107 protein-coding genes (2 of these 107 cut by a window edge) are annotated in these 111,546 nt (G+C 70.8%); 50 read left to right on the forward strand and 57 right to left on the reverse strand.

All coding sequences use genetic code 11. The features are described 5' to 3' along the window. The 4 genes from ACGFY5_RS10290 to ACGFY5_RS10305 form a co-directional block, all read left to right on the forward strand. A protein-coding gene (locus ACGFY5_RS10290) for a cytochrome P450 (protein WP_392720465.1) crosses the window boundary here: on the forward strand, positions 1–711 show its 3' portion. Its footprint begins 495 nt before the window's first position; the window shows 711 of its 1,206 coding nt (coding positions 496–1,206); the start codon falls outside the window, past its left edge; the stop codon is at positions 709–711. A gap of 158 nt (positions 712–869) precedes the next feature. Further along, on the forward strand, positions 870–1,358 hold the full coding sequence (locus tag ACGFY5_RS10295; RefSeq protein WP_392719278.1) for a hypothetical protein: 489 nt from the start codon (positions 870–872) through the stop codon (positions 1,356–1,358). A 134-nt stretch (positions 1,359–1,492) separates the two neighbouring features. Continuing rightward, positions 1,493–1,870: a hypothetical protein gene (locus ACGFY5_RS10300; RefSeq protein ID WP_392719279.1), complete on the forward strand. Its 378-nt coding sequence runs from the start codon at positions 1,493–1,495 to the stop codon at positions 1,868–1,870. A 104-nt stretch (positions 1,871–1,974) separates the two neighbouring features. Then, the gene (locus ACGFY5_RS10305; protein ID WP_392719280.1) at positions 1,975–2,319 is read left to right on the forward strand and encodes a hypothetical protein; all 345 of its coding nucleotides are present in this window, start codon (positions 1,975–1,977) and stop codon (positions 2,317–2,319) included. 104 nt (positions 2,320–2,423) lie between these two features. Here the strand turns inward: ACGFY5_RS10305 and ACGFY5_RS10310 are convergent, their stop codons facing one another. The 3 genes from ACGFY5_RS10310 to ACGFY5_RS10320 form a co-directional block, all read right to left on the reverse strand. After that, the gene (locus tag ACGFY5_RS10310; RefSeq protein ID WP_392719281.1) at positions 2,424–2,696 is read right to left on the reverse strand and encodes a hypothetical protein; all 273 of its coding nucleotides are present in this window, start codon (positions 2,694–2,696) and stop codon (positions 2,424–2,426) included. Positions 2,697–2,792: 96 nt separating this feature from the next. Beyond that, positions 2,793–3,560, reverse strand: a complete 768-nt coding sequence (locus tag ACGFY5_RS10315) for a maleylpyruvate isomerase family mycothiol-dependent enzyme (protein ID WP_392719282.1) — start codon at positions 3,558–3,560, stop codon at positions 2,793–2,795. Positions 3,561–3,564: 4 nt separating this feature from the next. Then, positions 3,565–4,935 (reverse strand): MFS transporter, encoded by a 1,371-nt coding sequence (locus ACGFY5_RS10320; RefSeq protein WP_392719283.1) that lies wholly within the window; start codon positions 4,933–4,935, stop codon positions 3,565–3,567. A gap of 64 nt (positions 4,936–4,999) precedes the next feature. Here ACGFY5_RS10320 and ACGFY5_RS10325 point away from each other — a divergent pair, with 64 nt between their 5' ends. After that, positions 5,000–5,902, forward strand: a complete 903-nt coding sequence (locus ACGFY5_RS10325) for a LysR family transcriptional regulator (protein WP_392719284.1) — start codon at positions 5,000–5,002, stop codon at positions 5,900–5,902. A gap of 91 nt (positions 5,903–5,993) precedes the next feature. Here ACGFY5_RS10325 and ACGFY5_RS10330 read toward each other — a convergent pair whose 3' ends face one another. Next, positions 5,994–6,776: a DeoR/GlpR family DNA-binding transcription regulator gene (locus tag ACGFY5_RS10330; protein ID WP_392719285.1), complete on the reverse strand. Its 783-nt coding sequence runs from the start codon at positions 6,774–6,776 to the stop codon at positions 5,994–5,996. Between the two features lie 95 nt (positions 6,777–6,871). On the opposite strand from ACGFY5_RS10330, the gene ACGFY5_RS10335 reads away from it, so the two are divergent. From ACGFY5_RS10335 to ACGFY5_RS10350, 4 genes are all read left to right on the forward strand, one after another. Continuing rightward, the gene (locus tag ACGFY5_RS10335) at positions 6,872–8,164 is read left to right on the forward strand and encodes an alpha-glucosidase/alpha-galactosidase (protein ID WP_392719286.1); all 1,293 of its coding nucleotides are present in this window, start codon (positions 6,872–6,874) and stop codon (positions 8,162–8,164) included. 231 nt (positions 8,165–8,395) lie between these two features. Next, a complete protein-coding gene (locus ACGFY5_RS10340) occupies positions 8,396–9,727 on the forward strand; it encodes an ABC transporter substrate-binding protein (protein ID WP_392719287.1) in 1,332 nt (443 codons plus the stop codon). Then, positions 9,727–10,674, forward strand: coding sequence for a carbohydrate ABC transporter permease (locus ACGFY5_RS10345; protein WP_392719288.1), 948 nt, complete (start codon positions 9,727–9,729; stop codon positions 10,672–10,674). The genes ACGFY5_RS10340 and ACGFY5_RS10345 overlap by 1 nt, the downstream gene beginning before the upstream one ends. After that, positions 10,674–11,546, forward strand: coding sequence for a carbohydrate ABC transporter permease (locus ACGFY5_RS10350; protein ID WP_392719289.1), 873 nt, complete (start codon positions 10,674–10,676; stop codon positions 11,544–11,546). Before ACGFY5_RS10345 ends, ACGFY5_RS10350 begins: the two co-directional genes overlap by 1 nt. Positions 11,547–11,679: 133 nt before the next feature. Here ACGFY5_RS10350 and ACGFY5_RS10355 read toward each other — a convergent pair whose 3' ends face one another. Then, positions 11,680–13,020, reverse strand: coding sequence for a PfkB family carbohydrate kinase (locus ACGFY5_RS10355; protein WP_392719290.1), 1,341 nt, complete (start codon positions 13,018–13,020; stop codon positions 11,680–11,682). A gap of 76 nt (positions 13,021–13,096) precedes the next feature. Between ACGFY5_RS10355 and ACGFY5_RS10360 the strand changes: the two genes are divergently transcribed. After that, positions 13,097–14,152, forward strand: coding sequence for a 1-phosphofructokinase family hexose kinase (locus ACGFY5_RS10360; RefSeq protein ID WP_392719291.1), 1,056 nt, complete (start codon positions 13,097–13,099; stop codon positions 14,150–14,152). Beyond that, positions 14,146–14,982: a ketose-bisphosphate aldolase gene (locus ACGFY5_RS10365; protein ID WP_392719292.1), complete on the forward strand. Its 837-nt coding sequence runs from the start codon at positions 14,146–14,148 to the stop codon at positions 14,980–14,982. The genes ACGFY5_RS10360 and ACGFY5_RS10365 overlap by 7 nt, the downstream gene beginning before the upstream one ends. A 29-nt stretch (positions 14,983–15,011) precedes the next feature. Here ACGFY5_RS10365 and ACGFY5_RS10370 read toward each other — a convergent pair whose 3' ends face one another. Both ACGFY5_RS10370 and ACGFY5_RS10375 read right to left on the reverse strand, forming a co-directional pair. Beyond that, a complete protein-coding gene (locus ACGFY5_RS10370; RefSeq protein ID WP_392719293.1) occupies positions 15,012–16,061 on the reverse strand; it encodes a sensor histidine kinase in 1,050 nt (349 codons plus the stop codon). Then, a complete protein-coding gene (locus ACGFY5_RS10375) occupies positions 16,058–16,720 on the reverse strand; it encodes a response regulator transcription factor (RefSeq protein WP_392719294.1) in 663 nt (220 codons plus the stop codon). The genes ACGFY5_RS10370 and ACGFY5_RS10375 overlap by 4 nt, the downstream gene beginning before the upstream one ends. Positions 16,721–16,808: 88 nt before the next feature. Here ACGFY5_RS10375 and ACGFY5_RS10380 point away from each other — a divergent pair, with 88 nt between their 5' ends. The 3 genes from ACGFY5_RS10380 to ACGFY5_RS10390 are packed head-to-tail and all read left to right on the forward strand — an operon-like array spanning position 16,809 to position 19,767. Continuing rightward, on the forward strand, positions 16,809–17,522 hold the full coding sequence (locus tag ACGFY5_RS10380; RefSeq protein WP_392719295.1) for an ABC transporter ATP-binding protein: 714 nt from the start codon (positions 16,809–16,811) through the stop codon (positions 17,520–17,522). Continuing rightward, positions 17,519–19,036: an ABC transporter permease subunit gene (locus ACGFY5_RS10385; protein ID WP_392719296.1), complete on the forward strand. Its 1,518-nt coding sequence runs from the start codon at positions 17,519–17,521 to the stop codon at positions 19,034–19,036. The genes ACGFY5_RS10380 and ACGFY5_RS10385 overlap by 4 nt, the downstream gene beginning before the upstream one ends. Continuing rightward, a complete protein-coding gene (locus ACGFY5_RS10390; protein WP_392719297.1) occupies positions 19,033–19,767 on the forward strand; it encodes an ABC transporter permease in 735 nt (244 codons plus the stop codon). The genes ACGFY5_RS10385 and ACGFY5_RS10390 overlap by 4 nt, the downstream gene beginning before the upstream one ends. Before the next feature lie 59 nt (positions 19,768–19,826). On the opposite strand, the gene ACGFY5_RS10395 is transcribed toward ACGFY5_RS10390, so the two are convergent. Next, positions 19,827–21,308, reverse strand: coding sequence for an MFS transporter (locus ACGFY5_RS10395; protein ID WP_392719298.1), 1,482 nt, complete (start codon positions 21,306–21,308; stop codon positions 19,827–19,829). A 114-nt stretch (positions 21,309–21,422) separates the two neighbouring features. Here ACGFY5_RS10395 and ACGFY5_RS10400 point away from each other — a divergent pair, with 114 nt between their 5' ends. Then, positions 21,423–22,010, forward strand: coding sequence for a TetR/AcrR family transcriptional regulator (locus tag ACGFY5_RS10400; RefSeq protein WP_392719299.1), 588 nt, complete (start codon positions 21,423–21,425; stop codon positions 22,008–22,010). An 18-nt stretch (positions 22,011–22,028) separates the two neighbouring features. Continuing rightward, a complete protein-coding gene (locus ACGFY5_RS10405) occupies positions 22,029–23,606 on the forward strand; it encodes an alkaline phosphatase D family protein (RefSeq protein ID WP_392719300.1) in 1,578 nt (525 codons plus the stop codon). Between the two features lie 10 nt (positions 23,607–23,616). Here the strand turns inward: ACGFY5_RS10405 and ACGFY5_RS10410 are convergent, their stop codons facing one another. Next, positions 23,617–25,365: a sensor histidine kinase gene (locus ACGFY5_RS10410; RefSeq protein ID WP_392719301.1), complete on the reverse strand. Its 1,749-nt coding sequence runs from the start codon at positions 25,363–25,365 to the stop codon at positions 23,617–23,619. Positions 25,366–25,466: 101 nt separating this feature from the next. Here ACGFY5_RS10410 and ACGFY5_RS10415 point away from each other — a divergent pair, with 101 nt between their 5' ends. The 3 genes from ACGFY5_RS10415 (at position 25,467) to ACGFY5_RS10425 (ending at position 28,452) form a co-directional block, all read left to right on the forward strand. Next, positions 25,467–27,020 (forward strand): alkaline phosphatase D family protein, encoded by a 1,554-nt coding sequence (locus tag ACGFY5_RS10415; RefSeq protein ID WP_392719302.1) that lies wholly within the window; start codon positions 25,467–25,469, stop codon positions 27,018–27,020. Between the two features lie 83 nt (positions 27,021–27,103). Then, the gene (locus ACGFY5_RS10420; protein WP_392719303.1) at positions 27,104–27,454 is read left to right on the forward strand and encodes an STAS domain-containing protein; all 351 of its coding nucleotides are present in this window, start codon (positions 27,104–27,106) and stop codon (positions 27,452–27,454) included. Further along, positions 27,451–28,452 (forward strand): MEDS domain-containing protein, encoded by a 1,002-nt coding sequence (locus tag ACGFY5_RS10425; protein WP_392719304.1) that lies wholly within the window; start codon positions 27,451–27,453, stop codon positions 28,450–28,452. The genes ACGFY5_RS10420 and ACGFY5_RS10425 overlap by 4 nt, the downstream gene beginning before the upstream one ends. Here ACGFY5_RS10425 and ACGFY5_RS10430 read toward each other — a convergent pair. The 5 genes from ACGFY5_RS10430 to ACGFY5_RS10450 all read right to left on the reverse strand — a co-directional run bounded on the left by ACGFY5_RS10430 (position 28,449) and on the right by ACGFY5_RS10450 (position 33,746). Next, positions 28,449–29,555, reverse strand: coding sequence for a hypothetical protein (locus tag ACGFY5_RS10430; protein WP_392719305.1), 1,107 nt, complete (start codon positions 29,553–29,555; stop codon positions 28,449–28,451). The genes ACGFY5_RS10425 and ACGFY5_RS10430 overlap by 4 nt on opposite strands. Continuing rightward, a complete protein-coding gene (locus ACGFY5_RS10435) occupies positions 29,552–30,688 on the reverse strand; it encodes a phosphotransferase family protein (RefSeq protein WP_392719306.1) in 1,137 nt (378 codons plus the stop codon). The genes ACGFY5_RS10430 and ACGFY5_RS10435 overlap by 4 nt, the downstream gene beginning before the upstream one ends. A 66-nt stretch (positions 30,689–30,754) precedes the next feature. Next, on the reverse strand, positions 30,755–31,201 hold the full coding sequence (locus ACGFY5_RS10440; protein WP_392719307.1) for a nuclear transport factor 2 family protein: 447 nt from the start codon (positions 31,199–31,201) through the stop codon (positions 30,755–30,757). A 127-nt stretch (positions 31,202–31,328) separates the two neighbouring features. Beyond that, complete coding sequence (locus ACGFY5_RS10445) at positions 31,329–32,675, reverse strand: MFS transporter (RefSeq protein ID WP_392720467.1); 1,347 nt, start codon at positions 32,673–32,675, stop codon at positions 31,329–31,331. Positions 32,676–32,735: 60 nt separating this feature from the next. After that, positions 32,736–33,746, reverse strand: a complete 1,011-nt coding sequence (locus ACGFY5_RS10450; protein WP_392719308.1) for an NADPH:quinone reductase — start codon at positions 33,744–33,746, stop codon at positions 32,736–32,738. A 72-nt stretch (positions 33,747–33,818) separates the two neighbouring features. Between ACGFY5_RS10450 and ACGFY5_RS10455 the strand changes: the two genes are divergently transcribed. The 7 genes from ACGFY5_RS10455 to ACGFY5_RS10485 all read left to right on the forward strand — a co-directional run bounded on the left by ACGFY5_RS10455 (position 33,819) and on the right by ACGFY5_RS10485 (position 41,461). Then, on the forward strand, positions 33,819–34,367 hold the full coding sequence (locus ACGFY5_RS10455) for a quercetin 2,3-dioxygenase (protein WP_392719309.1): 549 nt from the start codon (positions 33,819–33,821) through the stop codon (positions 34,365–34,367). A 2-nt stretch (positions 34,368–34,369) separates the two neighbouring features. Beyond that, positions 34,370–35,230, forward strand: a complete 861-nt coding sequence (locus ACGFY5_RS10460; protein WP_392719310.1) for a fumarylacetoacetate hydrolase family protein — start codon at positions 34,370–34,372, stop codon at positions 35,228–35,230. Beyond that, positions 35,220–36,434, forward strand: coding sequence for a DUF3500 domain-containing protein (locus ACGFY5_RS10465; protein WP_392719311.1), 1,215 nt, complete (start codon positions 35,220–35,222; stop codon positions 36,432–36,434). Before ACGFY5_RS10460 ends, ACGFY5_RS10465 begins: the two co-directional genes overlap by 11 nt. After that, positions 36,431–38,029 carry an FAD-dependent monooxygenase gene (locus ACGFY5_RS10470; protein ID WP_392719312.1) on the forward strand — a complete coding sequence of 533 codons (1,599 nt, stop codon included), beginning with the start codon at positions 36,431–36,433 and terminating at the stop codon, positions 38,027–38,029. Before ACGFY5_RS10465 ends, ACGFY5_RS10470 begins: the two co-directional genes overlap by 4 nt. Beyond that, positions 38,026–38,907, forward strand: a complete 882-nt coding sequence (locus ACGFY5_RS10475; protein WP_392719313.1) for an alpha/beta hydrolase fold domain-containing protein — start codon at positions 38,026–38,028, stop codon at positions 38,905–38,907. Before ACGFY5_RS10470 ends, ACGFY5_RS10475 begins: the two co-directional genes overlap by 4 nt. A gap of 36 nt (positions 38,908–38,943) precedes the next feature. Then, positions 38,944–39,804: an LLM class F420-dependent oxidoreductase gene (locus ACGFY5_RS10480; RefSeq protein WP_392719314.1), complete on the forward strand. Its 861-nt coding sequence runs from the start codon at positions 38,944–38,946 to the stop codon at positions 39,802–39,804. Positions 39,805–39,898: 94 nt separating this feature from the next. Beyond that, complete coding sequence (locus ACGFY5_RS10485) at positions 39,899–41,461, forward strand: methyl-accepting chemotaxis protein (protein ID WP_392719315.1); 1,563 nt, start codon at positions 39,899–39,901, stop codon at positions 41,459–41,461. A 23-nt stretch (positions 41,462–41,484) separates the two neighbouring features. On the opposite strand, the gene ACGFY5_RS10490 is transcribed toward ACGFY5_RS10485, so the two are convergent. From ACGFY5_RS10490 to ACGFY5_RS10500, 3 genes are read right to left on the reverse strand one after another with little or no spacing between them, the layout of a single operon-like run. Then, a complete protein-coding gene (locus tag ACGFY5_RS10490) occupies positions 41,485–42,411 on the reverse strand; it encodes a PDR/VanB family oxidoreductase (RefSeq protein WP_392719316.1) in 927 nt (308 codons plus the stop codon). Beyond that, a complete protein-coding gene (locus ACGFY5_RS10495) occupies positions 42,408–42,905 on the reverse strand; it encodes a dimethylamine monooxygenase subunit DmmA family protein (protein WP_392719317.1) in 498 nt (165 codons plus the stop codon). The genes ACGFY5_RS10490 and ACGFY5_RS10495 overlap by 4 nt, the downstream gene beginning before the upstream one ends. A gap of 23 nt (positions 42,906–42,928) precedes the next feature. Beyond that, the gene (locus ACGFY5_RS10500) at positions 42,929–43,531 is read right to left on the reverse strand and encodes a response regulator transcription factor (RefSeq protein ID WP_392719318.1); all 603 of its coding nucleotides are present in this window, start codon (positions 43,529–43,531) and stop codon (positions 42,929–42,931) included. A 194-nt stretch (positions 43,532–43,725) separates the two neighbouring features. On the opposite strand from ACGFY5_RS10500, the gene ACGFY5_RS10505 reads away from it, so the two are divergent. Beyond that, entirely contained in the window at positions 43,726–46,527 is a 2,802-nt protein-coding gene (locus ACGFY5_RS10505) for a response regulator (protein WP_392719319.1), read from the forward strand. A gap of 6 nt (positions 46,528–46,533) precedes the next feature. On the opposite strand, the gene ACGFY5_RS10510 is transcribed toward ACGFY5_RS10505, so the two are convergent. Then, positions 46,534–47,313, reverse strand: a complete 780-nt coding sequence (locus tag ACGFY5_RS10510; RefSeq protein ID WP_392719320.1) for a sulfite exporter TauE/SafE family protein — start codon at positions 47,311–47,313, stop codon at positions 46,534–46,536. Positions 47,314–47,377: 64 nt separating this feature from the next. On the opposite strand from ACGFY5_RS10510, the gene ACGFY5_RS10515 reads away from it, so the two are divergent. The 3 genes from ACGFY5_RS10515 to ACGFY5_RS10525 are packed head-to-tail and all read left to right on the forward strand — an operon-like array spanning position 47,378 to position 50,635. Continuing rightward, positions 47,378–48,952 carry an SLC13 family permease gene (locus tag ACGFY5_RS10515; RefSeq protein ID WP_392719321.1) on the forward strand — a complete coding sequence of 525 codons (1,575 nt, stop codon included), beginning with the start codon at positions 47,378–47,380 and terminating at the stop codon, positions 48,950–48,952. Positions 48,953–49,004: 52 nt separating this feature from the next. Beyond that, a complete protein-coding gene (locus ACGFY5_RS10520) occupies positions 49,005–49,469 on the forward strand; it encodes a hypothetical protein (RefSeq protein WP_392719322.1) in 465 nt (154 codons plus the stop codon). After that, positions 49,466–50,635, forward strand: a complete 1,170-nt coding sequence (locus tag ACGFY5_RS10525; RefSeq protein ID WP_392719323.1) for a zinc-dependent alcohol dehydrogenase — start codon at positions 49,466–49,468, stop codon at positions 50,633–50,635. The genes ACGFY5_RS10520 and ACGFY5_RS10525 overlap by 4 nt, the downstream gene beginning before the upstream one ends. Before the next feature lie 164 nt (positions 50,636–50,799). Here ACGFY5_RS10525 and ACGFY5_RS10530 read toward each other — a convergent pair whose 3' ends face one another. The 3 genes from ACGFY5_RS10530 to ACGFY5_RS10540 form a co-directional block, all read right to left on the reverse strand. Further along, entirely contained in the window at positions 50,800–52,035 is a 1,236-nt protein-coding gene (locus ACGFY5_RS10530; RefSeq protein WP_392719324.1) for an Nramp family divalent metal transporter, read from the reverse strand. Then, positions 52,032–52,325 (reverse strand): hypothetical protein, encoded by a 294-nt coding sequence (locus tag ACGFY5_RS10535; protein ID WP_392719325.1) that lies wholly within the window; start codon positions 52,323–52,325, stop codon positions 52,032–52,034. Before ACGFY5_RS10535 ends, ACGFY5_RS10530 begins: the two co-directional genes overlap by 4 nt. A 61-nt stretch (positions 52,326–52,386) precedes the next feature. Continuing rightward, positions 52,387–53,295, reverse strand: coding sequence for a manganese catalase family protein (locus ACGFY5_RS10540; protein ID WP_392719326.1), 909 nt, complete (start codon positions 53,293–53,295; stop codon positions 52,387–52,389). 310 nt (positions 53,296–53,605) lie between these two features. Here ACGFY5_RS10540 and ACGFY5_RS10545 point away from each other — a divergent pair, with 310 nt between their 5' ends. Next, the gene (locus ACGFY5_RS10545; RefSeq protein ID WP_392719327.1) at positions 53,606–54,319 is read left to right on the forward strand and encodes a BTAD domain-containing putative transcriptional regulator; all 714 of its coding nucleotides are present in this window, start codon (positions 53,606–53,608) and stop codon (positions 54,317–54,319) included. Between the two features lie 35 nt (positions 54,320–54,354). Here ACGFY5_RS10545 and ACGFY5_RS10550 read toward each other — a convergent pair whose 3' ends face one another. Together ACGFY5_RS10550 and ACGFY5_RS10555 are read right to left on the reverse strand one after the other, a co-directional pair. After that, on the reverse strand, positions 54,355–55,380 hold the full coding sequence (locus ACGFY5_RS10550; protein ID WP_392719328.1) for a cytochrome d ubiquinol oxidase subunit II: 1,026 nt from the start codon (positions 55,378–55,380) through the stop codon (positions 54,355–54,357). Then, on the reverse strand, positions 55,377–56,822 hold the full coding sequence (locus ACGFY5_RS10555; protein WP_392719329.1) for a cytochrome ubiquinol oxidase subunit I: 1,446 nt from the start codon (positions 56,820–56,822) through the stop codon (positions 55,377–55,379). The genes ACGFY5_RS10550 and ACGFY5_RS10555 overlap by 4 nt, the downstream gene beginning before the upstream one ends. Positions 56,823–56,889: 67 nt before the next feature. On the opposite strand from ACGFY5_RS10555, the gene lhgO reads away from it, so the two are divergent. Next, positions 56,890–58,053, forward strand: a complete 1,164-nt coding sequence (gene lhgO, locus ACGFY5_RS10560; protein ID WP_392719330.1) for an L-2-hydroxyglutarate oxidase — start codon at positions 56,890–56,892, stop codon at positions 58,051–58,053. Between the two features lie 19 nt (positions 58,054–58,072). Here lhgO and ACGFY5_RS10565 read toward each other — a convergent pair whose 3' ends face one another. Next, on the reverse strand, positions 58,073–58,891 hold the full coding sequence (locus ACGFY5_RS10565) for a mycofactocin-coupled SDR family oxidoreductase (RefSeq protein WP_392719331.1): 819 nt from the start codon (positions 58,889–58,891) through the stop codon (positions 58,073–58,075). Positions 58,892–58,945: 54 nt separating this feature from the next. On the opposite strand from ACGFY5_RS10565, the gene ACGFY5_RS10570 reads away from it, so the two are divergent. The 3 genes from ACGFY5_RS10570 to ACGFY5_RS10580 all read left to right on the forward strand — a co-directional run bounded on the left by ACGFY5_RS10570 (position 58,946) and on the right by ACGFY5_RS10580 (position 60,206). After that, entirely contained in the window at positions 58,946–59,218 is a 273-nt protein-coding gene (locus tag ACGFY5_RS10570; RefSeq protein ID WP_392719332.1) for an ArsR/SmtB family transcription factor, read from the forward strand. 33 nt (positions 59,219–59,251) lie between these two features. Continuing rightward, positions 59,252–59,638, forward strand: a complete 387-nt coding sequence (locus ACGFY5_RS10575) for a VOC family protein (protein WP_392719333.1) — start codon at positions 59,252–59,254, stop codon at positions 59,636–59,638. A gap of 70 nt (positions 59,639–59,708) precedes the next feature. After that, positions 59,709–60,206 carry a GNAT family N-acetyltransferase gene (locus ACGFY5_RS10580; RefSeq protein WP_392719334.1) on the forward strand — a complete coding sequence of 166 codons (498 nt, stop codon included), beginning with the start codon at positions 59,709–59,711 and terminating at the stop codon, positions 60,204–60,206. Between the two features lie 209 nt (positions 60,207–60,415). Here ACGFY5_RS10580 and ACGFY5_RS10585 read toward each other — a convergent pair whose 3' ends face one another. The 4 genes from ACGFY5_RS10585 to ACGFY5_RS10600 are packed head-to-tail and all read right to left on the reverse strand — an operon-like array spanning position 60,416 to position 66,427. Next, positions 60,416–61,339, reverse strand: coding sequence for an ABC transporter permease (locus ACGFY5_RS10585; protein WP_392719335.1), 924 nt, complete (start codon positions 61,337–61,339; stop codon positions 60,416–60,418). After that, positions 61,332–62,408 carry a glycine betaine/L-proline ABC transporter ATP-binding protein gene (locus ACGFY5_RS10590; RefSeq protein WP_392719336.1) on the reverse strand — a complete coding sequence of 359 codons (1,077 nt, stop codon included), beginning with the start codon at positions 62,406–62,408 and terminating at the stop codon, positions 61,332–61,334. Before ACGFY5_RS10590 ends, ACGFY5_RS10585 begins: the two co-directional genes overlap by 8 nt. Further along, positions 62,405–63,358, reverse strand: a complete 954-nt coding sequence (locus tag ACGFY5_RS10595) for a glycine betaine ABC transporter substrate-binding protein (protein ID WP_392719337.1) — start codon at positions 63,356–63,358, stop codon at positions 62,405–62,407. Before ACGFY5_RS10595 ends, ACGFY5_RS10590 begins: the two co-directional genes overlap by 4 nt. 9 nt (positions 63,359–63,367) lie before the next feature. Then, positions 63,368–66,427: a DUF3604 domain-containing protein gene (locus ACGFY5_RS10600; protein WP_392719338.1), complete on the reverse strand. Its 3,060-nt coding sequence runs from the start codon at positions 66,425–66,427 to the stop codon at positions 63,368–63,370. Positions 66,428–66,496: 69 nt separating this feature from the next. Here ACGFY5_RS10600 and ACGFY5_RS10605 point away from each other — a divergent pair, with 69 nt between their 5' ends. Both ACGFY5_RS10605 and ACGFY5_RS10610 read left to right on the forward strand, forming a co-directional pair. Then, positions 66,497–67,393, forward strand: a complete 897-nt coding sequence (locus ACGFY5_RS10605) for a LysR family transcriptional regulator (protein ID WP_392719339.1) — start codon at positions 66,497–66,499, stop codon at positions 67,391–67,393. 10 nt (positions 67,394–67,403) lie between these two features. Continuing rightward, on the forward strand, positions 67,404–68,336 hold the full coding sequence (locus tag ACGFY5_RS10610; RefSeq protein WP_392719340.1) for a PaaX family transcriptional regulator C-terminal domain-containing protein: 933 nt from the start codon (positions 67,404–67,406) through the stop codon (positions 68,334–68,336). A 9-nt stretch (positions 68,337–68,345) separates the two neighbouring features. On the opposite strand, the gene ACGFY5_RS10615 is transcribed toward ACGFY5_RS10610, so the two are convergent. Then, entirely contained in the window at positions 68,346–72,197 is a 3,852-nt protein-coding gene (locus tag ACGFY5_RS10615) for a hypothetical protein (RefSeq protein ID WP_392719341.1), read from the reverse strand. A 205-nt stretch (positions 72,198–72,402) separates the two neighbouring features. On the opposite strand from ACGFY5_RS10615, the gene ACGFY5_RS10620 reads away from it, so the two are divergent. After that, positions 72,403–72,978, forward strand: a complete 576-nt coding sequence (locus tag ACGFY5_RS10620) for a hypothetical protein (protein ID WP_392719342.1) — start codon at positions 72,403–72,405, stop codon at positions 72,976–72,978. Between the two features lie 240 nt (positions 72,979–73,218). Continuing rightward, complete coding sequence (locus ACGFY5_RS10625; RefSeq protein ID WP_392719343.1) at positions 73,219–73,653, forward strand: hypothetical protein; 435 nt, start codon at positions 73,219–73,221, stop codon at positions 73,651–73,653. Here ACGFY5_RS10625 and ACGFY5_RS10630 read toward each other — a convergent pair. From ACGFY5_RS10630 to ACGFY5_RS10650, 5 genes are read right to left on the reverse strand one after another with little or no spacing between them, the layout of a single operon-like run. Continuing rightward, entirely contained in the window at positions 73,650–74,867 is a 1,218-nt protein-coding gene (locus tag ACGFY5_RS10630) for a CaiB/BaiF CoA transferase family protein (RefSeq protein WP_392719344.1), read from the reverse strand. The genes ACGFY5_RS10625 and ACGFY5_RS10630 overlap by 4 nt on opposite strands. After that, positions 74,864–75,970 (reverse strand): CapA family protein, encoded by a 1,107-nt coding sequence (locus tag ACGFY5_RS10635; protein ID WP_392719345.1) that lies wholly within the window; start codon positions 75,968–75,970, stop codon positions 74,864–74,866. Before ACGFY5_RS10635 ends, ACGFY5_RS10630 begins: the two co-directional genes overlap by 4 nt. Further along, on the reverse strand, positions 75,967–76,725 hold the full coding sequence (locus ACGFY5_RS10640; RefSeq protein ID WP_392719346.1) for an amino acid ABC transporter ATP-binding protein: 759 nt from the start codon (positions 76,723–76,725) through the stop codon (positions 75,967–75,969). Before ACGFY5_RS10640 ends, ACGFY5_RS10635 begins: the two co-directional genes overlap by 4 nt. Next, positions 76,722–77,585 carry an amino acid ABC transporter permease gene (locus tag ACGFY5_RS10645; RefSeq protein ID WP_392719347.1) on the reverse strand — a complete coding sequence of 288 codons (864 nt, stop codon included), beginning with the start codon at positions 77,583–77,585 and terminating at the stop codon, positions 76,722–76,724. The genes ACGFY5_RS10640 and ACGFY5_RS10645 overlap by 4 nt, the downstream gene beginning before the upstream one ends. Beyond that, the gene (locus ACGFY5_RS10650) at positions 77,582–78,499 is read right to left on the reverse strand and encodes a transporter substrate-binding domain-containing protein (protein ID WP_392719348.1); all 918 of its coding nucleotides are present in this window, start codon (positions 78,497–78,499) and stop codon (positions 77,582–77,584) included. The genes ACGFY5_RS10645 and ACGFY5_RS10650 overlap by 4 nt, the downstream gene beginning before the upstream one ends. A 208-nt stretch (positions 78,500–78,707) precedes the next feature. On the opposite strand from ACGFY5_RS10650, the gene ACGFY5_RS10655 reads away from it, so the two are divergent. Then, positions 78,708–79,571: a PaaX family transcriptional regulator C-terminal domain-containing protein gene (locus ACGFY5_RS10655; protein WP_392719349.1), complete on the forward strand. Its 864-nt coding sequence runs from the start codon at positions 78,708–78,710 to the stop codon at positions 79,569–79,571. A 1-nt stretch (position 79,572) separates the two neighbouring features. Here the strand turns inward: ACGFY5_RS10655 and ACGFY5_RS10660 are convergent, their stop codons facing one another. The 3 genes from ACGFY5_RS10660 to ACGFY5_RS10670 are packed head-to-tail and all read right to left on the reverse strand — an operon-like array spanning position 79,573 to position 81,668. Further along, positions 79,573–80,592, reverse strand: coding sequence for a uroporphyrinogen decarboxylase family protein (locus tag ACGFY5_RS10660; protein ID WP_392719350.1), 1,020 nt, complete (start codon positions 80,590–80,592; stop codon positions 79,573–79,575). A gap of 9 nt (positions 80,593–80,601) precedes the next feature. After that, complete coding sequence (locus ACGFY5_RS10665) at positions 80,602–80,928, reverse strand: DUF6295 family protein (RefSeq protein WP_392719351.1); 327 nt, start codon at positions 80,926–80,928, stop codon at positions 80,602–80,604. Further along, positions 80,925–81,668, reverse strand: a complete 744-nt coding sequence (locus ACGFY5_RS10670) for a dienelactone hydrolase family protein (RefSeq protein ID WP_392719352.1) — start codon at positions 81,666–81,668, stop codon at positions 80,925–80,927. The genes ACGFY5_RS10665 and ACGFY5_RS10670 overlap by 4 nt, the downstream gene beginning before the upstream one ends. Before the next feature lie 73 nt (positions 81,669–81,741). Here ACGFY5_RS10670 and ACGFY5_RS10675 point away from each other — a divergent pair, with 73 nt between their 5' ends. Then, entirely contained in the window at positions 81,742–82,230 is a 489-nt protein-coding gene (locus ACGFY5_RS10675; RefSeq protein WP_392719353.1) for a helix-turn-helix domain-containing protein, read from the forward strand. Further along, complete coding sequence (locus ACGFY5_RS10680; protein WP_392719354.1) at positions 82,227–83,720, forward strand: serine hydrolase domain-containing protein; 1,494 nt, start codon at positions 82,227–82,229, stop codon at positions 83,718–83,720. Before ACGFY5_RS10675 ends, ACGFY5_RS10680 begins: the two co-directional genes overlap by 4 nt. A gap of 68 nt (positions 83,721–83,788) precedes the next feature. On the opposite strand, the gene ACGFY5_RS10685 is transcribed toward ACGFY5_RS10680, so the two are convergent. Both ACGFY5_RS10685 and ACGFY5_RS10690 read right to left on the reverse strand, forming a co-directional pair. Continuing rightward, the gene (locus ACGFY5_RS10685; RefSeq protein ID WP_392719355.1) at positions 83,789–83,992 is read right to left on the reverse strand and encodes a cold-shock protein; all 204 of its coding nucleotides are present in this window, start codon (positions 83,990–83,992) and stop codon (positions 83,789–83,791) included. A 98-nt stretch (positions 83,993–84,090) separates the two neighbouring features. After that, complete coding sequence (locus ACGFY5_RS10690) at positions 84,091–84,738, reverse strand: TetR/AcrR family transcriptional regulator (RefSeq protein ID WP_392719356.1); 648 nt, start codon at positions 84,736–84,738, stop codon at positions 84,091–84,093. A gap of 63 nt (positions 84,739–84,801) precedes the next feature. On the opposite strand from ACGFY5_RS10690, the gene argG reads away from it, so the two are divergent. Continuing rightward, positions 84,802–86,277: an argininosuccinate synthase gene (gene argG, locus ACGFY5_RS10695; protein WP_392719357.1), complete on the forward strand. Its 1,476-nt coding sequence runs from the start codon at positions 84,802–84,804 to the stop codon at positions 86,275–86,277. Between the two features lie 195 nt (positions 86,278–86,472). Further along, positions 86,473–88,785, forward strand: a complete 2,313-nt coding sequence (gene secA2, locus ACGFY5_RS10700) for an accessory Sec system translocase SecA2 (protein ID WP_392719358.1) — start codon at positions 86,473–86,475, stop codon at positions 88,783–88,785. Here secA2 and ACGFY5_RS10705 read toward each other — a convergent pair. Both ACGFY5_RS10705 and ACGFY5_RS10710 read right to left on the reverse strand, forming a co-directional pair. Then, on the reverse strand, positions 88,782–89,183 hold the full coding sequence (locus tag ACGFY5_RS10705) for a TIGR03668 family PPOX class F420-dependent oxidoreductase (RefSeq protein ID WP_392719359.1): 402 nt from the start codon (positions 89,181–89,183) through the stop codon (positions 88,782–88,784). The two genes, secA2 and ACGFY5_RS10705, sit on opposite strands and share 4 nt — an antisense overlap. Next, positions 89,147–89,791 carry an alpha/beta fold hydrolase gene (locus ACGFY5_RS10710; RefSeq protein WP_392719360.1) on the reverse strand — a complete coding sequence of 215 codons (645 nt, stop codon included), beginning with the start codon at positions 89,789–89,791 and terminating at the stop codon, positions 89,147–89,149. Before ACGFY5_RS10710 ends, ACGFY5_RS10705 begins: the two co-directional genes overlap by 37 nt. Positions 89,792–89,967: 176 nt before the next feature. Here ACGFY5_RS10710 and ACGFY5_RS10715 point away from each other — a divergent pair, with 176 nt between their 5' ends. Next, positions 89,968–90,852 (forward strand): hypothetical protein, encoded by an 885-nt coding sequence (locus tag ACGFY5_RS10715; protein WP_392719361.1) that lies wholly within the window; start codon positions 89,968–89,970, stop codon positions 90,850–90,852. Here the strand turns inward: ACGFY5_RS10715 and ACGFY5_RS10720 are convergent. Then, entirely contained in the window at positions 90,815–91,843 is a 1,029-nt protein-coding gene (locus ACGFY5_RS10720) for an ADP-ribosylglycohydrolase family protein (RefSeq protein ID WP_392720469.1), read from the reverse strand. The genes ACGFY5_RS10715 and ACGFY5_RS10720 overlap by 38 nt on opposite strands. Then, on the reverse strand, positions 91,843–92,322 hold the full coding sequence (locus tag ACGFY5_RS10725) for a carboxymuconolactone decarboxylase family protein (RefSeq protein WP_392719362.1): 480 nt from the start codon (positions 92,320–92,322) through the stop codon (positions 91,843–91,845). Before ACGFY5_RS10725 ends, ACGFY5_RS10720 begins: the two co-directional genes overlap by 1 nt. A 30-nt stretch (positions 92,323–92,352) precedes the next feature. Between ACGFY5_RS10725 and ACGFY5_RS10730 the strand changes: the two genes are divergently transcribed. After that, positions 92,353–92,628: a DUF2087 domain-containing protein gene (locus ACGFY5_RS10730; RefSeq protein ID WP_392719363.1), complete on the forward strand. Its 276-nt coding sequence runs from the start codon at positions 92,353–92,355 to the stop codon at positions 92,626–92,628. Here the strand turns inward: ACGFY5_RS10730 and ACGFY5_RS10735 are convergent. From ACGFY5_RS10735 to ACGFY5_RS10775, 9 genes are all read right to left on the reverse strand, one after another. Then, a complete protein-coding gene (locus tag ACGFY5_RS10735) occupies positions 92,579–93,784 on the reverse strand; it encodes an ABC transporter permease (protein ID WP_392719364.1) in 1,206 nt (401 codons plus the stop codon). The genes ACGFY5_RS10730 and ACGFY5_RS10735 overlap by 50 nt on opposite strands. Continuing rightward, on the reverse strand, positions 93,781–94,680 hold the full coding sequence (locus tag ACGFY5_RS10740) for an ABC transporter ATP-binding protein (protein ID WP_392719365.1): 900 nt from the start codon (positions 94,678–94,680) through the stop codon (positions 93,781–93,783). Before ACGFY5_RS10740 ends, ACGFY5_RS10735 begins: the two co-directional genes overlap by 4 nt. Next, the gene (locus tag ACGFY5_RS10745) at positions 94,655–95,230 is read right to left on the reverse strand and encodes a hypothetical protein (RefSeq protein ID WP_392719366.1); all 576 of its coding nucleotides are present in this window, start codon (positions 95,228–95,230) and stop codon (positions 94,655–94,657) included. Before ACGFY5_RS10745 ends, ACGFY5_RS10740 begins: the two co-directional genes overlap by 26 nt. Positions 95,231–95,408: 178 nt before the next feature. After that, on the reverse strand, positions 95,409–96,062 hold the full coding sequence (locus ACGFY5_RS10750) for a response regulator (protein WP_392719367.1): 654 nt from the start codon (positions 96,060–96,062) through the stop codon (positions 95,409–95,411). A 4-nt stretch (positions 96,063–96,066) separates the two neighbouring features. After that, the gene (locus tag ACGFY5_RS10755) at positions 96,067–97,197 is read right to left on the reverse strand and encodes a sensor histidine kinase (protein ID WP_392719368.1); all 1,131 of its coding nucleotides are present in this window, start codon (positions 97,195–97,197) and stop codon (positions 96,067–96,069) included. A 145-nt stretch (positions 97,198–97,342) separates the two neighbouring features. Continuing rightward, positions 97,343–98,971 (reverse strand): GntP family permease, encoded by a 1,629-nt coding sequence (locus ACGFY5_RS10760; RefSeq protein WP_392719369.1) that lies wholly within the window; start codon positions 98,969–98,971, stop codon positions 97,343–97,345. After that, a complete protein-coding gene (locus ACGFY5_RS10765) occupies positions 98,968–99,636 on the reverse strand; it encodes a bifunctional 4-hydroxy-2-oxoglutarate aldolase/2-dehydro-3-deoxy-phosphogluconate aldolase (RefSeq protein WP_392719370.1) in 669 nt (222 codons plus the stop codon). Before ACGFY5_RS10765 ends, ACGFY5_RS10760 begins: the two co-directional genes overlap by 4 nt. Then, entirely contained in the window at positions 99,633–101,213 is a 1,581-nt protein-coding gene (locus tag ACGFY5_RS10770) for an amidohydrolase family protein (protein ID WP_392719371.1), read from the reverse strand. The genes ACGFY5_RS10765 and ACGFY5_RS10770 overlap by 4 nt, the downstream gene beginning before the upstream one ends. Then, positions 101,210–102,463, reverse strand: coding sequence for an amino acid deaminase (locus tag ACGFY5_RS10775; protein WP_392719372.1), 1,254 nt, complete (start codon positions 102,461–102,463; stop codon positions 101,210–101,212). The genes ACGFY5_RS10770 and ACGFY5_RS10775 overlap by 4 nt, the downstream gene beginning before the upstream one ends. Before the next feature lie 81 nt (positions 102,464–102,544). Here ACGFY5_RS10775 and ACGFY5_RS10780 point away from each other — a divergent pair, with 81 nt between their 5' ends. Genes ACGFY5_RS10780 through ACGFY5_RS10790 form a run of 3 tightly spaced genes read left to right on the forward strand, consistent with a single transcriptional unit; the run spans position 102,545 to position 104,660 of the window. Beyond that, positions 102,545–103,486 carry a sugar kinase gene (locus tag ACGFY5_RS10780; RefSeq protein WP_392719373.1) on the forward strand — a complete coding sequence of 314 codons (942 nt, stop codon included), beginning with the start codon at positions 102,545–102,547 and terminating at the stop codon, positions 103,484–103,486. After that, positions 103,483–104,247 (forward strand): IclR family transcriptional regulator, encoded by a 765-nt coding sequence (locus tag ACGFY5_RS10785; RefSeq protein WP_392719374.1) that lies wholly within the window; start codon positions 103,483–103,485, stop codon positions 104,245–104,247. The genes ACGFY5_RS10780 and ACGFY5_RS10785 overlap by 4 nt, the downstream gene beginning before the upstream one ends. A gap of 11 nt (positions 104,248–104,258) precedes the next feature. Next, entirely contained in the window at positions 104,259–104,660 is a 402-nt protein-coding gene (locus tag ACGFY5_RS10790) for a RidA family protein (protein WP_392719375.1), read from the forward strand. On the opposite strand, the gene ACGFY5_RS10795 is transcribed toward ACGFY5_RS10790, so the two are convergent. The 4 genes from ACGFY5_RS10795 to ACGFY5_RS10810 all read right to left on the reverse strand — a co-directional run bounded on the left by ACGFY5_RS10795 (position 104,650) and on the right by ACGFY5_RS10810 (position 109,366). After that, positions 104,650–105,618: a phytase gene (locus ACGFY5_RS10795; protein WP_392719376.1), complete on the reverse strand. Its 969-nt coding sequence runs from the start codon at positions 105,616–105,618 to the stop codon at positions 104,650–104,652. The two genes, ACGFY5_RS10790 and ACGFY5_RS10795, sit on opposite strands and share 11 nt — an antisense overlap. A 110-nt stretch (positions 105,619–105,728) precedes the next feature. After that, entirely contained in the window at positions 105,729–106,793 is a 1,065-nt protein-coding gene (locus ACGFY5_RS10800; RefSeq protein WP_392719377.1) for an aldo/keto reductase, read from the reverse strand. An 87-nt stretch (positions 106,794–106,880) separates the two neighbouring features. Continuing rightward, on the reverse strand, positions 106,881–108,371 hold the full coding sequence (locus ACGFY5_RS10805) for a diguanylate cyclase domain-containing protein (RefSeq protein ID WP_392719378.1): 1,491 nt from the start codon (positions 108,369–108,371) through the stop codon (positions 106,881–106,883). 59 nt (positions 108,372–108,430) lie between these two features. Then, positions 108,431–109,366: an AraC family transcriptional regulator gene (locus tag ACGFY5_RS10810; protein WP_392719379.1), complete on the reverse strand. Its 936-nt coding sequence runs from the start codon at positions 109,364–109,366 to the stop codon at positions 108,431–108,433. Positions 109,367–109,498: 132 nt separating this feature from the next. Between ACGFY5_RS10810 and ACGFY5_RS10815 the strand changes: the two genes are divergently transcribed. Then, positions 109,499–111,175: an FAD-dependent monooxygenase gene (locus tag ACGFY5_RS10815; RefSeq protein ID WP_392719380.1), complete on the forward strand. Its 1,677-nt coding sequence runs from the start codon at positions 109,499–109,501 to the stop codon at positions 111,173–111,175. Here the strand turns inward: ACGFY5_RS10815 and ACGFY5_RS10820 are convergent. After that, on the reverse strand, positions 111,165–111,546 hold the 3' end of the coding sequence (locus tag ACGFY5_RS10820) for a zinc-binding dehydrogenase (RefSeq protein ID WP_392719381.1). It continues 578 nt past the right edge of the window; the window shows 382 of its 960 coding nt (coding positions 579–960); its start codon lies off the right edge, out of view; it ends in the stop codon at positions 111,165–111,167. The two genes, ACGFY5_RS10815 and ACGFY5_RS10820, sit on opposite strands and share 11 nt — an antisense overlap.

Raw genomic sequence — 111,546 nt, forward strand, 5'->3', positions numbered from 1 at the left:
GCGAACGCGTTGGTGTCGGCCGCGGACCCGGAGTTCTGCGCGGGCCGCGACCCGATCCAGGTGCTGCTCGACTCGCTGTTCGTGCTGCACCAGACCGCGTCGGAACTGGCGACGCAGCGCCGGGCGCACCCCGCGGACGACCTGATGACGAACCTGACGCAGGCGGAGGTGGACGGTCAGCGGCTCACCGACCCCGAGATCGCCGCGTTCTTCGTGCTGCTGTCGGTGGCCGGCAACGACACGACCCGGCAGACGACGTCGCACGTCATGCGCGCGTTGACCGTGAACCCCGCGCAGCGCGAGTGGCTGCTCGAGGACTTCGAGGGGCGCATCGGCGGCGCGGTCGAGGAATTCGTGCGCTGGGCGACGCCGGTGATGACGTTCCGCCGCACCGCGGCCGTTCCGTTCGATCTGCACGGGCAACGGATCGACGAAGGCGACAAGGTCGTCATGTTCTACGCGTCGGGCAACATGGACGACTCCGTGTTCGAGCACCCGGAGCGGTTCGACCTCACCCGCAAGCGGAATCCGCACGTGGCGTTCGGCGGTGGTGGTGTGCACTACTGCCTCGGCAGCAACGTGGCGAAGGTCCAGCTGAAGGCGATCTTCCGCGAACTCTGCCGCCAGGTCCCCCACCTCCAGGCCGGCGAGCCGACCTACGTCCCGGGCGCCTTCATCCACGCCATCCGCTCCATGCCCTGCACCTTCTGAGCATTGATGGCACTCCTGTGACGCCGTTATTCGTTCGCGCGCGCAATTGACGGACAACCGAACCTGACGCCGAACTGCCCCGTGTTTTGCTGCACAACCAGCCCGGTTGGCAGCGCTACACCGGCGCTCTCCGCATCCGCGTCAGGAGTTTCTTTGTCATGTCCAAGAAGCGGTGCTCTATCGCAGCCTGCGCTTCGCTGATTATTTCCCTCGCCATTTCCTCGCCGGCGGCGGCTGATCCGAAACCGCCCGATCCCCGCTACGAGGTCATTGCGTCCTGGAAGGACAACACGGGGGCGGTAGTCTACCTACGCCGCGGTTCATGGAACGGAAAGAACGGATGGGGCTTCGAGAAGGTGACGCGCTATCACAACCTCAATATTGCTGCCGTCCGCCTCACCACGCAGTTTCCGGAGAGCCGAAACCACATCTCTGGACATAAATACCACTTCACCACGCCCGTGCACCATGTACGGTGCACCGGATGGTGGATCTTTCGCGACTGCCAAATAGTGGAGACGGTCGATGTGACGATTGGCGTGGACTTTCGCGACGTCGGCAACGGCTCGTTCGGCGTTGTGACCGCATTCTGTACCGGTGATCCACGATGCCCCGATTGGGTCAAGGGCGCGGCGAACAGCCGGTGAACGGTGACGATGCTCGTCAAACACCGCACGCGGTTGTGCAGGGGCGGTTGCTTGTGGAGCTTTCCGCGATACAGCGGGATCTTGCGCGGAGGCTAATCACGCGGGTCACATTTCCTCGCGAAGTGGGCGGGGCGGTGACCGTGGTATCCGACACGGGTTCCGTGGCGGTGCCGATCACCGCGGATCGGGCCGAGATCGCGGCGGCGTTGTTTCCCGGTGACCCGCCGCCCGGGCGGGGGGACGCGGAAGGGTTTCCAGTCACCTCGCCGCCGCGGGCCGTGCACGCGGAGATCCTGCACGATCTCGGTGTGCACTCGGATGCGCTCAGCGGATACCTCGGTGGGGGTGTCGTCTACGACGAGGTGCGTAGTGACGGGCTGACGGTCACGGTGGTGACCGTCCGCGACTCGCGGGGCGGGGTCGTCGAGATGGAGTTGTCGCTCGTGTCCGACGAGCCGGTGGTCGGGATGCCTTACACGCTCATGGAGAGCTTGCGCGCTGGCGAGCGCTGACGTTGCGGGGATGACGCCTGGGGTGTCGGCGGCGTTACTGACGGTGCCGCCGTGGCTCGGGATCCTGGCTCGAGGCACCCTCACTCGAGACGACGGGGACGAGCATGACGGGGTTGGCGTTCGGTGCGGCGGCGGTGATGCTGGTTTTCGCCGGGATCAGCGCGTTCACGGCGGTCGCGATGCGATGGACGCCCGAGACGCCGACGTGGCGGGGCGCGGTCGCGCGGCGGCTGATCGGCTCACAGGGGTCCAGCACCCGGTCGCTGTGGTGGGTCGCAACTGAGTTGGTGCTGCTGGGCGTCGGCAGCATCTTCGCCGGGCTGTCGACGATGCCGCGGTACGCGGAGACGATCTGGCCCGGGGCTCTCGCGACGCCGTTCTTCGTGGCCGGTATAGCCGCGGGCGTGGTGGCCTGGCGCCACCGACGCGCCGACGCCGCCCACCGCTGACGCACGGCAACTCGCACACGGTGGTGACGGGAGCTCGGCAGTGACGGGCCTTCGGGCGCGGCGGGCGTGGGCGGGCCTCCGCACCCGCGGAGGCCCGCCTGGCGCTACGAGGTCGCGACCAGCGCCCGGTTCGGGTGGCGGAACAGCCAGAAGCCGAGCGCGCGGGGCATGCGGCGCGGCTTCGACTGCGCGACGTACGGCTCCCAGACCGCCTTGAGCGGCTCGGGTACCACACTCGCCGCCACGTGACGGTTACAGGAATCGCAGGGAACGCGTTCCAGCGCTGCGTACAGGGCCTTGGACGTGCGAGCGGCCTCGACCTGGTCGTACCAACCGCAGCAGCGCTCGGAGCGCGCTAATTCGTCGTTCTGGGGCATGGGGGGAGCTGTCCCTTCGACACCGTCGTCGATCAAATCCTGGGACGATTCTGCACCCTCGTGTGATTTCTGTCTCGGAGTTACAGATGCCCGAGATCAGAAGCCCGGAAAGACCGCGCGCAGAGCGTCGAGATCGACGTTGGTGGCGGTGACGGACGGGCTGTGGGCCGGGTCCAGACGGCCGTACAGCAACCGCAGGAAAGCCTCCGCCGGAAGGCTGAGTTCACCAGTGCTGGCGCCGCCGTCCCACGGCCCGAGGGAGACCTTCTCGCCGAGGACGAGTGCGTACTCGGCGTCGGGGTCGGTGACCGTGACGTGGATCCGGCCTTCCGGGCCCGGCTTGCCGGCGAAGCCGACGAGGCCCTTGGCGACGTCGAGGACGACGAGGACCGCTTCGGGCAGGACGGTCGCGGACGGGTCGAGCATGACCTCGACGTCCCAGGTGTGCACCGCGTGCTCGGACAGCCGCATGGCGACGAAGGTCGAGAGGTCGGCCGGGCCGAAGAACATGGTGAAGGTCGCGGATCCGCGCTGCTCCGGGGTGAGCGCTTCGATCTTCTCGACGAGACGCGCGTCGGCGACGAGGGCGTCGGCGGCCTGCTCGTCGGGGGACTTGGCGTCCCAGACCGCCCAGATCGCCTGGAAGTCTTCCTGCTTGGGGGCTTCGGTGCCGTTGATGCCGGAGTCGAAGATCAGCCCGTTGATCTCGGCGCCGGAGCCGAGGTGCGACAGGACCTGCGCGATCGACCACTCGGACGGGTAGCCGGGGCTGCGGACCTGGTCCGCGGTGAGCGGCGCCGCGACCGCGCGGAGCCGGTCGTGGGAGGCGCGGAGGGCGGCGATGCGAGTGAGAGCGTCCGTCATGCGCTCACCTTAGGACGGCTCGAGTCCCCGCCCGCTGGCGGCCGCGCCGACGCGGCGCCGACGCCGACGCCGGCGCCGGCGCCCCGCCGTCCGCCCCCTTGAGCGCCGCTGCACGCGCGGAGGCCGCCGCACGCTCGGAGGCCGCCGCACGCTCGGAGGCCACCGCACGCGCGGGGGCCGACGAGGAGCGGGTGGCGAAGGTGGCGTAGAGGGCGGCTGCCGCGGCGAGAGTTACCAGGGCCTCGATGAGGAGGACGGTGAGGGGCCAGCCGCCGGCGTGCCAGCCGATGCCGACGGCGGCGCCGAAGACGCTGGAGCCTGCGTAGTAGGCGAAGACGTAGAGGGCGCTCGCGGTGGCGGGCCGGGCCGCGCCGATGACCGGGGCCCAGCCGCTCGCGGTGGAGTGGGCGCCGAAGAAGCCGGCGGTGAAGAGCAGGAGGCCGAGCGCCGTGGTCGGCAGCCACGGCGGCAGGGTGAGCAGGAGCCCTGCGCCCATCACGACGATCGAGGTGAGCAGCACCGGCGGCCGGCCGAAGCGGTCGGCCGCCCGCCCGGCCATCGCGGACGCGACGGTACCCGCGAGGTACGTCAGGAAGATCGCGCCGATCACGGCCTCGGAGACACCGAACGGTGCCGCCGCGAGGCGGTACGTCAGAAAGTTGTAGGTCGCGACGAATCCGCCCATGAGCAGGAACGGCAACGCAAGCAGCGCGATCAGCGCCGGATCGCCCAGTATCTGCCTCCACGCGTGGCCGGCACGGGGCGCCGGAGACCCCGCCGCCGCAGAGCCCGGCGCGACGACCGACGGGGGTAGGAGGCGCCAGAACAGGGCCGAGGCGATCAGGCCCAGCACGCCGATCGCGGCGAGCGCCCACCTCCACCCCGCCACATCGACAACCAGCGACGACACGAGCCGCCCCGTCACTCCCCCGACGGAGTTGCCCGCGACGTACAACCCCATCGCCGCCCCGAGCCCGCTCGGGTGCACCTCGGCCCCCACGTGCCCCATCGCCACACCCACAACCGCGGCGAGCGCCGCCCCACTCGCCGCGCGCAGCACGAGCAACGTCCCGAACGTGGGGGCAACCGCGCACGCGAACATCAACACGACCGACGCCACGAGCCCGAACCGCATCGCCCGGCGCCGCCCGAACCGATGCCCCAACCACGTCGCCGGCACGACCAGCAACGCCAGCGCGCCGGTCGTCACCGACAGCGAAAGGCTCGCGCTCGTGGCGTCGATCGAGAACTGTTCTGACAGACGGGGCAGCAACGGTTGCGTGGCGTACAGCATGCCGAAGGCCGCGAGGCCGATCGAGGCCATCGCCAGGTTGAACGAGCGGAACCCCGCGGTTCCAGGAACGTGATGAGGCACGCCCACCACGGTCCGCGAAACGATCGCATACGTCCAATACATCATTACTGGTTGAATGATGTCCATGGTGCATGAGTTCACGAAACCGCTGCAGGAACTGCTCGCGGTCGCCCGCACCGGCCACCTCACCGAGGCCGCCCGCGACCTCGGCGTGCCCCAACCGACGCTGAGCCGCTCGCTCGCCCGGCTGTCACGCCAGGTCGGGGCTCCCCTGCTGCTCAAGCAGGGCCGCGGCATCGCGCTCAGCCGCCACGGCCGCCTCCTCGCCGACGCCGCGGCGAAGGCGGTCGCGGAAATCGACGAAGCCGTGCGCCGGATCCGCGCCGATGTCGATCCCGAGGCGGGGCTGGTCCGGCTCGGTTTCCAGCACGTCCTCGGCGCCGACCTCGTCACCCGCACCCTCCGGGACTTCCACGCCGCGCGCCCCGGTGTCCGCCTCCAGCTCGCGGAAGGAGGTGCCGACCACCTGGTCGCGGACGTCGGAAAAGGGCGGTTGGACCTGGCGCTGGTGGCGATGCTCGACCGCGTCGAGGGGGCCCAGGTGCTCGGCACCGAGCCGCTGCGGGTGCTCCTGCCGTCCGACCATCCCAAAGCGCACGAAGCCGAGATCAACCTCGCCGCCCTCGCCGGCGAACCGTTCGTCGCGATGGCCGAGGGCTACGGGATGCGGACGATCACCGACCGCCTGCTCCGCGACGCGGGGCTCGTGCCCGACCCGGCCTGTACCTGCGAAGACCTCGCAACGGCAGCCGGGCTGGTCGCGGCCGGCCTCGGCATCACGGTCGTGCCGGCCGGCATCGCGCCCCCCGGCACGGTGGAGGTACCGCTGGAGCACGCAGCGGAACGCGTGGTGCAGCTGCTGTGGAACGCCGAGAGCGTCACGTCTCCTCCGGTGCGGGCACTCCGGGACGCACTGGCGGCGACGGTTCCAGCCCAGTTGCGGAGCACGACCCGCACGTACACCTGATCTCGTCGTCGTCGGTGTCGTGCCGGGTCGTGCCGCGCACCGCGCACGTCCTCGAACGCGGCCAGGTTCTGGTCGAGCGATGTCGCTCCTGTCAGCCCTCCGCGATCACGACCTCGGCACCCGCGCGGCGGATCGCGTCGATGCCCGCGGGGTCGGCGGACGAGTCGGTGACCAGCACGGACACGTCTGTGATCGGGCAGATTCCCGCCAGGTACGCGCGCCCGATCTTCGAGCCGTCCGCGACCACGATCACCCGGTCCGCGCGCCGGATCATGCACGCGTTGGTGTGCGCTTCGATCTCGTCGTGCGTGGTCAGGCCACCGCGTGCACTGATGCCGTCGACGCCGACCACCGCCACCTGCATGTTCAGCCCCTCGAGCGCCCGGTCGGCGATCGGCCCGACCAGCTCGTAGGACTGCGTCCGGGACACGCCCCCGGTCATGATCAGCTTCAGCCGGGGCCGCAGCGCGAGCTCCGAGGCGATGTTCAGCGCGTTCGTCACCACGGTCAGGTCCACCCGCTCGGCGAGCATCCGGGCCAGGATGTGCGTCGTCGTGCCGCCGGTGAGGCCCAGCGTCAGCGGGCCCTTCGGAAGCAGATCCGCGGCCCTCCGGGCCACGATGCCCTTTGCGTCCCGGTTCTGTCCTGCCCGGTACCGCACCGGCAACTCATAGGCGACGTCGACCGCGACGGCTCCGCCGTGCGTGCGCGAGAGCAGCTTCTGATCCTCGAGAACCTGGAGGTCACGGCGGATCGTCGCAGCGGACACGACGAACTCGTCGGCGAGCCGACCGGCGTCGACCGAGCCGTCGGCGGCCAGCCGTTCCAGGATCGCCGAGACGCGCTCGGCCCGGCGGAGTGACGAACGGGGCACCGGCAGCCTCCTCGAGAACACCAAACGAGCACTGAGAATAGTCCGTTTGGCGCGTAACACTGTTCGTTCGTGAGCGATCCGCGCAAAATCGCGCCATGACCGTGATCACGTTCCTTGGGGCCGGCAGCGTGGTGTTCACCCGCGAGCTGCTGGCCGACCTGCTCAATTTCGACGAGCTGCGCGGCGTCACGCTGAGCCTGCACGACATCGACACCGAACGTCTGGAGACCGCGGAGGCGATCGCGCGCCGCACGGCGGAGCAACTCGGCGCGACGCCCGAGATCCGCACCAGCCTCGACCGGCGCCGGGCCCTGGAGGGCTCGACCTACGTCATCAACGCGATCCAGGTCGGCATGCACGCGGCCACCGTGCGGGACTTCGAGATCCCCGCCAAGTACGGCCTGCGCCAGACGATCGGCGACACGCTGGGCGTCGGCGGTATCTTCCGCGCACTACGGACCTTCCCGGTGCTGGAGGGCATCGCGCGGGACATGCAGGAGATCTGCCCGGACGCGTGGCTGCTCAACTACACCAACCCGATGGCGATGAACATCGGCTACCTCGCGGCCGTCGCACCGGAGCTGAAGGCCGTCGGCCTGTGCCACTCGGTCTTCTGGACCGTCCACGACCTGTGCGAGCTCATCGGGGTACCGCTCGACGAGGTCGACTACTCCGCTGCGGGCGTGAACCACCAGGCCTGGCTGTACCGCTGGGAGCACCGCGGCGAGAACCTGTACCCCAAGCTGGACGCACTGCTGGAAAGCGACGACGACCTCAAGCGCCGGGTCCGGATGGACATGTACAAGCGCCTGGGCTACTTCCCCACCGAGACCAGCGAGCACTCGTCGGAGTACGTGCCCTGGTACCTGCACAACGATGCCGAGGTCGAGCGGCTGCGCATCCCGGTCGGCGACTACCTGCGGATCAGCCAGGGCAATCTGGACGAGTACGCGCAGGTGCGCGGTGACGTCCTCGCCGGCAAGCCCCTGGACCTGCACCGTGAGGCCACCGAGTACGCGCCGCAGGTCATCCACAGCATGGAGACCGGCGAGATCCGCCGCATCCACGCCAATGTGGCCAACCGCGGGCTGATCAGCAACCTGCCCGAGAACTACGCGGTCGAGGTGCCGTGCGTGGTCGACCGGCTCGGCGTCCGCCCGGAGCGCGTCGGGGCGCTGCCGGCGCAGTGCGCGGCGGTCAACCGGCCGTTCGTCAGCGTCGGTGAACTCACGGTTCGCGCCGCGATCGAGGGGGACCCGGCCAAGGTGCGGCAGGCGGCGATGGTCGACCCGAACACCGCCGCTACGCTGACCCTCGACCAGATCTGGGAGCTGTGCGACGAGCTGACCGTCGCGCACGGCGACCTGATCCCGACTGCGCTCCGATAACGGCGGGGTGCCGGTAACGCGCAACGGAGATTGCACGTTTGCGCGCGAACGCTTGTCGCGGATGCGCGAATGAGCATAATCCCCGTCATGGACGTCAGCGTCCGTCAATCACCTCGTCGCATGCTCCCCGGTGCTACCCGGCACCGGGGAGCACGCGATTCTGTCGTACTCAGCGCCTAAAACTTCATACCGGCAGGCGCCCACCCCGAACCCCCTCGAGAGGTGCAAGCGATGAGGTCCTCCACCCACGGTCGCCGGTTGGTCGCCGGTCTGGCCACTTTGGTCGCAGCGGCGCTCGCCGTGTCAGCCTGCAACGGCTCGTCGCCGTCGAGCAGCGGAAAGGACGCCGCCGAGGGCTACGACCCGAAGGCCACTGTGGAGATCACGTGGTGGACCGGGCAGACCGAAGAACTGGAGAAGAAGGCCGAGGAACTCGCCGCCGAGTATCACAAAGCGCACCCCAACGTCACGGTCAAGACGTCGGCCGGGGCAACGGTCACCGACGACCTGCTGACGAAGTTGTCCGCCGGGTTCACCAGCGGCAACTACCCCGACATCTCCTACGCGTTCGGCAGCTGGGCCGGTGAGCTCGCCGAGAGCAGCCGCACCCAGGACCTGCGTGACTTCGTGAAGGACCCGGCGTTCGGCTGGGACGAGTTCCCGGCTGCCGCCCGCTCCACCGCGACCGCGTCCGACGGCACCGTCATCGGCGTCCCGGCGCTGGTCGACAACCTCGCGCTGATCTACAACAAGACCTTGTTCGACGCCGCCAAGCTCCCGTACCCCACCGACGACTGGACGTGGGAGCAGTACCGGGAGGCCGCGAAGAAGCTGAACAACCCGGCGAAGGGCGTCTACGGCACCGCGTACTCCGTGTCGGGCAGTGAGGACACCACCTGGCACCTGTGGCCGCTGCTGTGGCAGAACGGCGGCAAGATCATCGACGGCAAGAAGCCCGCGTTCAACAGCGACGCCGGCGTCAAGGCCCTCGAGACGCTGCGCGCGATCGCTGTCGACGACAAGTCGATGTACCTCGACCAGACCGACGAGAAGTACTCGCCGCTGTTCTGGAGCAACCGGGTCGGCATGATCATGTCCGGCCCGTGGGAGCTGTTCGAGCTCGCCAAACACAAGACGAACTACGGCGTCGTGCAGCTGCCGGGCGTCAACGGCGACCACCAGACGGTGTCCGGCCCCGACCTGTGGGTGCTCTACAACCACGACGACGCCAACCGCGCCGGTGCGTCCCGCGCCTTTCTCCAGTGGTTGACCAGCAAAGAAGTCGACGCGAAGTGGAACCTCGCGATCGGTAATCTGCCGCTGCGCACCACCGAGAAGGACACCCCGGAGTTCACGTCGTACGTGAAGCAGTACTCGGGCGGGCAGAAGTTCTTCGACAACCTGCAGAACGCCGAGCAGGCCCGCCCGACGGTGTCGGGCTACGAGGAGATGTCCCGCAACGTCGGTGACGCGATCGCGAAGGTGCTCCAGGGCAAGGCGAAGCCCAAGGAGGCCCTCGACGAGGCCGCCGAGAAGTCCGCCGGCATCCTGGAAGACAACTAGTGAGCGTGGCGAGCCCGCCGCGGTTCGCCGTCGGGGCGCGGAAACCACCGTCCGCGCCCCGGCGCCCGCGCGGCCGTGAGGTCCGCCGCGCGCTGACCGGCTGGGCGTTCGCCGGCCCCGCGACCGTCGTCGTCATCGGTCTGTCGATCTTCCCCGCCATCTGGGCGTTCTTCATCAGCCGGACGAAGTGGAACGGGGTGGCGCCGCCGCGCGACCTGGGGTGGCAGAACTACCAGCGCCTTCTCGACGATCCGAACGCCGCCGACGCCGCCCGTCAGTCGTTGCTGCTCACGGTGACGTTCGTGCCGGCGTCGATCGTCATCGGGTTGTTCGTGGCAGTTGCTCTGAACCGGAAGATCCGGTTCATCGGCTTCTACCGCACGTGCATCTTCGTGCCGTACGTGGCTTCGGCGGCGGCCACGGGCATCCTCGCCGGGTACGTGTTCAGCCCGCAGTTCGGCATGGTGAACGAGGCGCTGCGGTCGCTGGGGCTGCCCACGCAGGGGTTCCTGGAGAGCCCGAGCCAGGCGCTGCTGACCATCGTCGTCATTGCGCTGTGGGGGGAGATCGGGTTCGTCGCGGTGATCTATCTGGCCGCGTTGCAGGATGTGCCGAAGGAGCTTGTGGAGGCCGCGATCGTCGACGGCGCCGGGCCGTGGAAGGTGTTCCGGCACGTGACGCTGCCGCAGCTGCGTCCGGTCACAGTGTTCGCCACGGTGTGGCAGACGATCACCGCGCTGCAGCTGTTCGACCTGATCTACACCTCGACGCGCGGCGGGCCGCTGAACAGCACGCAGACCGTCGTCTATTACATCTACGAGCTGGCGTTCCAGACACGGCGGCTCGGGTACGGCGCGGCGCTGGCCTACCTGCTGTTCGCGGTGACGCTCGTGCTCACGGTGCTCGTTGTCTGGTACGGGCGGCGGCGTGGATCGGAGGTGTTCTGATGGCTGGCACTCCTCCGGCGGTCGCACCGACTCCCGTGGCGGCACCGCGGAAGCGGCGGTGGTTGCCGTTCAGCGCGTGGCACCTGGTGCTGATGCCGTTGTCGCTGATCTTCGTGCTGCCGCTGGTGCAGATGGTGCTGACGTCGCTGATGCCCGAAGCGCAGATCACGAAGTTCCCGCCGGAGTTCATTCCGCGCGGCATCCACTTCGACGGGTACCAGACGCTGTTCGCCCAGTCGAAAATCGTGCGGTGGGTGGTCAACACCGTGGTGGTGTCGGCGGTGTCGGTGCTCGCGCACCTGGTGCTGTGTTCGCTGGCCGGGTACGGGTTCGCGCGGTTGAAGTTCCCCGGGCGGGGGCTGGCGTTCCTCGGGATCATCGCGACGGTCATGATCCCGATCCAGGTGCTGATGATCCCGACGTACCTCCTGTTCGCGCGGATCGGCATCGTCGACACGCTGGCGGCGGCGTTCGTGCCGTGGCTGGCGTCGGCGTTCGGCATCTTCCTGATGCGTCAGTTCTTCCTGTCGCTGCCGGTGGAGTTGGAGGAAGCGGCCCTGTTGGACGGGGCCGGGGCGTTCCGTACGTTCACGTCGATCGTGTTGCCGCTGGCGCGGCCCGCGTTGGCGACTCTGGCGGTGTTCACGCTGTTGTCCAGCTGGAACGACCTGCTGTGGCCGCTGATCGCGATCACCGACGACTCGAAGTACACCCTGCAGGTGGGGTTGGCGTCGTTCCAGGGGATGCGGCGGACGGAGTGGTCGCAGCTGATGGCCGGGAACGTGATCGCGACGCTCCCCCTCGTGCTGGCGTTCCTGTTCGCCCAGAAGCGCTTCATAGCGACGATGTCCTTCAGCGGCCTCAAGGGCTGACGCCGCGCCGCACCCGGTCGGGCCGCGCGGCCCACTCCCAACCGAGCCGCGCAGCCCGGCCGCCGCGGCGGGCGTCCGCGGATTGTGGCCGTCGCCGGGACGGCGGCCGTGTGTCGCCGCTGGGGGTCGGTGGTCAGGCCGGGGTGAGCGCGGCGCGGATTTCGGGGAGGGTGGCTTGGGCGGCGGTGCCGCCGGCGGCGCGGGTGCTGAGGGAGCCGGCTGCGGCGGCCCAGGCGACCGCGTCGGGCAGGTCCGAGCCGCCGAGGCGGGCGGCGAGGAATCCCGCGTTGAAGCTGTCGCCCGCGCCGGTCGTGTCGACGACGTCGACACGGAGACTCGGCGCCGAGTACTCCACGACCCCGAGCGCCGCCGCTACGGCCGCGGGGCCGGCCTCGGGCGCGGAAGCGGAGCCGCGGGCCGCGGAGGCCGGCGCGTCTGCCGCGCCGGGTGCGGGCGCGGAGGCCGGCGCGTCCGCGGCACCGGACGCGGACGCGGAAACAGGCACGGGCGCGGAGCCAGGCACGGGCGCGGACCCGGGCGCGGGCGCGGGCGCGGGCGCGGGCGCGGACCCGGGCGCGGAGGCCGGCGCGTCCGCGGCGCCGGACGCGGGCGCGGACCCGGGCGCGGAGGCCGGCGCGTCCGCGGCGCCGGACGCGGGCGCGGACCCGGGCGCGGACCCGGGCGCGGGCGCGGGCGCGGAGGCCGGCGCGTCCGCGGCGCCGGACGCGGGCGCGGAGCTGGACGCGGTGCTGCGGGCGGGGGGTGAGGTGGCGGGGGACCAGGAGCGGGCGCCTCGGGCGCCGTCTTTGAGGACGACGGTGGTGCCTGCGGCTACCAGGGTGGCCGCTGCGGCGGGGACGTCGTCGAGGCCGGTCACGGCGAGGAGTTCGGCGGTGTTGGGCAGGAACACGTCGACCCCGGACAGCAGCTCGCGGATGCCGGTCCAGCGCTCACTGGGATCCCAGTTCGTGTCGAGCGACGTCGTCACCCCCAGGGCCCGGGCACGGGCGAACACCCCCGCGAGCCCCTCCGCCAAGGCCGGCTGTAGGAACACGGAGGCGACGTGCAGATGCCGGGTCCGGGCGAGCAGTTCGTCGGTGACGTCGGACGGCTCGAGCGTCGGGATCGTGCCCGGCAACGTGAGGATCGACCGATCGTCCGGCGCGGACAGGATCACCGACAGACCGGTCGGCTCCCCTACCGCGGGCCGCGGATTCACCAGCGCGACCCCGCGCTCCTCCAACCACCCCCGCGTGACCCCGCCGAACACGTCATCCCCGACCCGGGCGAGCAACGCGGTCCGCAGCCCCAACCGCGCACACCCCGAGGCCGTGATCGCCGCGGACCCCCCGAGCACGAGATCCGCGCCCGACAGCAACTGCTCGACCTGCCCGAAGCGCGGCACGACGTCCCCGCGGAGCACGAGATCGGGGTTCGCGTCACCGACGACCAGCACATCGAGCTCAGTGTTCATTCCGCAGCCCCTCGGTGATCGTTTATGGTCGTAACCGCAGTGAGACGAGCATAGTCGCGCAGAAGCTGGAGCAGGAGTGATCCTCACCGTCACGCTCAACGCCGCCCTCGACGTCACCTATCGTGTCGAGGCGCTGGTTCGGCACGCGACACACCGTGTCGCGGAGGTGCAGGAACGTGCCGGGGGCAAGGGGCTGAACGTCGCCCGGGTGCTGCACGGGCTCGGTGAGCCGGTGCGGGCCACGGGTCTGCTCGGCGGTGACACCGGCGCCCGCGTGCAGCGGCTGTTGATCGCGGACGGTATCGCGTCGGACTTCCACAGCGTCGCCGACGAGACGCGGCGCACTGTCGCTGTCGTCGACAGCGACGCGACGGGGTTCTGGGAGCCCGGCCCGGTCGTGACGCCCGAGGAGTGGAACGCCTTCCAGGCCCGGTACGCGTCGCTCGTGCGCGAAGCGGCGGTCGTCGTACTGTCGGGCTCCCTACCTCGCGGTCTGCCGGTGGACGCCTACGCGACGCTGATCACGGCTGCCCGGGACGCCGGTGCCCGCACGGTCCTCGACACCAGCGGCGACCCCCTCCGCGCCGCCCTGTCCGCCGACCCCGACATCATCAAACCGAACCTGTCCGAGCTCCGGACACTGCTCTTCGTCCTCGACGCGGAGGACGGAGCGGACGATGCCGACGAGCGGTGGCCGACGTCGGAGGCGAATATCGCTGGGGGTGCCGGTGCGGTGCGGGTGCTCGGGCCCGGGGCCGTGGTGGTGTCGCGGGGCCCCGACGGGCTGCTGGCGGCCACGCCCGAGGGACTCTGGCGCGCCCGCCCGCCGGAGACGCTCACCGGGAACCCCACCGGCGCCGGTGACGCGTCCGTCGCCGCGCTCGCCCGCGGCCTACGCGACCGCGCTGCCTGGCCGGACGTACTCGCCGACGCGGTCGCCCTCTCCGCCGCAGCCGTCGCCGCCCCCGTGGCCGGAACCGTCGACCCCGAGACAGCCACCCGCTTCCGCACCACCATCAACGTCACCCGCATGACCGCCGAGGGCGATACCCGCCCCGGCCCCCCGCTTGCTAGCAGCGCCGAAAGCGCCGCGCCGACCACCGCCGATGTGAAGGAGTCCCCCGCATGCTGACCCCCACCGCTGAGCTCGTTGCCGCGGCGCGCGCGGCCGGGACCGCGATTCCGGCGTTCAACGTCATCACGATCGAGCACGCCGAAGCGATCGTCGCCGGCGCCGAGGCCGCGAACGCCCCGGTGATCCTGCAGATCAGCGAGAACGCGGTGAAGTTCCACGGCAACCGGCTCGCACCCCTAGCCGCCGCGACCCGCGCGGTCGCCGACTCCGCGAGCGTCGGCGTCGCGCTGCACCTCGACCACGTCGAGGACGCCGAACTCATCGCCCAGGCCGCCGCGAACGGCTTCCACTCGGTGATGGTCGACGCTTCGAAACTTCCCTACGACGAGAACGTGGCCGCCACCGCGGCAGCGGTCCGCAGCCTCCACGCCGCCGGGCTCTACGTGGAGAGCGAACTCGGCGAGGTCGGCGGCAAGGACGGGGCGCACGCGCCGGGCGTCCGCACCGACCCCGCAGAAGCCCGAGCCTTCGTCGACGCCACGGGCGTGGACGCGCTCGCGGTGGCGGTGGGGTCGTCACACGCGATGACCGACCGCACCGCCCGCCTCGACCACGCGCTGATCACCGCACTCCGCGACGCCGTGCCGGTGCCGCTGGTGCTGCACGGCTCGTCGGGCGTCCCGGACGACGAACTCACCGCCGCGGTGGCCGCGGGCATGGTCAAGATCAACATCGGCACGGCCCTGAACACCGCGTTCACCGCCGCGGTCCGCGAGACCCTCGACGCCGACGCGAAGCTCGTCGACCCGCGCAAGTACATCGCCCCGGCCCGCGACGCCATGTCCGCGACCGTCGCTCACTTCACGGCGCTGCTCGCCGGGAAGTGAGCCGCCAAAATCTGCACTTTGGCCGCCCGTCACAGTGCAGATTTTGGCGGGAACCCAACCGTCACGTCGAGGCCACCTGCGGCGCGGGGCTCCACCGTCAGCGAGGCGCGGTGCGCGTCGGCGATCGCTCGGACGATCGTGAGGCCCAGCCCGTGGCCACCCCCCTGACGCAGCCGAGCCCCGCCCAGCTGCTGGAACGGTTCGAGCAACCGCGCGACCTCCGAGGGTGGCACCACCGGCCCGCCGTTGCCGACCGTCACGAACGCCCGGCCGTGAGCCACCCCCGTCATGACAGTCACCGACCCCGAACCGTGCCGCTCGGCGTTGTCGACGAGGTTGACCACCAGGCTGCGCACCAGGTGCCGGTCACCGGCCATGGGCGCTGGCCCCAGGTTCGCGGTGACCTCACGGTCCTGCACGACCGCGCTCACCACCGCGGCCAGATCGAGCGGCTCGCGCTGCAGCGTGCCCGACTCGCTGCCCGCGAGCGTCAGCAACGCGTCGATCAGGCGCTCCTGCTGTTCACCGAGGGTCAGCACCTCGCGGCACGCGAGCCGCAGGTCGTCCACCGTCGCCGCCGGGTCGGCCAACGCGACCTGGAGCAGGGTGCGTTCCGCGGTCAGCGGCGTACGCAGCTCGTGCGACGCGTTGGCGACGAACCGGCGCTGGGCGTCGAACGAGGCTTCGAGCCGGGCGAACAGGTCGTCGAGCACCGCGGCGAGTTCGCGGAACTCGTTGTCCCGGCGGTGGGATCCGAGCCGACGGTGCAGGTTGGACGCCGAGATGTCCCGGGCCGTGGCGGTGATCGTGCGCAGCGGTCGCAGCAGCCGTCCGGAGATCAACCAGCCCAGCATGATCGCCACGATGATCGTCGCGGCGAGCACGATCAGCGACGTGACGATCAGGTCGTGCTGCGCGGCGACCTCAGCCTGGGTCGGCCCGGCCGGGGGCCGCGACACCCCGGAATCCGGCGCAGGCGAGGTGTGGGACGAACGCAGCAACGGAATCCCCACCAAAGCCGCACCACACCCCACGAACGCGCCCGAGTACAGCAGCGTCAACTGCGTCCGCAGCGTCACGGCTCCCCCACCCGATACCCCCCACCCCGTACCGTGTGCACCACCGGCGGCTCGCCGAGTTTCGTCCGCAGACGCTTGATCGTGGTTTTGACCGTCGTGGTGAACGGGTCCGCGGCCTCGTCCCAGACGTGTTCGAGCAGTTCCTCCGCGGAGACGACGCGCCCGGCGGACGCGAGCAGGTATTCCAGCACCGCGAACTCCTTCGGGGAGAGGTCCAGGCGGAGGCCGCCCCGCGACGCCACCCGGCGGCTGGGGTCCAGGGAGACGTCGTCCGCGGAGAGCAGCGGCGGCAGCCCCGCTCCCGGCCGCCGCCCCAGCGCACGCACCCGCGCCACGAGTTCCGCGAAGTCGAACGGCTTAGGCAGGTAGTCGTCGGCGCCGAGGTCGAGGCCGTCGATGCGGTCGCGGACGGTGCCGGCCGCGGTCAGCATCAGCACCCGGCAGGCCGGATAGGACGCGGTGATCCGGCGGCACACCTCGTCGCCGTGCACGCCCGGCACGTCACGGTCGAGCACCGTCACGTCATAGGCGGTGACGGCCAGCCGTTCGAGGGCCGCTTCCCCGTCCAGGACGACGTCGACCGCCAGTCCCTCGCGGCGCAGGCCGGTGCCCAACGTCCGGGCCAGGATCTCGAAGTCCTCCACGACCAGCACTCTCACGACGCCCACAGTGCCAGCCGTCGGGTGTCAGCCGAGTGTCAACGACGGACACCGCCGTGACACCGCCCGCCGCGTACACCCAACGGCCATGACAATCGAAGTCACCGACCTCCGCAAACGGTTCGGCTCCACCCAGGCGCTGGACAGCATGACGTTCAGCGTGCAACCCGGCCTGGTCACCGGGTTCGTGGGCCCCAACGGCGCCGGCAAGTCCACCACGATGCGGGTGATCCTCGGCCTGGACGCCCCCGACGACGGCACCGCACTGGTCGACGGGCAGCCCTACCAGGCGATTCGACGGCCCCTGCGCACGCTCGGCTCGCTGCTGGACGCCGCCGCGTTCCAGCCCAGCCGCACCGCGCGCAACCACCTGCTGTGGCTCGCGCACTCCCAAGGGCTCGACGGCACACGCGTCGACGAGGTGCTCCGGCTCACCGGCCTCACCGACGTGGCCCGGCGCCGAGCGGGCGGCTACTCGCTCGGTATGCGCCAGCGGCTCGGGATCGCCGCGGCCCTGCTCGGTGACCCACCGACGATCATGCTCGACGAGCCGTTCAACGGCATGGACCCCGACGGCATCATCTGGATGCGCGAGTTCCTCCGCTCGCTGGCCGAGGAAGGCCGTGCGGTGCTGGTGAGCAGCCACCTCATGGGTGAACTGCAGGACACCGCGCACCACCTCGTGGTCGTGGGCCGCGGACGGGTGCTCGCCGATACGACGGTGCCCGAACTGGTCCGGCTGCACGGTTCCCTCGAGCAGGCCTACCTGGCCCTCACCAGGGGCGCGGTGGAGTTCCGGTGATCCGCGCCGAGTGGACCAAACTGCGTACCGTCCGGGGCTGGGTCGGCGCGATCGTCGCCGGCCTGCTGCTGATCGTCGCGCTCGCGATCGCACCCGGAGCGGGCGGTACCTGCGACGAGTCGTGCAGGTTGCCGACCGGTCCGGAGGGGCAGGAGGTCACCGACGCGTTCCGGTTCGTGCACCGCACGCTCACCGGCGACGGCTCGATCACCGCGCGGATCACGTCGTTCACCGGCGAGAAGTTCGCCGGTCCCGGCACGAACGACCCGGAGCTGGTGCCCTGGTCCAAGGCCGGGCTGATCGTGAAGGACGGCGCGAAGCAGGGGACGTCGTACGCCGCGGTGATGCTCACCGGCGCGCACGGCGTCCGGATGCAGTACGACTACGTGCACGACGTGGCCGGCCCCGCCGGACGCCGGACCCCGCAGTGGCTGCGCCTGACCCGCGACGGGAACACGGTCACCACGGCTGCTTCGGCCGACGGGAGCCGCTGGACCACAGTGGGAAGCGCCACGCTGGACCTGCCGAGCGCCGTGGAAGTGGGGCTGTTCGCCACGTCCCCGCAGTTCGCGGAGGTGTCCTCGGAGGTCTTCGGGTTGACCGGTGCGGAGGGTGGTCCGTCCACTGCCACTGCGGTGTTCGACGACGTCCGGATCGACGGGACGAGCGCGGCGGCGTGGAAGACGCAGCAGGTCGGCGGCCCGAGCGGTACCCCCGAGGTGATCGGCACGGACGCCGACTCGGCGGACACCCAGCGCCCGGGACCGCCGCAGCCCGCGAGCAGTTCGCGCGCGGAGAACGGCGTCTACACGCTGACGGGGAACGGCGACATCGCCCCGGCGGTGTCCGGCGCGAACGGTCTGGGGTTCAGCGTGACCCAGACACTCGCCGGGACGTTCTTCGGGCTGATCCTGTTCGTCGTGGTCGGCGCGATGTTCGTCACCGCGGAGTACCGGCGCGGGATGCTCGGGGTGACGCTCGCCGCGACGCCGCGGCGCGGTCGGGTGCTGGCCGCCAAGGCGGTCGTGATCGGGGGCGTCGCCGCGGTCGCGGGTGCGGTCGCCGCGGCGATCGCCATACCGGTGGGCAGCGGTGCCATGCGCGGGAACGGGCTCTACATCAACGCGGTCCCGACGTCGACGGTGGTCCGGATCGTGGTCGGCACCGGGCTGCTGCTGGCGCTGTGTGCGGTGTTGGCGCTGGCGATCGGGACCGTACTGCGGCGTGGCGCGGTGGCGCTGACCGCGGTCCTGGGCCTGACCGTACTGCCGTATCTGCTGGCGATGTCGGTGCTGCCGGCGCGCATCGCGGACTGGGTGCTGACGGTGACGCCGGCCGCCGCGTTCGCCGCGCAGCAGAGCGCCGTCGAGTACGCGTTCGTCGACAACCTGTACGTGCCGGCGGCCGGGTACTTCCCGCTGCCGCCCGCCGCAGGGCTGGCGGTGCTGCTGGCCTGGACCGCTGTCGCGTTCACCGCCGCCGTGGTGCTGTTGCGTCGGCGGGACGTCCGATGACCGATCGCCCAACCGCAGATGCGCTGCGCGCGGAATGGACCAAGCTCCGGACGTCACCCGCCACCGTGTGGTCGGTGCTCGCGGTGGCGGTGACCACCGCGGCGTTGAGCGCACTGGCGGTGGCCACGGTGAACTGCCCGTGCGCGACCGACACGATGAAGCTGACGCTGATCGGCGTCCAGCTGGGGCAGGCGGTGGCGGCGGTGTTCGCGGTCGGGGTGATCGGCGGGGAGTACGGCACCGGGATGGTGGCCCTCACGTTCGCGGCGATGCCCCGGCGAGCCACCGTGCTCGCGGCGAAGGGAGCGCTGGTCAGCGGGCTGGTGGCGACGGCCGGCACGGTGGGCGTCGGGATCGCCTGGGCGGCGGGCCACGCCGCGCTCGGCGAGGATTTCGTCGCCCGGCCGGTGTTCGGGTCGGTGTTCTACCTGGTGCTGATCGCGCTGCTCGGACTCGGGGCCGCGGCCGTCACGCGTAACTCGGCGAGCGCGACCGGGCTCGTGCTGGCGCTGCTCTACATGGCGCCGATCGTCGCGGGCGTGCTGAGCGACCCGGACTGGAAGCGGCACCTGCGCCAGGTCAGCCCGTCGGACGCGGGGTTGGCGGTGCAGTCCACGATCGGTCTCGACCAGCTACCGATCCAGCCGTGGCACGGCCTGGGCGTGCTCGCGCTCTGGGCGGCGTTAGCACTCCTAGCTGGTGCGCTGGCGCTTCGCGCGCGAGACGCCTGAGGCGTGCACGCCGTGGGGGGCTATAGCCCTCCACGGCGTGCACGCCTCGCGGACGAACCTCAGTGAGCCAGGGCCGGCTCCGGGACCGCGGCCACCGAGAGGTCAGCGACCGGCTCCGACACCCGGCGCTTGAACAGGATCGCCGTGATCACCGCGCCGGTCGCGAAGAACCCGGCACCCCACCAGTACGCGACCGCGTAGCTGTGCACCGCGGCCTCGGCGGGCGAGTGCCCCACCAGGTAGTTCGCCGCCGCGGTGGCGGCCAGCGTGTTCAGCAGCGCGGTACCGATCGAGCCACCCACCTGCTGCGACGTGTTCACCAGCGCGGACGCCACGCCGGCGAAGTGCCGGTCGACGCCCAGCGTCGCGGTCTGCATCGCGGCCGGCATCGTCGAGCCCATGCCGAGGCCGAGCAGGACCAGCGGGCCCAGCAGGCTGGTCGCGTACGACGAGTCGACGTCGAGGCGGGTCAGCAGCACCATGGCCGTGGCGCCGAGCCCCAGGCCGATCGGGACCAGGATCTTCGGCCCGAAGCGGGGCAGGAGGAGGTTCGTGGAGAGCTGCGCGGCCGTGGCCATGCCGAACACCATCGGCAGGAATGCCAGCCCGGTCTTGATCGGCGAGTAGCCGAGCGTCCCCTGCAGGTAGTAGGTGACGAAGAGGAACACACCGAACATGCCGGTCGCGGCGATCAGCACCGCCAGGTATGCGGCGCCGCGGTTGCGGTGCAGCACGATGCTCAGCGGCAGCAGCGGGTGCTGGGCCTGGCGCTGCCAGGCGATGAACCCGACCAGCAGCAGGACGCCCAGGGTCAGCGGACCCCACGTCCAGAAGGAGCTCCAGCCGTCGGTCTCGGCGTTCGAGAAGCCGTACACGATCGAGAACAGCGCACCGGAAACGAGCACGGTGCCAGGGACGTCCAGGCGCGGACGCGGACCGGTGCGGACCGCCGATTCGATGAACAGGATCGTGCCGACGAACGCGACGGCGGCGATGAAGGCGTTGATGTAGAGCGTCCAGCGCCAGCTCAGCGTCTCGGTGAGCACACCACCGGCGAGCAGGCCGATCGCACCACCGGCGGCGGCCACGGCACCGAAGACACCGAAGGCGCGGGCACGCTCACGCGGGATGGTGAACGTCGTGGTGAGGACCGCGAGCGCGGTGGGAGCCAGCAGCGCGCCGAACACACCCTGCAGGGCGCGGGCGCCGACCAGCATTTCGAAGCTCTGCGCCGCGCCACCGAGGGCGGACGCCGCGGCGAAGCCGACGAGCGCGACCAGGAAGGTGCGCTTGCGGCCGATCAGGTCGGAGAGCCGACCGCCGAGCAACAGGAGGCTGCCGAACGCGAGCGAGTAGGCCGTGATGACCCACTGCCGGCTGCCGTCGGAGAACCCGAGGTCGGACTGCGCGGCCGGGAGGCCGATGTTCACCACGGTCATGTCCAGCACGATCATCAGCTGGGCCAGTCCGACGGTGACGAGTGCCCACCAGCGTCGGGATGATGCCGCCCCCGTGGACGGCTCGATAGTTGTCGAGGTCATGCAACCACCATATACGGAACTCCGGAGTTTCGAAACTGGCTAGTTTCGGGACTGTCGAGTTCCGGAACTCTGAAGTACCATCGGTGGACTACAGCAGAACAGGAGGCGGCCACAATGACGTCCGCCGTGAAGCCGGGCCGCAAGCGCGATCACTCGCGCGACCCCGAGATCCTCGACGCCACGCTCGACGTGCTCGCCGAGACCGGCTACGACGGGATGACGCTCGACCAGGTCGCTGCACGCGCCAAGGCCGGCAAGGCCACGCTGTACCGCCGCTGGCCGTCCAAGGCCGAACTGGTCATCGACGCCGTCGGCTGCATGAAGAAGGAAGACCTCGCGTCGCTCCCCGACACCGGCACCCTCCGCGGTGACCTCGTCGCGATGATCAAACCGCCGACCGTCGTGGACGCCCAGCGCAAGCTCGCGATCATGTCCGGCGTCGTCTCGATGCTCGCCAAGCAGCCCGAACTCGGCGACGCCCTGCAGGCCGTCATGGTCGAGCCCCGCGCCAACGCGAACCGCTTCCTGCTGCGCCGCGCGATCGAACGCGGCGAGATCCGCCCCGACTGTGACGTCGACTTCCTCGCGCTGCTCGCCCCGTCGATGACGTTCTACCGCACGATGATCCTGCGCAAGCCCGTCGACCGGGACTTCCTCATTTCGATCATCGACGAGATCCTGCTTCCCGCGGTCCGCCTCTAACGCCTCTGGGGGACGCCGATGGACTATCCGCTCCCCCGCCGCCGCTTCCTCTCGCTCGTCAGCACTGCCACGTTTCTCGGGCCCGCGCTGGTCGGCGCCGACGGTGCTCTGGCGCGCGTTCCGCGTCGCCGCACCGTGCTGCCCAAGGACGTGTTCACGCTCGGCGTCGCGTCCGGTGACCCGTTACCCGACGGCGTCGTGCTCTGGACCCGTCTGGCGCCGCGTCCGCTCGACGGTGGTGGCATGCCGGCGGTCCCGGTGCCGGTGCGCTGGGAGGTCGCCGCGGACGAACGCTTCCGCACGCTCGTGCACACCGGCACCGCCGTTGCCCGTCCCGAACATGCCCACACGCTCCACATCGACGTCAGGCAGCTGCGCCCCGGAGCCCAGTACTTCTATCGTTTCCGGGTCGGGGGCGAGGTGTCGCCCGTGGGCCGGACACGCACCGCGTCGAGCGGGAAGACGCTGCGGTTCGCCACCGCGTCCTGCCAGAACTATCAGGACGGTTACTACACCGCACACCGCGCGATGGCCGCCGAGGACCTGGACTTCGTCGCGTTCCTCGGGGACTACATCTACGAGGCCGCGCCCTGGCCCGGGCTGTTGCGCAACCACACCGGACCTGGTCAGCCGTACACGCTCGAGCAGTACCGCAATCGGCACGCGCAGTACCGCACCGATCCGGATCTCGCGGCGGCGCATGCGGCCGCGCCGTGGATCGTGGCGCTCGACGACCATGACGTCGACGACAACTGGACCGGGGACGGGGCGGCGAACCCGTCCGAGCCGAGCCCTGTCCCGTTCGAAGCACGGAAATCAGCCGCGCTGCGGGCGTACGTCGAGCACCTGCCGGTGCGGGTCGGTCCGGGAATGCGGCTCTACCGGCGGTTCCGGTTCGGCGACCTCGCGACGCTCCACCTGCTCGACACGCGTCAGTACCGGTCGGCGCATCCGACGACGAACGAGGAGGCCGAAGAACCGTGGCGGTCGATGACCGGGCCCGCCCAGGAGCGGTGGTTGCTCGACGGCCTGGCGAACGCGGGTGGGCGGTGGAGTCTGCTCGGTAACCAGGTGCTGCTGGCCGGGAACGACGGCCGCGCCGGGCCCGGCGAGAAGTACAGCTTCGACAGCTGGGACGGGTACCGGGTGCAGCGGCGTCGGTTGCTGGACTTCCTCGGGACGGGGCTGGCGGCGAACCCGGTCGTGCTCAGTGGTGACCAGCACTGCACGTGGGTGAGCCAGTTGAATCCCGATCCGCGGGACGAGGGGTCGCCGGTGGTGGGGGCCGAGTTCTCGGGGACGTCGATCTCGTCGGGCGGGGAGCCGGACGTCGCCGCGTTGCGCCGGGAGGACGACGAGACGCGGGCCGACAACCCGCAGCGGCTCTACGTCGACGCCCGGCGGGGGTATCTGCTGGGCGAATTGACGCCGGACGCACTGCGGGTTCAGTTGCGGGTCGTGGACAGCGTGACCGATCCGCACTCGGACGGCGCCCGGACCGCCGCCCGCTTCGTCGTGGAGAACGGCCGGCCGGGCGTCCAACTCGACGGCCCACCCGTGGCCGACGGCGCAGCAGGCGGTGCCCCACGCGCCTAGCGCGCCGGGCTCACGCGACCAGGGGCACGTCCAAGGGCAGGTGAACGCTGATCTGGGTTCCGGAGGGGGTGCTGTCTATCGCGGCCCAGCCGGAGAGGACGCGGGCGCGGTCGACGATTCCCGCCAGGCCGCCGCCCGGCTTGGCGCCGGCGCCGCCCGGACCGTCGTCGGACACGAAGCCGGAAGCCCAGCCGTCGGAGACGGCGACCCGCACGGTGACGGCGGCACCCTCGGCGTACTTCGCGACGTTGGTCAGTCCCTCGCAGAGCGCGAAGTACAGCGTGGCCTCGACCGCGGCCGGAAGACGCTCGGGAATCACCTCCACCCGGGCCGCGAGACCGAGCCGCCGCACGACGGTCTCCAGCGCCGGACCGAGCCCCCGCTCGGCCAGCGCCGCCGGCAGCAGCCCCCGGGCCAGCGCCTCCAGCTCGCCGACGGTGGCACGCACCTCCTGCTGGCACTCCCCCGCGAACCGCAGCACCGCCGGGTCGGACGTGTGGACGGTGAGCCCGTGCAGCCGGCGGGCGAGCACGTCGAGCCGGTGCTGGGCGCCGTCGACCAGCTCCTGCTCGAGCCGCTGACGCTCGGCCAGCTCACGTTCGGCCAGCCGCTCCTGCGCGGCGAGCACCTGAGCGAGGTTCGCGCTCGCCGCGGCCTGCAGCTGGGCGGTGAGCAGCGCGGGGCTCCCGGCACGCAGCACCGCGTCGACCAGGAGGGGCCGGTTCCGCAGTGCCGCGTCGACCTCGACGATCGCCAGGGGGTGCTGGAGGCCGTCGACGCTGATGCGCCAGCGCCGCTCGTCGTCCGCCTCCCCCGGGACGGCGGGCAGGCCCCGGACGTCGACCCAGCCGTTTTCGACCGGAGCCCAGAAGAACAGCCGCAGCGACCGGTCGCGAAGCGCTTCGGCGAGCGCGACCCGCACCGTGGCGACCGACGTACCCGACGACGTGATGCGCACGACGCGGTGCGGCGCGCTCAGCTCCCACCAGCGGTCACGCAGCGCGCCGGAGACCAGCGCGGTCGAGACGACGAGCGCGATGACGCCCTGGCTGAAGTAGAACTCCTGCAGCTGGTCGCGGTGGGTCCACGCGCCGGGGTGGACGAACGCCTGGGCCGAGCTCACCAGCGCGAGCGCGGCCGCGGCGACCAGGACGGGGATCGCGATACGCCGGTCGAGGTTGGACAGCCAGCGGGCGCGGATCCAGAGCAGGGCGGTGAACCAGGCGGCGAGCACGACCTGGGCCGCGGCGAGGAAGCGGATCCACACGTCGAATGCGCCCTGACGCGCGAGCAGGCCGAAGCCGGAGACGGTGGTCGGCAGCCCCAGCCATTCGGGTTTCGACACCAGCAGCAACACGACACCACCCCCCAACATGACCGTCGCCGCACCCGCGACGAACGCCCGATACCGTCGTGCGACCAGTACACCGGTCGGGTACGACAGAATCGCCGTGCCCGCGAGGACCCAGAAGCCGCCCTGGCAGAGGTAGGAGAGTGCCGGGCCGGGGCCGCTGTCCCACGAAACGAGCCACGCGAACGGCCAGCAGAACGCCGCCAGCAGCAACAACCGGCCGGTCAGCGCGCGCCGCTCCCCGCCGCTGGCGAGCAGCGCACCGGCCGCGGCGAACCCGGCACACGCGAGGCCGGCCACCAGGCCGCGGACCGGGTGGGTCTGCCAGTACGGCCACCCGGTGGCAGCGACCAGCCCGCCCGACGCGAATGCGCAGAGCAGCACCCGGACGATCTGGTCGCGCGACACTCGCGCATGCTACGGACCCCGCCGCACCGGCGCTGTCCTCCGTTCGGGGGGATCATCCCCGCGGCTCGTCAGGTGACCCCCGGCTCCTAGCCTCCGGGGACGTGTCACTCGCGTTCCCGCTCCCCCGGCGGCGGTTCCTGGCCGCCGGTGCGGCCGGGCTTCTCGTCCCCGCGTTGCTCGGTGCCGACGGCCAGACGGTCCGGGTCCGGTCGGCCAGACCCGTGCGGGTGCCGTACGGCGCGTTCACGCTCGGCGTCGCGTCGGGGGATCCGCTGCCCGACGGCGTCGTGCTCTGGACCCGGCTGGCGCCGCGACCGACCGACGGCGGCGGGATGCCACCGGAGCCGGTCGAGGTCCGGTGGGAGGTCGCGACCGACGAACGGTTCACCTCGGTGGAGCGCAGCGGCACCGCGACGGCCCGGCCGGAAAGCGCCCACACCGTCCACGTCGACGCGCGGGGCCTGCGGCCGGGACGGGACTACTTCTACCGGTTCCACGTCGGCCGGGAGACCTCGCCGGTCGGCCGTACCCGCACCGCCCCGGCGCCGGACTCCCGGCCGAAAGCCCTGCGCTTCGCCACCGCCTCGTGCCAGAACTGGCAGGACGGCTTCTACACCGCCTACCGCGGGATGGCGAAGGAGGACGTGGACTTCGTCGCGTTCCTGGGCGACTACATCTACGAGGTCGGCCCCGGCGCCAATCGGCTGCGGGATCACGTCGGATCAGGACAGACGTTCACGCTGACCGACTACCGCAACCGACACGCGCAGTACCGCACGGACGTCGACCTGGCGCGGATGCACGCGGCCGCGCCCTGGATCGTGACGATCGACGACCACGACGTCGACGACAACTGGACCGGCGACTACCCGATGGACCCGGACGCGCGCGAGCCGGTGTCGTTCGCGCACCGCAAAGCCGCGGCGCTGCGCGCGTTCGTCGAACACATGCCTTTGCGGGTAGGGCCGGGGTTCCGGCTCTTCCGAAGGTTCCGGTTCGGGCACCTGGCGACGCTGCACGCCGTCGATACGCGCTCGTACCGGTCCCGGCACCCCCGCACGCAGCACGAGGCGAACGCGCCAGGGCGGACGATGACCGGCCCCGAGCAGGAGCGCTGGCTGGTACGCGGCCTCGCCGGCTCCGAGTGCGACTGGAATCTGCTCGCCAACCAGGTGATGATCGCGGCCGCGGGATTCCCGGGCCGCCGGTTCGGGTTCGACGGCTGGAACGGGTACCGGGCGCAGCGGCACCGGCTGCTGGAGTTCCTCGGCACCGGCGCGGTGTCCAACCCGGTCGTCCTCACCGGCGACCAGCACGCCACGCTGGCCTGCGACCTCAAACCGGACTTCGACTCCGCGACGTCGCCCGTGGTCGGCGCCGAGCTGGTCGGCACGTCGATCACCTCGGGCGGCGACGCCGACGTGGCGGGCTACCAGAAGGAGCACGCCGCGGAGCGGGCGGCCAACCCGCACTGGAAGTACCTCGACAACCGCCGGGGGTATCTCGTCGGCGATCTGTACCGCGGTCGGCTCGACGCCCGGCTCCGGGTGGTGGGCACGGTACGCAGCCCCGGGGACACCACCGTGGAGACGGCGGCCCGTTTTGTGGTCGAAAATGGACGTCCGGGCGTAACGCTCGACTCATCGCTCGGCTGACCGCCGTTCGGGGTGCGTGCACGTCACTGCCCGTAGTGGCATGCTGACGGACGCGAGACCGTGCGAGCGATGGTGGGAGCCCCATGCAAACGGGACGTTGGGCGAGCCCGACCCGGTGCGGACTGACCCGGTCCGGGCATCGGCTCGAGGTGTCCGGGGAGATCGACGAGGCGAACGCGAACGCCCTCGGCACGCACCTCGGGGAGGCTCTGGACGACGGCGTCACCGTCGTCGACCTCACCGCTGTGACGTTCTTCAGCGCCGCCGGCGTACGCATGCTGCTGGAGGTCGGCCGGGGCGCGGCCGTCGCGGTCCGGGTCTGCTGTTCACCACAGGTGTGGCGGATCCTCGACGTCTGCGGGGTCCCGGCGGTTGACGGGCTGGTGCTGGAGCCACCACCGAATCACCTGCCCGTCGAGGGAGCCGTCTCGTGACCGCCGAACTCGCCGGTCCCCCGCACGGACGCTTCGATCACGCCGCGCTCATCGTCGACTCCGACGACACTGTCGAGCGCCTGCTGATCCCGGTGCTGCGCCGGCACGTCGCGGCGCGCCAGGACGTCCTCGTGATCGTCAATCCGGAGACCGAGCGGGTGCTGCGCGCGCGGCTCGGCCGGGACGCCGACGCGGTCGAGTGGGGCGTGGCGGACGCGTTCTACGGGCGGCTCGGGTTCGCGTTCACCGGCTTCAAGCAGTACCTGCAGACCCAGCACGCCCAGGGGCGCAGCGTCCACGTGATCGCCGAACCCGACGTCGCCACCGATCTCGAGGCGCCGGTCGACCGCGTCGCGGCCTACCTGAGCTACGAAGCCATGTGCAACGACGTGTACGCCGGCTACGGCTGCCCGGTCACCTGCATCTGGGACAGCCGGCGGCACCCGACGCTGGTCATCGAAGGGGTCCGCAGCATCCACGACCACGAACTCACCGCAGAGGGCCGGCTGGAGAACCGCACGTTCACCCCGGCCTCCGAGTACCTGAGCGGCCGCGCCGACGTGGCGATGTCACCGGAGCCCGACGTCAGCGACCTCGACGTGACGGTCACGAGCCTGGACGAGCTCACCGGCTGCCGGCTCGGGCTCTGGGCCTGGGCGGTGGAGCAGGGCTTCGCCGACGCCGCCGCCGACCAGGTGACGTCCGCGGCGAACGAGGCGATCACCAACGGACTGCGTCACGGCATGCCGCCGGTTCGCGTCCGCGCCTGGCATCACGACAAGACGCTCGTCGTCCAGATCGACGACCACGGCGGACGGACCGTTCCGGCCGACGCCGGTTACCGGCCGCCCGCCCGTCCCGACGACGGGATCGGGCTGTGGCTCGCCCGCCAGCTCGCCGACGTCCTGCTCATCCGCACCGACGCCGGACTGACGTCGGTGCGGATGTACTTCCCGTACGCCGTGACCCACCGCGAGCTCGACGTCCACAGCGCCTAGGGAGCCACCGAACCGAAGTCAGCGAAGCCGGACGGGTCGTGGCGGCCGATGCTCGCGTGCTCGAACAGGCCCCAGCCGACCTGACCGTCGCAGGTGGCGCGCGCCGGATGGTCGACGACACCCCAGGGCACCCGGCCCGCGTTGGCCGGGTCGCTCATGTCGTACCGGTCGGCCCGTGACCACTCGCGACCGTGCCAGGTGCCGTGCGTCCAGTCCGGATCACCGCCGTACCCGGCGCCGACGTGCAGCGGGATGCCGCCGAGCGACTCCACCTCGACGGTGAGCGGCTTGCCGTCGGGCGTGGTGCAGTACAGCCGGGCGCCGGTGGGCACCCGGGTGCCGCTGCCGTAGTCGATCTCGATCCGCGGCCAGCCGAGCTGCTCGACCCGCCCGTCCGGGAACACGCGGGTGGCGTCGTTCAGCGTCCGGTAGCCGTCCGGTGTCTCCTGCACGATGACGATCAGCGCGAAGTCGTCGAAACGCAGCGGGACGTACAGCCACCACAGGCCCTCGTGGGGATCCTCGAGCGGACGCCCCGCCGGGATCGCCTCACCCACCGGCCGGATGCCCCAGGAGCGGTCGCGGGTGCCGAGCCAGGTGCCGGGGTCGACGTCGACCTCGGTGCCGTCGACGACGAGCCGGCCGCTCCAGGTGCCGAGCTGCGCGAAGCGGCTCGCGTCGAGCGTCACCTTCGGACCGCTGAGCATCAGGTGCGACTGCTCCATGACCGCCGGGAACGACCCTTCCCAGGTGAGGTCGAAGCCGACACCCAGGTCGGCGGCGTCGCAGATCAGGCGGATCCGCTGGAGCGGGTCCACCACCTCGATCCGGTACGGGCCGACCCGCTGGTCCAGCCCACGGGTGTCCAGCGCGTCGGAGAACTTGACCGAGTAGTGGGTGTTCCCGCGACGGACCAGCGCGAACGCGTCGACGACGCCGAGGTGCGGGTACGTGCCCAGGCCGGTGATCAGCGCGATCTCGCGGGTGCGGTCGTGGGCGAGGAAGTAGCAGCGGTCGTAGAAGTTGCGGTCGCTGGTCGCGGCGCGCGCGATCGGCAGCGGCGCCTGGTGGAGCGGGTACTCGTCGAGCGGCGTCGGCTTCATTCGTGCATCCAGCCGGCACTGCGAGCACCGTCGTCCAGCATCGCGCGGAGCAGCGGGTGGAACATGACGTAGTCGTCGGGAGTGGGTGGCACGGGATCCTCCCCGAAGTGGATCATCCGGCGTTTGATGCGGCTCATCACGATGGCGTGCCGCAGCGCCGCGTACACGAGGTAGAAGTCGAAGTTCTTCACGGTTGCACCGGAGGCCGCCTCGTACGTGCCGACGACGTCCGAGACGCGGAACAGGTGCGGGATGCCGGGCGTCTCGAAGATCTCCGCGACGTCCTGGAAGAACCGGTGCAGGAACACCATCCAGGCCAGGTCGACCTCACGCGGGCCGACGCAGCACATCTCCCAGTCGAGCACGGCGACCGGCCGGAACCCGTCGAAGATGACGTTGCCGGGGCGGGCGTCGCCCCAGCAGAGCACGGGGTCACCCGGGTCGTCGGGCCAGTGCTGCTCCAGCCAGTCGAACGTGTCCTCGATGACCGGGATGCGCAGCCCCTCGTCGCGGTGGCTCCACGCGTAGTAGGAGCGCTGCGCGTCGACGAGGGTGCGCAGCGGGTCGTCGCCGGCCTCGGTGATCAAGTCCTGCAGGGGCGGGACGCGATGGATGTCCGCGAGCGTGCGCACGACCGCGTCCTGCAGGGCCCGCTGGTCCGCCGGCGCCGCCTCGAGGAGCCAACCGCCGAACACGTACGGCGGGTTGTCGGACGGGATGCGTCCGTCGATCCGGTCCATGACGAAGAACGGCGAGCCGAGGACGTCGGACGACTCCTCGATCCAATGCAGCGCCGGTACCGGCACGTCGGTGTGCTGCGCGACGCTCGCGATGACGTCGTACTGCCGCCGGAGGTCGTAGGAGGGGAACACCGGATAGGCGCTCGTGTCCGGGGGGATCCGGACGACCAGCCCGCGCCGCACCGGCTGACCGTCGCGCATCCAGGACGCGTCGAGCAGGAGCGAGACGCTCGACAGGCCGTTCTCCGCCGGACGCCGGAGATCCCCGATGTCGGCCTGGCCGCCGGTGACCGCGGTCAGCCAGCCGGTGAGGCGGCGTCGCAGATCGGCCAGGTCGGTGATCGTCGTGGTCATTGTCTTGGTGCCCCGTTCGGGGCCGTCAGCCACCGCCATTGCACGCCTCCCGCCATTGGAACGCGTTCTGATTTTGCGGAGAGTAGGCGCGCCGGAGGTTTCGGGTCAAGGGGTCCTGACGCTGGCCAATGTCCGCTCGACCTCCCAGTACGCGCGCATCGACTCGATGCGGCCGGCTTCGTCGAGCCGGTAGACGCTCACGAGTTCGGTCTCGGCGAGGCTGCCGTCGGCCATCTCGGTGCTGAACGTGGCGACGTTGGCGCAGTTCGGCCCGTTGGCGAACGAGTCGTGGATCGTGAAGTGGAAGCGCCTCACCGGTGCGATCACCGTGTCCCAGAAGGATGCGATGCCGTCACGGCCGTGGTGACCCTTCCCCTCGGCATCGAAAAAGGACGGTCCGACCGGGTCTTCGATCACGGCGTTCTCGGAGAAGAGCTCGAGCCACTCCTGCTTGGCCTTGCGGCCGACCGCGTCGAGCGATCGCTGGGAGGCGGTGCGGGTGGGGTTGTCTCCGTCCGGCGCGTTCCAGGTGATGAACTCGGATTCGATCATTTCAGCACTGTAACGCGTTCTATTCTCGGCTCATGACGATTCGCCTGGGCTACCAGATCCCGAACTTCAGCTACTGATCTGCGGGACACCGGATCAGGTCGCCGAGGTGCTGCAGAGCCACGACATCTCACCTCCCCGTCAGGGCGTCCCCGGCGGTCCGGGGCAGCCGTGTGCCCGCGAACGCCGGGACGAGCATGAACACGGCGAGCCCCAGGAACGCCACCCGGAACGGCCCCGCCGCACCGGAGACCACTGTGTCGCCGAACCGGACCAGCAACGCCCCCACCGCCACACCCAGGCCGACGCCGAGCTCCTGCAGCGTCGACTGCAGGGTGCTCGCGTGGTTCATGTCCGGCTCCGGTACGTCGGCGAACGCCAGCGTGTTGTACGCGGTGAAGCCCGTCGACCGGGCCACGCCGCTCACCACCAGCACCGCCGCCACCGTCGGCACCGGCGCGTCGACCGGCAACAACGCCATCCCCACCAGGCACGCCATGCCCACGACGATCGACCCGAGCATCACCGTCCGGATCCCGAACCGGCGCATGAGCGGCGTCGTCGCCGGCTTGATGCCGACATTGCCGAGGAACAGCGCACCCAGCGCCAACCCGGCGAGCGTCGCCGACCAGCCGAACCCCACCTGGAAGAACAGCGGCAGCAGGAACGGGATCGCGGTGATCAGCGCCCGGTACACCGACCCGCTCAGTACCGACGTCCGGAACGTCCCCACGCGGAGCGTCCGCAGATCGAGCAGTGGCGCGCGCGTCCGCAGCAGGTGCACCACCGCGGAGACGAGCCCGAGGACGGCGACGGCGAGCGCCACCGCCACCCCGACGCCGAACCCGGAGCGCAGGCCCTCCGCCGCGACGATCAGCGCCGCCACGCCGGCGGCGGTCAGCGCGAAACCCACCGCGTCCAGCCGACCCGGCGGTTCCTCCTCCAGCGCGGGCACCAGCCGGTAGGCGACGGCCAGTGCCACCAACCCCAGCGGCAGGTTGATCAGGAAGATCCACCGCCAGGAGGCGTACTCGGCGAGCGCCCCGCCCACCAGCGGCGCGACGACCGGCGCCAGCAGCGCGGGCCACGTGAGATAGGCGATCGCGCGCACCAGGTCGGACTTCGGCGTGGTGCGCAGAATCGCCAGGCGGCCGACCGGCACCATCAGCGCACCGCCGACGCCCTGCAGCACCCGCGTGACGGTGAGGAGCTCCAGGTTCGGCGCCGCGGCGCAGCCCGCGGACGCCAGCGTGAACACGGTCAGCGCCAGCAGGAAGATCGGCCGGACGCCGAACCGGCGCGCGAGCCAGCCGCTCACCGGGATCAGCACGCCGAGCGTCAACGCGTAGGCGGTGATCGCCACGTTGACGTCGACCGCGCTGATCCCGAACTCGGCGGCGATGCTCGGCGCGGCCGGGGCGATCACCGTGCCGTCGAGGATCTCCATGAAGTACGCGGCGGCGACCAACAGTGCCAATCCGCGCCGCAACCCCACGCCCCGAGTCTCGCATCCGCTGCCGCGGCGCCCGCACCCAGCTCAGATCTCGACCAGCACCTTTCCCACGGTGCCGCCCTCGACGGCGGCGTGAGCCTCACCCGTGGACGCGAGCGGGAAGATGACAAGCGGCAGGCCGTGCTCCGGACCCACCGGCAGCGCCCCGTCCGCCACCGCCCGCGTGACGTCCTCCGCCGCCGCGTCCAGCGCCGCCTGCCCCACCGTGTACAGCAGCAGGAACTGGTAGCGCACGTTCGTCGCGAAGTGCCCGCGCACGTCCAGCGTCACCTCGTCGCCGCCGTCGTTGGCGTAGACCGCGATCGACCCGTGGTTCGCCACCACCGCCTGGTTCAGGCGCGAGTTGCGCGCCGGAGACACTTCCACCACCTGGTCGACGCCGTCCGGCGCGATCCGCCGGATCTCGGCCGCCGCGTCCTGCTCGCGATAGTTGACGACGTGATGCGCGCCGGCCGCCGTCGCCAGCGCAGCCTTCTCGGGTCCGCTGATCGTCGTGACGACGGTGGCACCCGCCCACCGCGCGAGCTGAATCGCCGCGTGCCCGACCGCACCCGCTCCCCCGGCGACGAGCACCGTGCGCCCGTCCAGCGCGCCCGGCGCGAGCCGCGACGGCCCGTGCTCGGCCACCGTCAGCGCCCGGTGCGCGGTCATCGCCGGTACGCCCAGCGACGCCCCGAGCTCGAAACTCGCCCCGTCCGGCAGCTTCACCACCCGCTCGGCGGGAAGCACCGTGAACTCCGCGGCTGTCCCCGTGGGCCGCTGGTACGCGGACAGGTACGTCCACACGTGGTCACCCACGCTGAGCCCCTCGACCCCGGACCCCACCGCGTCGACGACCCCCGACCCGTCCTGGTTGGGAATGATCTCCCCGTTCGAGAAGTCGGCGGAGGACGCCCGCGCCTTCCAGTCCGTCGGGTTCACACCCGAGAACACCACGCGGACGCGGACCTCCCCCCGACCGGGGTCGGCCACCGGCCGGTCGACCAGCTTCAGTACGTCCGGACCGCCTGTTTCGCTGTACACCACGGCTCTCATGGCTCCAGTGTGCGCGTGCCATTGAATGGCAAACCCCTGGGTTGGCGTGACCGGCCTCACCATCATGGGCAAATGACCTTCGAGTACCTGGCCGACCCCTCCGGTACCCCCGCCTGGAAGGGCACGCTCCCCGGCAAGCCCGAGCCGTACGTGCTGCGCCGCGGCGAGGGCGAACACGCGATGCTGTTCACCGACCTCTTCACCGTGCTGCTCTCCGGTGACGAGACGAACGGCCAGTTCGGCATGATGACCGCGGACTGTCCCAGCGGCAACGTCATCCCGACGCACTCGCACCACAAAACCCACGAGACCTTCTACATCGTCGAAGGCAAGGTCCGGGTGTTCGTCGAGGGGTCCGACGGCACGAAGACCTCCTCCCTGCTGCTCCCCGGTGACTTCGCGTACGTCCCCGCCGGGCGTCCGCACGCCTACCAGGTCGAGGAGGCCGCCCGGATCCTCGGCACGGTGTCCGGCGGCTTCGAGCGGTTCTTCCAGCACATGGGTCACCCCACCGACCACGGGACGAGGGAACAGCCCCCGTTCATTCCGGATTTCCCGAGGATGCAGGCTGCAGCTGAGCAGCACGACATGCAGTTCATGCCGCAGCACACCTGGGAGTAACCGTGAAGATCGTCGGGATCCGCCGCACCAGCACGTCTCCGGTAGAGGTGGCTGACCTCTCCGAGGACGGTTCCGTCGTGACGGTGGTCGCCGGCCTCGACGACTTCTGGATCGACGCCAATCGGCTGACCACCCGCCCGCCGGGTGGCGACACGCTGGCGACGACCGACGTCGAGCTCGTACCGCCCGTGCTCCCGGGCGCGCGGGTGATCTGCATCGGGCTGAACTACCTCAAGCACGTGGCCGAGGGCTCGTTCGCGGAGAGCGGCGTGCCGCCGTACCCGACGCTGTTCGCCCGCTGGACCCAGTCGCTGACCGTGGACGGGGCGTCGGTGCCCGTGCCGTCGAACGAGCCCGGCATCGACTGGGAGGGCGAGGTCGTCGCCTGGGTCGGGGCCACCTTGACGGATGCGGACCCGGAGACCGCGCTCGCGGCAGTCGTCGGCTACTCGGCGTTCAACGACATCACCTCGCGCAAGGCCCAGAAGCTCACGTCGCAGTGGATCCTGGGCAAGAACGGCGACCGGTCGGGTCCGCTGGGGCCGCTCGTGCCCGCTGCGGAGGTCGGTGACCTGCGGGACGGCCTGCGCGTGCAGACCCGGGTCAACGGCGAGACCGTGCAGGACGGGCGCACCGACGAGATGGTCTACACGGTCGGCGACACGCTCTCGCTGATCTCGCACACGTTCACGCTGCGCCCCGGTGACCTGCTGGCCACCGGTACGCCGTCGGGCGTCGGGTACGCGCGTGACCCGCAGTGGCTGCTGCACCCCGGCGACGTCGTCGAGGTGGAGGTCGAACGCCTCGGCGTGCTGCGGAATCCGATCGTAGCCAATTCCTCTCGAGTAGAAGATGAACGCTGACTATCAGAAGTACCTTTTCCCGCACGACCACCCGCGGCTGGCGGACGTCCGCGGCCTGGATCCGTACGCGTACCGCGAGGCCGCGCGGACGCCGGGAACGTTCACCGGAGGGCTGGTCGAGGGCTGGACGCCGCTCTACCTGAACGAGTTCCGGGGCGTGACGTCCGACGGAACGCTCCGGGAGGGGCTCTACCCGCTGTCGCCGGCGTCGCCGGGCGAGGAGGCACCGGTCGCGGCGATGGTGGCCGCCGCTCGCGCCTTCCTCGAGGCTCTGACGCCGGCGGACCGGGAGCGGGTGGCCTTCCCGGTGGACGCCGTCGAGTGGCAGACCTGGGCCAACCCCGAATTTCTGCAATTCGACACCGGGCTGCGGCTGGAGTTCCAGCCGGTCGCGGTGCGGGAGGCCGCGCTGGGCCTGATGCGGGCGTCGCTTTCTCCCGAGGGGTACGAACTCGCGCACGCGATGATGCGGATCAACGGTGTGCTCGGTGAGGTGGTGGACCTCCCGACGATCCTGAACGAGTTCAGCTACAACGTGGCCCTGTACGGGGAGCCGAGCCTGAACGCCCCCTGGGGGTGGCAGCTCTTCGGGCACCACTGCGCCGTCAACTGCCTGGTCGTCGAAGGCCGGATGGTCGTCTCCCCGCTGTTCCTCGGCGCCGAACCCGCCGAGGGCTCCTTCGACGAGCACATCGCGCTGGGGTTGCGGGTGATGTCGTCGCTGCCGGATTCCCAGCGGGAAGCCGCGACCGTGTACCGGGAGATGGTCGACCCCGCGATGCCACCGGGCCGGGTGCACCCCGGTGACGAGCGGCACCTGGCCGGCGCGTTCCAGGACAACCGCGTGATCCCGTTCGAGGGTGTGCGGGTGGCGTCGATGCCCGACTCGGCCCAGGCGGCGGTGCTCGAACTCGCCGAGCGATTCGTGTCCGTGCTGCCCGCCGGGCCGCGGTCCGCCCGGCTGCGGGAGATCCGGGCGCACTGGGACGAGACGTGGTTCTGCTGGATCGGCGACTGTGCTCCTGGGGCGGGGACAGTCTTCTACTACCGGCTGCAATCACCGGTGGTGATCGCCGAGCTCGACCACCACTGCGGTGTCTTCCTCGACTACGACACACCGCAGCCATTCCACATCCACACGGTGCTGCGCACTCCGCACGGCAACGACTACGGACGGGCCTGGGTGAATCAGTGGACCGCGTGACCCAGGTCCTCGTCATCGGCGGCGGACCCAGCGGGCTGGCCGCTGCCCTCGAGCTGGGGCGCCGCGGCATCGACGTGGTCGTCGTCGAGCCCCGGACGACGCTCGACCCGCTGCGGGCGCGCGCCAAGACCACCAGCGTGCGGACGATGGAGCACCTGCGCCGGTGGGGACTCGCCGACCGGCTGCGGGAACTGGCGCCGCTGCCGGTGTCGCACGCGCAGGACGTGGTGTTCTGCACCGGGATGTTCGGCCACGAGATCACCCGGTTCACCGAGGCGTTCGGGCTGGTCACCGAGCGGCGGGACGAGTTCGCCGAGGCGGGGCAGCAGGCGCCGCAGCCGGTCGTCGAGCAGGTGCTGCGGGAGGCTGTCGCCTCGTTGCCGAGCGTGTCGTTGCTGGTCGGGTGGGTGGCTGTGTCGGTGGAGGACGGGCCTTTGCCCCGTGCGGTGGTGCGATCCCCGGACGGACGTGAGCACGAGGTCCGGGCCGAGTACGTGCTGGGATGTGACGGCAGCGCCGGGATCACGCGTCGGGCGATCGGTGCGCGGTACGAGGGTGCGTCCGGCACGATGCCGAACCTGAGCGTCACGTTCCGGGCTCCGGACCTCGAGACCCGTCCGCTGTGTGGGCTCGGTGTGCACTACTGGGTGATCGGGGCCGAGGTCGGGGGGCTGCTCGGGCGGCTCGACCTCGACGGGACGTGGTGGGCGATCGTCCAAGGGGTGCACGACGGGGCCGACCCCGCCGCGCTGGTGCGGTCGTTGACCGGGGCGCGGGAGGTAGAGGTGCTCGCGACCGATCCGTGGTCGGCGCGGATGTTGCTCGTCGATCGGTACCGCGGGGAGCGGGTGTTCCTGGTCGGGGATGCGGCGCACTTGAATCCGCCGTGGGGTGGGCACGGGTTCAACACGTGTGTCGGGGACGCGGTGAATCTGGGGTGGAAGATCGCCGCGGTGCTGCGGGGGTGGGCGCCGTCGTCGTTGCTCGACAGTTATGAGGCGGAGCGGCGTCCCGTTGCCGAGCGGACGATCGAGGCGGCCGGGTCGCAGGAGGCGTTTCTTGCACCTGCGTTCGGGAGCGTGGATCTGGAGGATGCCGGGGTGCGTGCCCAGTTGGCGGAGGCGCTGCAGGTGAAGGACCCCGAGTTCCACAGTCTCGGGCTCGTGCTGGGGTACGACTATCCGTCGTCGCCGATCGTGGTGGCGGACGGGGACGACGTGCCGTCGCCGACTCTGACCGAGTACGTGCCGTCCTCGCACCCGGGGGCGCGGCTACCCCACGCCTGGCTCGGGGACGGCGATTCCCTCTACGACCGCCTGGGCCCCGAGTTCACCCTGCTGCGCCTGACCCCCGGAGTGGACATCACACGACTCCTGAACACCGCACGGGGGTTCGGCATCCCGCTGACGGTCCTGGACGCCCCGACCCTCCGCCCCCACTACGACGCCGACCTCCTCCTGGTCCGCCCCGACCAGCACATAGCCTGGCGCGGCTCCTCCCCCGAAGACCCAGCCACCATCTGCCGAACGGTCACGGGCGCACTCCGCCCCACCGCCCGTCCGACCCCCGCCGCGTCCCACGGCGCAGCCCGATGACCGCCCCGCCGCGGCCGGGTGGGTTGATGCCGCCGCATGCCGGGCCGTTGCCGGAGGCGCGGAGCGGGGCCGGTGGGGTGCGGGTGGTGGGGAGCGTCCGGTACGCGGGGGTGCCGGGGTTCCGGCCGTTGGAGATGGATCTGTACCTGCCGCCGGAGGGGTTCGGCAGGCCGGTTCCCGCTGTGGTGTTCCTGCACGGGGGTGGGTGGCTGGTCGGGAGCCGCAACGCGGCGGGTCCCGCGTTCGCCGGGGCGAGCCCCACGCCGTTCGAACGCGTCGCGCTCGCCGGGATCGCTGTCGCGTCGATCGACTACCGCCTCTCCGGCGAGGCCACCTGGCCCGCCGCCCTGCACGACGCCAAGGCAGCCGTCCGCTGGCTCCGCACCCGAGGCCCCGAAGCCGGCCTCGACCCCACCCGGATCGCCGCCTGGGGCGAATCCGCCGGCGGCCACCTGGCCGCCCTCCTCGGCCTCACCAGCGACTTCGAGGGCGGTGTCGGGATCACCGGTGTATCGAGTGCGGTGAAGACCGTCGTCTGCTGGTACGCCCCCAGTGACCTGGCAACCGTGCCGACCGACCCCGACGCGCCGGACTCGCGGGAGGCGCTGTTTCTCGGGGCGCCGGTCTCCGCGGTGCCGGAGCGGGCCGCCGAGGCCAGCCCGATCACCTACGCCGGGGAACACGCACCGCCGTTCCTGCTGCTCCACGGCACCGCCGACCGCCTGGTCCCGGCCCAGCAGAGCCGCCGTCTCGCCGACGCCTTGCCGAACGTCGAACTGGAGCTTTTCGAGGACGCCGACCACATGTGGCTGGGCACGCCCGAGGTCGCCGAAACGGCCCTGAACCGCACGATCGACTTCCTCCGCCACCACCTCTAGAGTAGAACACGTTCTAATTCGAACGTGGAGGTGCGCATGAGGCACGGGGTCGTGCTGTTCGCCAGCGACCGGGGAATCCGGCCGGCCGACGCGGCCCGGGCCGCCGAGGACGCCGGGTTCGACACCTTCTACGTGCCCGAACACACCCACATCCCGGTCCGCCGGGAAGCCCCGCACCCCGGCACCGGGGGTGCCGCCCTGCCCGACGACCGGTACTCCCGCACGCTCGACCCGTGGGTCGCCCTCGCCACCGCCGCGCAGGTCACGACACGGATCCGGCTCGCGACAGCGGTGGCGCTCCCGGTCGAGTCCGACCCGATCACGCTCGCGAAGACGATCGCGACGCTCGATCACCTCTCCGGCGGCCGGGTGACGCTCGGCGCGGGCTTCGGCTGGAACACCGACGAGCTCGCCGACCACCACGTCGACTCGCCGCGGCGGCGCACCGTGCTCCGGGAGTACGTCGAGGCGATGCGGGCGCTCTGGACCCAGGAAGTCGCCGACTACCAGGGCGAATACGTGTCGTTCGGTCCGTCGTGGGCGTATCCGAAGCCGGTTCAGGCCCACGTGCCGCTGATCATCGGCGCCGGCGGCGGGCCGAAGACGTTCGCGTGGATCGCGCGTACCGCTGACGGTTGGATGACCACGCCGACCGAGACCGGTCTGCGCGAGAAGACCGACGCTCTCCGCGACGCGTGGAGCCGGGCCGGGCGGGACGGCGAGCCGCAGATCCACGTGCTCGCGACCTCGCGCCCCACGCCCGAGCTGCTCGACTCGTGGTCCGACGCGGGGATCACCGACGCGATCTGGGGGTTACCCGACCGCTCCCCCGACGAGGTGGTCGCCTCCCTGGCCCGCACCGCCGACCGCCTGGGCCTCTCCGCCACCCGCCCCTGAGCCACCCGCCCGGGCCGCTGCGGCGTGCGCCTCAGCTTCGGGAGCGGGGCGCCGATAGGACCCCGACGTCTCGCTACGGATCGGGGGAACCGGAGTGCGCTGGACGATCAAGCGAAAGCTCGTCGGCATGGGCGCGGTAGCGCTCGTGGGTGTCGCCGCAATGTCCGGGGTGCAGTACTACACCGGCCACCAGTCGAGCGCCGCGCTGACCGAGATCGCGGACAACAATTACCCGTCGGTGCGTCTCTCGCTGGAGATGGAGGTCGCCAAGACCGGACAGGCCGACGACCTCTCCAGCTATGTGGCCAGCGGGAAGACCTCCCACGTCACCGAGTGGAAGGCCGACGGGGCCGAGTACGAGAAGTACCTCGACGAATACGGCGGCCTCGACAACACCGCAGCGGAGGTCGAGATCGTCAACGACCTCCGCGCGCTGGAAACCCGGTACGACACCGCGGCCCAGCAGGTGATCGCGCTGGTCGGGCAGGGTAACCGCGCGCGTGCGGCCGTTGTCTCCGACGCGACGCTCGGCCCGATCGAGGACCAGATGTTCGCCGGGCTCACCAAGCTCGAGGACCTCAACGCGGACTTCCTCGCCGAGGAGAACGTCCACGCGAAGTCCCAGGCGCAGACCGCGCTCTGGTTCTCGCTCGGGCTGGCGACGCTGATCGCCGTGGTCACGCTCGTCGTCTGCGCGCTCGTGGTGCGCTCGATCCTCAGTGCGCTGGCCCGTACGTCCGCGGTGCTGAGCGCGGTCGCAGCCAACGACCTGACACGCACCGTGGAGGACGTCGGCAACGACGAGATCGGCGAGATGAACGCGTCGCTGAACACGGCGATGACGTCCGTGCGCAAGCTCGTCGGTGCGGCGGGCGAGTCCGCCCACGCGCTCGCGGCCGCCGCCGAGCAGCTGACCGCGTCCGGCGTCCAGATCGCGCACAGCGCGGAGGAGACGTCCGCGCAGGCGCAGGCCGTCGTCCGGGCGGCTGAACAGGTGTCGATGAACGTGCAGACGGTCGCGGCGGGCTCGGAAGAGATGAGCGCGGCGATCCAGCAGATCTCGGAGAGCGCCAACGAGGCCGCGACCGTCGCGGCGGAGGCGGTGCAGGCGGCCGAGTCGACGAACTCGACGATGCACCAGCTGGGCGACTCGTCGATCGAGATCGGCAACGTCGTCAAGGTCATCACGTCGATCGCCGAGCAGACGAACCTGCTCGCGCTCAACGCGACGATCGAGGCCGCCCGGGCCGGCGAGTCCGGCAAGGGCTTCGCGGTGGTGGCCAACGAGGTCAAGGAGCTGGCGCAGGAGACCGCCAAGGCCACCGAGGACATCTCGACGCGCGTGCAGGCCATTCAGGCCGACAGTCAGACGGCCGTCAGCGCGCTGGACGCGATCCGCGACGTCATCGGGCGGATCAACGACTACCAGGTGACGATCGCCGCCGCGGTCGAGGAGCAGGCCGCGACGACCGGCGAGATGAACCGGAACGTGTCGGGGGCGTCGGAGGGCGTCGGCGAGATCACGGCGAACATCAGCGGGGTCGCCGAGGCCGCCGAGATCACCGGGCAGGGCGTCACCGAGTCGGCGAAGGCGACGGCCGATCTGTCGCGAATGAGCAACGACCTCCAGCAGTTGGTTAGTGCGTTCCGGGTCTGAGTGTCTGTAGCTTCAGTTCACGGTTAGAGTTCTAGTTCGAGGGTGTCGGTTTCGCTGCGGGAGACGCAGGCCATGAGCGCGGTGCCGGCGGTGCGTTCGGTGTCGTCGAGGTACTCGTCGCGGTGGTGGGGTGTGCCGGCCAGGACTGGTGTCCGGCACTCGCCACAGATGCCCTGGCGGCAGAGGTTCGGCACCGCCACGCCGGCGGCCAGGAGGGCTTCCAGCAGGCTCGTGCCGGGCGGCACGACGACGTCCCTGCCGGTCCTGGCCAGGCGGGCGACGAACTCGCGGCCCGGGTCGAGCTCGGCCGGCACGAAACGTTCGAGGTGCAGGCGCTGCGGCACCCACCCGGCGTCGGCGGCGTCCGTGAGCACCCGGTCGGTGAGGCTGCCGGGGCCGCAGACGTACAGGTGGGTGCCGAGCGGCTGGTCGGTGAGCGCGCCCTTCAGCACGCCCAGGAAGTCCTCACGGGTGGTGACCCGGTGCAGGTGCGGACCGAGCGCGGTGGTCAGCTCCGCCGCGAACGCACCCGCGTCCAGCCGGTGCACGTAGATCAGTTCGACGTTCTGCGCCCAGCGTCGGGCGTCGCGGACGTGCGCGACCATCGGCGTGATCCCGATCCCACCGGCGATCAGCAGGTGCTTGCGGGCGGTGCGCACGGGCGCGAACGCACTGCGCGGACGGGAGGCTTTCACGGTGTCGCCGGGCACCCGCTCGTGCAGGTAGACCGACCCGCCGCTGCGGCGCAGCACCGCAATCGTGTACTCGCTCGGGGCGGCGCCGTCGTTCGTCAGCGAGTACGAGTTACGCGCCGGCCCGCACTCCAGCACGACGTGACTCCCGGCCGGGTGCGGCGGAAGCGGCCGTCCGTCGGCCGCGGCCAGGGCCAGCTCACGGATGCCGTCCGCGATCTCGGTGGTGCGCCGGACGACGAGGTCCAGGACCGTCATTCAGCCGAGCCGAGGTAGGCCGCGTGGACGCGCGAGACGTGCGCGTGCACGACCAGCGTGCGGCCGCAGCCGGAGCACCGCAGCCGCTCGTCCGGGCGGACGTCGGCTTCCGTGGTCGCCGCGCAGTGCGCGCACCGCACCCGGCGGCGCCGGTCGTCGGTGACCAGGATCCGTAGCTCGGCGTCGAGTGCGCCGCCGTCGAGCGCCACCGCGTGCGCGCGCAGGACGTCGATCTCCGGCCCTGCCAACAGGAGGCGCCAGCCGACGTTCACGAGCCGCAGACGGTCGGCGAGCGCAGCGAGCGCGTCCTCGTCGGCCCGCTCGGAGCGCCGGACCCACACCGGCCGGGCCAGCGCTCTGATCCGCTCGCACCAGTCGGCGGCGACCCCGGCGGCCTCACCGCCGAAGGCCATCACCGCGAATGCGCGTCCGCTCTCGTCGATCCCGGGATCGGTGGTCGGCCAGCGCGGCACGCTCGTGTGCGATGCAACCATCGTTCCAGGATCTCAGTTATGGGTCAGTCGGACGTCAACAGCCGGAAGAAGCGGCGGCGACCCACAGTGGCCTCGGCTTCGTCGGTGGCCACCAGCGCCGCCGCGACCGTCTCCGCCACCGGCGCGGGTGCGGCCGTGCGCTCGGCTGCCGCCGCCCGCTCGGGGACCGGGGCGCCGGGCACCGGTACCGGCATCGGCGCCGGTGCGGGAACGGAGCCGGGAGCCGGGGCGCCGATCAGCTGGTCGTCGTCCGGGACCGTCGAGCCCTGCAGCAGGTGGTCGATCCGGGCGGCCAGCTCGCGTGGGCTGAACGGCTTGGCCAGAAAGTCGTCGACACCCGAGTTGAAGCTCTCGCCGATGTACTGCGGCTGGCTGTGTGACGTCACCATGATGACGGGAACCTTCGCCGTCGTCGGGTCGGCCCGGATCAACCGCACGACGTCGAGGCCGGACAGCCCCGGCATCTGCATGTCGAGCACCACGACGTCCGGCACCGAGTTCTTCACCGCGACGATCGCGGCCGCACCATCCTCGGCCGCTGTCACCTGGTGACCGGCCCGCGACAGCTTCTCGGTGATCATCACCCGGATATCCGGGTCGTCCTCGGCGATCACGATCGCGCCCATATGGCATCCCTTTCCCCGCTTCATCCTGATATTGACCCAGCGCAGGTCTCGGAAAAGTTGCAGAACGGGTGCAGCCCGGGAGCGAGAAACGCAAGTTCGCAGGCCACACCCGTTCCGCACCCGAGCGGGGCCCAGTGCGCACCCGACGCCGCCGATGGTGGAGGTGTCGGCAGCTGAGCGGGATCGGGGTGCGCATGGCCAGGTGGACCGTCGGACGACTCGTGGCCTTCGGCTGTGTCCTCGCGATGGTCGTCACCGCCGTGCTCGGCGGCAGCGCGTACGTCCGCATCGAGCAGATGAGCCACAACCAGGCTTCGGTCGAGCACAGCTACCAGGTGCTCGACCGCATCGCCGCGCTCCGTACCCAGCTGCAGGACGCCGAGCGCGGCCAGCGCGGTTACCTGCTGACCGGCCGCGACTCCTACCTGGCGCCCTACGCCGGTGCGGTGGACCAGGTCAACTCGACGATGAGCGGCCTGGCGTCCGCGGCCGCCGACGACGCCGTCGCCCGCCGCGCGCTGACCGCCCTGCGCCCGGTCGTCGACGGCAAGCTCGCCGAGCTCGCCCAGACCGTCCGCCTGCGCCGCACCCAGGGCTTCGGCGCGGCGCAGAGCGTCGTCCTCACCGACCGCGGTGACCAGGACATGGCGCGGATCCAGACACTCCTCTCCGACCTGGAGCGCCACGAGCGCACGCTGCTCGCCGCCGGCCAGGCCGCGCGCGCGGCCGGTGCCGCCGCCACCCAGCGCCTCCTGCTGTGGGGGTCGGTGTTCGCCGCGCTCGTGATGGGTGGCGTCGCCGCCTGGGTGACGCGTTCGCTGACGGCCCCGGTCCGCCGGATCACCGCTGCCGCAGACCTGATCAGCGCCGGTGACCTCGCGCGCCGCGTCCGCCCGACCGGCCCGGTGGAGCTGCGTCACGCCGCCGAGGCGATCAACGCGTCGGTCGACGCGATCTGCGCGGCGCGGGACGAGGCGATCGCTGCCACCGCGGCGAAGTCCGCGTTCCTCGCGACGATGAGCCACGAGATCCGCACCCCGATGAACGCCGTGATCGGTATGACCGGGCTGCTCCTGGACACCGAGCTCGGCGCCGATCAGCGTCGGCTGGCCGAGACCGTCCGCGACAGCGGCGAATCGCTGCTCGCGATCATCAACGACATCCTCGACTTCTCGAAGATCGAGGCCGGCGAGCTCGACCTCGAGGACACCCCGTTCGACCTGCAGGAGTGCCTGGACAGCGCGCTGAGCCTGGTGGCGCTGCCCGCCCACACCAAGGGCCTGGAGCTGGTCGGGTCGCTCACCGAGGACTGCCCCGCATCGCTGAGCGGCGACGTCACCCGGCTGCGCCAGGTGCTGGTCAACCTGCTGTCGAACGCGGTGAAGTTCACCGAGCGCGGCGAGATCGCGGTGACCGTCGACGGCCACCGGACCGCGTCGGACTCGGTCGAGCTGGAGATCAGCGTCCGGGACACCGGCATCGGCATCCCGGCCGACCGGATGGACCGCCTGTTCCGTGAGTTCAGCCAGGTCGACGCGTCGACGACACGGGTCTACGGCGGCACCGGGCTGGGCCTGGCGATCAGCCGGCGTCTGGTCTCGGCGATGGGCGGCGACCTGCGCGTGACCAGCGAGGTCGGCGTCGGCACGACGTTCACGTTCACAGTACGTTTGGCCGCACCCGCCGACCGCCGGGTCGCGTCGGTTCCGGCCGGTCTCGCCGGGAAGTCCGTGCTCATCGTCGACGACAATCCCGCCGTACGGCGGATCGTCGCCACCCGGCTGGCGTCGTCGGGGATGCGCTGGACCGAGGCCGACTCGGCCGAGGCCGCGATGCTGGCGCTCACCGACGGCATCGCGTACGACGTCGCGCTGATCGACGGCACGTTGCCGGGCACCGACGGGGTGCGGCTGGCGCGTCGGATGCGCTCGCTGCCGGCCGGGCGGGAGCTGCCGCTCGTGCTGCTCGCGGGCGCCACGGGTCAGCCCGACCTCACCGGTGACGCGCTATTCGCTGCCGTGCTGACCAAGCCGCTGCGTCCGACGGTGCTGGCGTCGACGCTCGGGCGTCTGCTGGACCCCTCGCTCGTCGATGTGGGGCGCCGTTCCGTCGCCCCCGTGGCCGCCCGGCGCCTGCGGGTGCTGCTGGCCGAGGACAACCCGATCAACCAGCAGGTGGCGCAGCTCATCGTCGAGAAGCTCGGGCACCGGATCGACACGGTCGGCAACGGCCAGGAGGCGGTGGAGGCGTTGGCGCGTACGCAGTACGACGCGGTGCTGATGGACGTGCAGATGCCGGTGCTCGACGGGTTGGAGGCGACTCGTCGGATCCGTGCCTCGGTGCCTGGGGGGCGGCAGCCGCACATCATCGCGATGACGGCGAGCGTGCTGGTGGAGGACCAGGCGGCGTGCCGGGCCGCGGGCATGGACTCCTACCTGCCCAAGCCGGTCCGCGCCACCGCCCTGGCCGCAGCCCTCGCCGCCGTCGGCGCCACCGACCCGGCCGCCGTCGCGGCGCCGGCGGCCGCGGACGGCACCGCCGCCGCCGCGGCCGCGGGCGCGAGCGTTGCGGGCGCGGGCGCTGCCGTTGTGGCGGTCGATGGGGAGGGTGCGGACTCGCAGAATCTTGCGGACATGCGGGTGCGGTTGGAGGACCTGCTGGAGGAGGACTCGGACGACGACGAGCGCGCGATGATCGGGCGGCTGTTCACCTCGTTCACGCGGCGTCTCCCGGACGTGCTGGACACCGTGGAGCAGGCGCTGCGCTCCGCCGACGCCGAGGCGCTCGCCGCGACCGCGCACAGCCTCAAGGGCATGGCATCCAATGTCGGCGCGCTGCGGCTCTCCCGCCTCGCCGCCACTCTCGAGGACGCGGCCCGCTCCGGCGCCCCTCTCCCCACCGACGCCGAGCCGCGCCTACACACCGAAGCCACCGCGGCGGCGGAAGCCGCCGACCGCATCGCCACCGAACTCGCCCCGGTGCTCGTCGCTGCGTGACCGGACTCAGACCAGCATGGTGATGGCGGCGGTGATGCCGGCCAGGACGATGAGGCTTCGGAGGAGGGTCGCGGGGAGGCGGCGGCCGATCAGGGCGCCCGCATAGCCCCCGCCGGCGGAGCCGAGGGCGAGGAGGCCTGCCGCGGCCCAGTCGACGTCGGCGATGAGCACGAACATCACCGAGGCGACGACGTTCCCGGCCGCGACCGAGAGTGTCTTGAGCGCGTTGACGACACGGATCTCCAGGTCGGCGCCGAACCCGAGCACGGCCATCATCATGACCCCCGACCCGCCCCCGAAGTACCCGCCGTACACCCCCACCATCGTGCACGCCACGGTCGTCGCCACCGACAACCGCGTCCGCCCGGGCACCTCCCCGGTCTCGGCGGCGGGCGGTCGGGCTCGGCGGAGGAGCCTGGTGATCGTCGGCTGGGCTCCGACGAGCAGGCACGTCACGAGGATCAGGTACGGCACGATCGCCGCGAACACCCCCGGCGGCAGCGCCAGCAGCAAGACGACGCCGAGCACCGCGCCGCCCGCGCACGTCACCAGCACGATCGTCGTCACGACGGGATGTTCACGCAGTTCGCGGCGGTAGCCGAACGAGCCGCTGAGGCCGGCCGGCGTCAACCCGAGCGTGTTCGAGACGTTCGCGACCACCGGCGGAAGGCCGACCGCCAACAGCACCGGGAAACTCAGCAGCGACGCGAACCCGACCGTCGAGATCAGCAACCCGGAGCCGAGCCCCGCGACCAGCACGAGCGCGTACTCGGCCGGTGAGTTCACCGCAGCAGTATACAGAGGTGACTCATGTCACTCTAAACTGGACACACCGACCGGGAGGTGTGTCATGGGACCGGAATGGGTGGCGATTCTCGCGCTGATCGCGTTGTTCGTCGCGGGAACGGCGTTACCGATCAACATGGGCGCGCTGGCGTACGTGGCCGCGTGGCTCGTGGGGATGTATTCGCTCGGGTTGGACGAGAAGGAGATTCTCGCCGGGGTCAGCGGGGACCTGATCCTCACGCTGATCGGCGTGACGTATCTGTTCGCGGTGGCCAGAAACAACGGCACGGTGGACGTGATCGTGAACTCGGCCGTCCGGGCCGTGGGCGGGCGGGTCGCGCTCATTCCGTGGGTGATGTTCGCGGTGACCGCGGTGCTGACCGCGATCGGCGCGGCCAGTCCGGCGGCCTGCGCGATCATCGGGCCGATCGCGCTGGGGTTCGCGGGGAGGTACGGGATCAACCCGTTGATGATGGGGATGTTCGTGGTGCACGGGGCCCAGGGTGGGGGCTTCTCGCCGATCAGCATCTACGGGACGATCACGAACTCCGTCATAGAGGAGGCGAATCTCCCGAGCGGGGAGATGACCGTGTTCCTCGCGAGCCTCGCGATCAACCTCGTGATGGCCGCGATCCTCTTCGCGATCTTCGGCCGCGGCCTCCTCAGCCGCCGCGTGGCCCCAGCCGGCGCCGAAGCGCCGGACCACACCCCCGCCCACACCGGCGCGAGCCGCGCACGAGCGGGCAGCACGGGCACCGCGGTGCAGGTGGGCGGCGTGGACACGGCGAGTGCCGGGCGGGCCGCGGACGACCCGCCGGACGAGGGCGCGGACGACACCCCGAGTGGCGGCGCTACACCGGCTGATGCAGACCCGGCGGGTGGCGCGGATGCGACGGGACGCGCCGGTGGGAGGCCCGCCGGTGAAGGGGCCGGGCGGGATGTGTTGGCGGCGGTTCGGAGTGCTGCGGCGGGGCGGACCCGGCATCGGTACGCGGAGGCGGGGGCAACCGGGGAGACGCCGAGCGCGGAGACCACCTCCGGCGGGAGCCGGCGCGACCACGTGCTGACGCTCGTCGCGTTCGCCGCGGTCGCGATCGTGGCGCTCGCGTTCGACAAGAACATCGGGTTCGTCGCGATCACGGCGGCGGTTGTGCTCGCGATGCTCTCCCCCACCCAACACCGCGACGCCATCCGGCAGATCGCCTGGCCGACGGTGCTGCTCGTCGCCGGCGTCAGCACGTACGCGACGATCCTCAACGCGGCCGGCTCACCGGAGTTCGTCGGCAAGTGGGCCGCCGGACTCGGCGCCGTGGCGATCGGCGCGCTCGTGCTGTGTTACGTCGGCGGTGTGGTGTCCGCGTTCGCGTCGTCCACAGCGCTGCTCCCGGTGATCATCCCGATCGGTGTGCCGCTCGTCGTCGACGGCGGGATCAACGCCGCGCAGTTCGTCGCCGCGCTCGCGATCTCCTCGACGATCGTCGACGTCAGCCCGTTCTCCACGAACGGCGCACTGATCCTCGCGAACCGTCCGGAGGCGATCCCGGAGGCGCGCTTCTACCGGCAGATCCTCACGTACAGCGTGATCGTCGTGATCGTCGGTCCGCTGCTGGTCTGGGCGGCGCTCGTGTTACCGGCGTAGGCGCCGCTCGGTGGGGTATGCCGGGGCACCCGACCGAGAGGTGAAGATCTTCATGCGAGCACAACAGGCCGCGACGACGCTGGTCGCCGTCGGCGTCACCGGCTGGGCCGCCCGGCGGGTGCTCACCCGCCGGGCCGCGCGCAACAGCCCGGCAGCCGAGCAGTCGCACTGGCGGTTCGTCACCGTCAACGTCGCTCCGGAGCAGGTGCGGCCGTTCCCCCAGCCGCTGCGGGAGCTGGACGCGGAGATCGTGGTGCGTCCCGCGCCGGGCGGTCGGGGCACCGAGATCGGTGTCCGCCTCAACGAGGGCGAGCCCACCGGCGCGAAAGCCGCCGCGCAGCGCTTCGCCGGCACCGACCCGCGCCAGGCCGTCCGCAAGGCACTCCGGGACGCCAAGCAGCTCCTGGAGACCGGCGAGATCCTCTCGCCCGACCGACCGGGAACGAACACGAAGACGCTGACCGGGAAGCCGCTCGAGCTCGCGATCGCGCACGCCAAGGGAGAGGGCAAGCAGTGAAGGCGCTGACCTGGCAGGGCGTGAACAAGCTGTCGGTCGAGACGGTCCCCGACCCGCAGATCCTCAACTCCCGCGACATCGTCGTACGGGTCACCAAGACCGTCACCTGCGGCTCGGACCTGCACCTGGTGGGCGGCTACATCCCGTTCATGAAGAAGGGCGACGTCCTCGGGCACGAGTTCGTGGGCGAAGTCGTCGAGGTCGGCGCAGGGGTACGCAACCACACGATCGGCGACCGCGTCGTCGTCTCGTCGTTCATCGCCTGTGGCAAGTGCTGGTACTGCTCGCAGGAGCTGTTCTCGCTCTGCGACAACGGCAACACGAACCCGGCGATCACCGAGGAACTGTGGGGTTACTCGCCGGGTGGCTGCTTCGGTTATTCGCACGCGATGGGCGGCAACGCCGGCAGCCACGCCGAGTTCATCCGCGTTCCCTACGCCGACGTCGGCGCGTTCACGATTCCGGACGACGTCAGCGACCTGCGCGCGCTGTTCGCCTCCGACTCCGCCGCAACGGGCTGGATGGGTGCGGACCTGAGCCAGGTCACGTCCGGGGACGTCGTCGCGGTGTGGGGCGCCGGAGCCGTCGGGCAGATGGCCGCCCGGGCCGCGATCCTGCTCGGCGCCGAACGTGTCGTCGTCATCGACCGGTACGAGTACCGCCTCGACCAGGTACGTCAGCACATCGGGGCCGAAACGCTCAACTACGAAAAGGTCGACGTCGGGAGCGAACTGCGCGAGCGCACCGGCGGCCGCGGGCCGGACGTGTGCATCGAGGCCGTCGGCATGGAGGCGCACTCGACCGGGCCGGACTTCGCGTACGACCAGGTCAAGCAGCAGTTGCGGCTGCAGACCGACCGGCCGACCGCGGTGCGGGAGGCGATCTACCACTGCCGCAAGGGCGGGTCGGTGTTCGTGCTCGGTGTGTTCGCGGCGGTCGTGGACAAGTTTCCGCTCGGCGCGATGATGAACAAGGGCCTCACTGTGCGGGGTGCGCAGATGCACGGCCAGCGGTACATCCCGATGCTGCTCGAGCGGATGCAGAAGGGTGAGCTGGTCACCGAGCACTTGGCGACCCACACGATGCCGTTGAAGAACGGGCCGAAGGGGTACGAGATCTTCAAGGACAAGAAGGACGACTGCGTCCGCGTCGTCTTCGAGCCCTGACCCGCGACGAGGACGGCCGCCCGGATCCCGGGCGGCCGTCCTCGTTCGCCGGATCGAACGAATCCCGACGCCGCGAGGCCGCGCAACGCGGGGCTGTGCCGCGCGGCGCGAGGCGGCGCGAGGCGGCGCGGCGCTGGCAGGAGCGGCGCCGCGCCAGCGGGTGCTTACGCGAAGAGCGACGCGGCGCCGGCCGCGAACATTCCGGCTACTACTATCCCCGCGATCACGCGGGTGGCCGGCGACAACGCCCAGCTGCCTACCGTCCGGCGTTCGCTGCAGAACCAGACCAGTGGCACCAGGACCAGGGGCAGGGCAACGGTGAGCAGCACCTGGCTCCACACCAGCACCGTCACCTGCGGAAGCCCACTGCCGGCGATGAGCGCGGCGGGGATCAGGCACGCGATGCGGCGGACCGCGGGCGGCGCCGGGAAGCCGGGCACCAGCCGGCTGATGACGTCCGCGCTGACCATTCCGTTGGCGGTCGAGGACGCCAGCCCGGCCCCGATCAGCGTTACCGCGAACAGGATCGTGGTGACCGCGCCGACCGAGCTCAGCGCGTCGGCCAGGTCGGTGCCGCTGCCGGCGCCGCTGGCCGTGATCGACATGATCGCGCAGTTGACGGCGAACGCGACGCCGAGCGCCGCACCGGTCGTGATCAGCGAGCGGCGGCGCAGGCGTGACAGGCGGGCCGCGGTGGCGCGGCCGCCGTCCTTGCGGTCGGCGGCCTGCCGCAGGTCCCGCGCGAGCGCGCTGTGCAGGAGGATGTTGTGCGGCATGACGACCGCACCGATCAGCCCGGCTGCGACGACGATGCCGCCCGGCGGTAGCGGCTCGGGGCGCAGGCCGCCGACGACCCCGCCGACACCGTGCAGGAACAGCACGGACAGGTAGACGGCGCCGACGAGCCCCAGGCATGCGTAGACGGTCCGGCGGGCGACGCCGGGGGGCGCGACGAGAATCGCGACGATCAGCGCGGTGGCGGCGGCCACCGACGCGCCCGTCGACCAGCCGGTGAGCAGCTGGACACCGATGACGACGCCGAGCACCTCGACGATCTCGGTGATGACGAGGATCCCGAGGATCGGAGGAATGAGCACGGCGCGGGCCGGGCGTGGCAGGCGGGTCCGCAGCAGGGACGCCAGGTCCTGACCGGACGCCAGCCCCAGGCGGGCCGACAGGTACTGCAGGAACAGTGCCAGGCCGGTGGCGAGCGCGAGCACCCAGACCAGCTGGTAGCCGAACTGGGCACCGGCGGCGACGTCGGTGCCCCAGTTACCGGGGTCGACGTAACCGGCGGAGACGAGCAGCGCCGGGGCTAGCGTCCCGGCGGTCGCGGGGAGCAGGCGCCGGGGCGCCCGCATGGTGGGTGCCGCCGGCACTGCCACCGGCACCGCGGTCACCGCAAAGCCTCGCGCGCCTCAGCCGCGCCGGGCGCTGCGGCAGGCGCGGTAGCTGCGGCGGGGACGGCTGCGGCGGCGGGGGGCATTGCTGCCGCCAGGCGCAGGCGGAGGCCGAGTAGGGCCAGGAGTGCGATCGCGGACACGAGCAGGGCGGGGTGTCGCGTCCAGGCGGCCAGCGGGGCGAGCAGGGCCACCAGCAGGATCAGGCCCGGCCGGTGGCGGGCGACCACGGTGAACGGGTGGGGCATCGGCGGCTCGAGCGCGTGGCGGTCGAGGGCGTGGTAAATCAACGAAGCCTCCTGGGGGAAGGCCGCGGCGCCCGGCGCCGGACAGCGCCGGGCACCCGCGGGATCATTCGGTGCCGGTGACCTTCTTGACGACGTTCTTGATGCCCTGCGCCGTGCCTCCGGCGGCGGTGCCCGGCTTGCCCTTGCCCATGCTGCCGTCGTAGGTCGCGTACAGCTTCGGGTCCGGCGGCGGGAGCAGACCGATGTCGTCGCTCGGCACGGCCGGGTCCTGGACCAGGATCTCCTGCTCGTCGACGAGCGTCATGCCACGCGCCCAGCGCCCCTCGGGACCGGTGCTTCCCTCGGAGAACACCCAGTAGGTGTGGTCCTGGACCTTGTCCTCCTCCTCGAAGTTCGAGTCCTCGATGATGTCGGCGAACCCGTCCTCCTGGAGCTGCTCGATGCCGAGCAGCCACTGCTGCTGGTGCCAGGTGTCGCGGGCCAGGTTGAATTTGAGCATCGCCCGGACGCCGGGGTCGTCGGTCATGTTGTAGAGGCGGCTGGTCTGCAGCCGGCCCTGCGCCTCGGCGTGGGCGTTGGAGCGGAAGTCGGCAAGCAGGTTGCCGCTCGCGACGATGTAGCCGGTGTTCCACGGCACACCCTGGCTGTTGAACGGCACCGCGCCGCCGCCGGCCACGATCGCCTGCTGCGGGTTCATGCCGCCGAGCACCGCGCCGAGGACCGGGTTGGCCGCCGCGGCCTTCTCGGTCGCCTCGCTGGGGGCGCCCTCGAGCAGCCGGGCGATCATCGTCGTGATCATCTCGACGTGGCCGATCTCCTCGGTGCCGATGTCGAGGAGCATGTCCTTGTACTTGCCGGGCATCCGGCAGTTCCAGCCCTGGAACAGGTACTGCATGGTGACCGTCAGCTCGCCGAACTGGCCGCCGATCAGCTCCTGGAGCTTCATCGCGTACACGGCGTCCGGCTTCTCGGGCTTGGCCGCGAACTGCAGGTTCTTCACGTGGCGGTACACGGGCGTACTCCTTGCGCTAGGGGCGACGGTCGGTGTTCCCGGCCGCAAGGAGGACCCTTCTGGACACTCGTCCCGGCCTCGTCCACGCCGCCGTGCCCGTACCGCGTCACGTTCCGTCCGAAATTTGTCCGCGGTGCGTGCGCTGCGCGTCTCCGGCGCGTCTCCCCTGCCGTCGCCGTGGCGTCCCGGGCCCGAGAATTCCCTGGAAGGGATCAGGTGTAGGTCGCCGGAGACGGGTCACCCCGCGCATGTCGTGAGGCGCTCCGGACACGTGGCGGCCCCGCGGCATCCGATGAAAGGCCAACGACAGATGACGTCCTCGCGCCCGAGCGGCACCGCCCTCCGGCTGCTCAACGCGTTCGACCTCCGCCACGACGAGCAGCCGGTCCGGGTGTGCGGCTCGGCTCAGCGACTGCTCGCGTTCCTGGCCCTGAACCGGCGTCCGGCCCATCGCCGCACGCTGGCGGCGACGCTCTGGCCGGATCTGAACGACAAGACCGCCGCGACGAGACTGCGGTCGACGCTGTGGCGGCTGCCCGCCCCGACCGGCGACCGCCTCGTGGACTCCGAGGGCGGTCAGGTGCGGCTGACGTCGGTGCTCGAGGTCGACCTGCACCTGGTCGAGGACGACGCGACGGCCGAACGGATCGACATCACCCAGCTCGTCGGCGAGATCCTGCCGGACTGGGACGAACCGTGGGTGGACGCGGAGCGCGAACGGTTCCGCCAGCTGCGGCTCCACCGCCTGGAGGAATCGGCCGACCGGGCGCTCCAGCGGGGGCAATGGCACGTGGCGTTGCAAGCGGCGCTGGCCGCGTGTGCCACCGAGCCGCTCCGGGAGAGTGCTCACCGCCGCGTAATGCAGGTGCACCTGGCCGAGGGCAACCCCGGTGAGGCGCTCCGGCACTATCACACCGTCCGGCGCCTGCTCCGCGACGAACTGGGCCTTCCCCCGGCCCCGGCGACCCGCGAGGTCGTCGCCCACCTGCTGGGCCGACCGGTCGACGCCCGGACGTCCGCCTGAGCCGCAGGCGCCGTGTGACCGTCTGAGCCGCAGGCTCAGTGTGACCGCAGCTGGTCGCGCTGCTGCAGGCTGAACAGCAACACGAGCGACGGCACCACGATCACGAACGCGACCGCGGCGACGATCGTCAGCGCCCAGAGCGTCGGGGCCGGGGCGGCGGCCTCGCCGATGGTCACGTGCGTACCGAGCACGTACGGGTACTGCGCCACACCCCACCCGGCGACGATCGTGCCCGCTGCGGTGATCGCGAGGCCCTGCAGCAGCCGGGGCGCCGCCCTCCCGAGCAGTACGAGGGCCGCCACGCCGCACACACCGCTGACCAGCACGAACGGCAACCCACGGGAGAGGAGACCGTCGAACAGTCGCGGTGAATCGGCGTGCAGGATCGCGATGCCGGCCAGCGCGACGACTCCGGTGACCACGGCGGAGGCTCGCGCCCGCCGCCCGAACCACCGGCCGAGGTCCGCGATCTGCCGGCGCTCGAGCTCGGCCGACGGCACCGGGCGGTTGCGCGCCTCGGCGGTGAGGAACACCGCGGCGACGAACGCGCAGACCAGCACCGCGAGCCCTCCCCCGAGCAGCGACGTGGGGTTGATCCAGCTGGTGATCGCGTCGCCGTGACCGTCGGCGGGCACCCGCCCGGACGCGATCCCGCCCGCGACAGTGCCGAGGAAGAACGGCGTGATCACCGACGAGGTCGCGAACGCCGCGCCGGTGACGCGCTGCTGCTCGGTGTGCACGACGACCTTCCGGAACGCGAACCCCGATCCGCGCACCACGATGCCCAGCGCCGCGAGGCCCAGCGGCACGTAGAGCGTCGTCGTCATGGCCGCGAAGGCGGTGGGGAAGCCGGTCCAGAGCATGACCAGGCAGAAGATCAGCCAGACGTGGTTGGCTTCCCAGACCGGGGCGAGCGTGGTGTCGATCAGGTGCCGGGGTTCGCGGCCGCGACGGGCACCGCCGGCGGTGAGGTCCCAGAACCCGGCGCCGTAGTCGGCGCCGCCGAAGACCGCGTACGCGATGACGCCGACGAACAGCACGACCGCGGTGAACGTGCTCACGACGAGGTCCCCGGCCCGTACGGCACCGCAGGCTCGACATCGTCGGCCCTGCTTCCGTCGGGCCCGGTGCCGTCAGGCCCGTTCCCGCCGACCCCGGCGCCGTCGGCTTCAGCTTCGTCGGCTGCGCGCCAGCGTTTGCGGAGCAGGCCCAGCACGGAGAACGTGGCGATCGCGACCGCCGCATAGAGAACCACCGTGGCGCCGAACAGCAGCCAGATGTTGCCCTCGGTCGTCACCGCGTCGCGGGTGAGCAGGTGCCCGACGACCGTCCACGGCTGCCGGCCGACCTCGGTGACCACCCACCCGGCCTCCAGCGCGACGATCGCGGCGACTCCGCTGACCGCCGTACATCGGTAGAACCATTGGCTGCGCGGCAGGTCACGCCGACGCCACCACGCCCACCCGAACCACCCCGACAGCGCGAGCAACGCCATGCCGATGCCCACCATGACGTCGAACGACAGGTGGACGACGGTCACCGCCCGGTCGGTGGGCCGGAACTCCGGCGGAACCTCCTCGAGACCGGCGATCTCGGTCGACGGCACGTACCCGGAGAGAATCGACGCGCCCCACGGGATGCCGACGCCGTAGTGCACCTCGTTGTCCGAATACCAGCCGCCGAGCACCTCGGGCACGTGGGTGTCGGTCCGGTACAGCGCTTCGATGGCGGCGAACTTGGCCGGTTCGTTCCGGAACACCTCGCGGGCGGCCATGTCGCCGACGAAGATCTGCACGGGTGTCACGAGCGCCGCGACGGTCAGCGGGATCAGCAGCCCCAGGCGGTGGTAGCGGTCCCGACGGCCGCGGAGCATACCGACCGCGTACACCCCGGCCACCGTGAAACCCGCGACCATGTACGCGGCCAGCAGCATGTGCAGCGCCTCGTACCAGAACGCGTCGTTGAACAGCACCTGCACCGGCTGGACGTCGACGATCTGCCCGTCGCGCAGGGTGAAGCCGGCGGGCTGGTTCATCCAGGCGTTCGCGGCGACCACCGACGACGTCCCGCCGACCCCGGAGAGCACGACCGGGACGCCGGACCAGAAATGCGGCCACGGCTTCATCCGGTTCCAGCCGTAGATGTAGATCGCGACGAAGATCGCCTCGATGAAGAAGAACAGGCCCTCGATCGCGAAAGGAATGCCGAACGCGGCGCCGTACGTGCCCATCAGGCCGGGCCAGAGCAGACCGAGTTCGAAGCTCAGCACCGTTCCGGAGACCGCGCCGACCGCGAACAGCACCGCTGCGACCTGCGACCACCGGCGCGCGAGCAGCAGCGCGGTCTCGTCGTTGCGCTTCAACCCGCGGTAGTTCGCGATCAGCATCAGGAACGTGAACGCGACTCCGAACGGCACCAGGATGATGTGGAAGCCGAGCGTGAACGCCATCTGCTCGCGGGCGGGCCAGAGTTGCTCCGGATCCGCGGCGAGCACCCACTCCATGGAGGTCACGGTAGGCGGGTATCCGAGAATGGAGACCTGACACGCTCGACGGAAGGTCCATCGGTTCATGCCCACGCGAATCGGAGTTGTCGGGGCCGGCATCGTCGGGCTGGCGATCGCCCGGCGGCTCGCCCAGCGCGGCGCGGACGTCGTCGTCTTCGAGAAGGAAGCGGATGTGTCGCGCCATCAGACGGGACACAACTCCGGCGTGGTGCACGCGGGGATCTATTACGTGCCGGGGTCGTTGAAGGCGACGCTGTGCCGGCGCGGGGTGTCGCTGCTGAAGGAGTTCTGCGCCGCGCACTCGCTGCCGTACGAGGAGATCGGCAAGGTCGTGGTCGCGCGGGACGAGGTCGAGGTCGTGCGGCTCAAGGAGATCGAGCAGCGCTCCTCCGCCAACGGGGTACCCGGGGTGCGGTGGCTCGCGCCCGCTGAATTGCGCGAGATCGAGCCGCACGTCGTCGGGGCCGCGGCCCTGCACTCCCCCACGACCGCGATCGTCGACTACGTGGCCGTGGCACGGGCGATGGCGTCCGACGTGCAGGTTGCCGGGGGTGAGGTGCGGTTCTCCTCGCCGGTCACCGCGATCTCGTCCGTCGGTGACCGGATCGGGGTGCGGGGCGAGGTGTTCGACCGGCTCGTGATCTGTGCCGGGCTGCAGTCCGACGTCGTGGCACGGCTCGCCGGTGACGACGCGGGGCCGGCGATCGTGCCGTTCCGCGGTGAGTACTACCGCCTGACGCGCCCTTCGCTGGTTCGGGGGCTGGTGTATCCCGTGCCCGATCCGGCCTACCCGTTCCTCGGGGTGCACCTGACGCCGCGGGTGGACGGCACCGTCGACGTGGGGCCGAACGCGGTGCTCGCGACCGCGCGGGAGGGGTATCGGCGCCGCGACGTGAACGTGCGTGACCTCGGGCGCACGCTGGCGTGGCCGGGGTTCCGGCGGCTCGCTGCTCGCCACTGGCGGGCCGGGTTGCACGAGATCCGGGGGTCGGTGTCGAAGCGGGCGTTCGCGGCGGCCGCGCAGGACTACGTTCCCGCGCTTCGCGCCGCCGACCTGGTGCCGGCGCCCGCCGGCGTGCGGGCGCAAGCCGTCGACCGCGACGGTTCACTGGTCGACGACTTCCGCATCAGCACCCTCGGCCCGGTGACGGCGATCCGCAACGCCCCGTCCCCCGCCGCGACCTCGTCGCTGGCGATCGCGGAGTACGTCGTCGAGCGCATGTCCTGACGCCGCGGCCCGCGCGGTCTCACTTCGCGGTGAAGCCCGCGTCTACCGGGAGGGTGACGCCGGTGACGTAGCGGGCGTCGTCGCTGACCAGCCACGCCACCGCGTTGCTGACGTCGATCGGCTCGATCATGTCGACCGGCATCAGGTTCGTCATCGTGTCGCTCCCGTCGTGGTTCTCGGCGAGGAACGCGGCGACCGCGTCGTTCACGATCATCGGCGTGTTCACCCCGGTCGGGTGGATCGAGTTCACCCGGATGCCCTGCGGGCTCAGCCAGTTCGTGAATGTCCGCATCAGCCCGACGACGCCGTGCTTGGCCGCCGCATAGGCGACGCCACCCGGGTCACCGGTCGAACCGGTCCCCGTCAACCCCATCGTCGAACTGGTCAGCACCACCGAACCGGCCTGCTTCGACAGCAGGCTCGGCACCGCCGCCATCACGGTGTTCCACACACCGATCAGGTTCACGTCGATGACGTCCCGGAACGCGGCCTCGAGATCGGCTTCGGCGAAGCCCATCACCGCGATTCCGGCGTTGGCGATCACGATGTCGACAGTGCCGAGCGCCGCCTCACCCTCGCTGACCGCGGTCTTCAGCGCGGTGAGGTCCCGGACGTCGGCCTGGCGGGCGACGATCCGCCGGTCGAGCGCCTCGACCTGCTTCACCGTCTCGGCCAGGTCGTCGGGCTGGGACATCGGATACCCCACCGTACGGATCTGTCCGCACAGATCCACGGCGATGATGTCGGCCCCCTCCTCCGCGAGCCGCACCGCATGACTGCGGCCCTGCCCCCGCGCGGCGCCGGTGATGAACGCGACCTTGCCGTCGAGTTTTCCCATGCCGCGCCACGTTACCGATTGACAGGCAAGTCTGGGCTTGCCTATCGTTCCGGCATGGCGGACGTGTTCAAGGCTCTGGCCGATCCCACGCGCCGCACCATCCTCGACGAACTGCGGGAACGCGACGATCAGACGCTGTTCGAGCTCTGCAGCCGGCTGACGATGAAACACGGCCTGAGCTCCTCACGGCAGGCGGTCTCGCAACACCTCGACGTCCTCGAAGAGGCCGGGCTCGTCACGTCCCGACGCGAAGGCCGCTACAAGTACCACCGGCTCGACACGTCACCGCTGCGCGCCATCGTCGAGCGGTGGCCCCTTCCTGACTAGGCACAAGCGATGCAGACTGACCAGGAGTAAGCGATGCAGATCTACCTCACGAACGTCTTCGTGGACGACCAGGCCAAGGCGCTCGCGTTCTATACCGACGTGCTCGGCTTCCGGAAGAAGGAAGATGTCCCGCTGGGCGAGGACCGGTGGCTCACCGTCGTGTCCCCCGACCAGCCGGAAGGGCCCGAGCTGCTGCTCGAGCCGTCCGGCCACCCGGTGGTGCGGCCCTACCAGGAGGGCCTGGTCGCCGACGGCATTCCCGCCGCGTCGTTCGCGGTGGACGACCTCGCCGCGGAGGCCGCGCGCCTGACCGCGCTGGGCGTGACGTTCACCCAGGAGCCGACGGACCTGGGCCCGATCGTCATGGCCGTGCTCGACGACACCTGCGGCAACCTCATCCAGCTCGTCCAGCGCAAGTAGTAGCCTCCACACAGGTCACGAGTGTCAGCGTCGAGCCCCGGCGGCAGGCCGCGTCCCTGGGAGCCCGCCTGTGCTGATTCGCCGTGCTACTTCTGACGACGCCGAGCGGATCGCGGCGCTGCATGCGGACAGTTGGCGGCGCTTCTATCGGGGCGCGTACTCCGATGCGTTCCTCGACGGGGACGTGGTCGCGGATCGCCACGCGGTGTGGGCTTCGCGGCTGGCGGTGCCGACCGAGACCGTCGTGGCCGAGCGGGGCACGGACCTGCTCGGGTTCGTGCACGTCGTGCTCGACGACGATCCGCGCTGGGGCAGCCTCGTCGACAACCTGCACGTGATGCACGACGTGCGCCGCACGGGGATCGGCACGCGCCTGCTCGGGGAGGCGGCCACGGCCGTCGCGGAGCGCGCCGCGTCGCCCGCCATGTACCTGTGGGTGCTCGAGCAGAACAACGACGCCCAGCGGTTCTACGTCCGCTGCGGCGCCACCCGCTCCGAACTGGCCGGGGTCGACGCCCCGGGCGGCGACCCCACCCGCCTCGACGGCACCCGAACAAACTCCGCATGACCTGGCCCGACGCCACCTCCCTCGCCGCCTCCGAGCGGTCCCGTTAAGCCGCGTTCCACCCCGCCGAAACGGGACCGCTTCGCCGGGCCGCCTCCGAGCGGTCCCGTTGCGGCGGGCGCTGACGCGCCGAAACGGGACCGCTTCGCGGGCACGCCCGAACGGGACCGCTTCGCGGGCACGCCCGAAACGGGACCGCTTCGCCGCCTGGATCAGGCGGGGTGGGCCGCCAGGTCCGGGGCGCTCGGCGCCGGGGCGCCGGCGGGGGCCGTGGAGGACTTCGGGGCGCGGCGCCAAAGGCGCCAGCCCCGGAAGCGGCCGGCACCGAGCCCCCCGGTCACCCGGTCGAGGAAGATCGCCAGGATCACCACGGCGAGCCCACCCTCGAACCCGGTACCGATGTCGAGCTGCGTCACTCCCCGCACCACGATCTCCCCGAGCCCACCAGCCCCGACCATCCCCGCGATGACCACCATCGACAGCGCCAGCATGATCACCTGGTTCACGCCGGCCATGATCGACGGCAACGCCAGCGGCAACTGCACCTGACGCAGCACCTGCCACGGCCGCGACCCGAACGCGTGCGCCGCCTCCACGATCTCCGGATCGACCTGCCGGATCCCCAGCTCGGTCAGCCGCACCGCGGGCGGAATCGCGAACACCGTCGTCGACACGGTGCCCGGCACCACCCCGATCCCGAAGAAGAACACCGACGGGATCAGGTACACGAACACCGGCAGTGTCTGCATGAAGTCCAGCACCGGCCGCACGATCGCCCCGGTCCGCGAACTCCGCGCCGCCAGCACCCCGAGCGGCACCCCCACTAGCACCGCCGCGAATGCGGCGATCAGCACGACGGTCAGCGTCTGCATCGCCGCGGTCCACAGTTCCATCGACACGACCAGCAGGAACGCGGCCACCGTGAACACGACCAGCTGCCACGACCGCGCGGCCACCCACGCGAGCAGCGCGAACACCGCGATCACCACCCCGTACGGCGGCGCATGCAGCACGCGGTACAAGAGATTGATCACCTGCGTCACGAACGACGCCAACCCGTCGAACACACCCCCGAGGTGCTCGAGCAGGAACTTCACCAGCGAGTCGACCCATTCGCCGACCGGAACCCTAGGCACGGACACCTCCCAGAGCCGTCAGCAGGTCACCGGCGGGCACCACGCCGAGCAACCGCCCGTCGTCGACCACGACCAGCGGCGCTGTCGGTGCCAGATGCAGGAACTCCACGAGCGGCCGGTCCGGCGGCACCACGTGGTACCCGTCCGCCACCCGCGCCGAGAGGTCCGGCTCCCCCGCGTCGTGAGCGGCCGCCACGTCCGACGACCCGACCACGCCCAGCAGCCGATCGTCGGCGTCGAGCACGAAGACGTCGCTGCCCAAGACGTCGCCGGGCGCAGTGGACAGAACCGCCGTCGACGGTGCCGGACGCATGACCGCGGACGCGGTCAACACACGGGAGCGGTCGACGTCGGCGATGAACTCGCCGACGTAGTCGTTCGCGGGCGCGGCCAGAATCTCCGGGCCGGTGCCGCACTGCTGCACCCGACCGTCCTTCAGCACCATGATCCGGCTGCCGATCCGCATGGCCTCGTTGAGGTCGTGGGTGACGAACACGATCGTGCGGGGCCGGTCGGACTGCAGGTCGAGCAGCAGGTCCTGCATGTCGCGGCGGATCAGGGGGTCCAGGGCGCTGAACGGCTCGTCCATCAGCAGGACGTCCGGGTCTCCTGCCAGCGCCCGGGCCAGGCCGACCCGCTGGCGCTGGCCGCCGGACAGTTCCTGGGTCCGCGCGTCACCGCGGTCGCCGAGCCCGACGCGGTGCAGCGCCTCGTCGGCGCGTTCGAGCCGCTCTTTCGCCGGAACGCCCCGCACTTCCAGCCCGTAGGCGGCGTTCTGGCGCACCGTGCGGTGCGGGAACAACGCAAAATGCTGAAAGACCATGTTGACGCGCTGGTTGCGCAGTTCGCGCAGCGCCGCGGGGTTCAGGCCGGCGACGTCGACACCGTCGATCGTCACCGTGCCCGAGGTCGGCTCGACCAGGCGGTTGATCATGCGGAGAAGCGTCGACTTGCCGGAGCCGGACAGCCCCATGAGGACGAACAGTTCACCGGCTTCGATGTCGAAGCTCACGTCGTCGACAGCGTTTTTGGTGCCGTAGGTCTTTGTCAGACCGCTGCCGGTGATCACCCGCCCACCACCGCGGCCACGCCGTCCTTGCCATCGACGGTCTTCACACCGTCGAGCCACTTCGTGACGACATCCTTGTTCGAACCCAGCCACGCTGACGCAATGTCCTTCGCCGGCTTCTTCTCCGGCCCGAACGCGTTGATCCACTGCGACGCGGTCTCGGCGTCGACGGTGATCTGCGACAGGAACTTCGCGAGGTTCGGGTCGTCGGACTTGAGGCCCTTGCGGGTCAGCACGCGGATCTCACCGGCGCCCGGCCACACCTTCTCGGGGTCGTCGAGGAACGTGACCGCCCACTTCACGACCATCCAGTGCGGCTTCCAGGCGAGGAACACGACCGGCTGGTTCTTGGCCACCCGGCGCGTGACCTCGGCGAGCATCGCCTCGGTGCTGCTCTGGACGAGCTTCCAGTCGCCCAGCCCGTAGGCGTCCTTCTTGATCGCGTCGAGAATGGCCTGGTTGCCCGGGGTGCCGGGCTCGATGCCGAGGATCTCCCCCTTGAACTCTCCGGCATGCTTGTCGAGGTCGGCGAGCGACGTGATGCCCAGCTTCGACGCCTGGTCACCGGGGACGCCCGGCGCGTACTGGGTGCCGGTGAGCAGCGTGCCGGTCACCTCCACGGAGCCGGAGTCGATGAGCTTGCCGTACACCGCTTCCTGCGAGGGCCACCAGTTGCCCAGGTAGGCATCGGCCTTGCCGGTGGAGAGGGCCTGGGCGCCGAGCGGCACCGCGACCTCCTGCACTGACGGCTGGTAACCGAGCTTCGTCAGGATGTCGCTGACGAGCTGGTTCTCGACGATCAGGTCTTCCCAGGGTTGCTGGACGAGCTTCACCTCACTCGTGGCGTCTCCGCCGTCGTTCTCACCGAACGCGGTGTCGCTGGAGTCACCGCAACCGGCCAGGACTGCCGTCAGGGCGAGGGCACCGGCTATCAATCGGTACTTCTTCATCACGTCTCCTTAGTCGGTGTCCACCCACACCGGGGAGGACCAAGCCATCTCGCCGTCCACCTGGATGACGCGGACGTAGTAATAGGCAGCCCCGCCGTTGGTTGCGGAGCCGGGGTTGTCTTGCCAGGTCAGCCGCTGCTCGGTGCCGCCGAGCGAGGTGAGTCCGCCGGTGGCGCCGATGACGGTGAGCCGGCCACCCTCCCCTCCGGGGAGTTCGAGACCGACGAGTTTCTCCAGCGTGGTGCGCGTCTCGTTGAGGGTGACCGTCGCCTCCGGCGGGCCCACCAGCGTCAGTTCGACGCCACCCCGCTGCGCGCCGTAGGGCTCGCCGAATGCTTTGGTCGACGCCTGCCAGGTGACGCCGTGGGCGCTGACGCTCGTGATCTCCGGGGACCAATAGGGGGTGGCCAGGATCTCGCCGCCGTCGTCGATCGTGAGGCGGCCGGACCAGTCGGTGGTGATGGCGCTCTGTCCGAACTCGATGCGGACGGGGAGTTCGAGGTGGCCTTCGGGTTTGCTGAGCTCGGGGCGGAGTTCGCGGATCGTCTCGCCGTTGCGGACGAGTTGGATGCGGGCGAGGTCACGGTAGCCGCGGGCGTAGACCTCGATGTCGATCTCGCCGGTGCTGCGGATCTCCCGGCCCATGAACGCGCCGCCGATCCGGACGTCGACGAGGACGTCGCGGGTGGTGGCGCCGAAGACGCGGCGGTTCCGCAGGGAATCGAAGACGCTTTCGCGGGTGAGGTTCACGGCGAACGCACCGACGTAGCTGGCGCCGTTGCCGTGGTCGGAGCTGGCGATGAGCCCGAAGCGGTGGCCCGCGGCCAGGCCGTCGGCGACGAACGTGCCGTGGCGGGTGGCGTCGGAGTACTGGCGGAAGACACCGTCGGCCTCGTAGTTGCCGCGGCAGGCCTGGAAGACCTCGACCAGGCGCAGGTACTCCGGGTCGGCGTAGTTCCAGTCGTACGGGATCATCGCCGAGCCGGGGTGGTGCGGGATCGTGAGCGCCGGGTAATTCGGGTGGCGGCGCAGGCTCGCCCAGAGTTCGTCGGGGGTCTGGGAGCCCTGCGCGAAGGACGAATAGATCGGGGCGCCACGGTCGACGGACCCGTAGATGACGTTCTGGTGTCCGGTGTTGCCGGTCCATTCGAAGCCGTAGAAGGGCACGAAGCGGTCGTCGACGCGGAACAGGTCCGCGATCTTCTGGATCGACCACCACTGGTACTCGCTGCTGTTCTCGGAGTGGTCGGTGACCGCCCAGAAGTCGTAGTCGCAGACGTCCCAGCCGTAGCGGTAGAAGTCCTCGAGCGAGGGTTCGTCGCCGGAGGTGCAGCGACTCACGAGGGAGTGCCGGTGCAGGTCGCCCCAGTAGAGGGTGAGCTGTTGCCCGTCGACGTCGGTGGTGTAGCGCGGTTGGGGGGCATCCAACCAGGTGCGGGACTCCCGGCGCTCGTTGCTCTCGACGATCTGAACGGGCCGGGGGGCGCCGGCTGGGCCTCCGGCCGCCGGGACCGTGGCGGACCGGATCACGCCCACGCCGTGCATGCCGTGCCAGACGACGGAGCCGAGGTGTTCGAGGAGCACGGGGCATTCGCGGCCTCCGAACCCCTCGGTCCAGGTGAGGCTGCGTTCGAGGCGTCCGTCGGCTTGCCACGCGATGACGGTGCCGGTCTTTCCGGCGGCGACGGCGGGTTCCTCGAGCGTGCCGTCGCTGCCGCCGAACGTGACCGGCGCCGACCAGCCGTCCGGGCCGAGCGTCTGCGCCGCGACCTCCCAGTAGTAGGTCATCAGCGGCAACTGCCGGTGCACCCGGTACGCCACGGCCAGCCCACCGCGTGCGTCCGCCACCAGCCGAGGCAACCCCCCGGGCACGACGTTCAGCGTCTCCCCGAGTCCGGGTGCCTCCTGGAGTGCATCGTCATCGATGCGGACGACGCGGAGGGTGGCGGTGACGTCGGGGAGGAGTTCGGGTGGGACGGAGTCGCCGGAGTCGCGGGCGCCGACCACTGCGGGGGCCTCGGCGAGTTCGGCGGTGGGGCGCAGGCGGGTGGGGCCGGAGCCGCCGTGGCCGTGCACGGCGATCAGGTCGAACGCGCACCAGATCGCGCCGTCGGTGGTGACCGCGAGGCTCGGGTGCAGTGCGTAGTCGGTGCCGGCGCTGATCGGCCGGATCGGTCCGTCGCCGATGCGGACGACCACCCGGTACGACCCGTCGACGTACTCCGACCAGGCGTACACGCTGCGACCGTCGGGCAGCGCGGCCACCGCCGGGTCCCAGGCGTTACCCGCGGCGCCGTCACTGGCGAGGACCGTCTCGCCCCAGGTGCCCCCGGAGTACCGCCGCGACCAGATCCCGAACCCGGTGCCGTGCGGCCCCTGCCAGACGACCTCCAGACCGTCCGGGGTCGCGATCACCTCCTGGTTGAAGCTCGGGTGCTCGCTGTCACTGATCCGCTCCGGTTCGCCGCCGATCCGGTGCGCGTGGACGGCAACGCGCTTGGCGTCGTCAGCAAGCCCGTAGAAGACCCAAGCCTCCCCCTGCGGATCGAAGACCGCCGACGGGCGGAAGCAGTCGCCGGGGTTCGGTGTGAGCACCACCCGCTCCCCATCGAGGTCGGCGACGACCCGCTCCCCGACTCCTTCCTCCCAGTCGATCCACACGTACAGCTCCCGCCCGTCCGGCGCGACGGCCACCGCCGGCCGAGCCGCCCCGGGCCGCCCGGCGGTCACGCCGTCCGCAGGAGACGCCGCGGCCGGACAAGAGATCTCGCGGCCGGTGGCGCGGCGGTGGCCGGGGAGCGTGGGGGCCGCGGCGAGCGCGGCGTCGGCGGCGGTGAGGTACTCGGTGAGGCGCCCGCCACCCTCGTCGACCCACATGTACCGCAGCGGGTCGGGGTCGAGCACCGCGATCACGTCACCGACGTCACGCGACTCGTCGATGGCCGCGGCGAGCCGCCGGTTGAACGCCAGAACACGCTCCAGGTCAGCGCGCTGACGATCCGTGTACCCATCCGCGTGATGGTCAAGCCCGCAGCACTCCATCATGGCCAGAACCTTCTCGTTCGGCATCGAAGGAGAACAATCCCCTGGCACAGGGGGACCGATACCAATTCCCTACTGACCCCATAGGATTTACGAATGGACCGCCGCCAGCTGGAGTACTTTCTCGCCATCGTCCAGACCGGCGGGTTCACGAGCGCCAGCCGACGCCTGCGCGTCGCCCAGCCCTCCCTCTCCCAGGCGATCCGCGCCCTCGAACGCGACCTCGGCACCCCGCTCTTCGACCGCCTCGGCCGCGGGGTCGGCCTCACCGCGGCCGGCGAGGCCCTGGTCCGCCCCGCCAAGCAGGTGCTCCGCGACTTCGCGACCGCCCGCGCCTCGGTGGAGAGCGTGCTCGGCCTGACCGGCGGCCGACTCGACATCGTCGCGCTCACCACGCTCGCCGTGGATCCCCTCGCCGCCCTCATCGGCCGGTTCCGCGCCGCGCACGAGCAGGTCGACGTCCGGGTGACCGACCCGGAGCTGGACGACGCGGTCACGGGCATGGTGCTCGAGGGTGATTGCGAGTTGGGACTCGCGGAGTCACCGGGCGTCGTCGAGGGCCTCGACCACCTGCGCCTGCGTGACCAGGAGTTCTTCGCGGTGCTCCCGCCCGGTTCGGCGATCGACCCGGCGCACCCGATCGAGGTGGCTGAGCTCGCCGGTTGGGCTCTGGTCTCCACTCCGAAAGGAACTGCGATGCGGACGCTCGTCGACCGCGAACTCGGCCGCTGTGGTGCCGTGCCCCGCATCGCGGTGGAGACGACGCACCGCGCGGCGATCGTGCCGCTCGTTCTCGCCGGTGCCGGGGCGACGGTCTTACCGCCCCGCCTGGCAGAGGACGCCGCGGCGCACGGTGCCGTGGTGGTGCCGACGACGCCGAGGCTCGTGCACGGTGCCGTGATGATGTGGCGCAACGGCCAGCTCTCCCCCGCCGCGAAGGCGTTCGTCGACCTGGCCATCACGCGTTCGCTGTCGGGCTCGGGCGACGAATAAGCTCAGGAGCATGGTCGCCGAACCCACGCCCGCCGAGGTACTCGTCCTGCGGCGGGCGCTCGAGGGGTCGGTGCTGCCGCGCCACCAGGCGGGCGGTTCGCCGCAGCGATTGCTGACCAGCCTGCTCGGTGAGCACTGGCTCGACGCGGACGCCGCGCTGCCGCTGGGCGTGCTGATCGACCTCGTCGCGGAGTTCGGCATTAGCGAGACCAGTGCGCGGGCCACCGCGAACCGACTGGTCAAGCGCGGGGTGCTCGAAGCGGGCAAGGTAGGGCGTCACGCGTACTACCGGCTGTCGGAGACCGGGCGGCAGGACATCCGCCACAAGACCGGCACCGTGCTCGACTTCGGTCCGTCGGCCCGCCCCTGGGACGGCCGGTGGACGCTCGCCGCGTTCAGCGTCCCGGAGGACCAGCGACGCCTGCGGCACCAGCTGCGCAGCTACCTGCGGTGGCTCGGGTTCGCGCCGCTGTTCGACGGCCTCTGGATCTCGCCGCACGCCGGGCTCGACGCGCTCCGCGAGGTGTTCCAGGCGGTCGGCGTCGACAATTTGAGTGCTTTTCGGGTGGTGGAGACCGCTGTCGGGTGCGCACCGCTGACCGCCTGGGACCTCACCGAGATCCAGTCGGCGTACCAGGCGTTCCTCACCGACCACCAGAAACTGCCTGACATGCTGAAAGCCGGTGAGGTGACGCCTGCCGCGGCGCTCGTGCAGCGCACGCACCTGCTGGAGACCTGGCGGATCTTCCCCGGTCTCGACCCGGAGCTTCCCGCCGAACTACTGCCCGACGACTGGCCGAGACCGGCGGCCCACGCCCTGTTCAGCGAGCTCTACGACGGCCTCGGCGAGCTGGCGACGCTCCGGTTCCGCCAGATCGTCGCCAAGCACGAACCGGACCTGGCGAACCACGTCGACCACCACACCGTCGCGACCTGGGCCTGAGCCGAGTCGTCACACGCAGGGTGGCTGATATGCCCGGCCAGGGACGTACATCCCCCACTCCGCGCGGGTGATCGGTTCGCCCGAGGTCGCGCAGATGAGTGCTGCAGCCCGCTCCGGGTCGGTGTGCCAAAGTGAAACCCCGCCGTCTGCCCCGCCGGCGGCGAGCATGTCGGTGCCGGGCCGGAACCCAACGGTGAAGAGGATCCCCGTCGATGCGGTCAGCTTCGCATAGAGCGTCGGACGGTTGCGTCGGCTGACATCCCACAGCCATAGCGTGCCGTCGGTGCCGGCGCCGGCAACCAACGTGCCGTCGCTGCTGAAATTGACCGTGTAAAGGAAACCGGTCGGTCCAGCGAGCGGTGGCGCGACGAGTTCAGGAGCCGCCGGATCCCCGAGACCGTAGAGTCGCAGCTTGCCATCAGCCAGGCTGACTGCGAGCGTCGTGCCGTCCGGGCTGAAGGCGACCGAGTAGGCATAGTGGTCGCCCGGTTTGAGCGGTGGACCTTCGGGCCTCGGCCTGGTCGGATCGGCGACATTCCAGACGCGAACCGTCTTGTCGGCGCTTGCGGCTGCCAAGAGCTTCCCGTCAGGGCTGAATGCGACCGAGTAGACACCGTCGGAGAAGCCGGACAGCGTCGCATCCAGGCGCGGCTTCGCAGAGTCGCGCACGTCCCAGAGGCGGACGGTCCCGTCGCGCGAGGCGGTGGCGAGCGTACGACCATCTGGGCCGAACGTGAGGAACTCGATTTGCTGGTCGGGATGGGCGGTCAGGACCTGACCGCTCGGTGCGGGACGCGCCGGATCGGTGACATTCCACAACCGGAGGGCGCCGGATCTGCCGAAGGCGGTCGCCATCGTGCGGTGGTCCGAGGTGAAGGCGACCGAAGAGGCGAAGCCGTCCTTGTTGGTCAGGGCCCGGCCGGATGGACGCGGATGCCGAGCTTCGGTGAGGTCGTAGAGTCTGGTGTCGCTGCTGCCCACGGCAAGCATTCGCCCGGTGGGGTCGAAAACGGCCGAGCTCACGGGGCCTGGCATGGCCAGTGCCGGTCCTGGGACAGACCAGAGCCTCGCCATGCCATCGTTCGATCCGGTGACGACCGTGGTTCCATCCGACGTGAACCGCACGGACGTCACGGGCACCGGGTGCGGCAGCGTGGCGACGACAGCGCGAGTGGCAACGTCGATGACACGGACTCCCACGGCGCCGTCGGAGCTCGCTATCGCTACGGACGCGCTATCGGGACTGAATGCAACCGCGTTGATCCAACTGGTTGCGCCCGTGATGGGTGACCCGATGGCCTGGGGCGCCCGTGGGGTAGTCACATTCCAGATGTAGGCCGACCGATCCGCCCCGCCCGCCGCCAGCCACCGTCCGTCGGGGCTGAAGGCCAGCTGGCCGATTTCTTTTTCCGGGCCGATAGGTCGAGCAATCAACTCCGGCCGCGATGGATTCCCGATGTCCCAGATTCCGACCGTGCCGTCCGAGTCGCCGACGGCGAGGTAGCCGTTACCCGCCCGAATGCTTAGGGACTTGGCCCGCTTGCCTTCTACCCGGATCGGTTTTCCCATCGGATCGAAAGTGCCGTCCGGCCCGACGCGCCACAGTCGCACGATGCCGTGATCGCATGCCGCTCCCACCATCCGGCCGTCCGGGCTGAAGGCCACGGAGTAGACGCTGCCGCCCAGTCCGGCCAGGGATTCGAGAGGCCGTGGCTTTGCCGGATCTCGAATGTCCCAGATCAGTACGGTGGCACCGGCCGTGGATGCGACGAGCAAGCCGCCTGCCGGATCGAACGCGACCGCATAAACGGTGCCCAGGGCTCCGGTCGGCATCCGGTAGAGCTGACGGGCGCGGCCTTGGTCCGATACATCCCATAGCTTCACGTCGGTGTCCGAGCCGGTCGCAACGAGGTGGCCGTCAGGATGGACCGCCGTGGCATAGAGAATTCCGGTGCCGCCGGGGATCCGTACGGCAGGCCGCAGCGCAGATGCGTCGAGCAGGCTCGACCGTGCCTCGGTCGTCGGAGCAATTCGGTACGCGGCGAGCGACAGCTGCCTCGCCAAAGACACGTCTCGGCTCCGTAGCTGGTCCGCCCGCACGGCGGTCATTCGCGAGAGCGCGAGATCGCGATCGGTACGTGCTTCGTTGCGCTGGTCACGGGCATCGTTGCGTTGGTGGAAAACGACGGCGGCCAAGGTTCCGGTCAGAAACAGAAGGACCGCGAGAACGGCCATCGTTAGCACGAAGAGCCGCGCGCGGCGGCGTGCGCGACGCCGGCTGGTCGCGAGAAAGTGCCTGCTGACCGCAGGGACGTCTTCACCGTGCAGATCGGCCCATTCGCGGGCGGCCACGAGTCTAGTTCCCCTGTAGAGCAAGCCGCTTTCGCGGCCGGATTCCTGCCATTCGAGTGCATCCGCGTCGACCTGTTGCCCCAGTAGCAACATGCCCCGGTCGACCTCAAGCCATTCCCGCAGTCGCGGCCATGCGCCGATCAGCGCCTCATGGGTGATTTCGACGGTATCGACGTCGACAGTAATGAGCCGCTGAGCGATGAAGGACTTGAGCACCTCCTCCCGGTCAGAATCCTGGTTTCTCCCCGCGAGCAGATCTCCCAGTCGCACACGACGACGGGTGTCGGGCATGTCGGGGTGCAGCCTGATCAGACGGAGGAATAGCCGTTGCGCTTGCCGTTGCTGATGCGGGCTGAGGCCGGCATACACGGCCTCGGCACTCGCGGCGACCGCGCCGTCGATACCGCCGACCTGCTCGTAATTCGTAATCGTCAGCCCTGCCCTGTCCTTGACCCACATCTCGTGGAGGGCATACGAAAGCAGTGGGAGCGCACCGGTTTCGTGCACGGTGGTACCCCGCCCCGGTACGACCTCTCGCACCAAAATCTCCACCAACTCGCGTTCCACGTCGATGCCGGCCCTTTCTGCCGGCTTCTCGATCACTTCCCGGATCTCGTCGGCGGTCATCGGTCCGACCGTCACCTGAGCGCTGTCGAGTGCCGCACGCAGACTTTCGTGACGCAGTGCGCGACCGTAGAAGTCGGCCCGCAGGCTGAGCACCACGGATGCCCCGTTACGAGAAGCACTGGACACGGCGGCGACCAGCCTGTCCTCGTCCGCGTCTCCAGTGAACACCTGCTCGAATTGGTCGAAGATGATGAGCGGTCCGCCCGACGAGTGACCGTCGCGGGAGTCGATGCCGCGCTCGGCGCTGCTCAGGAAGCGGCCGATCTCGATGTGCGAGTCTCGGCCGGGCGTGATGACGAGCGTCGGCCAGCCGGCGCTGCCAGGAAGCTCGCCGCGCTCGAGCGCAGGCGTTAGTCCCGCGAGAAGCAACGATGACTTCCCGGATCCGGACGCGCCCACCAGAATGATCAGTCCACCGCCACCCGCGTGTAACGCGCCGATCCGGCCGAGCAACTCCGTCATCAGGGCTGAACGGCCGAAGTACCAATCGGCGTCGGCGGCTGCGAAGCTGGAGAGTCCCCGATACGGTTGAATGTCACCAGGTCTGGTCTCGGCGGGCTTCACTCGGATACGGCAACGAGCACCCCACCACTGGTCGATCTCGACTTCGTTCAGGCCGATCACGCGGAGCAACTGCCCAAAAGTCAGTCGTTGTCCGTTCTGTGGCAGCGTGCCGTTGCACCACGCGCTGATCGAACTCTTGCTGATCGAAAGCGTCTTGTCGGTTGCGCCCGGCACCGGTGTTCCGTTCACCGCTTTAACAGCATCGCTCAATGACAGTCCTACAGAGCGTCGTAGTTCGGTCAAAGCCTTGCCGAATGCTTCCTTAGTGAGCAGAAGTTCCGGGTCTGGACGGTTACCCGCTCCGTACGATTCGGCCACATTCGATCCCATCGCGGTGAGGACGATCGACCTAGCTGCTCGATTCTCGTACGAGTGGCGTCCACGGAGTGTCCGGAAACTGTCCGGAGTCGACTGTCGCGCTAGCTCGACGGGCCGTGAACAGGCAAGTCTGATAGCGGCGGCGTTGTCTCGAACGCCGTACGCACCTCCGATCCCGCCACCGGACCGATGGAGACACGAAGCAATGCAGCTACGAAGAGGCGTCCTCCGAGCGGCCGCGGCCGGCCTCATCACCCTCTTGGCCACGTCCGCCGGTGCGGTACTCGGTCCGAGTACCGCACATGCCGATCTGCTCTACTGCGGTTCGAGCAAGTACATCGAGAAGATCGAAGTCGCGAACTGGGGCAACGGTCGGTTCCAGATCCTCGTCACCCCGAACTCCGCAGCACGTATTCGCGCTGGGCAGACGTCCACTGACCCGATTCGCTCTCGCGAGGTCGTGGTGGACGAGTGGCATGCCGTTCAGGCCTGTGTCCGAGGCCTCTACGGAAGCCTCGCCGACAGCATCTGGCAGCAGTTGGACTGTCACCAGCGGATGTCGTGGGTCTGGCATCCGCTGCGACGTGACTGGCTCACCGGGCCTACCTACGACCTGGAGAGTTGGCGGCCGGCCCTGACCGGCCCCAACGTCGCGGTGCAGGAGGCACGTACGCGGTGCCTCAACACCCTGGGCGTCGACGAGAACTCCAAGGTGACCAGTCCCTACCGCCCCGATGCGGGCCAGTTCGATCTCCTACACGCGTGGGGCAACTTCGCCTGAGACCTGCCCGACGCGTGGATGCCCGGCGAGAGGAGGGGACTCGCCGGGCATCTGCCCTTAGTCGAGGGGTTGATCCGATTGGATATCAATTGGCCAGAAGTCCTGACCGGATTTCTCGTCGGCGTCGTCCCGATCTGCATTCGGCAGCTCTACCTGTACCTTCGATTCTTCAGATCACCAGGCAAAGCCAGGTACCTCGGGCACTGGCACGCATACTGGCGGAGCACTACCGGCGCCGGCATGATCGGCCACGAGGAACTCGATGTTCATTACTCGTTTCTTCGAAACACGCTCCTCGTGACCAACAACTCACCGAGCCTGGACGGTGGTTACCGTGAAACCGTGTATACCGGCACTCTTTCAGAGCGCCAGGGAGTGGTCCGATACTGGTATCTGCGCGATCCGGTGACGCATACCCAGGAAACATGGGTGATCTTCGATCCGTACTACGACCCGATCAAGGTGGCCGAGGGAGTCCAGGTGACGGTGGATCTCCGTGGACTACCGGTGGCCACCGGCCAGGTCATCAGCCGCACCGAACTCAGCCGTCAGGAACTCGAGAACAGACTGCCCCGGGAAGTTCTCAACACTGACCCACTGAAGTCATTCCTCGCTAACTATTCGCCTGCGGACGACGCTCTTCGCAGCGCGGACCCCGACCCGGGCATCACCTAGATCACGCCCTTTTCGGTCAGGGCGTCCACGTCGGTGGGTGCGTAGCCGAGGAGGCCTTCGAGGACGGCTCGGGTGTGTTCGCCCACCCGTGGGGGCGGCTGGTCGAAGCCGGCCGACGAGCGGGAGAAGACGATCGGGACGCCGGTGCCGGACAGGCCCGCGATGTCGCCGTAGTCGGGATGCGCGAGCGGCACCACCTCGTGCCGGGCGCGCACCAGCGGATCCGCCACCGCGGAAGCCGGGGTGCGCACCGGCGCGCACGGTGCCCCCGCCGACGTCAGCGCGCTCACGGCGTCGGCCAGAGTACGGACGGAAGTCCACGCGGCGATCAGCCCGTGCAGTTCGTCGGCGCGGGCCACCCGGGCGTCGCGGGTGGTGAAGCGGGGGTCGTCCACCGGGTGGCCGATGGCCGCCAGGACGCTGCGCGCGAACGCGTCGGTCGGGGCGGAGACGCTGACGAAGCCGTCGAGGGTCGGGAAGACGCCGAACGGGGCGAGGCGCGGCACCATGTTGCCGGTGCGCTGGGGTAAGCCGAGTCGCTCGTAGGCGTCGAACGGTTCGCACGCCACGAGGGACGTCAGGGCGCCGAGCATCGAGACGTCGACGTGCTGGCCGAGCCCCGAGACGTCCCGGTCGCGCAGTGCGGCGAGAGTTCCGATGACGGCGTACATGGGAGCCAGCAAATCGCCGATCGGCAGCCCGAACCGCACCGGGTCGTCCTCCGGCGCCCCGGAGGTGAACATCGCCCCCGACAGCGCCTGAATCACCGAGTCCATCGCCTTGCCCGGGTTGTCGGTGCCGAACCCGGTGATCGACGTGTACACCAGCCGCGGGTTGACGGCGAGCATCGCGTCCGGGTCGACGCCGAGGCGCCGGGTCACTCCGGTGCTGAAGTTCTCGACCAGGACGTCGGCGTGGTGCACGAGGTCACGCAGCACGTCGACACCGGCGGGCTGTTTCAGGTCGAGGCTGATCGCCTCCTTGTTCCGGCCACGCAGCATCATCGAGACCGACATGTCCTCCGGCCCGGTGCGCTGCGCCGACAAACCCTCCCGCCCCACGTACGGCGCGTTGTTGCGCGCGGTCTCCCCCGGGCCGGGACGCTCCACCTTGATCACGCGGGCACCGAGCCCGGCCATCAGCAGGGTGGCGTAGGGCCCGGCCAGGGCGGTGGTGAGGTCGACGACCGTGATACCGGTCAAGGGGCCCCTCACAGGCCGATCCCGGGCAGCACGATGCGCCCCTCCTCTCGGGAAAATTCGGTGTCGAGGCCCGCGCGGCGCGTGATGTCCTCGATGTAGTCGGCGACCCGCCCGTCCGGCGCGGGCTGGGGCGCCCCGTTCCGGTCGATCCACAGCGGGATCAGCCCGGCCGCCACCAGCCGGCCCGTTGCGTCGAATTCGCACGTGGCCAGCGCGGTGTTCCGCGATTCCGGATGGAACGGGTAGGTGGGCATGTCCGGATCCGGCGCGAATCCGAACAGCTCGACCCGCCGCTTCGCCCAGGCCGTTCGTTCCGCGCTGTCGCCGCCGGTCGGGCTCAGTGCCCGGGTGACCGTCACGAAATTGCCGAGACCGTGGAAGATCGGTGCTCCCCGGTACACCTCGACGCCCCGCATGATGTGCGCGTGGTGCGCGATGACGACCGAGGCTCCGGCGTCGACCGCGGCGCGCGCGACCTGGGGCTCGTACATCTCGATCGTGGCCGGCGTGTGCCCGACGCCCTTGTGCAGCGCGACCACGACCGCGTCGGCCCGCTCCCGGGCGGCGCGGACGTCGGCGGCCATCGCGTCCAGGCTCGCCGGGTCGGCGAACGTGAAGATCTCCGGCGGACCACCCGGGCTGGCGTGGTCCAGTTCATAGTGCGTGAGCACCCGGACGTAGGCGCAGCCGGCCTTCTGACTACGCGCCCAGGAGTCCCGCGGTCCGACGCAGTTGTAGCTGAGCACGGCGATGTTGCCGGCGATCGCCGGGGTGCGTGCCTCGGTCAGGTTCGCACCGGCGCCCGCGGTCACCAGCCCCGCGTCCCGGCAGGCGGCGATCGTGTCCAGGACCCCCTGCTCACCGACGTCGAACACGTGGTTGCCGGCGAGCGTGGCAACGGTGAACCCGGCCGCGCCGAGCGCTTTCAGATGCGCCGGGTCCGCCGGCGGAGCCGGCACGTCGGTGGACAGCTGCGCTGTCGACGTGCTGTGCGGCACCTCCACGTGTCCGATGACGACGTCGCCGCCGCGCAGGATCTCGCGGGTGCCGTCGAAGAACGCGTCGGGGTTCGGTTCGTCGAGAACCAGATCTCCGGTCGCGAGCAGGGTGGTCATCGGGAGAACCTCTCCAAGAATTCGCGCAGGCGTGGTGTCTTCGGATCGGTGAACAGGTGTGGACCGCTCTCGACCACCCGGCCGGCCTCCATGAAGACGACCCGGTCGGCGACGTCCCGCGCGAACGCCATCTCGTGCGTGACCAGCACCATCGTCAGGCCTGCGGCGGCCAGGTCACGCACGACCTTCAGCACCTCGTCGACCAGCTCCGGGTCCAGCGCGCTGGTCGGCTCGTCGAACAGCATGATCCGCGGCCGGGTGGCCATCGCCCGCGCGATCGCGACCCGCTGCTGCTGCCCGCCCGACAACTGTCGCGGATACTTCGCCGCGTGGTCCGACAGGCCCATCTTCGCCAGCAGTTCCTCGGCCCGCGCGGTGGCCTCGGCACGCGGCGTGCCGTGCACGAGCACCGGCGGATCGATGATGTTCTGCAGCACGGTCCGGTGCGGAAAAAGATTGAACTGCTGAAAGACCATTCCCATGCGACGACGTTGAGCCGCGATCGCCTTCTCGGGCAGCACGCGCAGCTGGGTCCCGGTGCGCTTGCGGCCGAGCAGCTCGCCGTCGAGGTACATCGCGCCGTCGTCGATCTCTTCGAGCTGGTGGACGCAGCGCACCAGCGTCGACTTGCCGGAGCCGGACGGACCGATGACCGCCACGACCTCACCGGCGTTCACTTCCAGGTCGACGCCGTCGAGCGCGGCGCGGTCGCCGTAGTTCTTGCGCAGGCCACGGACCTCGAGGACCGCTGTCATCGGTTCGCTCCCCGGCCGAAATACTTCTCCAGGCGCTGCTGGCCGAGGCTGAACACCGAGACGACGAGCAGGTACCAGAGCACGGCGACGATCAGCAGCGGCACGACCTGGTAGGTGCGGCCGTAGATCGTCTGCACCGAGTACAGGAGGTCGGCCATCGCGATGACGCTGACCAGCGACGTGCCCTTGAGGACGGTGATGAACTGGCTGCCGGTGGGCGGGATGATCGTGCGCATGGCCTGCGGCATCGTCACCCGCGAGAACGTCTGCCAACCGCTGTAGCCGAGCGACTTCGCGGCTTCCTGCTGCCCCGTATCGACCCCCAGCAGGCCGCCACGGACGATCTCGGCCAGGTACGCGGCCTCGTTGAGCCCGAGGCCGAGCACCGCGGCGGTGACCGGCGTGATCAGGTCGTTGCTCGACCAGCTCGCGAACTCCGGGCCGAACGGGATGCCGACCGAGATCTTCGGCAGCAGGTAGCCGAGGTTGAACCAGAAGATCAGCTGCACCAGCGGCGGGATCGAGCGGAACACCGTGACGTAGGCGGTGCCGGCCCAGCGCAGCGGCACGAACGCCGACAGACGGCAGGCCGCGATCGTGGTGCCGAGCAGCAGCCCGACGAGCATGGCGGCGACCGCGAGCAGGATCGTCGTGCCGAGGCCTTTGAGGACCGAGGAGTCGAACAGGTACTCGCCGACGACGTTCCACTCGAACGCCTCGTTGAAGACGAGGAACCGTGCGAGCTGCGCGACCAGGACCAGCAGGACGGCGCCGACGACCCAGTGGCCCCACCGCACGTGCCCTTTGGCCTGCGCGGCATAGTCGGCTCGGTCGGTGGCCTCCTGCGCCGTGAGCGTCATGGCTTCGCGGCCACGTTCATCGCCGGGGCGTCGACAGCGACGTCGGTGAGTCCGTAGGCCTTCATGATCTTGTCGTACTGGCCGGACTCGAACAGCACCGTGAACGCTTCGAGAAGCACCGGGCCGAGCCCACCGGCCTTCGGCGCGAGCAGCGCGAGCTGGTCGACGCCGGCGCCCTGCTCGTCCTGCTGCAGGACGTACTTGTACTGGCCCTTCGCAGCGTTCTGGATGTCGAGCACACCGGCCTGGGTGGCGCCGAGCGCGTCGGCGCGGCCGGAGCGCACCGAGAGGATCGTCGCGTTGGTGTCGGCGAGCGGCTGACCCTGCACCGCGGGTTTCTTCGACGTACCGCACCAGGTCGAGAGGCCCTTGAGCTGGCCTTCCACGATGCTGCCGGACACGTAGGCGACGGTCTTGCCGCAGAGGTCGGCGGCTTCCTTGACGTCCGAGTCCTGTTTGAACAGGTACGCGGTGCGCGAGGTCATGTAGACGACGTTGTCGAAGTCCTTCTCGCGCGCCGGGGTGTCTTTCACCGGGCCGTTGAACGCGTCGAAGCGACCGGCCTTCATACCGGTGAGTGCGGCGGGCAGGCCCGCGATCACCTCGATGCGCGTCTTGACGCCGAGCACGGCGCCGAGGGCTTCCTGGATGTCGGGGTCGAATCCGGTGACCGTGCCGTCCTTGGCCACGACCCGGTACGGCGGGTGCGGGTCGCCGGCGAACACGAGCTCGCCCTTGTCCTGGATCGCCTTCGGCAGCTTGTCGTGCAGCTCCTGGCGGAACAGGGCCTTGGTGTCGACCGAGGGGGCCTTCGTGCCGGTGTCGCCTGCGTCGGTGCTTCCGCCGCAGGCCGACACCGCCAGGACAACAGCGCCCAGCACTCCGGCCAGGGCGGTCCTCGCTAACGTCAACATCTCTGACCCCTCTGTCATTGAGACGGATTCTTTGACGTGCGGCAGAACGACTGTCACACGTTGTGGTGCTGAGTGTCGTACGTCATACCCCCTCCTCGTCAAGGGGTTGGGGATGCCAATTGGCGGGTTTACAGTCCGTCGTGTGACAGTTTTCTCGCCGAACGGTCGCTCATCCGCATCAGCGCTGCCGTCCGACTCAAAACGGACTGTGTTGCCGCGGGCGCGCTCCGGGGCCAATCCGCAGCACCTGCTCGTGACGCTGCTGGGTGACTTCTGGCTGGACGAGGGTGCCGAGGTACCGCTCGGAGCGGTCGTGGAGATGATGGCCGCGTTCGGGACGTCGACGGCGAGCGCGCGGCGGGCGATTGCCCGGTTGGTCGACCGCGGGACCCTTCTGAGCACGCGCTCGGGGCGGCGCGCCCGCCTCCGCATCGCCCCCGACGCCCGCCGGAGCGTCCAGGACACGGCTGTGCGGATCATGCGCTTCGGCCGCGAGGACACGGACTGGGACGGGCGCTGGACGCTCGTCGCGTTCAGCGTGCCGGAGGAGCGGCGGCAGGTCCGTCACCAGGTACGCAACGCGTTGCGGTGGCTCGGATTCGGGGCCCTGTTCGACGGGGTGTGGATTTCCCCGCGGGCGTCCGTCAGCGCCGTCGAGGACGTGTTGCGCGAGCACGCGCTGGACGCGGTGTCGATCTTCCGGGTGGAAGCGGTCGGGTCGCCACCGGTCGAGGCGTGGCCGCTGGAGGGTGCCGAGGCCGCGTACGGCGACGTGTTGGCGGTGTACGCGCCGATCCGGGACCGGGTGCGGGCGGGTGAGATCGGCGCGGCCGAGGCGCTGGTCGTGCGGACGCGGTTGATGGACGCGTGGCGCCGGATCCCCGCGCTGGATCCGGGGCTCCCGGACCCGCTGCTACCGCCGTCGTGGCCGCGGGCGGCCGGGTATGCGCTGTTCGTCGAGGTCTACGACACGCTCGGCCCGCTCGCCGAGTACCGCGCACGCCAGATCGTCGCCCACCACGACGAGGACCTGACCGACCACCCCCGCCACCACACCTCAGCGAAGTGGTGACCTACTGCAGTTCGGCCCGGAGGAGCGCGGAGGCGTCGGCCAGGGCGCGCATCTTGCCCTGGGCCGACTCGCGGGGCAGGTACTTCATGCCGCAGTCGGTCGAGAGCACGATGCGCTCCGGCGGCACGTAGTCGAACGCGCGGCGCACGCGGTCGGCAACGACCTGCGCGGACTCGATCTCCGGCGTCGAGAGGTCGATGACGCCGAGGATGATCGTCTTGCCGGACAGGTCGGCGAGCACCCCGAGGTCGAGCTTCGACTGCGCGGTCTCGATCGAGATCTGGTCCGCCGTGCACGCGGCGAGCTCCGGCAGGAACGAGTACCCGGCCGGCCGCTCGTGCACCAGCGCCGCGTACCCGAAGCACAGGTGCACCGCGGTCGTACCGACGACACCCTCGAGCGCCCGGTTCAGCGCGGCCACCCCGAACTCCCGCGCCACGTCAGGGCGCGCCTGCAGCCACGGCTCGTCGATCTGCACGATGTCGGCCCCCGCCGCGTGCAGATCTTTGATCTCGGCGTTCACCGCCGCCGCGAGGTCCATCGCCGCGGACTCGGCGTCCGGATAGTGGTCGTTCTGCGCCTGCTGCGACATCGTGAACGGCCCGGGAACCGTCATCTTGACGATCTTCTCGGTGTGCGCGCGCAGGAACCGTACGTCCTCGACCTGGATCGGCGCCGGCCGGCTGATCGGCCCGGCGAGCCGCGGAACCGGGTACGGCTCGCCGTTGCGGTTGATCGTCGTGCCCGGGTTGTCGATGTCGACGCCCTCGAGCGCGGTCGCGAAGTGGTTGGAGTAGCTCTCCCGGCGCATCTCGCCATCGGTGAGGATGTCCAGCCCGGCTTCCTCCTGCGCCCGGATGGCCACCAGCGTCGCGTCGTTCTGGGCCTCGGTGAGCTGATCGGGGGCGACCCGCCACAGCTCCTTCGCCCGGACCCGCGGAGGCATCCGGCCCGCCAGCTTCGACCGATCGATCAGCCAATCGGGCTGCGGGAGACTTCCAACGACCGACGCGAGCAGCATGTCTGAAACCTATACCGCGGGCTTGAGGCTCTTCTCTACCAGGCCCGCGGCCGGGCCGGCGAGCGACTCCTCGACCAGCCCCGGAGGGGCGGAATCCAGCATCTGCAGGATCGCTTCGGCGAGCTGGCGTGCCGCCGCCGGGTCGAGCTCCACCGCGACGCGGGCCGCGGCACCGCGGCCGGGATTGCGGAAGTCGACGTTGAGCGTGTGGGCCTGTGGCGCGGACACCGGGTGGTCGAAGTACACGGTGGCGTCGGTGAGCGGGAACCAGCCCTCGCGGCCCTTACCGGCCCCACTGATCTTCAGGGTGGCGGTCTCGTAGGTGCACATCGTCATTCCCCCAGGTGAGTGCGGAAGAAGGCGGCGATCTTCTGCCAGCCGTCCACCGCCGCCTCCGGGCGGTACGACGGTCGGTCGGTCGCGAAGAACGCGTGGCCGGCTCCGTCGTAACGGTGGAATTCGAACGTCTTGCCGGCCTCGGTGAGCGCCTTCTCGAGCTCGTCGACGTGCTCCGGGCTCGGGTACTTGTCGTCGTTGCCGAACATGCCGAGCAGCGGCGCGCGCAGTTCGGGCGTGCGGTCCACGAGCGGGCCGACACGCAGCGGGAACCCGTCCGGCGGCGTCCCGACGACGAACGCCCCGTAGCAGTCGACGGCCGCGTCGACGTCGATGCTCAGGGCCGCGAGGAACGACTGACGGCCACCGGAGCAGTAGCCGATCGTGCCGACCTTGCCGTTGGAGTCCGGCAGGCCGCGCAGGTAGGTGACCGCACCAGCGGCGTCGCCGACGAACCGCTCGTCGGGCACGCCACCGTTCGCGCGGGCGACGGCGGCCGCATCGTCCGGGTCGGCGCCCGGCGCCTCGCGACTGTAGAGGTTCGGACAGATCGCGGCGAAGCCCAGCGCCGCGAACTTCCGGGTGATCTCCTTCGTCGCCGCGTCGTACCCCGGCAGGTGGTGGATGACCACGACGCTCCCCCGCGGGCCGTCGTCCGCCGGAAGCGCCAGGTAGGCCTCGATCTCGTCGCCGTTCGCACCTTCGATGCGCACGGTCTCCGCTCGCAGATCGCCGATCATCAGTCCTCCTCTTGAGTTGCTGGCGTCAACCATATCCTTCGACGTATTTACGTAGTTGCGTAATACTGGAGAAGTGACAGACGAACCTCTTGCGGATCGGGTGGCTGCTCTGGAGCGGCGCCTGGACGCGTGGGAAGCCACCGGTGGGCCCGTCCCCGATGTGGCTGACGCGTTCTGGGCGCTCGAAGGGCTGAAAGCCCGTACGGACAACGCCGTGCTGTTCACCGGCACCGTGGAGTTGCCCAACGGGGAGCGCTACGACTGGCAGTACGGCACGCCGGTCGAGGCTCTGCTGGACTCGGAGTGGTCGGCGTGGGCCGACCGGCTCGCCGCCCTCGGTCACCCGGTGCGCCTCCGGTTGCTCCGCCGGATCCTGTCCGGCGCACGCACCACCGCCGAGTTGGCCGACGACGAGGAACTCGGCACGACCGGCCAGCTCTACCACCACCTGCGCCACCTGGTCGCGGCCGGATGGCTCCAGTCGGCCGCCCGCGGACGGTACACCGTCCCCCCGGAACGGGTGGTTCCCCTGCTCGTCATCCTGTCGGGAGTACGCCCATGACAGTCACCGCCCCTCGCTCCACGGTCGTCCCGATGCGCGCCCTGGTCATCGCCGCGCTGGCCGGCGTCGTCGTGGCCGCACTCGCGTTACTCGTCGGCCCGGCGCCCCATCGGCTCACCGACGCCTCCGGTGGCGACGACGCACTCGCCGCACAGGTGCTGGACGTCGTCGGCGACGAGACCGGTGGCTACCGCGGCCTGTCGGTCGCGCGCATCACCGGCTCCGGCGTCGTCACGACGCTCGTCGGTGACGACGGCGGCGGCCCGGTCTTCGAGATCGGGTCGGCCGGCAAGGTGTTCACCGGCATGGTGCTGGCGGACCTGATCGCCGACGGCCGGGTTCGCGCCGACGACACGCTGCGCACCGCGTTCCCGGACGTGAAGTTCGCCGATCCCGCGGTGGGCGACGTCACGCTCGCCGAGCTGGCGAGCCACCGCTCGGGGCTCCCCCGCCTCGGAGGCGGCCCGAGTGAACTGCTCAACGGCGCCTGGACGAACGTCACCGGCGGCGACCCGTACGGCCAGAGCGTCGACGACCTGCTCGACGAGGCCGCGAACACGTCGGTCGGCGACGGCCGCGGTGAGGTCAGGTACTCCAACTTCGGCATGGCGCTGCTCGGCCAGGCCCTGGCCGCGCGCACCGGGACGCCGTACCCGCAGCTGGTCACCGACCGCATCCTGCGTCCACTGGGGATGTCCGACACGACGATCGACGCGGACCCCACCGGCGAGTGGGCCGAGGGTGCGACGGCGTCCGGCCGCTCGGCGTCGGCCTGGACCGGCGCCGGCTACGCCCCGGCGGGCATCGGCGTGCGCTCCACCGCCGCGGACATGGCGAAACTCGTCGCCGCGACGATGAACGGCACCGCGCCCGGCGCCGACGCCACCACCCCGCGCTGGGACCAGAACGACAAGAGCCGCGTCGGGTACGCGTGGTTCACCACCGCCGAGGGGCTGACGTGGCACAACGGCGCCACCGGCGGGTTCCGCTCGTACGTCGGCTACGACGAGGCCGCGGGCGAGGGCGTCGTCGTGCTCGGCAACACGAACCGGGACGTCGAATGGATCGGCATTCGACTGCTGGGCGGCGACGCGGAGCCCTCGGACACCGCGCTCGTGCCCTGGCAGTGGGCCGTGACGATCTTCCTCGTGCTGTACCTGGCGGCCACGCTGCCGTTCCTGGCGGTCGGCCGGCCGGGTGAGGCGCGCTGGTACCAGGCGCCGCCCGACCGTCTCCGGATCGTCCAGAGCGGGCTGGCGACCGTCGCGGTGGCGCTGCTGGCCCACCGGCTCGGGGACTGGCTCACGATTCCGCCGCCGTTCTGGGCGCTCGGCGTGGGCCTCGCGGCCGCGGGCGCACTGCTACTGGCCCTACGGTGGCGCGACCTGCCCGTACGGTCCGGCGGCACTGTGTGGCTGCGCCGGGTGACGTTCGTGGCGTCGGTAGCGGTCAGCCTGATCGTGGTTGTCGCAATGCTTGCACTGTGGTGACACAGCACTCGGGGCCCGAGTCCGGCGAAGTCGCCGGGCACGGGCCCCGAGTGTGTGAGAAGTCTTAGTTACAGCGGCTGGATGTTCGACGCCTGCGGGCCCTTCTGGCCCTGCGTGATGTCGAACTCAACGGACTGACCGTCGGTCAGCTCCTTGTAGCCCTGTCCCTGGATCGCCGAGTAGTGGGCGAAGACGTCAGGTCCGCCTCCATCCGGGGCGATGAACCCGAATCCCTTCTCCGAGTTGAACCACTTCACGGTGCCAGTAGCCATGCTTCGCAATCCTCCGAAAAAAAACCACACGCCCCTGTATGGGACGCAGCCCTCAGCCTTCCCTATATGTCAAGCCAGTGGGTGAAGGCACGCCGAGATTACGCCCGTCGACGTGGTGGGCGCCACTGTTGAGCGACGCGTTTCCACATTTCTGCGTCGATCGACGAGCCGGGCAGGGGGTCGGAACCCGTTCGGAGGCCGTCCAGAGCCATCGTCAGGTACCGGCGCCAGAGCCCGGGAGACACCGATTCGGAGTACTCCAGCACCGCCACGACCATGAACAACACCATCACGAGATCCCCGCCGGCGACGCCGGGACGCAGCGCGCCGGCCGCGTGCGCCCGGGCCACCAGGTCGTCGATCTCCGGCTCGAGGCGTGATCGGACTTCCTGCACGTGATCCCGGCCGTACGCCCGGCTGAACACGACGTCGCGCAGTCCGCGGTCGGCGGCCATCCCCTCGACGCACTCCTCGGTGAAGCGGACGAGCGCCGCCCACGGATCGGGGTTCTCCCGCTCCTGCGCCGCGAGCGCCACCAACCGCTGCAGGCCGTCGGCGCACAGCGCTTCCACCAGCGACTCGCGGCTCGGGTAGCGGCGGTAGACAGTGCCGACGCCGAGGCCCGCATGGTGAGCGATGTCATCCAGCGTCACGTCCACGCCCCGGGCGGCGAACACCTCGCGGGCGGCTGCCAGGATGCGCTGGCGGTTGCGCTCCGCGTCGCGCCGCAGCGGCCGCTCGGACATGGCGATCAGGATAACGACCCTCGGGGTTGCATGATCATGCACCCCTCCGCATATACTTGCTACGTGTCCAAGGTGCTGACCTCCCTCCCTGTTGGCGAACGCGTCGGAATCGCTTTCTCCGGTGGCCTCGATACGTCCGTGGCCGTCGCGTGGATGCGCGAGAAGGGCGCGGTGCCGTGCACCTACACGGCCGATATCGGGCAGGCCGACGAGCCTGACATCGCGTCGGTTCCGAGTCGTGCCGGTACCTACGGCGCCGAGATCGCGCGCCTCGTCGACTGCCGCGCGGCGCTGGTCGAAGAGGGCCTCGCGGCGCTGGCCTGCGGCGCGTTCCACATCCGCTCCGGCGGCCGCGCGTACTTCAACACCACGCCGCTGGGCCGTGCCGTCACCGGCACGCTGCTCGTGCGGGCGATGCTGGAGGACGGCGTCCAGATCTGGGGTGACGGCTCCACGTTCAAGGGCAACGACATCGAGCGGTTCTACCGCTACGGTCTGCTCGCGAACCCGTCGCTGCGGATCTACAAGCCCTGGCTCGACGCCGACTTCGTCACCGAACTGGGCGGCCGCACCGAGATGTCGGAGTGGCTGCTCGCCCGTGACCTCCCGTACCGGTCCAGCGTCGAGAAGGCGTACTCCACCGACGCGAACATCTGGGGCGCCACCCACGAGGCGAAGTCGCTGGAGCACCTCGACACCGGCATCGAGATCGTCGAGCCGATCATGGGTGTGCGGTTTTGGGACGCAGACGTCGAGATCGCCCCCGAGGACGTCACGATCGGCTTCGAGCAGGGCCGGCCGGTCACGATCAACGGCAAGGAGTTCGCGTCCGCCGTCGATCTGGTGCTCGAGGCGAACGCGATCGGCGGGCGGCACGGGCTGGGGATGTCCGACCAGATCGAGAACCGCATCATCGAGGCGAAGAGCCGCGGCATCTACGAGGCGCCGGGCATGGCGCTGCTGCACGCCGCCTACGAGCGGCTGGTCAACGCGATCCACAACGAGGACACGCTCACCAGCTACCAGGTGGAGGGGCGCCGCCTCGGCCGGCTCATGTACGAGGGCCGGTGGCTCGACCCGCAGGCGCTGATGCTGCGCGAGTCGCTCCAGCGGTGGGTGGGGTCCGCCGTCACCGGGCAGGTGACGCTGCGGCTGCGGCGCGGCGAGGACTACACGATCCTCGACACGGCCGGCCCGGCGTTCAGCTACCACCCCGACAAGCTGTCGATGGAGCGCACCGAGGACGCCGCGTTCGGCCCGGTCGACCGCATCGGCCAGCTCACGATGCGCAACCTCGACATCGCCGACTCGCGTGCCCGGCTCGAGCAGTACGTGGGCCTGGGCATCGTCGGCGCGGTCCCCGGCGACCAGCCGACGCTCACCGGCGCCGCGCAGGCGGCCTCCACCGGCCTCATCGGCGCGATGTCCGAGGGCGGCGCCCAGGCCATCGCCGCCGGCGGCGCCCGCACCAAGCGCAGCGAGATCCCCAACGACGACGAGCTCCTCGACGCAGCCGCCATGGAGTCCGGAACCGACTGACCCTCCCGGCGAAGCGGTCCCGTTTCGGCGCGCTCCGGCCCGCTCGAACGGGACCGCTTTGCCGTGCCCCCGAAGCGGTCCCGTTCGAGCCCGTCCGAGCCCGCTCGAACGGGACCGCTTCGGGCGGGCACCGCGGCGAGGCGCGCGCGCTACGCCGCCGGAACTTCCTGGGGGGCTCGCACGTAGGGTCTAGCTGTGAACGTGAGCGCGAAGACCGGGTGGCGGGAGCGGTTCAGCGGTGCGGTGAACCGGCTGCGCAACGAGCCGGGTACCACCGACCTGACACCGCTCCAGCCGCTGGTCGACGCCGCGGAGAAGCGGCGCGACGAGTTCGCCGAGCTCGACGACGACGCACTGCGTGAGGCCGCGCGGGCGCTGCGTACCGGCGAGACGCTCGGCGACACCGACCTCGCCGAGTTCTGCGCGATCGCCCGCGAGACCGGCCGCCGCGTCTGGAACATCGACGCGTTCGACGTCCAGCTGCTCGCCGTCGTCAACATGCTGCGCGGCCGGGTCGTCGACATGGCCACCGGCGAGGGAAAGACGCTGGTCGGCGTGCTCGTCGCCGCCGCGTTCGGCTGCGCCGGGCGGGGCGTGCACGTGCTGAGCGTCAACGACTACCTGGCCCGCCGCGACGCCGTCTGGTCCCAGCCGTTCTTCGACGAGTTCGGCCTCACGGTCGCCTCCGTCACTTCCGATCTGGACGACGACGCCCGCCGCGAGGCCTATCGCGCCGACGTCGTGTACGCGCCGGTCCACGAGGTCGGCTTCGACCTGCTGCGCGACCGCCAGCGCACCTCCCCCGACGACACCGTCCTGGGCCCCCGCGACGTCGTCATCGTCGACGAGATCGACGCGGTGCTGCTCGACGAAGCGCTGGTCCCGCTGGTGTTGGCCGGCGAAGCCGGTCCGGTGGTGGCCGCCCGCGACCTCGCCGCGCACCTGCGCCGCTTCCGCCTCGACAAGCACTACGAGGTCGACGACGACCGGCGCAACGCCACGTTCACCGACGCGGGCCTGGCGAGCGTCGAGACGTTCCTCGGTGTCGGGAACCTCTTCCACCCCGAGCACGTCGCGCTGCTCACCGCGGCGAACCTCGCGCTGCACGCCCAGGTGCTGGTCGAGCGCGACGTCGACTACCTGGTGCGCAACGACCGCGTCGAGATCATCAGCGCCTCCCGGGGCCGCACCGTCGACAAGCAGCGCTGGCCCGACGGCCTGCAGACCGCGGTCGAGGTGAAGGAGGGTCTGGACGTCTCGACGGCCGGTGAGGTCCGCGATCAGATGCTGATCCGGTCGCTGGTCACCGGCTACACCACGGTCACCGGCATGAGCGGCAGCGCCCGCGAGGCCGCCGCGCAGATCAGCGAGTTCTACGACCTGACGATCGGCGTCGTGCCCCCGGCGACACCGCTGGTGCGCGACGACGAGCCCGACCGGCTCTACGCGGACTCCGAGTACCGCGACGAGGCGCTGATCGCGTTCCTCACCGAGGCGCACGACAACGGCCAGCCGCTGCTCATCGGCACCCGCGACGTGGCGACGTCCGAGGCGTGGAGCGACCGGTTGAAGGCCGCGGGCATCGACCACGTGGTGCTCAACGCCCGCAACGACACCGCCGAGGCCGCGATCATCGCCGACGCCGGTCGCCGGGGTGCGGTGACGATCTCCACGCAGATGGCCGGTCGTGGCGTCGACATCCGCCTGGGCGGAACGGCGGCCGACGACGACCCGGCGCTCGCCGACGACGTCCGGAAGCTCGGCGGGTTGTGCGTCGTCGGGATCGGGCGGTACGACTCGGCGCGCCTGGACCGGCAGCTCCGTGGCCGCTCCGGGCGTCAGGGCGACCCGGGGCGCTCGGTGTTCTTCACCAGCCTCGACGACGACCTGGTGCTCGAGCACGCGCCGGACCACCACGCCGTGCAGAAGGTCGACAACGACGGCACGGTGCTCGACAAGGCGCTGCGCAAGCACGTCGACCACGCCCAGCGGGTGGCGGCAGGAAAGCTCGACCAGATCCACCGCAAGACGGTGCGGTACGACGAACTGGTCGAGAACCAGCGCGCCGCGACGGTCGAATGGCGCGCGACCGTCCTGGCCGCCGAGCACCTCGACGACCTGCACGAGTGGGTGTGGGCCGAGCACGAGCACACGCTCGAGGTCGTGCGTCAGGTGCTGCTGTTCCACCTGGACCAGGCCTGGGCCGAGCACCTCGCCGAGCTGGCCACCATCCGGGAAGGCATCCACCTGCGGATCCTCGGCCGGGAGACGCCGCTGGACGAGTTCAACCGGCTCGCGATCGAGGCGTTCCGGTCGATGCGTGAGCACGTCCGCGAGGCCGCTGACGAGACGCTCACGACGCTCGAGCCGGGCGAAGACATCGACCTGGCGGAGGCCGGGTTGCGTCGACCCACGTCGACGTGGACGTACCTGGTGGCCGACACCCCGTTCGGTACGCCCGAGGAGCGCTTCTTCGAGGCGCTGGTCGGTCGGCGCGGCCGGGGCTAGGTATACGTCCAGCCGGTCCAGCGGTTGACGTGAATCGTGAGGACGGGCCCGTCGGGTGGGTGCTCACGGTATTGCGGGTACTTCGCGACGAGCGGGTCGATCGGGGCGTCGTCGCTCACGTGCCCGATGCCGTCGGCGCGCACCCACCACAGCTGCGTCCACTCGTCGGCATAGTGGTCGGCGAGCACGCAGACCTGCGGGTTCTCCGCGACGTTGCGCAGGCGGCGCAGGTTCTGGTGCCGCTTCGGCTTGTGGTCGACGGCGATCAGGATCTCCTCGTCGCGCACCGCGAACGTCGCCGGCACGAGATGCGGCACGCCCGTGGCGTCGACGGTGGCCAACCGAACGACGCGCGCGTCGGTCAGCCGGCGACGGGCCTCGGCTTCGGAGAGCCGCATGTGTGTCTCACCACCTCCGACCAGGTCTCCGGATCGTCCCAGAAGAACGAGTGCGCGCCGGGCAACTCCACGTATCGGCCGCCGGGGGTGAGGCTCGCGAGCCGGCGGCACCAGTCGGCGCGCGCGAGGCGGTCCTCGCTCCCCCGCAGCACCAGCACGGGGACGTCGAGCGCGCCGACCGGCTCCTCGAGGCGGAACGCGAGGTGCGACCGGATCAGCCGCACGATCCGCCACGGCCCGGCGTCGGCCCACTCCGGCGCCTGCGAGCGGATCAGGCCGCCGCGCTCCTGACGACCGTCGCGGAGCCAGCTCAGGCCGAGCCGCAGAAAGCTCCGGGTGGCCGGGTCGACGATCGGCCCGACCAGCAGCGACAGCACCACGTCCCGGCGCCCGACCGCCGCCGCGGCCGCGACCTGCGTGCCGCTCGAATGGCCGCCGAGAACGACCGGCCCGAGGTCCTGCGCGTCGAGCCACTCGCCGACCGCCCGGCCGAAGCGGGTGACGTCGACGCCGCCCGTGGGCGGCAGTTCGAGCAGGTGGACGCGGGTCCAACCGGCGATGCCCCGGAGCCCTTCGAGCAGGTAGTCCGCGACCGACAGACCCTGCACGACAACGACATGGGGGACGTCGGTCCGCGCGTCGCCGAACGAGCGGGACCGGATCCGCCCAAACGATCCGTCATGGTAAGTCGGCGGCACTTCAAGGGGCAAGTCCGGCATGTAGGGGACATACCCTGGCCGATTCGTTCAAGACCTGTGATCCGTCGGCGGGCAGGGTGGAGCCCATGAGCATCGACCTGGAACGAGCAAGCGCCTTTCTGGCGTCGCACGGGCGAGTCCTCGATCGGCACCGGTTGGAGGCCGTGGTGCACGGCAGTGACGATTCGCGGCGGGCGGTCGTCGCCGCGCTCGGTGGCTACCGCAACGCCGACGGCGGGTACGGCTGGGGCCTCGAACCGGACCTGCGGGCCCGCGAAAGTCAGCCCGGCGGCGCGCAGCACGCGTTCGAAGCGCTTGCGGACGCCGGGCTGGCGTCCCCGGACGTCGCCGGGCTGCTCGAGTGGCTCGACTCGGTGACGCTCGCCGACGGCGGGCTGCCGTTCGCGCTGCCGATCGGCGATCCGGTGGGGTGTGCTCCGTTCTGGGTGGAAGCCGACCCGTCGGAGTCGTCGCTGCAGCTCACAGCCGCGGTGGCGATGCATGCGCACCGGGCCGGGCGGTTCGACGCGACGATCCTGGCGCATCCGTGGCTCGGGCGCGCCTCCCGGTACTGCTTCGGCGCGATCCGCCGCACCGAGGAGGCGCCGTTCGCGTACGTGCTGGCGTTCGCGCTGCAGTTCCTGGACGCGGCGTCGGACACGTCGCCGGAGGCGCTGTCGCTGCTCGATCATCTGGCGCAGTTCGTGCCGGCGGACGGGGCGTTGCCGGTGGCGGGCACCGACGGGGAGACGTTGCACCTGCTGATCTACGCGCCCGACCCGGACCGGCCCGTACGGAAGCTGCTCGATCCGGCCGCGGTGTCGGCGGATCTCGACCGGCTCGAAGCCGGGCAGCGGGCCGACGGTGGGTGGACGGTCGACTACCCGAGCTATTCGGAAGCGGCCGCGCTGGAGTGGCGCGGGTCCGCGACGGTCAACGCGGTCGCGACGCTGCGCCGGAACGGACGCTGATCAGCTGCTCGGCGAGGCCGTCGAGCGCGAGGCCGGGGTTCGCGGCGGTGAGCCGGGCGCGAACCCCGGCCGGTACGGAGACCCAGCCGACGTGCGCCCCGACGACCGCCCCGGTCATCGCCGCGATCGTGTCGCAGTCCCCACCCAGACTCGCCGCATGCCGACACGCCTCCCACACGTCACCGGGGTACAAACTCGCCAGGGCGAGCGCGGCCGGCACGGCTTCCTGAGTAGCCAGTCCGGTCCCGACCAGGCGATACACAAGGTCTAGCGCCTCGTCCGGCCGGGCCCGCTCGGCGGCGGCCGGTGGCGCGGATGCGCCGACGAGGTGGAGGGCCCACTCGATGCGGGTGGCGACGTCGGCACCGGGGACGTAGGAGCCGCGCTCGGCGCCGAGACGGGCGGCGTCGATCGCGTGGGCGAGGGACTCCGCCAGGGGGCGGCCCTCCACGCCCGAGCTGACCGCGGCCGCGATCGCCGCGGCACCGGCGATCGCGACCCCGGTGTGGTGCGTGACCCGACTCGCCTGCTCGACGGCATCGACGATCCCCGCGAGCGGCACCCCGACCCCGATCGGCGCGATCCGCATCGCGGCCCCGTTCGTGTCGCCCCAGCGCCCGGTCTCGTCGGGCGAGACGCCCTCCGCGACCAGCGCGAGCGCCCGCCGCGTCGACGGTCCGAGCAGATCGAGCGACCCCTCGGCGCGCATCCGCTCCTCCCACGCGAGCAGCGCATCCGCGAACGCCCGAGGCTCCACCCGCCCACCCCCGGCGACGAACGACCGCCCCAGGATCACCGCCTGATCCGTGTCATCGGTGACCCGCCCGGCCGGCAACCCCCGACTGATCTCGTTGTCGTCCGGCCCGGGATGAAAATCGTCCACCACCCCGAACCGCTCCCGGATCACCGACCGAGGAAAGTTCTGCGTCGGCATCCCCAGCGCATCCCCCAGCGCCAACCCACCCAGCGCCCCCACCGCCCGATCCAGCATCACCGCAGATAGCCTCCCTCCGCCAGGGCCCGGCCGTGCTGCGCGTAGTGCGCCGGGTCCGACGGAACAGTCGTGCCCAAACCGTCGACGTAGCGGTTGAACATCGAGAACGCGGCGGCGATCAGCACCGTGTCATGGATCGCCGCGTCGTCGGCGCCAGCCTCGCGTGCCCGAGCGACGTCCTCCTCGGAAACCGACCGGCCGTCCACGCGCACTTTCTCGGCGATGGCGAGCAGCGGCTCCAGACCAGCGTCGGAGCCGCCCAGCTCACGGGCAGCCGCCCCGTGCGTCTCCGCGCAGAACTCACACCCGTTCCCCCGGGACACGTGCGCGGCGATCGTCTCGCGCTGGCCCGGCGTCAACGGCGACGGACCCCGTAACAGCGTCTCGGCCAGCGCGCTGAGCGGAGCGGCGACGTCCGGACGCGCAGCGAGCAGACCAACGAGACCGGGCAGCGGCGGCAAATTAATGTGCGGCATGGAACCACGCTAGGGCGTACGGTGCCGACCATGAACGATCAGGTCCTCCGCCGGTACGTCCGCGACGACCGGCTCGTCGATTTCCCTGCCCGGTGGACGCGCAAGCTCGCGGTCCTCGGTCACGTCAGCCTGCAGACGTTCGTCCCCGGCGAGCGTTACGACGAGAAGACGATCAACGAGCGGCTCCTGCCGTGGTGCGCCGACGGCCCGGTCGACCACGTCGCCCTGCGTCGCTACCTGGTCGAGGCCGGTTACCTCAGCCGCGCCGACGGCGAGTACTGGATGACCGGCCCTGCCCTGAGCTGAGGGCGGCGCGCAGGGACAGCCGTGAGCCGGTGTGCAGCACGCCCCGCCGGTACACCGCCCCGGCCACCCGCACCGTGCCGGCCAGCGCGATCAACGTCAGCACGACGGCCAACGCCGTCTGCCACGCCGGCGCCACGCCCAGCGCTCCCCGCGCGGGCATCAGGATCGCGGTGAACGGCGGGATCATCGACAGCACCTCGACGACCTCGCTGCGCGGATCCCGGATCAGCAGGTTCAGCCCGAGCACGAAGATGATGACGAGCAGCATGATCAGCGGCGAGATCACGCTCTGCATCTCCTCGAACCGCGACACCAGCGCGCCGGCCGCGGCGAAGACCGACGCGAACAGGAAGAACCCGAGCAGGTACCAGCCCAGCAGCGACACGAACGTCCCGATCCCCAGGGACGGAAGCGTCAATTGCCCAGCAACGGATGCCCCGACCAGTCCCACACCCCCCAGAATGATGAGCTGCACGAGCCCCACCAACCCGATCCCCACGATCTTGCCGAGCAACAACTGCCACGGCCGGACCGTAGCCAGCAACAACTCCACGACCCGGCTCGTCTTCTCCTCGACGACCCCCTGCGCCACCCCGGTGCCGTACGTGATCAGCGCGATGTAGAGCAGCGTCATCGCCACCCCGGCGAGCACGAGCCGCTGCCCCTCCTGCGGATCGGTCTCGCGCATCGCGTCCACGCGCACCCCGGCTTCCGCGACCGCCCGCTGCACCGCCGCCGGGTCCGCGCCCGCCTTCTGCAGCTCGGACTGCAGCACCCGCTGCTGCAGCACCGCGGTGAGGATGCCGCTGACGGTGTCGCCGAGCTCCTCCTCGACCACCGCCGTCGGCGCCGTCGCCGACCCGGTGATCAGCGCGTCGAGGTCCCCGTCGCGCACCTGCCGGCGCCCGGCGTCCTCGTCGACGATCCGCACCTCGAGATCGTCGTCCAGGCTCTTCGCGACGGCCTCGATCGCCGGACGTAGCTCCGCCGTCTGCCCGGACAGCCCGATCACCGGCCCCGAGGACCCCGCGATCCACACCGACAGCGCCAGGTACCCCGCGATCACGACCAGCAGCCCGACCGTCCCGATCACGAACGATTTGGCCTTCAACCGCGTCCGCAGCTCACGCGCGGCGATCAACCACACGGCGTTCATCGAGCCTCCCCGTCGGTGACGACCGTCCGGAACAGTTCGGTCAGCGTCGGCCGGTGCGGCCGGAACTCTACGACCGGCCCGGCCGCCATCGCGGACCGCAGCACGTCCTGGTCGTCCACGTCGTCCGCCAGCGTCAGCACCTGCCGGGTCCCGTCCTTCGAAGCAATGTCGACGCCCGGCAGAACGGGATCCCACTCGCCGCGTACCTCGACGGTGACCTGCCGTGTCGTGCTGCGCAGTGCGTCGACGGTGTCGCAGGCCACGAGTCGCCCGGCCCGGATGATGCCGACCCGGTCGCAGAGCCGCTGCACGAGGTCGAGCTGGTGGCTGGAGAACAACACGGGCACACCCGCCGCCGCGCGCTCGGCCAGCACACCGCTCATCACGTCGACGGCGACCGGGTCGAGCCCGGAGAACGGTTCGTCGAGCACGAGCAGGTCGGGGCCGTGCAGCAGCGCGGCCGCGAGCTGCACACGCTGCTGGTTGCCAAGGCTGAGCGCGCCGACCTCGCTCGTGCGTCGCTCGCCGATCTCCAGGCGGTCCGTCCACTCGACGACGGCCGCCCTGGCGTCGGTGCGGCTCAGACCGTGCAGCCGGGCGAGGTACTCGAGCTGGTCGCCGACCGTCATCTTCGGGTAGAGGCCGCGCTCCTCCGGCATGTACCCGATGCGGCGGGCCGCCTCGAGCGTGACCGGGCCACCGCGCCAGCGGACCTCGCCGCCGTCCGCGGCGAGGACGCCGAGCGCGATCCGCATGGCGGTGGTCTTGCCGGCACCGTTGCTGCCGACGAAGCCGAAGATCTCCCCCGGCCGGACGCTGAACGTGAGGTCGTCGAGCGCGACGACGTCGCCGTAGCGTTTGGTGGTGCCGTCAAATTCCAGCGTGTTGTCGGCCATTACGTCCCTTCGTCGGGCGTGCCTCCTCGTCATCTTCCCGGGCGGCCGGAATCGACGCACCGAGGATCAGCAACCCGGCGAGTGGTAGCAGGTCGAGGTTCACGACGATCGCCACGTAGCCGACCAGGACGAGGGCTGGGCTCCAGTAGGCGCGCCGGTGCGCGATCGCGAACAGCAGGATCAGGATCGTGAACCCGACGGGGTAGAGCGGGGCCGCCGGCTCCAGTGGAGTGGGGTGGTCGGCGTAACGCAGGTTCATCTCGGCGCGGTCGGCGGCGCCGAAGCTCACGAGCAGGTCGACGACGACCGTGTGGACGAACGCGACGAGGCCGATGAGGGTGCCGATCGTGGCGAGTAGCGCGGGGATCGTGCGCAGGCGGCGGCACAGATCGACGGCGACGTACGCGAAGCCGAGCAGGGCGATGAGGAACAGGACGTGGCCGATGATCCAGGCGGGGCCGGGGCCGTGGCTCCCGTCGAGCCCGTCGACGAGGCGCACGACCCCGTACGCGGCCACCAGGAACGGCGGGGCGAGATACGTCATTCTCATGCTTGCGAGCGTGGTCGCTTCTACTCCTTCCCCACATCGCCGGGACGAGCGAATCGTCGCCCTCATCTACGCCGGTCGCACGACCACTTCCCGGGCCAACGACGAGTTGACGGGGGAACGACGAGTTCTCGGGCCTTCGAGCGGCCGGCGTAGGGCCGGGAAGTCGTCGTAGGCCCGGTTAGTTGCCGGGGACGATCAGGCCCGTTTCGTAGGCGGCGATCACGGCCTGGATGCGGTCTCGGAGGCCGAGTTTGGTGAGCACGTTGCTGACGTGCGTCTTCACGGTGTGCTCGCTCACGACGAGCTCGGCGGCGATCTCGCTGTTGGACAGTCCGCGGCCCAGCAGCGTGAGGGTTTCCTGCTCGCGCGGGGTGAGCACGGCCAGGCGGGACGGGACGATCGTGCCGCGTTCGCGGTGCCGGGTGAACTCGGCGATCAGCCGCCGGGTGACGGTCGGCGCGAGCAGCGCCTCACCGCCGGCGACGACCCGCACCGCGTGCACCAGATCGTCGCGGCGCAGGTCCTTGAGCAGGAAACCGCTGGCGCCTGCGGCCAACGCGTCGTAGACGTAGTCGTCCTGGTCGAACGTCGTCAGCATGATGACTTTCGCCGTTGTCTCCGCGCAGATCCGGCGTGCGGCGCCCAGTCCGTCCAGCGTCGGCATCCGTACGTCCAGCAGGACGACGTCCGGCGCGTGGGCGTGGGTCGCGTCGACGGCGGCGAGCCCGTCCCCCGCTTCGGCGACGACGGTGAAGTCGGGCTGCGCGTCGAGGATCATGATGAACCCGCTGCGCACCAGCTCCTGATCATCAGCGACCACTATTCTGATCATTTGGCTAGCTCAAGTATCCCGGCAGCCATGCGGTCACCAGAAATCCACCCTCCACCGGCCCGGCCGAAGCGGTCCCCCCGCCCGCCGCCGCCCGCTCCGCGATCCCCGCCAACCCGTGCCCAGCCACCACCTCGGCGACAGGGCTGCCGGAGCCGTCGTCCCGCACCTCGATGGCCAGGCCGTCGGGCCACCAGGTGAGCGTCACCGTGGCCATTGTGGCCTCGGCGTGTTTGACGGTGTTCGTCAGGCCCTCCTGGATGATGCGGTACGCGGCGAGCTCGGCGTCCGGGCCGATCCGGATGGGATCGCCGACCTGCGTGAACGTCACGTCCAGGCCGGTTCGGCGCACCCGCTCGAGCAGCGCCGGGACGTCGGCGACCGTCGGCTGCGGGGCCAGCGCTCTGACGTCGCCCGCGGTCTTGAGGACGCCGAGCGAGCGGCGGAGCTGAGCCATCGCGTCGCGTCCGGACTCGGCGATCGCGTCGAAGGCGCGTTCGGCCCGGTCGGGGTCGCTGCGGACCACCAGCGGACCCGCCTCGGCCTGCACCACGATGACGCTGACCGCGTGGGCGAGGACGTCGTGCAGGTCGCGGGCGATGCGGGCGCGTTCCTCCGCGACGGCACGGGCGGCGTCGGAGGTGCGTTGGCGTTCGAGCTCGTCGGCGCGGGCGGCCAGGGCGTCGCCGCGTTCGCGGTAGAGGCGGGTGACCGTACCGAGCATCCAGGCCGCGATCGGCAGCAGCAGCGTGAACATGAGCTGCGGGAACGTGTTGTGTTTGATCCAGATCGCGCCGGGCGGGATCGTGATGACCTGCCCGAGCAGGATCGACCAGCGCTGCCAGGGGTGGAACCCCAGGTCGGCGATCGTGTAGGTGGCCACGAGCGCGCCGTACTGCAGTTGCTGGCCGGGGCGCGCGTACCCCGAGGTCAGCAGTCCGAACGCGAGCACGATCAACGCGACAGTGAACGGGGCGCGGCGACGCCACACCAGCGGAATGACGGTTCCGGCACTGAACGCGACTCCGAGCGCATCGGCCTCACCGGGGTCGGCGGCCCCGACCTGCCCCGCCACCGGCACCGCGACCACAGCCGCGATCAACAGGTCGACGCGATACCGCGATAACCAGGCATTCACCCGCCCAGTCTGCCGCGCATCCCTCACCCCCACCTCGCCCACCCGAGCGAGAGGCCGACTCCCCCGCGCGAGCGAGGCCGTCGGGTGAGGCGTGAACACTGTGGGGGCGTATAGGCCCCCACAGTGTTCACGCCTCGGGGGGGCGTTAGAGCAGGGCCCAGACGATCAGGGTCATGACGAAGCCGACGATCGACAGGATCGTCTCCAGGACGGTCCAGGTGGCCAGCGTCTGCTTCACGGACATGTTGAAGTAGCGGGAGATGATCCAGAACCCGCCGTCGTTGACGTGGCTGGCGATGATCGACCCCGCGCTGATCGCGATCACGAGCGTGGCGAGCTGCGCCGGCGAGTAGCCCTCGTTCTGCACGAGCGGCGCGATGATGCCGCCGGTGGTGACGAGCGCGACCGTCGCCGAGCCCTGGGCGAGCCGCAGCGCGCACGAGATCAGGTACGCGAGGACGATGATCGGCAGCCCCGCGTCGGAGAGCGTGCCGGCCAGGGCGTCACCGACACCCGTCGACGAGATGACCTTGCCGAAGAACGCACCCGCACCGACGACGAGCAGGATCATGCCGACCGGGCGCAGCGAGTTCGCCGTCACCTCGGACAGTTCCGCAACCGTGCTGCCCCGACGCACCCCGAGCAGCCAGAACGCGAGCAGCACCGCGATCGTCAGCGCCACCGCCGGGTTGCCGAGGAACGTGAGCACCTGCAGGAAGGTGCTCGGGTCCAGCCACACCGTGCCGAACGTCGCGCCGAGGATCAGCACCAGCGGCACCAGAATGATCCCGAGCACCGTCCCGAGCCCCACCGGTCGCCGCCCCGCCACTGTGGCGGACGGGGCCGGGGAGTCTTCTGCCGGTCGACCAGCGGCCGAGCCGCCGTCGAGGTCGTCGTCCCGGTCGACGCCGGTGCCGTCTCCAACGCCGTCGGCCGAGTCACCGACACCACCCGACGGCCGCTCCGCCGTCGCCACACCGCCACCCGAGCCGCCGGTCGTCGAGCCACCGCCGACCGAGCCCCCAGTCGACGACGCCTCGGCGTCCAACGACGAACCGCCGCCGACCGTGACCGGCTGCTTCGCTTCGGCTTCGACCACCTCGGCCGGGACCTCGACGCGGATACGGGGACCGATCCAGTACGGCCACGCGATACCGGCCGCGGCGAACGCCGGGAGGCCGCAGATGACGCCGATCAGGATGACCCACCCGAGGCTCACGCCCAGCAGACCGGCCGCGGCCGTCGGCCCGGGGTGCGGGGGCAGGAACGCGTGGGTCATCGACAGGCCGGCGAGCATCGGCAGCGCGTACAGCGCCAGCGACCGTCCACCCCGCAGCGCGGCCACGTACACCAGCGGCGCGAGCACGAAGATGCCGATGTCGAAGAACACCGGGATGCCGAAGATCAGCCCGGCGAGGCCCATCGCGATCGGTGCGCCCCGCTCACCGAACACTCCGGTGAGCTTCTCGACCAGCACGTCCGCGCCGCCGGAGCGTTCCAGGATGGCGCCGAGCACCGTCCCGAGCCCGACGATCACCGCGATGTGCCCGAGAATCCCCCCGAACCCGGTCTCGAGTACCGAGTCGGAGGCTTTCAACGCCGTCCCGACGATCTTCGACACCGGCAGCCCGGCCGCGAGCGCCAGCGCGAATCCCGCGATCAGCAGCGCGATGAACGGCTCGAGCTTGACCACGATGATCAGCGCGAGCAGCACGGCTATTGCCGCCGCGCAGAGGAGGAGTAATCCCCCGGTCGATTCCTGTAACCAACTCACGTCAATCCTCCGGTGAACTCGGTGGCGCGTCGGGTGATGCCGGCCCAGTCGCCGGCACTGACGACGTCCGGCGGGACCACTCCGGTCCCGGCGGTGACAGCGGCGGCCCCCGCCGCCAGGTACTCCGCCGCGTTGCCGGCGGTAACGCCCCCCGAGGGAACAAGCTGTAGATCGGGATACGGGCCGTGCAGGTCGCGTAGGTAGCGCGGTCCGAACGCCGAGGCCGGGAAGACCTTCACGGCGGCGGCGCCGAGCGAGGAAGCGGTGAGCACCTCGGTGGGTGTCAGCGCGCCCATCAGGAACGGCACGTCGTGGTCGCGGGCCACCGCGGCGACCTCGGGTAACACGCCGGGGGTGACGAGGAAGCGCGCTCCGGCGTGGATCGCGTCCAGGGCGTCGGCGGCGGTGAGCACGGTTCCCACGCCGAGCGAGACCCCGGGCACCGACGCGGCCGACTCCAGGTGCCGCAGCACGTCCGGTGTCGTGAACGTCAGCTCCACCGTGCGGATACCGCCCGCCGCGAGCGCCTCGCACAGCGCCGAAGCCGACGGCAACACCGGCGCACGCACCACACAGACAACCCGGTCAGCGAACAACCACCGCAACCCCTCCGCGCCGCGATCCGCCGCCGCGCGATCGGCACGATCCGCCGGCGAGGCGCTCATGCGGCCCGCCGCAGCGCCCGGCCCGGCACTGCCTCGGTGCGCTGACCGTCGTCGATCACTCGAACACCGTCCAGAAAAACGAAGGGAATGCCGACGGCGGGCCGGCGGGGATCGTCGAACGTGGACCCGGCGGCAACCGTCGACGGGTCGAACAGCACCAGGTCAGCCACCGCACCGACCCGCACCACACCGCGGTCGGTGAGTCCGAGCCGGGCCGCGGAGCGGCCGGTCATCCGCGCCACACACTCCTCGAGCCCCAGCACACCCTCCTCGCGGACGTAGTGCCCGAGGTACCGCGGGAACGTGCCCCACGCCCGCGGGTGCGGCCGCCCACCGACCAGAAGGCCGTCACTGCCGGCCGTGTGCCTCGGGTGCCGCATGATCTCGCGGACGTTGGGCTCGTGGCCGACGTGCTGCAGGATCGTCGTGCCGAGGCGGTCGCGGCGCAGGACGTCGACGAACACGTCGAACGGCTCCCGGCCGGACTCCGCGGCCAGCGCGGCGATCGTCGAGCCGACGTAACCGCTCAGCTCCGGCTCCCGCACGCCGGAGATCTGCAGCGTGTCCCACTCGGCGACGACGCCGTGGCACCCGTCGGAGCCCGTGACCTCGAGGTGCTCCCGGATCCGCGCCAGCGCCGCGGGATCGCTGAGCCGCTCCAGGGTCGCGGACGGGCCGCCGGTCGCGGACCAGCTCGGCAGCACGGCGGAGAGCGTGGTGGACCCCGGCAGGTAGGGGTAGGTGTCGAGCGTGACGTCGATGCCCTCGGCGAGAGCGCCGTCCACGAGCGCCAGGAACTCCCCTGCCCGGCCCCGGTTCACCCCGAAGTTCATCGTCGCGTGCGTGAGGTGCAGCGCGACCCCACTGCGGCGCGCGACCTCGACCATCTCGGCATACGCCTCGAGCGCTCCGCGACCGTACGAACGCTGGTGCGGCGAGTAGTACCCGCCGTGCTCGGCGACCACCCGGCACAACGCGACGAGCTCGTCGGTGTCCGCGAACATGCCGGGCACGTACGTGAGACCGCTGGACATGCCGACCGCGCCCTGTTCGAGACCCTCGCGCACGAGCTGCTGCATCCGCGAGAGCTCGGCCGGGGTCGCGGGCCGGTCCTCGGTACCCACGGCCATCATCCGGACGCTGCCCTGCGGCACCAGGTAGCAGACGTTGACGGCCGCACCCTGATCCACGCGGTCGAGGTACTCACCGACGGTCCGCCACGGAAGGTCACCGGCGACCCCGTTCCAGCCGGCCAGCTGATCGCGGAGGATCGGCAGCGTGACGTCGTCCACGGGCGCGTAACTCAGCCCGTCCTGACCGACGACCTCGGTGGTGACGCCCTGCGTGGTCTTGGCGAGGTGCTCGGGGTCGGTGACGACGGCGAGGTCGGAGTGCGCGTGCATGTCGATGAAGCCGGGTGCGAGGACGAGCCCGTCGGCGTCGAGGATCTCGCCCTCCGACGGGACGTCCGAGCCGAGAGCGGCGATGCGGCCGTCGACGATCAGCGCGTCACCGGGATAAGCAGGCGCACCCGTGCCATCGACGATCGAGGCCCCCCGGATCGTGAGGGTACTCATCCGAACACCGTCCGGACGACGTCCACAACCACGGGTTGATCGGCCTGCGCGTCGTCGACGACCGGCACCAGCCCCCACTTGTCGAACGTCGTGCACGGGTGCGACAACCCGAGCCGCAGCACGTCCCCGACCTGCACGTTCTCGGCATCGCCGGTGAGGCGCACGAACGTGTGCTGGTCGGCCAGCGCGGTCACCTCCGCGCCGCTCAGGGGTTCAGTCGCTCCCCCGTTGCGCCGGATGGCCTGCACCACCGGCAGGCCCTCGTCGAACGGCAGGTCGCGCTTGCCGCCGTCGGCCAGCGCGAGCCCCGGCTCGGGACGCGAAATGACCCGCACCCAGCCGTGCAGCGCGGCCCGGAACGCCGGCCCGGCCTCGCGTCCCGACGGGGTGATGCCCCGGTAGAAACCGTCGTCGTGCGCCACGTACGCCCCGGCCCGCACGACCACGCGGGTCTTCCCCGGTTCGTGCAACGGTGCCAACGCCGAGGCGACGACGTCGAAGTACGCGCTGCCCCCGGCCGTGACGATCGCCTCGCCGTCGTCGTACAGACGCCCCAGCGCGGCGTGGACGACCACCAGCGAATCCAGGTACTCGCGCACGGTCGCCAGGCTGGCCGGCGACGCGTCGTGCGCCAGCGAACCCTCGTAGCCCGCGACCCCGGCGAGCCGGAGTCCCGGCGTCGCCACGACCGCCTCCGCGGTGGCCACGGCGGCGGCGAGCGTACGTGCCCCGGTCCGTCCGCCGGGCGCGCCGACGTCGATCAACACGTCGAGCGGCTGGGCCGCATCGGCAACGTGCGGCGCCATCGCCGCGATCACGTCCACCCCGTCGGCCCACACCAACACCCGCGCGGTCCGCGGCTGCCCGAGGAAGCGCAGCACGCCGGGGTCGAGCACCGGATACGCGGCGAGCACGCAGGGGACACCGGCGCTCAGCGCGAACGACAACTGCCACGGCGTCGCGACCGTGATGCCCCAGGCACCGGCGTCGAGCTGTGCCTGCCACAGCGACGGTGCCATCGTCGTCTTGCCGTGCGGCGCCAGGTCGACCCCGACGCTCGCCGCCCACCCGGCCATCGCCGTGCGGTTGTTCTCCAGCGCACCCGCGTCGAGCGTCACCAGGGGTGTCGGCAGCGACGCGAGGCCCGGCTTCCCGGCCACCCACTCGGCCGCCGAAATCCCCCACGCAGCGACCGGAACCGCCTTCTGCTCCGGCCCCAACTGTCCGACGTTCTCCACGTCGTATCGCACGCTGCCTCCCTTCGAACTGCCGCGTTGCACAGGATGCAATGGACGTTGCAGAATTGATGGGCACTGTTCTAGCATCGCCGCATGCTCGGGGCAACCAGTTCAACGCGGCGAATCGTCTGCATCGGCGAGGCGATGGCCGTGCTGACCCCGGCCGACGACGTCCCCCTCGCCCACGCAGCGGCGTTCGTCCGGACCGTCGGCGGCGCCGAACTCAACGTCGCGCTCACGCTGGCCGGGCTCAGTGTCCCCACCACCTGGCTCTCCCGCCTCGGCGACGACGGTTTCGGTGAACACATCACCGACGTCGCCCGCGGCGCCGGCGTCGACGTCGCCGCCGTCGAACGCGATCCGGTCCGCACGACCGGCCTCTACGTCAAGGCGCCCGGCACCGCGAGCGACGGTTCCCGCCGCTCGGCGATGCTCTACTACCGCGACAACTCCGCCGCGTCCGCGCTGTCGCCCGCCTACCTGCAACGTCCCGCCGTTCGAACTGCTCTGGGCGACGCCGAACGCGTGCACATCAGCGGCATCACGGCCGGGCTCTCCGACGACACGGCCGCGTTCTGCGACGTGTTACCGAGTCTGTGCCGGCACCTGACCGTGGACCTGAACTACCGCCCCGCGCTGTGGCACGACCGCGACGACGCTCCGCTGCGCCGGCTGCTCGCCGCGGCCGACGAGGTGCTGCTGGGCGCGGACGAGGCGGTCCAGGTGTTCGGCACCGCCGAGCCCGCCGCCCTGCGCAAGGAACTGCCGAACGCCCAGCGAATCCTGCTCAAGCAGGAGCAACACGGCGTGCTCGTTCTCGACGAGGACGTCCTGCACGTCCCGGCGCTGGACGTCGACGTCGTCGAACCCGTCGGCGCCGGAGACGCGTTCGCGGCCGGGTACCTCGCCGGGCGCTGGTACGACCTGGACGTCCGCTCGGCCGTGGTCCTGGGGCACCGGTGCGCGGCCGCGGCGCTGGTCGTCCGGGAGGACCGGCCGGTCACGTTGCCCGCCTGGGAGGATCTGGTTCCATGAGTCAGTCGGTGGCCCGTGCCCTGTCGCTGCTCGACCGGGTCGCTGGTGGCACGAGCACGCTGGGTGAACTCGCCGAGGCCGAGGGTGTGCACAAGAGCACGGTGCTGCGCCTGCTGCGCGTCCTCGAGGACGAGGGGTTCGTGCTGCACGACGGCGAGCACCAGTACCGGCTCGGCCCGCACCTGTTCCGGCTCGCGCACCAGGCGCTGGACTCGTTCGAAGTGCGTGTCGTCGCCGCGCCGCGTCTGAAGAGCCTGCGCGACGAGACCGCGCAGACCGTCCACCTGGCGGTACTCGACGGCGCCACAGCGATCTACGTCGACAAACTCGAGCCGCGCGAGATGCCCGTGCGGATGGCGTCGCGGATCGGCAAGACCGCCGACCTGCACAGCACCGCGGTGGGCAAGGTCCTGCTCACGGGTCTGGACCCCGCCGAACGCGACGAGTTGATAGACCAGCTCACGTACGTGAAGTACACCGAGAACACCCCCGCCGGCCCCGCCGAGCTCCGCGACGAGATCGCCCGCACCGCCGAACGTGGCTGGTCGGAGGATCACGCGGAGAACGAGACGTTCATCAACTGCGTCGGCGCCCCGATCCGCGGCGCCAACGGCCGGATCCTCGCCGCGGTGTCGATCTCGGTGCCCGACGTCCTGCTGCCGTACGAGGACGTCCTCGAACTCGTCCCCGCGTTGCTGTCGGCGACCACCGACATCTCCCGGGACTGCGGTCACCGATCCACCGGACACTCTCCACGTTAGGGGAAAGCACCATGACCCGCACGGCCATCGTCACCGACCAGGCACCCACCCCGCTGCCCGTCTTCCCGCAGGGCCTCCGGCACGGGCAGATCCTGCAGGTCTCCGGTCAGATCGGGAACGACCCGGAGACCGGCGACCTGATCGGCCCCGGCGACGTGGCGAAGCAGACCGAGCAGACGCTGCGCAACATCGAGGCGATCCTCACGGCGGGCGGTGCCTCGTTCGACAACGTCGTGATGTTGCGGGTCTACCTCACCGACCGGGCGCACTTCGCGACCCTGAACGAGGCCTACGGCGAGTTCCTGCGCGCGCGGATCACCTCGGGCGTCTTCCCCGCCCGTACGACAGTGATCGTCGGTCTGCCCCGCGAGGACCTGCTGATCGAGATCGACGCGCTGGCCGTCATCGAATGAGCGGCACCAGCTTGAAGTTCTCCCGCTCGACGGTCGAGCCGTCCTGGTTGTAGCCGTCGTGGCAGATGAAGACACCCGTCGGGAACCGGGGCCCGAGCGCACGTGACGTGGCCTCGATCCCGACGGTGTCCTGGCAGCCGTCCACGTGGCGGCTGTTGCCCACCCGGAACCGACCCTCGTACGTGTTGCTGACCCGGTCGTAGGCGACGAAGTCCGTGCTTCCCTGCGAGGTCGCGTACAGGCGGTCACCGGCGATCGCCAGGCCTTCCAGGTCGGCGGTGACCTTGCCGTCCTTCCCGCCCCAGCGGGTCTTCGCGCGGTCGATGACTTTTCGTCGCAGACCGCCGGCCGGGTCGGCCCGGTAGCGGGAGATGCCGAACCGCCGCTCGCTGACGTAGAGCGCGCCCTCCCGGTCGTCGGCGACGCAGGTGTCGAGGCGGGTGCCGACCTTCCAGGTGCGGGCGGCCTGGGCGGTGACCCTGGTGCCGTTCACCGACAGCCGCCACTGCTCGACGCGGCCACCCACCGAGGTGGCGAACGCGTACAGGCTCGTGCCGCGGTACAGGCAGACGCCGTACGGCGTCACGCCGGTGGGGATCCCGGCGCGGAACACCAGCCGCCGGGATTTCGTGTCGACGGTGAAGACCTTCAAGCCGTGGCCCGAGGTCGCCACGACCACGTTGCCCCGCACGTCCACGCCGGTCGGGTACACCGCACTGATCCGCTGGAGCCGCCGCCCCGACAGGTCGTAGGTCTCCAGTGGACCCTTCTGATCGGTGCCGATCACTATCGACCGCCGCGGTTTCGCGGTATCCACCCACAGCGCGACGTCGATCGCGGCGGACGCCGAGTGCTCCACGGGGGTGGTCTCCACGAGGGCGTCGGTGACCGGTTCGGCGCGCGCCGCTTTCGGCGTCAGAATAAGTATGAACGTGAGGAATGCGGCAAACAGACGCATCGCGCCACGCTAACGCGGCACGGCGCGCATCCCGCGGCGAAGCGCCGCGGGTGCGCGCCGATCACTTGCGCGAGCGGCCGACGACGACGGTCGCGAGCGGCCCCGTGGGGCTAGTCGTAGTACTGCTCCAGCAGGACCTTGTCGGCCGGGCTGAGCCGGTCCTTGGCCGCGGCGTGCTGGTGCCAGTACGGGTAGAGCAGCGGCGGCCGGCTCACCCGCTCCAGCTCCGCGATCTCGTCCGCGGTGAGCGTGAGCTCCGCGGCCGCGAGGTTGTCGGCGAGCTGCTCGTCGGTCCGCGCACCGACGATCAGCGACGTCACGCCCGGCCGCGTGAGGAGCCACGCCAGGGACACCTGCGCACCGGACACACCCCGGCCGTCGGCGATCTTGCGCACGACGTCGATCGTGGCGAACAGCCGGTCGGGGTAGTCGATCGGCGGCTCGCTCCAGTCACCGATGTGCCGCGACCCCTTCGGCCCCTCGACCTGCCCGTCCGCGCCGCGGGTGTACTTGCCCGACAGCAGACCCCCCGCGAGCGGGCTCCACACCAGCACGCCCAGGCCCTGGTCGACGGCCGCGGGCAGCAGCTCGTTCTCGGCCTCCCGGCCGTGCAGCGAGTAGTAGATCTGCTCGCTGGCGAAGCGGGGCAGGCGGTCGCGCTCGGCGATGCCCAACGCCTTGAGCAGCTGCCAGCCGGTGTAGTTGCTGACCCCGACGTACCGGACCTTGCCCTGCTGGACGAGGGTCTCGAGCGCGCCGAGCGTCTCCTCGAGGCGGGTGTGGCCGTCCCACTCGTGCAGCTGGTACAGGTCGATGTAGTCGGTCTGCAGCCGGCGGAGGCTGGCCTCGGCCTGGTTAAGGATGTGGTGGCGGCTGAGCCCCGCGTCGTTCGGGCCGTCACCCATCGGGAACCGCACCTTGGTGGCCAGCAGCCACTCGTCCCGTTGCCCCTTGACCGCCTCGCCGACGATCTCCTCGGACACGCCGACCGAGTACATGTTCGCCGTGTCGATCAGGTTGACGCCGTGCTCGCGGCAAAGGTCGAACTGCCGCGTGGCGGCCTCGACGTCGGTAGTGCCGATCCGGGAGAAGCCGCCCGAACCGCCGAACGTCATCGTGCCCATCGTGAGCGTCGAAACCCGCAGGCCAGAGTTACCTAGTTGGCGATATTCCATGATGCTTACAGTGCCCTCTCTCGCCGGAAGTATGAATGCTTGCGAGTACCCATGTAGCGGTTTTCCGCCGCCGGGAAACATTCGTGGTCAGACCGTGAGCTCGTAGCGCTCCCAGCCGCCCGCACGGGTGGCCTTGCGGCGGTACATGGCCTGGTCACCGGCGCGGATCAGCTCCCGAACGCCGACCGGCCCGCCGGGCTGGGCCACCGCGACACCGACGCTCACGCCGACAGTGACCGTCCGTCCCTCCACCTGGATCGGCTCCCGGATCGTGTCGACGACCCGGTCCGCGGTCGCGGCGACGAGCTCGGGGGCGTCGACGCCGTTGAGCAGGATCGCGAACTCGTCGCCACCGATCCGGGCGACCGTGTCGGTCTCGCGCACGCAGCGCTGGAGCCGCCCGGCGATCGTGCGCAGCAGCTCGTCACCGGCCGGATGCCCATGCACGTCGTTGACCTGCTTGAACCCGTCGAGGTCGAGGAGCAGCAGTGCGACCTGACCGGCGGCGCGGCGGTCACCCAGCGCGTGTTCCAGCCGGGACTCCAGCAGCGCCCGGTTCGCGAGCGTGGTCAGCGGATCGTGGTAGGCACGGAACGTCAGCTCGGCGGTGAGATCGATCCGGTGCAGCGCTTCCGCGACGCGCATACCCCAGGTCGCCAGGCTGGTCTGCGTGTCGACGGGCAGCCGGCCGGCACCGGAGATGCCGAACGCGCCGCGGTAGCGTCCGCCCGCGCTGATCGGGACGACCAGCAGGCCGCCGGGTGACGGCGGTAGCCCGGTGGCGTCGCGGAGCCGGGCGTAGTCGTCCGGTGTGAGGTAATCCGGGTGGGAGCCGGTCATCCGGGCGACGATCTCCGGCGGCACGCGGTCGAGGGCCACGGCCGCGCCGACCAGCCCGTCGGGCATGCCGCGCTCTGCGGCGAACCGCAGCGATCCGGGCGTCCCGGGCTCGGCGTCGGACAACGCGAGCAGCACACCCGCCGTACGCGGTGCGGCGGTCAGGTCGACGGCGACGGCCACCGCGGCGTCGTACAGCGCCTGGTGGTCGGCCGCCGCCGCCAGCTGTTCGGAGCCGGTCAGGTGCGTCCGCTCCCGCGCGATCAGCCGGCTGTTCTGCTCCGCGACACCCCGCAGGGCACGGACGAGTGGTGGCACGAGCAACCCGAACAGCACCACGGCGACGTACTGCGGAGGCGGCATCGGCCGGTCCTCGACGACCCCGACGACCAGCCGCGTCGCCGGGACGATCTGCACGAGCGCCAGGCGGATCCAGAACTGCCGCCGGGTGCCGTAGTAGCTGCGGAACAGCAGCGCGCCGAAGTACCCGCCGTTGTCGCTGACCGCGTCGACGACGAGGCAGGGCGCCGCCACCAGCATCCACTCGACCGGTTCGAGCCACGCCGGGAACTGTTGGCGCGACCAACCGATTAGCCAGTAGGCCATGAGAACGACGACAGCGAGCGCCGCCGCCACCCGGCTCGTGTAGGAGCCGTACGGGGCGTTCAGCGTGGAGGCGATCCCGACGGACGCCGTGAACAGTGCGTACAGCAGGAAGATCGTGCGCAGGCGGGCGAGCACGCTCCCATCCGTGCGCGCCGCCACCCCCGGTTCATCGGCGGCGCGCGGCGCGACCTGAGTCAGACGGCGCGGCGGAGGGTGGCGGACGGGGATTCGCCGAAGCGCGCCCGGTAGCCGGCCGCGAACCGGCCCGCGTGACCGAATCCGCAACCGATGGCGACGTCCAGCACGGTGAGCCCGCCGTCGGGCGCGGCCGCCAGAAGCTGGTCGCGGGCGAGTTCGAGCCGGACCCGGCGGAGGTAGGCCATCGGTGGCGCTCCGACCTGGCGGGCGAACGCCAGCTGGAGCGTCCGCTCGCCGATCCCCACCCGGGCGGCGAGCGTCGCGGTCGTGTGCGGCACGGCGGGCTGCGCCCGCACGATGTCGACGACACTCCCGACGACGCCTCCGGGCGACGAGGACGCCTCCCAGACCCGCGCGGACAGCGTGTGTCCGTGCCCGAGGAGGAGCCCGGTGACCACGGCCTGGGTCACCGCGGCGGAGAGTCCCGCGGAGGCGTTCTCGGCCCGGACGGCCAGCTCGATGGCGGCGGCGAGGGCACTGCCCGCGTCGAGCCGGTGGACCGGGTCGAAGACGACCCGATCGGTCACCGCGTTGCCGGTGAGGGCGGCGAGCTGCGGTAACAGCACGGCTTCCGGAATCTTCAGCACGATCAGGTCGAGGTCGGCGCTCCACGTCAGCTCGACCGGGCTCCCGCTGGAGATCACCGCGGCGGCGCCCGGCGCCAGTACGGCGTCGCTCCGGTTCTGGGAGACTTGCAGGTGACCACGGCGGGGACAGTGCACGGCGACGAATCCGTCGAGCGGAGCGGAGACGATGCGGGTCGGGGCGCCGTAGGAGAACGCGAGCAGTTCCAGGTCGCCGACAGCGGCCCGGTGGACGGACGCGTCGAACGTGCCGGTCGTGCGGTCGACCTCCATGCGGTGGCGCACCATGACGGACTGGGCCCGGTCGTGGGCGTCGGCGACGTCGGTCGTGCGGTACAGGAGCTCCACGTGCACCTCCTGGTAGCGGTTGTAACACGTGAGGAGGTGTGCGGTCTTCGGATCGCGGGGTGCGGTCCGTGGATCGCGGCGGCGGGCGGTTCCGCGCTTGACTGCGGCAACTGACCAACGGAGGTCGCAGTCATGGACGAGTTCCCCGTCGTGATCGTCGGTGGAGGCCCGGTCGGGCTGACCGCGTCGATCCTGCTCAGCAAGCTGGGCGTGCGCCACGCGCTGTTCGAGCGTCATCCCGGGACGTCGATCCATCCGAAGGCGATCGGGCTCAACCAGCGGACGATCGAGATCTTCCGATCGGCCGGGTTGGGACCCGACATCGCGGCGGCTGCGGCGCCGCCGCGGACGGTGAGCCGGACGGCCTGGTACACGTCGTTCGGCGGTCCGACGCCGCTGCACGGGCGGCAGATCGCGATCCGCGACGCGTGGGGTGGGGGTGCGTACGCGGAGGAGTACGCGGCGGCGAGCCCCGCCCCGTACACGATGCTCCCCCAGATCCGCCTCGAGCCGATCCTGCGAGCCCACGCCTCGGCGTCTCCCCTGGCGACGATCGAGTTCGGCACCGCGGTCACGGGCATCAGCGACGGCGTGGTCCTGCTGGACGACGGACGAAGGATTCCGGCGACCTACGTCATCGCTGCCGATGGGGGGCGGACGGTTGCGGATGCGGTGGGGATCGGGGTGACCGGGCCGACGAACCTCGTCGACATGGTGAGCGCGCACTTCGCCGCGGACCTGTCGGACGTGCTGCCGGACGACTCGTGCCTGATCAACTGGTTCGTGAACCCGGACCTCGGTGGCTCGATCGGCAGCGGCTTCCTGTACCACCTGGGGCCGTGGTCGGCCGATGGCGTCTCCGCGGAGTGGGTGTTCGCCTGCGGGTTCGGCCCGGACGACCCGGAGCGCTTCGACGAGGACGGGATGCGCGCCCGGATCACCCGCTCCCTCGGCGTGCCGATCGAGCTCGAACTCAAATCGGTGAGCCACTGGTACATCCAGTCCGTGGTCGCGGACCGGTTCCGCGCCGGCGGCGTGTTCCTGGCCGGCGACGCCGCGCACCGGATCCCGCCGTGGGGAGCGCTCGGCCTGAACACCGGCGTCCAGGACGTCCACAACCTGACCTGGAAGATCGCGGCCGCGCTGGCGGATCCGTCGCTGTCGGGCCTGCTCGACACCTACGAGACCGAACGGCGCCCGATCGCCCTGTCCGTGGCCCGGACCTCGCTGCACAACTTCCAGAACCACGGCGGGGTGGTGGACGTGGCGCTGGGCCTCGCCGAGGGCTGGTCCGCGCTCGAAACGCTCTGGTCGGGCACGTCGGAGGGCGCCGCGAAACAGGCCACCCTCGACGAGGCCATGACCGTCCTCGACAAGGAGTTCCACGCCCACGGCGCCGAAAACGGCTTCAGCTACCCCTCCGGGGCGGTGGTCCCCGAGCCCGGCGAGGCGGAGGTCGACATGCTCATCTACGCGCCGACTTCAGCGCCGGGGCACCACGTGCCGCACGCGTGGACCGCTCCCGGGGTCTCCACCCTCGACCTCGCGCGTCCGGGACGGTTCGCGCTGATCGTGGACAGCGCCGCCGACGCCTGGCGCGAGGCCCTCGCGAAGAGCACGAGCCCCCTCGCACCCCTGATCGACATCGTCACGGTACCGGGCGACGGTGACTGGGGCTCGCTGCGCGAGGTCGACCCCGACGGGGCACTCCTGATCCGCCCCGACACGATAGTGGCCTGGCGCGCGAACTCCCTGCCGAGCGACCCCGCGACCACCCTGGACGAGGCGCTCACGATCCTCACATCGTGAGGACGATGCGGCCCTCGGCGCGGCCGCCGGCCTGGCGCTGCCAGGCGGCGGTGACGTCGTCGAGCGGAATCGCCTCGTGGGCGACAGTGAGGCGACCGGCCACGAGCGCGTCGGCCACCACCCGCACCGCGCCGGCCCGCTCCTCCGACGTCAACGCGTTGTTCGTGTAACCGAGAATCCGCAACTGCCTGCTGCGGATCGTCGCCGAATCGAACGGCGCGGTCTCCCCCGCCGAACTGCCGAGGTTCACCAACCGCCCACCGGCCCGGAGCACCCGCAACGCCGCAGCCGCCGGTACCCCGAACAACCCGTCGAGCACGAGATCGGCACCACCGGGACAGGCGTCGGCAAACGCGTGGGACAGTTCGTCG

This window comes from Cryptosporangium sp. NPDC048952 (assembly GCF_043197895.1).
GTDB lineage: Bacteria > Actinomycetota > Actinomycetes > Mycobacteriales > Cryptosporangiaceae > Cryptosporangium.

Excerpts from the sequence above, each read along its gene's own strand:
- ACGFY5_RS10295 (WP_392719278.1), top strand. The coding sequence starts at position 870 with ATGTCCAAGAAGCGGTGCTCTATCGCAGCCTGCGCTTCGCTGATTATT.
- ACGFY5_RS10420 (WP_392719303.1), top strand. The coding sequence starts at position 27,104 with ATGCAAACGGGACGTTGGGCGAGCCCGACCCGGTGCGGACTGACCCGG.
- ACGFY5_RS10790 (WP_392719375.1), top strand. The coding sequence starts at position 104,259 with ATGACCCGCACGGCCATCGTCACCGACCAGGCACCCACCCCGCTGCCC.
- ACGFY5_RS10680 (WP_392719354.1), top strand. The coding sequence starts at position 82,227 with ATGACAGTCACCGCCCCTCGCTCCACGGTCGTCCCGATGCGCGCCCTG.
- ACGFY5_RS10745 (WP_392719366.1), bottom strand. The coding sequence starts at position 95,230 with ATGAGAATGACGTATCTCGCCCCGCCGTTCCTGGTGGCCGCGTACGGG.
- ACGFY5_RS10405 (WP_392719300.1), top strand. The coding sequence starts at position 22,029 with ATGGACTATCCGCTCCCCCGCCGCCGCTTCCTCTCGCTCGTCAGCACT.
- ACGFY5_RS10450 (WP_392719308.1), bottom strand. The coding sequence starts at position 33,746 with ATGAGAGCCGTGGTGTACAGCGAAACAGGCGGTCCGGACGTACTGAAG.
- ACGFY5_RS10625 (WP_392719343.1), top strand. The coding sequence starts at position 73,219 with ATGATCGGCCACGAGGAACTCGATGTTCATTACTCGTTTCTTCGAAAC.
- ACGFY5_RS10800 (WP_392719377.1), bottom strand. The coding sequence starts at position 106,793 with ATGGAATATCGCCAACTAGGTAACTCTGGCCTGCGGGTTTCGACGCTC.
- ACGFY5_RS10690 (WP_392719356.1), bottom strand. The coding sequence starts at position 84,738 with ATGTCCGAGCGGCCGCTGCGGCGCGACGCGGAGCGCAACCGCCAGCGC.
- ACGFY5_RS10770 (WP_392719371.1), bottom strand. The coding sequence starts at position 101,213 with ATGAGTACCCTCACGATCCGGGGGGCCTCGATCGTCGATGGCACGGGT.
- ACGFY5_RS10575 (WP_392719333.1), top strand. The coding sequence starts at position 59,252 with ATGCAGATCTACCTCACGAACGTCTTCGTGGACGACCAGGCCAAGGCG.
- ACGFY5_RS10780 (WP_392719373.1), top strand. The coding sequence starts at position 102,545 with ATGCTCGGGGCAACCAGTTCAACGCGGCGAATCGTCTGCATCGGCGAG.
- ACGFY5_RS10465 (WP_392719311.1), top strand. The coding sequence starts at position 35,220 with ATGAACGCTGACTATCAGAAGTACCTTTTCCCGCACGACCACCCGCGG.
- ACGFY5_RS10765 (WP_392719370.1), bottom strand. The coding sequence starts at position 99,636 with ATGAGCGCCTCGCCGGCGGATCGTGCCGATCGCGCGGCGGCGGATCGC.
- ACGFY5_RS10670 (WP_392719352.1), bottom strand. The coding sequence starts at position 81,668 with ATGATCGGCGATCTGCGAGCGGAGACCGTGCGCATCGAAGGTGCGAAC.
- ACGFY5_RS10310 (WP_392719281.1), bottom strand. The coding sequence starts at position 2,696 with ATGCCCCAGAACGACGAATTAGCGCGCTCCGAGCGCTGCTGCGGTTGG.
- ACGFY5_RS10440 (WP_392719307.1), bottom strand. The coding sequence starts at position 31,201 with ATGATCGAATCCGAGTTCATCACCTGGAACGCGCCGGACGGAGACAAC.
- ACGFY5_RS10705 (WP_392719359.1), bottom strand. The coding sequence starts at position 89,183 with ATGCGGCTCTCCGAAGCCGAGGCCCGTCGCCGGCTGACCGACGCGCGC.
- ACGFY5_RS10515 (WP_392719321.1), top strand. The coding sequence starts at position 47,378 with ATGGGACCGGAATGGGTGGCGATTCTCGCGCTGATCGCGTTGTTCGTC.
- ACGFY5_RS10660 (WP_392719350.1), bottom strand. The coding sequence starts at position 80,592 with ATGCTGCTCGCGTCGGTCGTTGGAAGTCTCCCGCAGCCCGATTGGCTG.
- ACGFY5_RS10380 (WP_392719295.1), top strand. The coding sequence starts at position 16,809 with ATGACAATCGAAGTCACCGACCTCCGCAAACGGTTCGGCTCCACCCAG.
- ACGFY5_RS10605 (WP_392719339.1), top strand. The coding sequence starts at position 66,497 with ATGGACCGCCGCCAGCTGGAGTACTTTCTCGCCATCGTCCAGACCGGC.
- lhgO (WP_392719330.1), top strand. The coding sequence starts at position 56,890 with ATGCCCACGCGAATCGGAGTTGTCGGGGCCGGCATCGTCGGGCTGGCG.
- ACGFY5_RS10520 (WP_392719322.1), top strand. The coding sequence starts at position 49,005 with ATGCGAGCACAACAGGCCGCGACGACGCTGGTCGCCGTCGGCGTCACC.
- ACGFY5_RS10600 (WP_392719338.1), bottom strand. The coding sequence starts at position 66,427 with ATGCCGAACGAGAAGGTTCTGGCCATGATGGAGTGCTGCGGGCTTGAC.
- ACGFY5_RS10730 (WP_392719363.1), top strand. The coding sequence starts at position 92,353 with ATGAACGATCAGGTCCTCCGCCGGTACGTCCGCGACGACCGGCTCGTC.
- ACGFY5_RS10815 (WP_392719380.1), top strand. The coding sequence starts at position 109,499 with ATGGACGAGTTCCCCGTCGTGATCGTCGGTGGAGGCCCGGTCGGGCTG.
- ACGFY5_RS10315 (WP_392719282.1), bottom strand. The coding sequence starts at position 3,560 with ATGACGGACGCTCTCACTCGCATCGCCGCCCTCCGCGCCTCCCACGAC.
- ACGFY5_RS10340 (WP_392719287.1), top strand. The coding sequence starts at position 8,396 with ATGAGGTCCTCCACCCACGGTCGCCGGTTGGTCGCCGGTCTGGCCACT.
- ACGFY5_RS10685 (WP_392719355.1), bottom strand. The coding sequence starts at position 83,992 with ATGGCTACTGGCACCGTGAAGTGGTTCAACTCGGAGAAGGGATTCGGG.
- ACGFY5_RS10475 (WP_392719313.1), top strand. The coding sequence starts at position 38,026 with ATGACCGCCCCGCCGCGGCCGGGTGGGTTGATGCCGCCGCATGCCGGG.
- ACGFY5_RS10430 (WP_392719305.1), bottom strand. The coding sequence starts at position 29,555 with ATGAAGCCGACGCCGCTCGACGAGTACCCGCTCCACCAGGCGCCGCTG.
- ACGFY5_RS10350 (WP_392719289.1), top strand. The coding sequence starts at position 10,674 with ATGGCTGGCACTCCTCCGGCGGTCGCACCGACTCCCGTGGCGGCACCG.
- ACGFY5_RS10435 (WP_392719306.1), bottom strand. The coding sequence starts at position 30,688 with ATGGCGGTGGCTGACGGCCCCGAACGGGGCACCAAGACAATGACCACG.
- ACGFY5_RS10555 (WP_392719329.1), bottom strand. The coding sequence starts at position 56,822 with ATGGAGTGGGTGCTCGCCGCGGATCCGGAGCAACTCTGGCCCGCCCGC.
- ACGFY5_RS10500 (WP_392719318.1), bottom strand. The coding sequence starts at position 43,531 with ATGGGCGCGATCGTGATCGCCGAGGACGACCCGGATATCCGGGTGATG.
- ACGFY5_RS10400 (WP_392719299.1), top strand. The coding sequence starts at position 21,423 with ATGACGTCCGCCGTGAAGCCGGGCCGCAAGCGCGATCACTCGCGCGAC.
- ACGFY5_RS10725 (WP_392719362.1), bottom strand. The coding sequence starts at position 92,322 with ATGCCGCACATTAATTTGCCGCCGCTGCCCGGTCTCGTTGGTCTGCTC.
- ACGFY5_RS10795 (WP_392719376.1), bottom strand. The coding sequence starts at position 105,618 with ATGCGTCTGTTTGCCGCATTCCTCACGTTCATACTTATTCTGACGCCG.
- ACGFY5_RS10565 (WP_392719331.1), bottom strand. The coding sequence starts at position 58,891 with ATGGGAAAACTCGACGGCAAGGTCGCGTTCATCACCGGCGCCGCGCGG.
- ACGFY5_RS10640 (WP_392719346.1), bottom strand. The coding sequence starts at position 76,725 with ATGACAGCGGTCCTCGAGGTCCGTGGCCTGCGCAAGAACTACGGCGAC.
- ACGFY5_RS10635 (WP_392719345.1), bottom strand. The coding sequence starts at position 75,970 with ATGACCACCCTGCTCGCGACCGGAGATCTGGTTCTCGACGAACCGAAC.
- ACGFY5_RS10335 (WP_392719286.1), top strand. The coding sequence starts at position 6,872 with ATGACCGTGATCACGTTCCTTGGGGCCGGCAGCGTGGTGTTCACCCGC.
- ACGFY5_RS10490 (WP_392719316.1), bottom strand. The coding sequence starts at position 42,411 with ATGACGGTCCTGGACCTCGTCGTCCGGCGCACCACCGAGATCGCGGAC.
- ACGFY5_RS10650 (WP_392719348.1), bottom strand. The coding sequence starts at position 78,499 with ATGTTGACGTTAGCGAGGACCGCCCTGGCCGGAGTGCTGGGCGCTGTT.
- ACGFY5_RS10495 (WP_392719317.1), bottom strand. The coding sequence starts at position 42,905 with ATGGTTGCATCGCACACGAGCGTGCCGCGCTGGCCGACCACCGATCCC.
- ACGFY5_RS10325 (WP_392719284.1), top strand. The coding sequence starts at position 5,000 with ATGGTGCATGAGTTCACGAAACCGCTGCAGGAACTGCTCGCGGTCGCC.
- ACGFY5_RS10645 (WP_392719347.1), bottom strand. The coding sequence starts at position 77,585 with ATGACGCTCACGGCGCAGGAGGCCACCGACCGAGCCGACTATGCCGCG.
- ACGFY5_RS10595 (WP_392719337.1), bottom strand. The coding sequence starts at position 63,358 with ATGAAGAAGTACCGATTGATAGCCGGTGCCCTCGCCCTGACGGCAGTC.
- ACGFY5_RS10390 (WP_392719297.1), top strand. The coding sequence starts at position 19,033 with ATGACCGATCGCCCAACCGCAGATGCGCTGCGCGCGGAATGGACCAAG.
- ACGFY5_RS10620 (WP_392719342.1), top strand. The coding sequence starts at position 72,403 with ATGCAGCTACGAAGAGGCGTCCTCCGAGCGGCCGCGGCCGGCCTCATC.
- ACGFY5_RS10735 (WP_392719364.1), bottom strand. The coding sequence starts at position 93,784 with ATGAACGCCGTGTGGTTGATCGCCGCGCGTGAGCTGCGGACGCGGTTG.
- ACGFY5_RS10785 (WP_392719374.1), top strand. The coding sequence starts at position 103,483 with ATGAGTCAGTCGGTGGCCCGTGCCCTGTCGCTGCTCGACCGGGTCGCT.
- ACGFY5_RS10740 (WP_392719365.1), bottom strand. The coding sequence starts at position 94,680 with ATGGCCGACAACACGCTGGAATTTGACGGCACCACCAAACGCTACGGC.
- ACGFY5_RS10715 (WP_392719361.1), top strand. The coding sequence starts at position 89,968 with ATGAGCATCGACCTGGAACGAGCAAGCGCCTTTCTGGCGTCGCACGGG.
- ACGFY5_RS10505 (WP_392719319.1), top strand. The coding sequence starts at position 43,726 with ATGGCCAGGTGGACCGTCGGACGACTCGTGGCCTTCGGCTGTGTCCTC.
- ACGFY5_RS10305 (WP_392719280.1), top strand. The coding sequence starts at position 1,975 with ATGACGGGGTTGGCGTTCGGTGCGGCGGCGGTGATGCTGGTTTTCGCC.
- ACGFY5_RS10365 (WP_392719292.1), top strand. The coding sequence starts at position 14,146 with ATGCTGACCCCCACCGCTGAGCTCGTTGCCGCGGCGCGCGCGGCCGGG.
- ACGFY5_RS10355 (WP_392719290.1), bottom strand. The coding sequence starts at position 13,020 with ATGAACACTGAGCTCGATGTGCTGGTCGTCGGTGACGCGAACCCCGAT.
- ACGFY5_RS10665 (WP_392719351.1), bottom strand. The coding sequence starts at position 80,928 with ATGACGATGTGCACCTACGAGACCGCCACCCTGAAGATCAGTGGGGCC.
- ACGFY5_RS10395 (WP_392719298.1), bottom strand. The coding sequence starts at position 21,308 with ATGACCTCGACAACTATCGAGCCGTCCACGGGGGCGGCATCATCCCGA.
- ACGFY5_RS10750 (WP_392719367.1), bottom strand. The coding sequence starts at position 96,062 with ATGATCAGAATAGTGGTCGCTGATGATCAGGAGCTGGTGCGCAGCGGG.
- ACGFY5_RS10545 (WP_392719327.1), top strand. The coding sequence starts at position 53,606 with ATGACGTCCTCGCGCCCGAGCGGCACCGCCCTCCGGCTGCTCAACGCG.
- ACGFY5_RS10455 (WP_392719309.1), top strand. The coding sequence starts at position 33,819 with ATGACCTTCGAGTACCTGGCCGACCCCTCCGGTACCCCCGCCTGGAAG.
- ACGFY5_RS10610 (WP_392719340.1), top strand. The coding sequence starts at position 67,404 with ATGGTCGCCGAACCCACGCCCGCCGAGGTACTCGTCCTGCGGCGGGCG.
- ACGFY5_RS10720 (WP_392720469.1), bottom strand. The coding sequence starts at position 91,843 with ATGCTGGATCGGGCGGTGGGGGCGCTGGGTGGGTTGGCGCTGGGGGAT.
- ACGFY5_RS10570 (WP_392719332.1), top strand. The coding sequence starts at position 58,946 with ATGGCGGACGTGTTCAAGGCTCTGGCCGATCCCACGCGCCGCACCATC.
- ACGFY5_RS10480 (WP_392719314.1), top strand. The coding sequence starts at position 38,944 with ATGAGGCACGGGGTCGTGCTGTTCGCCAGCGACCGGGGAATCCGGCCG.